The organism is Enterobacter bugandensis (assembly GCF_900324475.1).
GTDB classification, from domain to species: domain Bacteria; phylum Pseudomonadota; class Gammaproteobacteria; order Enterobacterales; family Enterobacteriaceae; genus Enterobacter; species Enterobacter bugandensis.
Genome location: NZ_LT992502.1, coordinates 111,859 through 227,201 on the forward strand (window position 1 = coordinate 111,859; position 115,343 = coordinate 227,201).

Annotated in this window: 99 protein-coding genes, 5 tRNA genes and 3 pseudogenes (2 of these 107 only partly in view); 53 read left to right on the plus strand and 54 right to left on the minus strand. The window is 55.5% G+C overall.

All coding sequences use genetic code 11. The features are described 5' to 3' along the window. The 3 genes in view from DG357_RS00565 to rfaQ are tightly spaced (at most 2 nt apart) and all read right to left on the minus strand, a layout consistent with a single transcriptional unit that may run on beyond the window. A protein-coding gene (locus tag DG357_RS00565; RefSeq protein WP_041911667.1) for a glycosyltransferase crosses the window boundary here: on the minus strand, positions 1-202 show its beginning. Its footprint begins 899 nt before the window's first position; only the first 202 of its 1,101 coding nucleotides appear in the window; the start codon lies at positions 200-202; the stop codon falls past the left edge of the window. Between the two features lie 2 nt (positions 203-204). Beyond that, positions 205-1,332, minus strand: coding sequence for a glycosyltransferase family 4 protein (locus DG357_RS00570; protein WP_041911666.1), 1,128 nt, complete (start codon positions 1,330-1,332; stop codon positions 205-207). Further along, positions 1,329-2,399, minus strand: a complete 1,071-nt coding sequence (gene rfaQ, locus DG357_RS00575; RefSeq protein ID WP_049001246.1) for a putative lipopolysaccharide heptosyltransferase III — start codon at positions 2,397-2,399, stop codon at positions 1,329-1,331. Before rfaQ ends, DG357_RS00570 begins: the two co-directional genes overlap by 4 nt. A 150-nt stretch (positions 2,400-2,549) precedes the next feature. On the opposite strand from rfaQ, the gene DG357_RS00580 reads away from it, so the two are divergent. After that, entirely contained in the window at positions 2,550-3,506 is a 957-nt protein-coding gene (locus DG357_RS00580; RefSeq protein WP_088204467.1) for a polysaccharide deacetylase family protein, read from the plus strand. A gap of 24 nt (positions 3,507-3,530) precedes the next feature. Here DG357_RS00580 and DG357_RS00585 read toward each other — a convergent pair whose 3' ends face one another. From DG357_RS00585 to rfaD, 6 genes are read right to left on the minus strand one after another with little or no spacing between them, the layout of a single operon-like run. Then, entirely contained in the window at positions 3,531-4,745 is a 1,215-nt protein-coding gene (locus DG357_RS00585) for an O-antigen ligase family protein (protein ID WP_047366916.1), read from the minus strand. Beyond that, a complete protein-coding gene (locus tag DG357_RS00590; RefSeq protein ID WP_088204468.1) occupies positions 4,733-5,641 on the minus strand; it encodes a glycosyltransferase family 2 protein in 909 nt (302 codons plus the stop codon). Before DG357_RS00590 ends, DG357_RS00585 begins: the two co-directional genes overlap by 13 nt. A 5-nt stretch (positions 5,642-5,646) precedes the next feature. Then, complete coding sequence (locus DG357_RS00595; RefSeq protein WP_088204469.1) at positions 5,647-6,747, minus strand: glycosyltransferase family 9 protein; 1,101 nt, start codon at positions 6,745-6,747, stop codon at positions 5,647-5,649. Positions 6,748-6,750: 3 nt separating this feature from the next. Beyond that, positions 6,751-7,734: a lipopolysaccharide heptosyltransferase RfaC gene (rfaC, locus tag DG357_RS00600; RefSeq protein WP_088204470.1), complete on the minus strand. Its 984-nt coding sequence runs from the start codon at positions 7,732-7,734 to the stop codon at positions 6,751-6,753. Positions 7,735-7,737: 3 nt separating this feature from the next. Beyond that, entirely contained in the window at positions 7,738-8,784 is a 1,047-nt protein-coding gene (gene rfaF, locus DG357_RS00605) for an ADP-heptose--LPS heptosyltransferase RfaF (RefSeq protein WP_088204471.1), read from the minus strand. Positions 8,785-8,786: 2 nt separating this feature from the next. After that, on the minus strand, positions 8,787-9,719 hold the full coding sequence (rfaD, locus tag DG357_RS00610) for an ADP-glyceromanno-heptose 6-epimerase (RefSeq protein ID WP_041911658.1): 933 nt from the start codon (positions 9,717-9,719) through the stop codon (positions 8,787-8,789). A 215-nt stretch (positions 9,720-9,934) separates the two neighbouring features. On the opposite strand from rfaD, the gene kbl reads away from it, so the two are divergent. Then, positions 9,935-11,131, plus strand: coding sequence for a glycine C-acetyltransferase (gene kbl, locus DG357_RS00615; RefSeq protein ID WP_088204472.1), 1,197 nt, complete (start codon positions 9,935-9,937; stop codon positions 11,129-11,131). 9 nt (positions 11,132-11,140) lie between these two features. Next, a complete protein-coding gene (gene tdh / locus DG357_RS00620) occupies positions 11,141-12,169 on the plus strand; it encodes an L-threonine 3-dehydrogenase (RefSeq protein WP_006812404.1) in 1,029 nt (342 codons plus the stop codon). A gap of 26 nt (positions 12,170-12,195) precedes the next feature. Here tdh and DG357_RS00625 read toward each other — a convergent pair whose 3' ends face one another. Both DG357_RS00625 and DG357_RS00630 read right to left on the minus strand, forming a co-directional pair. Beyond that, positions 12,196-13,110: a hypothetical protein gene (locus DG357_RS00625; protein ID WP_088204473.1), complete on the minus strand. Its 915-nt coding sequence runs from the start codon at positions 13,108-13,110 to the stop codon at positions 12,196-12,198. Between the two features lie 15 nt (positions 13,111-13,125). After that, positions 13,126-14,331 carry a glycosyltransferase gene (locus DG357_RS00630; protein WP_063155200.1) on the minus strand — a complete coding sequence of 402 codons (1,206 nt, stop codon included), beginning with the start codon at positions 14,329-14,331 and terminating at the stop codon, positions 13,126-13,128. A gap of 205 nt (positions 14,332-14,536) precedes the next feature. On the opposite strand from DG357_RS00630, the gene DG357_RS00635 reads away from it, so the two are divergent. Beyond that, positions 14,537-15,337 (plus strand): glycosyltransferase family 2 protein, encoded by an 801-nt coding sequence (locus DG357_RS00635; protein ID WP_088204474.1) that lies wholly within the window; start codon positions 14,537-14,539, stop codon positions 15,335-15,337. A gap of 3 nt (positions 15,338-15,340) precedes the next feature. On the opposite strand, the gene DG357_RS00640 is transcribed toward DG357_RS00635, so the two are convergent. The 3 genes from DG357_RS00640 to gpmM are packed head-to-tail and all read right to left on the minus strand — an operon-like array spanning position 15,341 to position 19,114. Further along, positions 15,341-16,273, minus strand: coding sequence for a divergent polysaccharide deacetylase family protein (locus tag DG357_RS00640; RefSeq protein WP_197710698.1), 933 nt, complete (start codon positions 16,271-16,273; stop codon positions 15,341-15,343). Between the two features lie 3 nt (positions 16,274-16,276). Further along, the gene (gene envC, locus DG357_RS00645) at positions 16,277-17,536 is read right to left on the minus strand and encodes a murein hydrolase activator EnvC (protein WP_231940812.1); all 1,260 of its coding nucleotides are present in this window, start codon (positions 17,534-17,536) and stop codon (positions 16,277-16,279) included. Positions 17,537-17,569: 33 nt separating this feature from the next. Then, on the minus strand, positions 17,570-19,114 hold the full coding sequence (gene gpmM / locus DG357_RS00650; RefSeq protein ID WP_088204476.1) for a 2,3-bisphosphoglycerate-independent phosphoglycerate mutase: 1,545 nt from the start codon (positions 19,112-19,114) through the stop codon (positions 17,570-17,572). 246 nt (positions 19,115-19,360) lie between these two features. Between gpmM and DG357_RS00655 the strand changes: the two genes are divergently transcribed. From DG357_RS00655 to cysE, 5 genes are all read left to right on the plus strand, one after another. After that, positions 19,361-19,792 carry a rhodanese-like domain-containing protein gene (locus tag DG357_RS00655; protein ID WP_014882007.1) on the plus strand — a complete coding sequence of 144 codons (432 nt, stop codon included), beginning with the start codon at positions 19,361-19,363 and terminating at the stop codon, positions 19,790-19,792. 11 nt (positions 19,793-19,803) lie between these two features. Beyond that, positions 19,804-20,055: a glutaredoxin 3 gene (gene grxC, locus DG357_RS00660; protein WP_028015037.1), complete on the plus strand. Its 252-nt coding sequence runs from the start codon at positions 19,804-19,806 to the stop codon at positions 20,053-20,055. A 32-nt stretch (positions 20,056-20,087) separates the two neighbouring features. Continuing rightward, positions 20,088-20,555, plus strand: coding sequence for a protein-export chaperone SecB (gene secB / locus DG357_RS00665; RefSeq protein ID WP_003860835.1), 468 nt, complete (start codon positions 20,088-20,090; stop codon positions 20,553-20,555). After that, complete coding sequence (gene gpsA, locus DG357_RS00670; RefSeq protein ID WP_088204477.1) at positions 20,555-21,574, plus strand: NAD(P)H-dependent glycerol-3-phosphate dehydrogenase; 1,020 nt, start codon at positions 20,555-20,557, stop codon at positions 21,572-21,574. The genes secB and gpsA overlap by 1 nt, the downstream gene beginning before the upstream one ends. Before the next feature lie 74 nt (positions 21,575-21,648). Next, the gene (cysE, locus tag DG357_RS00675; RefSeq protein WP_008502718.1) at positions 21,649-22,470 is read left to right on the plus strand and encodes a serine O-acetyltransferase; all 822 of its coding nucleotides are present in this window, start codon (positions 21,649-21,651) and stop codon (positions 22,468-22,470) included. Here cysE and trmL read toward each other — a convergent pair. The 9 genes from trmL to DG357_RS00720 form a co-directional block, all read right to left on the minus strand. After that, complete coding sequence (gene trmL, locus DG357_RS00680) at positions 22,467-22,940, minus strand: tRNA (uridine(34)/cytosine(34)/5-carboxymethylaminomethyluridine(34)-2'-O)-methyltransferase TrmL (protein WP_059357132.1); 474 nt, start codon at positions 22,938-22,940, stop codon at positions 22,467-22,469. The two genes, cysE and trmL, sit on opposite strands and share 4 nt — an antisense overlap. 45 nt (positions 22,941-22,985) lie before the next feature. Next, the gene (locus tag DG357_RS00685; protein WP_028015040.1) at positions 22,986-24,326 is read right to left on the minus strand and encodes an MFS transporter; all 1,341 of its coding nucleotides are present in this window, start codon (positions 24,324-24,326) and stop codon (positions 22,986-22,988) included. 180 nt (positions 24,327-24,506) lie between these two features. Beyond that, positions 24,507-25,694 (minus strand): FMN-dependent L-lactate dehydrogenase LldD, encoded by a 1,188-nt coding sequence (gene lldD, locus DG357_RS00690; protein WP_049001275.1) that lies wholly within the window; start codon positions 25,692-25,694, stop codon positions 24,507-24,509. After that, positions 25,691-26,464, minus strand: a complete 774-nt coding sequence (lldR, locus tag DG357_RS00695) for a transcriptional regulator LldR (protein ID WP_028015042.1) — start codon at positions 26,462-26,464, stop codon at positions 25,691-25,693. The genes lldD and lldR overlap by 4 nt, the downstream gene beginning before the upstream one ends. Then, entirely contained in the window at positions 26,461-28,116 is a 1,656-nt protein-coding gene (lldP, locus tag DG357_RS00700) for an L-lactate permease (RefSeq protein ID WP_088204478.1), read from the minus strand. Before lldP ends, lldR begins: the two co-directional genes overlap by 4 nt. A gap of 271 nt (positions 28,117-28,387) precedes the next feature. Beyond that, positions 28,388-28,750 (minus strand): YibL family ribosome-associated protein, encoded by a 363-nt coding sequence (locus tag DG357_RS00705; RefSeq protein WP_015572767.1) that lies wholly within the window; start codon positions 28,748-28,750, stop codon positions 28,388-28,390. Positions 28,751-28,807: 57 nt separating this feature from the next. After that, on the minus strand, positions 28,808-29,398 hold the full coding sequence (gene mtlR / locus DG357_RS00710) for a mannitol operon repressor MtlR (RefSeq protein ID WP_028015045.1): 591 nt from the start codon (positions 29,396-29,398) through the stop codon (positions 28,808-28,810). Next, complete coding sequence (gene mtlD / locus DG357_RS00715) at positions 29,395-30,543, minus strand: mannitol-1-phosphate 5-dehydrogenase (RefSeq protein WP_032644949.1); 1,149 nt, start codon at positions 30,541-30,543, stop codon at positions 29,395-29,397. The genes mtlR and mtlD overlap by 4 nt, the downstream gene beginning before the upstream one ends. A 102-nt stretch (positions 30,544-30,645) precedes the next feature. Beyond that, the gene (locus DG357_RS00720; RefSeq protein WP_028015047.1) at positions 30,646-32,553 is read right to left on the minus strand and encodes a PTS mannitol transporter subunit IICBA; all 1,908 of its coding nucleotides are present in this window, start codon (positions 32,551-32,553) and stop codon (positions 30,646-30,648) included. Positions 32,554-33,187: 634 nt separating this feature from the next. On the opposite strand from DG357_RS00720, the gene DG357_RS00725 reads away from it, so the two are divergent. The 5 genes from DG357_RS00725 (at position 33,188) to selB (ending at position 38,706) form a co-directional block, all read left to right on the plus strand. Then, complete coding sequence (locus DG357_RS00725) at positions 33,188-33,544, plus strand: DUF3302 domain-containing protein (RefSeq protein ID WP_028015048.1); 357 nt, start codon at positions 33,188-33,190, stop codon at positions 33,542-33,544. A gap of 2 nt (positions 33,545-33,546) precedes the next feature. Beyond that, positions 33,547-34,683: an HlyD family secretion protein gene (locus DG357_RS00730; protein ID WP_028015049.1), complete on the plus strand. Its 1,137-nt coding sequence runs from the start codon at positions 33,547-33,549 to the stop codon at positions 34,681-34,683. 90 nt (positions 34,684-34,773) lie between these two features. Beyond that, positions 34,774-35,382 carry a glutathione S-transferase gene (locus tag DG357_RS00735; protein WP_045630259.1) on the plus strand — a complete coding sequence of 203 codons (609 nt, stop codon included), beginning with the start codon at positions 34,774-34,776 and terminating at the stop codon, positions 35,380-35,382. Positions 35,383-35,485: 103 nt separating this feature from the next. Then, positions 35,486-36,871 carry an L-seryl-tRNA(Sec) selenium transferase gene (gene selA / locus DG357_RS00740; protein WP_063155192.1) on the plus strand — a complete coding sequence of 462 codons (1,386 nt, stop codon included), beginning with the start codon at positions 35,486-35,488 and terminating at the stop codon, positions 36,869-36,871. Then, positions 36,868-38,706, plus strand: a complete 1,839-nt coding sequence (selB, locus tag DG357_RS00745; RefSeq protein ID WP_088204480.1) for a selenocysteine-specific translation elongation factor — start codon at positions 36,868-36,870, stop codon at positions 38,704-38,706. Before selA ends, selB begins: the two co-directional genes overlap by 4 nt. Before the next feature lie 3 nt (positions 38,707-38,709). On the opposite strand, the pseudogene DG357_RS00750 reads toward selB, so the two are convergent. Beyond that, positions 38,710-39,592, minus strand: a pseudogene (locus tag DG357_RS00750) (ROK family protein). Between the two features lie 165 nt (positions 39,593-39,757). On the opposite strand from DG357_RS00750, the gene aldB reads away from it, so the two are divergent. Then, a complete protein-coding gene (aldB, locus tag DG357_RS00755; protein ID WP_041911639.1) occupies positions 39,758-41,296 on the plus strand; it encodes an aldehyde dehydrogenase AldB in 1,539 nt (512 codons plus the stop codon). Here the strand turns inward: aldB and DG357_RS00760 are convergent. Further along, positions 41,293-42,258, minus strand: a complete 966-nt coding sequence (locus tag DG357_RS00760; protein ID WP_063943256.1) for a LysR family transcriptional regulator — start codon at positions 42,256-42,258, stop codon at positions 41,293-41,295. The genes aldB and DG357_RS00760 overlap by 4 nt on opposite strands. Before the next feature lie 117 nt (positions 42,259-42,375). Between DG357_RS00760 and DG357_RS00765 the strand changes: the two genes are divergently transcribed. Next, complete coding sequence (locus tag DG357_RS00765) at positions 42,376-43,116, plus strand: MipA/OmpV family protein (protein ID WP_088204481.1); 741 nt, start codon at positions 42,376-42,378, stop codon at positions 43,114-43,116. 52 nt (positions 43,117-43,168) lie between these two features. On the opposite strand, the gene DG357_RS00770 is transcribed toward DG357_RS00765, so the two are convergent. Next, positions 43,169-45,118 carry a glycoside hydrolase family 127 protein gene (locus tag DG357_RS00770; protein ID WP_088204482.1) on the minus strand — a complete coding sequence of 650 codons (1,950 nt, stop codon included), beginning with the start codon at positions 45,116-45,118 and terminating at the stop codon, positions 43,169-43,171. A 10-nt stretch (positions 45,119-45,128) separates the two neighbouring features. Further along, on the minus strand, positions 45,129-46,529 hold the full coding sequence (locus DG357_RS00775; protein ID WP_047363342.1) for an MFS transporter: 1,401 nt from the start codon (positions 46,527-46,529) through the stop codon (positions 45,129-45,131). Between the two features lie 225 nt (positions 46,530-46,754). On the opposite strand from DG357_RS00775, the gene DG357_RS00780 reads away from it, so the two are divergent. Beyond that, positions 46,755-47,573 (plus strand): helix-turn-helix domain-containing protein, encoded by an 819-nt coding sequence (locus DG357_RS00780; RefSeq protein WP_045260037.1) that lies wholly within the window; start codon positions 46,755-46,757, stop codon positions 47,571-47,573. Here the strand turns inward: DG357_RS00780 and araD are convergent, their stop codons facing one another. The 8 genes from araD to yiaK form a co-directional block, all read right to left on the minus strand. Next, positions 47,574-48,269, minus strand: a complete 696-nt coding sequence (araD, locus tag DG357_RS00785) for an L-ribulose-5-phosphate 4-epimerase (protein ID WP_088204483.1) — start codon at positions 48,267-48,269, stop codon at positions 47,574-47,576. Continuing rightward, on the minus strand, positions 48,263-49,123 hold the full coding sequence (locus tag DG357_RS00790) for an L-ribulose-5-phosphate 3-epimerase (protein ID WP_088204484.1): 861 nt from the start codon (positions 49,121-49,123) through the stop codon (positions 48,263-48,265). Before DG357_RS00790 ends, araD begins: the two co-directional genes overlap by 7 nt. Before the next feature lie 2 nt (positions 49,124-49,125). Further along, entirely contained in the window at positions 49,126-49,779 is a 654-nt protein-coding gene (gene ulaD / locus DG357_RS00795; protein WP_088204485.1) for a 3-keto-L-gulonate-6-phosphate decarboxylase UlaD, read from the minus strand. After that, positions 49,776-51,281 (minus strand): FGGY-family carbohydrate kinase, encoded by a 1,506-nt coding sequence (locus DG357_RS00800; RefSeq protein WP_088204498.1) that lies wholly within the window; start codon positions 51,279-51,281, stop codon positions 49,776-49,778. The genes ulaD and DG357_RS00800 overlap by 4 nt, the downstream gene beginning before the upstream one ends. 76 nt (positions 51,282-51,357) lie before the next feature. Next, positions 51,358-52,677 carry an MFS transporter gene (locus DG357_RS00805; RefSeq protein ID WP_088204486.1) on the minus strand — a complete coding sequence of 440 codons (1,320 nt, stop codon included), beginning with the start codon at positions 52,675-52,677 and terminating at the stop codon, positions 51,358-51,360. Between the two features lie 42 nt (positions 52,678-52,719). Further along, positions 52,720-53,646, minus strand: coding sequence for a DUF4862 family protein (locus DG357_RS00810; protein ID WP_088204487.1), 927 nt, complete (start codon positions 53,644-53,646; stop codon positions 52,720-52,722). Between the two features lie 26 nt (positions 53,647-53,672). Next, positions 53,673-54,140 (minus strand): YhcH/YjgK/YiaL family protein, encoded by a 468-nt coding sequence (locus DG357_RS00815; protein WP_088204488.1) that lies wholly within the window; start codon positions 54,138-54,140, stop codon positions 53,673-53,675. Between the two features lie 10 nt (positions 54,141-54,150). Continuing rightward, positions 54,151-55,149: a 3-dehydro-L-gulonate 2-dehydrogenase gene (gene yiaK, locus DG357_RS00820; protein ID WP_088204489.1), complete on the minus strand. Its 999-nt coding sequence runs from the start codon at positions 55,147-55,149 to the stop codon at positions 54,151-54,153. 224 nt (positions 55,150-55,373) lie between these two features. On the opposite strand from yiaK, the gene yiaJ reads away from it, so the two are divergent. Further along, positions 55,374-56,192: an IclR family transcriptional regulator YiaJ gene (gene yiaJ / locus DG357_RS00830; protein ID WP_041911625.1), complete on the plus strand. Its 819-nt coding sequence runs from the start codon at positions 55,374-55,376 to the stop codon at positions 56,190-56,192. A gap of 4 nt (positions 56,193-56,196) precedes the next feature. Here yiaJ and avtA read toward each other — a convergent pair whose 3' ends face one another. Together avtA and DG357_RS00840 are read right to left on the minus strand one after the other, a co-directional pair. Next, the gene (avtA, locus tag DG357_RS00835; RefSeq protein ID WP_028015062.1) at positions 56,197-57,453 is read right to left on the minus strand and encodes a valine--pyruvate transaminase; all 1,257 of its coding nucleotides are present in this window, start codon (positions 57,451-57,453) and stop codon (positions 56,197-56,199) included. A gap of 199 nt (positions 57,454-57,652) precedes the next feature. Then, positions 57,653-59,683 carry an alpha-amylase gene (locus DG357_RS00840; protein ID WP_088204491.1) on the minus strand — a complete coding sequence of 677 codons (2,031 nt, stop codon included), beginning with the start codon at positions 59,681-59,683 and terminating at the stop codon, positions 57,653-57,655. Positions 59,684-59,997: 314 nt separating this feature from the next. Here DG357_RS00840 and DG357_RS00850 point away from each other — a divergent pair, with 314 nt between their 5' ends. Next, complete coding sequence (locus DG357_RS00850; RefSeq protein ID WP_032644950.1) at positions 59,998-60,822, plus strand: protein bax; 825 nt, start codon at positions 59,998-60,000, stop codon at positions 60,820-60,822. Positions 60,823-60,861: 39 nt separating this feature from the next. On the opposite strand, the gene xylR is transcribed toward DG357_RS00850, so the two are convergent. From xylR to xylF, 4 genes are all read right to left on the minus strand, one after another. Next, positions 60,862-62,040, minus strand: coding sequence for a D-xylose utilization transcriptional activator XylR (gene xylR, locus DG357_RS00855; protein ID WP_041911622.1), 1,179 nt, complete (start codon positions 62,038-62,040; stop codon positions 60,862-60,864). Between the two features lie 33 nt (positions 62,041-62,073). Then, on the minus strand, positions 62,074-63,255 hold the full coding sequence (gene xylH / locus DG357_RS00860; protein WP_041911621.1) for a xylose ABC transporter permease XylH: 1,182 nt from the start codon (positions 63,253-63,255) through the stop codon (positions 62,074-62,076). Beyond that, a complete protein-coding gene (locus DG357_RS00865) occupies positions 63,233-64,774 on the minus strand; it encodes a xylose ABC transporter ATP-binding protein (RefSeq protein ID WP_088204492.1) in 1,542 nt (513 codons plus the stop codon). Before DG357_RS00865 ends, xylH begins: the two co-directional genes overlap by 23 nt. 72 nt (positions 64,775-64,846) lie before the next feature. Then, positions 64,847-65,839: a D-xylose ABC transporter substrate-binding protein gene (gene xylF, locus DG357_RS00870; protein WP_041911619.1), complete on the minus strand. Its 993-nt coding sequence runs from the start codon at positions 65,837-65,839 to the stop codon at positions 64,847-64,849. Between the two features lie 371 nt (positions 65,840-66,210). Between xylF and xylA the strand changes: the two genes are divergently transcribed. From xylA to DG357_RS00895, 4 genes are all read left to right on the plus strand, one after another. Next, a complete protein-coding gene (xylA, locus tag DG357_RS00880; RefSeq protein WP_088204493.1) occupies positions 66,211-67,533 on the plus strand; it encodes a xylose isomerase in 1,323 nt (440 codons plus the stop codon). 61 nt (positions 67,534-67,594) lie between these two features. Then, on the plus strand, positions 67,595-69,049 hold the full coding sequence (gene xylB, locus DG357_RS00885; protein ID WP_088204494.1) for a xylulokinase: 1,455 nt from the start codon (positions 67,595-67,597) through the stop codon (positions 69,047-69,049). Between the two features lie 103 nt (positions 69,050-69,152). Further along, positions 69,153-69,692 carry an isochorismatase family protein gene (locus DG357_RS00890; RefSeq protein ID WP_088204495.1) on the plus strand — a complete coding sequence of 180 codons (540 nt, stop codon included), beginning with the start codon at positions 69,153-69,155 and terminating at the stop codon, positions 69,690-69,692. Next, positions 69,692-70,612 carry a GlxA family transcriptional regulator gene (locus tag DG357_RS00895; protein ID WP_045260023.1) on the plus strand — a complete coding sequence of 307 codons (921 nt, stop codon included), beginning with the start codon at positions 69,692-69,694 and terminating at the stop codon, positions 70,610-70,612. Before DG357_RS00890 ends, DG357_RS00895 begins: the two co-directional genes overlap by 1 nt. Here the strand turns inward: DG357_RS00895 and DG357_RS00900 are convergent. Continuing rightward, positions 70,605-71,600: an acyltransferase gene (locus tag DG357_RS00900; protein ID WP_059353756.1), complete on the minus strand. Its 996-nt coding sequence runs from the start codon at positions 71,598-71,600 to the stop codon at positions 70,605-70,607. The two genes, DG357_RS00895 and DG357_RS00900, sit on opposite strands and share 8 nt — an antisense overlap. Positions 71,601-71,782: 182 nt before the next feature. Here DG357_RS00900 and DG357_RS00905 point away from each other — a divergent pair, with 182 nt between their 5' ends. From DG357_RS00905 to glyS, 3 genes are all read left to right on the plus strand, one after another. After that, positions 71,783-72,088, plus strand: a complete 306-nt coding sequence (locus tag DG357_RS00905; RefSeq protein ID WP_028015074.1) for a YsaB family lipoprotein — start codon at positions 71,783-71,785, stop codon at positions 72,086-72,088. 160 nt (positions 72,089-72,248) lie between these two features. Then, on the plus strand, positions 72,249-73,160 hold the full coding sequence (glyQ, locus tag DG357_RS00910) for a glycine--tRNA ligase subunit alpha (protein ID WP_003860141.1): 912 nt from the start codon (positions 72,249-72,251) through the stop codon (positions 73,158-73,160). Positions 73,161-73,169: 9 nt separating this feature from the next. Beyond that, positions 73,170-75,239 (plus strand): glycine--tRNA ligase subunit beta, encoded by a 2,070-nt coding sequence (gene glyS / locus DG357_RS00915; RefSeq protein ID WP_028015075.1) that lies wholly within the window; start codon positions 73,170-73,172, stop codon positions 75,237-75,239. A gap of 93 nt (positions 75,240-75,332) precedes the next feature. Here glyS and DG357_RS00920 read toward each other — a convergent pair whose 3' ends face one another. Both DG357_RS00920 and DG357_RS23275 read right to left on the minus strand, forming a co-directional pair. Continuing rightward, positions 75,333-75,743: a hypothetical protein gene (locus DG357_RS00920; protein WP_286088285.1), complete on the minus strand. Its 411-nt coding sequence runs from the start codon at positions 75,741-75,743 to the stop codon at positions 75,333-75,335. Then, a pseudogene (locus tag DG357_RS23275) lies at positions 75,671-75,895 on the minus strand (hypothetical protein); the annotation flags it as partial. The pseudogene DG357_RS23275 and the gene DG357_RS00920, both read right to left, overlap by 73 nt. Positions 75,896-76,278: 383 nt before the next feature. Between DG357_RS23275 and DG357_RS00925 the strand changes: the two are divergent. Then, positions 76,279-77,422, plus strand: a pseudogene (locus tag DG357_RS00925) (IS481 family transposase). A 558-nt stretch (positions 77,423-77,980) separates the two neighbouring features. Then, positions 77,981-79,600 carry an ABC-F family ATP-binding cassette domain-containing protein gene (locus tag DG357_RS00930; RefSeq protein WP_088204502.1) on the plus strand — a complete coding sequence of 540 codons (1,620 nt, stop codon included), beginning with the start codon at positions 77,981-77,983 and terminating at the stop codon, positions 79,598-79,600. A 38-nt stretch (positions 79,601-79,638) separates the two neighbouring features. On the opposite strand, the gene DG357_RS00935 is transcribed toward DG357_RS00930, so the two are convergent. Continuing rightward, positions 79,639-79,926: an HTH-type transcriptional regulator gene (locus DG357_RS00935; protein WP_028015078.1), complete on the minus strand. Its 288-nt coding sequence runs from the start codon at positions 79,924-79,926 to the stop codon at positions 79,639-79,641. Positions 79,927-80,257: 331 nt separating this feature from the next. Here DG357_RS00935 and DG357_RS00940 point away from each other — a divergent pair, with 331 nt between their 5' ends. Both DG357_RS00940 and cspE read left to right on the plus strand, forming a co-directional pair. After that, the gene (locus tag DG357_RS00940; protein ID WP_045260020.1) at positions 80,258-80,968 is read left to right on the plus strand and encodes a DUF3053 domain-containing protein; all 711 of its coding nucleotides are present in this window, start codon (positions 80,258-80,260) and stop codon (positions 80,966-80,968) included. A 247-nt stretch (positions 80,969-81,215) separates the two neighbouring features. Beyond that, positions 81,216-81,428: a transcription antiterminator/RNA stability regulator CspE gene (cspE, locus tag DG357_RS00945; RefSeq protein ID WP_003860775.1), complete on the plus strand. Its 213-nt coding sequence runs from the start codon at positions 81,216-81,218 to the stop codon at positions 81,426-81,428. Positions 81,429-81,486: 58 nt separating this feature from the next. On the opposite strand, the gene ghrB is transcribed toward cspE, so the two are convergent. The 6 genes from ghrB to DG357_RS00975 all read right to left on the minus strand — a co-directional run bounded on the left by ghrB (position 81,487) and on the right by DG357_RS00975 (position 87,467). Beyond that, on the minus strand, positions 81,487-82,461 hold the full coding sequence (gene ghrB / locus DG357_RS00950) for a glyoxylate/hydroxypyruvate reductase GhrB (RefSeq protein ID WP_047366950.1): 975 nt from the start codon (positions 82,459-82,461) through the stop codon (positions 81,487-81,489). 26 nt (positions 82,462-82,487) lie between these two features. Further along, positions 82,488-83,768, minus strand: coding sequence for an MFS transporter (locus tag DG357_RS00955; protein ID WP_047366951.1), 1,281 nt, complete (start codon positions 83,766-83,768; stop codon positions 82,488-82,490). A 110-nt stretch (positions 83,769-83,878) separates the two neighbouring features. Beyond that, entirely contained in the window at positions 83,879-84,817 is a 939-nt protein-coding gene (locus tag DG357_RS00960; protein ID WP_048960319.1) for a sugar kinase, read from the minus strand. Positions 84,818-84,820: 3 nt separating this feature from the next. Continuing rightward, the gene (locus DG357_RS00965; protein ID WP_088204503.1) at positions 84,821-85,570 is read right to left on the minus strand and encodes a sugar phosphate isomerase/epimerase family protein; all 750 of its coding nucleotides are present in this window, start codon (positions 85,568-85,570) and stop codon (positions 84,821-84,823) included. A gap of 103 nt (positions 85,571-85,673) precedes the next feature. After that, the gene (locus tag DG357_RS00970; RefSeq protein WP_028015084.1) at positions 85,674-86,690 is read right to left on the minus strand and encodes a LacI family DNA-binding transcriptional regulator; all 1,017 of its coding nucleotides are present in this window, start codon (positions 86,688-86,690) and stop codon (positions 85,674-85,676) included. 114 nt (positions 86,691-86,804) lie between these two features. Continuing rightward, positions 86,805-87,467, minus strand: coding sequence for an OmpA family lipoprotein (locus tag DG357_RS00975; protein WP_008502762.1), 663 nt, complete (start codon positions 87,465-87,467; stop codon positions 86,805-86,807). 211 nt (positions 87,468-87,678) lie between these two features. Here DG357_RS00975 and DG357_RS00980 point away from each other — a divergent pair, with 211 nt between their 5' ends. Then, positions 87,679-89,958, plus strand: coding sequence for a molybdopterin guanine dinucleotide-containing S/N-oxide reductase (locus tag DG357_RS00980; protein ID WP_231940813.1), 2,280 nt, complete (start codon positions 87,679-87,681; stop codon positions 89,956-89,958). On the opposite strand, the gene DG357_RS00985 is transcribed toward DG357_RS00980, so the two are convergent. Together DG357_RS00985 and tag are read right to left on the minus strand one after the other, a co-directional pair. Further along, complete coding sequence (locus tag DG357_RS00985) at positions 89,921-90,367, minus strand: N-acetyltransferase (RefSeq protein WP_028015086.1); 447 nt, start codon at positions 90,365-90,367, stop codon at positions 89,921-89,923. The two genes, DG357_RS00980 and DG357_RS00985, sit on opposite strands and share 38 nt — an antisense overlap. Next, complete coding sequence (gene tag, locus DG357_RS00990; protein WP_028015087.1) at positions 90,345-90,926, minus strand: DNA-3-methyladenine glycosylase I; 582 nt, start codon at positions 90,924-90,926, stop codon at positions 90,345-90,347. The genes DG357_RS00985 and tag overlap by 23 nt, the downstream gene beginning before the upstream one ends. Positions 90,927-91,086: 160 nt before the next feature. On the opposite strand from tag, the gene DG357_RS00995 reads away from it, so the two are divergent. The 9 genes from DG357_RS00995 to dppF all read left to right on the plus strand — a co-directional run bounded on the left by DG357_RS00995 (position 91,087) and on the right by dppF (position 101,510). Next, a complete protein-coding gene (locus tag DG357_RS00995; RefSeq protein WP_045260015.1) occupies positions 91,087-91,629 on the plus strand; it encodes a lipase in 543 nt (180 codons plus the stop codon). A gap of 236 nt (positions 91,630-91,865) precedes the next feature. Next, on the plus strand, positions 91,866-93,068 hold the full coding sequence (locus DG357_RS01000; protein ID WP_041911599.1) for an L-lactate MFS transporter: 1,203 nt from the start codon (positions 91,866-91,868) through the stop codon (positions 93,066-93,068). A 238-nt stretch (positions 93,069-93,306) separates the two neighbouring features. Then, on the plus strand, positions 93,307-95,001 hold the full coding sequence (gene eptB, locus DG357_RS01005; protein WP_028015090.1) for a kdo(2)-lipid A phosphoethanolamine 7''-transferase: 1,695 nt from the start codon (positions 93,307-93,309) through the stop codon (positions 94,999-95,001). Between the two features lie 91 nt (positions 95,002-95,092). Next, positions 95,093-95,169 (plus strand) — tRNA-Pro (locus tag DG357_RS01010). Between the two features lie 620 nt (positions 95,170-95,789). After that, the gene (gene dppA / locus DG357_RS01020; protein ID WP_028015091.1) at positions 95,790-97,397 is read left to right on the plus strand and encodes a dipeptide ABC transporter periplasmic-binding protein DppA; all 1,608 of its coding nucleotides are present in this window, start codon (positions 95,790-95,792) and stop codon (positions 97,395-97,397) included. A 177-nt stretch (positions 97,398-97,574) separates the two neighbouring features. After that, on the plus strand, positions 97,575-98,594 hold the full coding sequence (gene dppB, locus DG357_RS01030) for a dipeptide ABC transporter permease DppB (RefSeq protein WP_028015092.1): 1,020 nt from the start codon (positions 97,575-97,577) through the stop codon (positions 98,592-98,594). A gap of 9 nt (positions 98,595-98,603) precedes the next feature. Next, positions 98,604-99,506 (plus strand): dipeptide ABC transporter permease DppC, encoded by a 903-nt coding sequence (gene dppC / locus DG357_RS01035; RefSeq protein ID WP_028015093.1) that lies wholly within the window; start codon positions 98,604-98,606, stop codon positions 99,504-99,506. A 10-nt stretch (positions 99,507-99,516) separates the two neighbouring features. Then, positions 99,517-100,500: a dipeptide ABC transporter ATP-binding protein gene (gene dppD, locus DG357_RS01040; protein WP_041911597.1), complete on the plus strand. Its 984-nt coding sequence runs from the start codon at positions 99,517-99,519 to the stop codon at positions 100,498-100,500. Continuing rightward, the gene (dppF, locus tag DG357_RS01045; RefSeq protein ID WP_088204505.1) at positions 100,497-101,510 is read left to right on the plus strand and encodes a dipeptide ABC transporter ATP-binding subunit DppF; all 1,014 of its coding nucleotides are present in this window, start codon (positions 100,497-100,499) and stop codon (positions 101,508-101,510) included. The genes dppD and dppF overlap by 4 nt, the downstream gene beginning before the upstream one ends. Before the next feature lie 44 nt (positions 101,511-101,554). Here the strand turns inward: dppF and coaA are convergent, their stop codons facing one another. After that, complete coding sequence (coaA, locus tag DG357_RS01050) at positions 101,555-102,505, minus strand: type I pantothenate kinase (RefSeq protein WP_032644951.1); 951 nt, start codon at positions 102,503-102,505, stop codon at positions 101,555-101,557. 317 nt (positions 102,506-102,822) lie between these two features. Here coaA and DG357_RS01055 point away from each other — a divergent pair. From DG357_RS01055 to rpoC, 13 genes are all read left to right on the plus strand, one after another. After that, positions 102,823-102,898 (plus strand) — tRNA-Thr (locus tag DG357_RS01055). 8 nt (positions 102,899-102,906) lie between these two features. Continuing rightward, positions 102,907-102,991: transfer RNA gene (locus DG357_RS01060), tRNA-Tyr, on the plus strand. A gap of 117 nt (positions 102,992-103,108) precedes the next feature. Then, a tRNA-Gly gene (locus DG357_RS01065) sits at positions 103,109-103,183 on the plus strand. Between the two features lie 6 nt (positions 103,184-103,189). Next, a tRNA-Thr gene (locus tag DG357_RS01070) sits at positions 103,190-103,265 on the plus strand. A 118-nt stretch (positions 103,266-103,383) separates the two neighbouring features. Next, the gene (gene tuf, locus DG357_RS01075; protein WP_014068448.1) at positions 103,384-104,568 is read left to right on the plus strand and encodes an elongation factor Tu; all 1,185 of its coding nucleotides are present in this window, start codon (positions 103,384-103,386) and stop codon (positions 104,566-104,568) included. Between the two features lie 227 nt (positions 104,569-104,795). Continuing rightward, complete coding sequence (secE, locus tag DG357_RS01080; RefSeq protein ID WP_003862342.1) at positions 104,796-105,179, plus strand: preprotein translocase subunit SecE; 384 nt, start codon at positions 104,796-104,798, stop codon at positions 105,177-105,179. Position 105,180: 1 nt separating this feature from the next. Then, positions 105,181-105,726 carry a transcription termination/antitermination protein NusG gene (nusG, locus tag DG357_RS01085; protein WP_003862341.1) on the plus strand — a complete coding sequence of 182 codons (546 nt, stop codon included), beginning with the start codon at positions 105,181-105,183 and terminating at the stop codon, positions 105,724-105,726. Between the two features lie 156 nt (positions 105,727-105,882). After that, positions 105,883-106,311: a 50S ribosomal protein L11 gene (gene rplK, locus DG357_RS01090; RefSeq protein ID WP_008503452.1), complete on the plus strand. Its 429-nt coding sequence runs from the start codon at positions 105,883-105,885 to the stop codon at positions 106,309-106,311. A gap of 3 nt (positions 106,312-106,314) precedes the next feature. After that, entirely contained in the window at positions 106,315-107,019 is a 705-nt protein-coding gene (rplA, locus tag DG357_RS01095) for a 50S ribosomal protein L1 (RefSeq protein ID WP_006810530.1), read from the plus strand. A gap of 289 nt (positions 107,020-107,308) precedes the next feature. Further along, positions 107,309-107,806, plus strand: coding sequence for a 50S ribosomal protein L10 (gene rplJ, locus DG357_RS01105; protein WP_003862338.1), 498 nt, complete (start codon positions 107,309-107,311; stop codon positions 107,804-107,806). 66 nt (positions 107,807-107,872) lie between these two features. Then, entirely contained in the window at positions 107,873-108,238 is a 366-nt protein-coding gene (gene rplL / locus DG357_RS01110) for a 50S ribosomal protein L7/L12 (protein ID WP_002445276.1), read from the plus strand. A gap of 319 nt (positions 108,239-108,557) precedes the next feature. Then, entirely contained in the window at positions 108,558-112,586 is a 4,029-nt protein-coding gene (rpoB, locus tag DG357_RS01115) for a DNA-directed RNA polymerase subunit beta (RefSeq protein WP_015569976.1), read from the plus strand. A 76-nt stretch (positions 112,587-112,662) separates the two neighbouring features. Further along, positions 112,663-115,343, plus strand: the 5' portion of a protein-coding gene (gene rpoC, locus DG357_RS01120) for a DNA-directed RNA polymerase subunit beta' (RefSeq protein WP_028015097.1). It continues 1,543 nt past the right edge of the window; the window shows 2,681 of its 4,224 coding nt (coding positions 1-2,681); its start codon is at positions 112,663-112,665; the stop codon falls past the right edge of the window.

A 115,343-nucleotide genomic window follows, 5' to 3' on the forward strand; every position in this document is an offset into this window, starting at 1 on the left:
CCGTCAACTTGCGCCACGGTTTTTTGCAGGTATCCTGAACCACCTGATAATCAATGCCTTCCGGGATGGCGTAATCACACACTTTCCGCAGAGAGAAAAGGGAGACCTGATGCCCCATTTCCGTTAATCCGCTGGAAAGTGTAAGAACTGTTTTTTCAGCTCCCCCACCGGGTAAACCATCAATAATCATTAGGATGCGCATTTTTAATCCAGTAATTTTTGATAAAGCGAAATAAGCTGACTTGACAGTTTTTCGGGGGTGGCGTCTTTTACCCGTTCACGTGCCGCTTGCCCCATCGTGTTATTTTTTCCCAGAGAAGGAGTGGCTGCAATTGCCTCCTTCAATGTGTTGATATCCAGGGCGTCACAATAAAATCCGTTCTGGCCTTGCTGAATAAATTCAGCGCCTCCGCAACTCTCTGAAGTAATGACGGGCAAGCCGCAGGCCATCGCTTCAAGAATGACGTTTGGAAAGGGATCATACAGCGTTGGCAACAGTAAACCATCGGATAGCTGATAAAAAGGCAGCGTTTCTTTCTGCATCCCCAGGAAACGGATTTGCCCTTCGCAGCCCAATGAACGGGCGAGGTCACGATAACGATGTTCTGCTTTATCCTGTCCAACCACAATCAGCCAGGCTGAAGTTCCTGCGATAGCGCGTATGGCGCTGGCCAATCCTTTTCGTTCAAATCCCGATCCTACAAAACAGAACACCACGGCATCGGCTGGCAAACCAAATTGCTGACGCAGCGCGGCACGCTGTGCTTCCTGGGCCGGAACGAAGCGGCTGGAATCAATTGAATTATAAATCACATGGATCTTTTTTGCGTCAATATCAAAGTCTTCGACGATTTCGCGTTTGATCATCTCCGCATTACAGATAACCGCTTTCAGCTCTGGCGCCTGGTACATTTCACGCTCGGCGTGCATCACGTAGCGGTGATAGCGGTCGACCATCAGCATTTTCGCGCGCCAGGCGGGCAGGATGCGCGCACGCTGTAGCAGCCAGCGGCGATGAACGCCATCGCCAGCGCGGTAGATATCACAGCCCGGAATCCGCTCGTGGCTTTGCACAATATCAAACTGCTGTTGCTGCCACAGCGCGCGGGCAGCATGGGCAAACCCGCGTTCGCGGCTAATTCGGCCCCATTTGCGCGGGTCGCAAATATGGATATGCCAGTCGTCCTGTCTCTCGCCCTGCCATTCACGCGTAATGACGTTGAGTTCAAGATTCTGATTGCTCAGCGCGGTGAGCGCACGTGAAACGAAGCGCTCCGCTCCGCCATCAGGGCGATACTTTTGGCGAACAATCGCCAGACGATGGTGTTTCATGACAAATATCTCCTTGCAGCGGAGACGACAGCATCAACAGGAATGGCGTCGAGATAGCGTTCTTTCGTTTTGGTATCAATAGCGTCGGGATCGGGAAGGGGACCGTAGTCGCCAGCCCAGATGACTTCACCGTTGACTTGCCATGGAGACCAAAACGTCAGTTTGGAAGGGCCAAACAGCGCCACGCAGGGCGTCTGCAGCGCGGCGGCCATATGCATCGGAACGGAGTCAACGCCAATAAAAAGACACGCGTGGTCGATGAGTGAGGCCAGCTGGCGCAACGTTAGCTGTCCCGCCAGCGAGACGACCCCCGTTTTCGGTGAGGCGGCGAGTATGCGATCTATCATCGCCAGCTCTTTTTTATCCGGCCCGGCCGTGAGTACAACGGTATGCCCATCCTGCTGCAGCGCGGTGATGGTTTGCGCCATTTTGCTTTCATCCCAGCATTTGAAGAACCAGCGTGATGTCGGCTGAATGACGATGTAGTTATCGCCCACTCCTTTTTGCACCAGCTGCTGGCGGGCGTGGTGCCAGTCTTCTGCGCTGTAGGCCATGGTAACAGCTGGCTCAGGTGCGACCTGTAATGGTGACAGAATGGAGAGATTTTGTTCGACAGTGTGCAGGGATTTGTGATTTGCAACAGAGACTAAATCGCTATGACAGAAACGCCAGAATGGATTGTTGCGTTTGTTAAAGGCGAATCCGAGGCGAACCGGCGCACCAGTGAAACGGGTGACGATAGCGCTACGCCACTGATCGGCAAGATTTATCACCAGATGATAATGTTGCTTTCGTAACGCGCAGAGTAACTGCCACTCCTTTTGAAGGTGCTTTAGCGTGCCCAGTTGCTTCCATTTACGATCGATTCCATAAATAGTGCCAATCGTCGGATGCGCGGCGAGCATATCGCGCGTTTCTTCATACAACAGCACGTCAATTTGCGCTTGTGGCCATTTTTGACGTAATGAATCAATGACGGGGGTGGTCAATAACATATCGCCATGATGGCGGAGTTTGATCAGTAGAATGCGCAAATCAGGCGTGTCAGGTAAGTTATTCATCATCATCTTATCGGCGTTGTACTGTTGGCAATTCTAATAGACCTGGTAGCGACTTGCACTCTTTCTCCATAATCTCAGGAATTTCCCAGGAAGGGTTTACTCAGGCTTTGGAGAGTGCGTAACATAGCGCTAACTTCCCTGTCATGCGGACTCATTATGAAAAAACCAGCGTTTATCATCACGATCGATACTGAGGGCGATAATCTCTGGCAGAATCACCGCGTCATTAAAACGGAAAATGCGCGCTATCTGGCCCGGTTCCAGGCCCTTTGTGAGCGTTTTGGTTTTAAGCCCGTATGGCTGACAAACTATGAGATGGCAATCGAGCCCGTTTTCATTGAATTCGCAAGGGACGCGATCGCTCGCGGTCAGGGGGAGGTGGGAATGCACCTTCACGCATGGAATAGCCCACCTGAGCACGATCTCACGGGAGATGACTGGCGCTGGCAACCGTATCTGATTGAATTTTCAGACGAGGTGATGCGTGAGAAAGTGCTGTTCATGACCCGTCTGCTGGAAGAGACATTCCAGACCAAAATGCTGAGCCACCGCGCCGGGCGTTGGGCATTTGATAGCCGCTATGCAAAATTGCTCGTTGAACTGGGTTACCAGGTTGATTGCTCCGTGACGCCACGCGTGAACTGGCGCAATGCGAAAGGTGCTCCGCAGGGCAATGGTGGAACGGATTATCAGCATTTCCCCGACCACGCCTATTTTATGGATTTAGATACTATTTCCCGGGCGGGAAATAGCCCCTTACTCGAAGTGCCGATGAGCATTCAGTATAAACATCCGGCCTGGTTGAACACGATCAAACAGGGATACGATCGGCTTCGCGGTAAATATCGCTCGCCTTCCGTGAACTGGCTACGACCGACCGGTGGCAATGCGTCGCAGATGATTCAGGTCGCGCAGCAGTGCCTGTCGCAGGGACAGGATTATGTGGAGTTTATGCTTCACTCGTCTGAATTTATGCCAGGCGGAAGTCCGACCTTTAAAGATGAGGCGGCGATTGAAGGGTTATATCGGGATTTAGAAGCGCTTTTTAGCTGGCTATCCGATAAGACGGTGGGGATGACGCTGGCGGAGTTTTATCAATACAAGAAAAAATAATGCCCGGCTGGCGGGCATTATCTCTTATTGATGTTGTCTGGTTTGCGATAAAGGAGTACTCAATGCAAACAGAGTAACAAAGAATATTAGGGCTTCTGAGCTCAATAAAATGACGTCTGTCAGGCCATAGAGTAATAAAAGAAGCATCGTTGTCAGCAGCAGGCCATTTCGGTTTTTAAGCGCGTAAGCGATCATCGAAACGAAGAAAAAGAGTAATATCGCCAGACCCGGAAGCCCTTGCAGAGAGTATTTTTCGATAAATTCATTGTGTAGGTGTATTTTTAAATAGCCAAGTGCAGTGATTAGATTAGGATGTCCATCATTAATATAATGTTGCGTCCAGAAATACCTTTCTTCTAATGATTGCCCTAGTGGATGTGCAAGCCCGTTTTGAATACCTACATTCCACATGGTAAAACGAGAGCCAAGTGAGGTGCCGTCTACTCCGCTTTCATATTTCTCAAGCTCAGCCTGTACTTGCATAATCTTGGGTGAAATTAATGGTTTGTAACTAACGACAACTACACCTGCCACAATACATAAAAAAATCAGCGTTGATTTCAGATGAATTCTTCTGAAGTGGTAGAGCGTGAGTACAATCGCAAGGAGCAAATATAATCCCATTGCAGCACGCGTCCCCGTTAAAAGAATAACGAAGTAAGATATTAAGATGGTAAGACCCGCGACTATATACAGTTTTCTGTTTTTTTGAAGATAAAGGCTGTATACCAGCGCCAGTGACAGTACGGAGTAAACATAGGCAGACACGGTGGCGCGATTGATGGCCATCTCTATACGTGCCATACCCTGCGTCGCCTGCCATAAGCCATATCCCGTGGCGAGGACAAACCCTGTACTTGCCGCGTACAGGAAGTACTTCTGGAAAGCGCTTTTATCGACGTAAGTTTTAAACCGGTCAAGATAGAAAACGAGAATGCTCGCTAATATCAGTTTCTTACTGGCACCCAGATAATCGCTGTAAGCGTTTAAACCTTCGCTATGATATTCGTACACCATATACCAGACAAGATTGAGTAGCCCAATCAGCAATATGGGGAGCGCGATTGAAAAGGGGCGCAGGGTGATTTTTTTATATTCGCAAGCTAAGCCGATAATGCTGGCATAAACCGCAATATAGAAAAATTCGCGTTGTTTACCTGAGCTCAGCAGCGCCAGTGCAAACGAAATGAGGCTCAAAATCAGCGTCAGCTGATAGAGCCGCAGTTTTACTTTTTCCATAATGCCTCAATGACCCTTTTTTTGTAGCTGAAACGTACATCTCTGGAGAAGAAAAAAGAGAAAGAATAAAGTGCATTTACCCGCGCCTTAACCAGTTTGAGCTGCAGGTCGGTCAGATATTGTCGGTGATTACTGTAAATATCAAACCAGTGGCAATTAATAAGATGCTTAAATGATTGCGGGAATGTATTTTCCATCTGTAGCGTACATTCAATCAGCGTAGCGATTTTGCTGGCGTCAAGACGGCTCGACAAACTGTCGCTGCGTTTGACGTAAAAATAGTGTCCCTGACGCTGAAAGAAGATTTTACGCGATTGCATCAGCATGCCGGGAAATACCGCGAAATCTTCATAGCAGACCATAGAAGGGATAGGGTTGGTTGCGTATAGCCTGCGGTGGATGAATTGCCCGATCAGATGCGCCTGAAAATCTTTGTGCTGCAGGAAACGCTTTATTGCATCATTTTGCGATAATGAGAGGGGCGTGAATCCCTGCCAGGCGGAGGTGATTTTCCGCATATCGCGTATTTCCAGCAGGCGCGTCAGCAACATATCAGGACGCTCTGCTTTCAGAAAGGCGACGGCATCCCGGATGCTACCCGGCTTTAACAGATCGTCGCTATCAAGCATCGTGATGTAATCGCCTGACGCCAGCGAGACTGCGCTGTTTCGAACATGCCCTACGTTACGGTACTTAACGTATTGGCATTGCCCATGCGGAAGCTTTGGCAACCACGCCTCAATAATATCCTGTGTGGAATCGTTGGAACTATCATTAATGATAATAACTTCTACATCATCGCCTGCATTATCAATCGCGTTTTGCAGACTTTCCAGTGTGGCGTGAAGCGTGTTTTCGGCATTATGTGCGGCAATAATGATGCTGAGAAAAGCCATATTAATTAGTTTCCCTGAGCATCAAAGGCAGATTTTGCTGTTGGTAGCCCGCAAATGAAATGTTTGAGTTCGTCCAGCGATTCATCTGTTACCGCGAAGAGTTCTTCCCGGCCTTGCGAGAAATAATAACGAGTTTCAAAAACATACGAGCAAATATTGTCATCGTTGCCAATCAGCAACACGTTGCCAAGCGGGCGCTGCTCGTAGTGACAGCACGGACCGAACAGTAAGACGACCGGCACGCCAACCGCATCGGCGATGTAGACATTCCCCGAGTCGGAGGCGATATAACAATCCATTTTAGAAATTGCCCACGGCAGCTCTTCAAGCGAGATCTTGCCAATCAGATTAATAAAGTTGGGCAGTTCACCGTAAGCGCGGGTGATGTCATCCATCCAGGACTGTTCATTCGGGGCGCCAAACACGTAAAACTCGCAGGGCAGGTCGGCGAGACGATCGGCAATTTGCTTCCAGATGACAGGCGGAACGGTTTTGGCTTTATTCCCGGCGGCAATACTGATGCCAATGCGGACCGCGCCGGGTTTGTCAAGGATTGCCGGATAAGTCGCGGGTTTAAACAGTGGCTTTGTGGCGTGCTTTGGAGAGTCTTGCCAGGTCAGAGCGCGGTCGGCCAGCTTAAGATAGTTAGTGACTGTTAACGTTTTTCTACCGTGGTCAACCGTACCATCGGCCGTTGAATAGAAAATCCCGTGATACCACCTGCGCGTGTAAGTGCTTAAGAATTGCTTGTTTTTGGCGTTACAAACGGAGGCGAAAAAGAGGTTAACGCTGTTAGGCTGCAGAAGGTAGACGTTGTCATAGCGGTTCATGATCCTGCAGGCGAAGCAGAGCTTACGCCATAGATTGCGCTTATGCTGTTCGATGAAGTAGATCTGCTCGATATTCTCGTCATGCTTCGCCAGCGCACCCACGCTGCGGCTGATGAGCACGTCGCTTTTTTGCAGCCAGGCCAGAAGAGGCGTTGCATTAACAAAATCACCGATTTTGGCTGTCTGAATGACCAGGTTTTTCCCTGTCTCTTTGCGAAACAGCTTCCGGATAAGCTTCACCGGAAAGAGTAAAATCAGCAGAAATACGTAACTCATGGGTTAAATATCCCTGTTGGAAAGCCAACGGCTGCCCTGTAAAAATGAAAAAATCGCATCTGCGCTGATATCCTTCGTTTGCTGAGTCGGGCTGACCATCTGATGCTGGTTTTTGCCATAGCCCCCGATCAGGCCGGGATCGGTCGGGCCAAAAAGGGTGATATTTGGGCGATCCAGCGCCGCGGTTAAATGGCTTAAACCCGTATCCACGGAAACAACAGCGTTAGCGCTTGCCAGCTCTGCGGCAACCTGCGCCAGCGTGAGTTTGGGTAACACTTCGACGTGGGAAAAGCCTGCTGCCAGACGCGCCGCACGCTGCCGCTCATGCTCAGCGCCCCACGGGAGTTTAATATGGATACCGGAGGGTTGCATTAGTTCAATCAGCCTTCGCCATTGTGTTTCCGGCCAGTGCTTATCGTCGCGCGTTGTGGCATGCAGAAAGACAAGATAAGGCTGAGCACAGGGATCTGTATTGCGCAAAAAGTGCTGCGCAATGGCGTAGTCGCCCTGCGCTTCCGGTTTCGCATAGCCGAGGCTTTTCGCAAATAGCTCGCGGGTGCGTTCTACGGCGTGCTGCTGCTTTGCGATGTGGTGGCGGCGGTTATAGAACAGACTCGCCAGCGGTTCGCGGGCGGTGTGCCAGTCCATGCCGTGCTTTACGCCGTGCGCCAGACGCGTGACCAGCGCCGCGCTTTTCACCAGCCCCTGCGCGTCGATAATCGCGTCGTAACGCTGCGCCTGCACCGTTTCACGGAAGGCTTTACGCTCGGCTTTAATCGGCGCGGAGAACCACGCTTTGCGCCAGCGGCGAATCGCGACCGGGATCACGCGGTCAACCGCTTCATGCCAGGTGGGGATCTGCGCGAAGCCTTCTTCTACCACCCAGTCAAAACGGATGCCAGGGATGGCCCGCATCGCGTCCGTCAGAGACGGTAGCGTATGCAGAACATCACCCATTGAGGAGGTTTTAACGATCAATACCCGCATCCGTTATCCTTCTTCGCTCAACAGCAGTTCGTTGAGCTCTTCGAGAACGCGCTGCGGCGTTATGTCGATCAGGCTCTGATGGTAACCTTCAGCGGCATCGCCTTTGCGTACCTTGTGGTAGCCGGTGATCAAACGGATTACGCGCGCTTTGTGCGACAGCGGCGGCGTGAAGTCCGGGCTGCTTGGGCCATACAGCGCAACCAGCGGACGATCCAGCGCGGCGGCGACGTGCATCAGGCCAGAGTCATTGCTAACTACGGCTTTACAGGCGGCAATCAGGATAACCGCCTGTTCAAGCTGCGTTTCTCCAGCCAGGTTGCGGCACCAGGCCTGTTGCTCGGTGCTCAGCGTGGCGAGAATTTCGTTGCCCGCCTCGTGATCCTTCGCCGAGCCAAACAGTACAATCTGGTAGCCCTCGTCGATCAGCTGTTTCGCCAGTTCGGCGTAGTGGTAGTGCGGCCAGCGTTTAGCCGGGCCAAATTCTGCGCCGGGGCAGAAGCCAATCATTGGGCGTTCGGACGAAAGGCCAAACGCGTTGCAGGTGTGGGATTTCTCCCCCTCGTTCACCTGAAGCTGCGGCCACAGCAGCGGCTGCGGCAGGTCTTTCGCGCTGCGCATCACCCCTTTGTCGTAGGCCAGCGCCACGTAGCGCTCCACCATCAGCGGCCAGGCCGCTTTATCCAGCACCCGCGCGTCGTTCAGCAGACCGTAGCGCATTTCGCCGCGCCAGCCGGTACGGTGCGGGATGGCTGCAAAGAAGGGCACAAGGGCGGATTTGAAGGAGTTAGGCAGCACGTATGCGCGATCGTAGCGCTTCTCGCGCAGGCTATGGCCGAGCTTGCGGCGCTCGCCGATTTCCAGCGCCCCGTGGCCGAGCGGCATCGGGATCGCCTCGTTTACTTCCGGCATACGCGATAACAGCGGACGGCACCATGCGGGTGCCATCACGTCGATTATCGCCTGGGGATAACGCGCCTTGAGCGTGCGATAGAGACTTTGCGACATCATCATGTCGCCCACCCATGACGGGCCGATCACCAGAATCTTCATACTTACGCGTCGCGGTTCAGCCAGGCCATATATTCCGTTACGCCTTCGGCAACGGTCTTGAACGGCTTGTCATAACCTGCTGCGCGCAGGTTGGTCAGGTCGGCCTGCGTGAACGCCTGGTAACGGCCCTTCAGCTTGTCAGGGAACGGAATGTACTCGATGCTGCCTTTCTTATGGTATGCCAGCGTCGCGTCTGCCACCGCCTGGAAGGATTCCGCGCGGCCCGTGCCCAGGTTGAAAATGCCGGAGACGCCGTTTTCCAGGAACCACAGGTTTACGGCTGCAACGTCACCTACGTAGACGAAGTCACGCTTGAAGCCGTCGCTGCCTTCGAACAGTTTCGGGCTTTCACCGTTATTCAACTGGGTGTTCAGGTGGAACGCTACGCTCGCCATGCTGCCCTTGTGCCCTTCGCGCGGCCCGTAAACGTTGAAGTAGCGGAAGCCGACAATTTGCGAGTTCGCTTCCGGCAGGATCTGACGCACGTACTCGTCAAACAGGAACTTGGAGTAGCCGTAGACATTCAGCGGCTGCTCGTATTCGCGGGATTCGATAAAGTCCGAGGTGCGCCCGCCGTAGGTTGCTGCTGAGGAGGCGTACAGGAACGGAATTTCACGCTCCAGGCAGTAGTGCAGGATCTCTTTAGAGTACTGATAGTTGTTATCCATCATGTACTTGCCGTCCCACTCGGTGGTGGAAGAGCACGCACCTTCGTGGAAGATGGCTTCGATCTCGCCGAACTCTTCACCCGCCATAATCTGGATAAGGAAGTCTTCTTTATCCATGTAGTCAGCGATGTTCAGATCCACCAGGTTAACGAACTTGGTGCCGTCTTTCAGGTTGTCCACCACCAGAATGTCGGTGATGCCCTTATCATTGAGGGCCTTAATAATGTTGCTGCCGATAAAGCCCGCGCCGCCGGTAACGATGATCATAACTGTAACCTTTGAAGTGTTGAGCCCGGGGACAATCCCGGACGCTAATATTCATATCATATCATCACAATGCCCGGTCTTCAGCCATTCACCGATATGCAGCAGGGGTACACGTGATTTATGCTGCAAAAACGAGAAGAGATACGGCGTCATCTCGTCATGAACTATAGGTTTGGGTAATATGTGCCAAAATTTGCCGAGTCTGGAGAATTGCAATGCGTGGTGATTTTTACAAACAGTTAAACAGCGACCTCGACACCGCTCGTGCGGAAGGGTTGTTCAAAGAAGAGCGTATTATCACGTCTGCCCAGCAGGCGGACATCACCGTTGCCGACGGCAGCCATGTGATCAACTTTTGCGCGAACAACTACTTAGGTCTTGCGAATCACCCTGAGCTGATTGCCGCCGCGAAAAACGGCATGGACACCCACGGCTTTGGCATGGCCTCCGTGCGCTTCATCTGCGGCACCCAGGATAGCCACAAGCAGCTTGAGCAAAAGCTGGCAAACTTCCTCGGAATGGAAGACGCGATTCTGTACTCCTCCTGCTTCGACGCCAACGGCGGTCTGTTTGAAACCCTGCTCGGCGCAGAAGATGCGATTATCTCCGACGCCCTGAACCACGCCTCCATCATCGACGGTGTTCGCCTGTGTAAAGCGAAGCGTTTCCGCTACGCCAACAACGACATGGTTGAGCTGGAAGCGCGGCTCAAAGAGGCACGCGAAGCGGGTGCCCGCCACGTACTGATCGCGACCGACGGCGTGTTCTCCATGGACGGCGTGATCGCCAACCTGAAGGGCGTGTGCGACCTGGCGGATAAATACGACGCGCTGGTGATGGTCGATGACTCCCACGCGGTCGGTTTTGTCGGTGAAAACGGCCGCGGCTCCCATGAATACTGTGACGTGATGGGCCGGGTGGACATCATCACCGGTACGCTGGGCAAAGCGCTCGGCGGCGCGTCCGGCGGTTATACCGCTGCGCGTAAAGAGGTGGTTGAGTGGCTGCGTCAGCGCTCCCGTCCGTACCTGTTCTCCAACTCCCTGGCGCCAGCCATTGTGGCCGCCTCCATCAAAGTGCTGGAGATGGTTGAGTCCGGCGCCGAGCTGCGCGACCGCCTGTGGGCAAACGCCCGTCTGTTCCGCGAAAAAATGAGCGCCGCAGGGTTCACCCTGGCCGGCGCTGACCACGCGATCATTCCGGTGATGCTGGGCGACGCAGTTGTGGCGCAGCAGTTTGCCCGCGAGCTGCAGAAAGAAGGGATTTACGTCACCGGGTTCTTCTTCCCGGTGGTACCAAAAGGTCAGGCGCGTATCCGCACCCAGATGTCTGCGGCGCATTCGCCTGAACAAATTGAGCGTGCGGTGGTAGCCTTTACCCGCATCGGCAAACAGCTGGGCGTAATTGCCTGAGGACGTGTGATGAAAGCGTTATCCAAACTGAAAGCGGAAGAAGGGATTTGGATGACCGACGTGCCGGAGCCGGAAGTCGGTCATAACGATCTGCTGATCAAAATTCGTAAAACCGCCATCTGCGGTACTGACGTTCACATCTACAACTGGGATCAGTGGTCGCAAAAAACCATTCCTGTCCCAATGGTTGTCGGTCACGAATATGTTGGTGAAGTGGTCGGCATCGGCCAGGAAGTCAAAGGCTTTAGCATTGGCGATCGCGTCTCTGGTGAAGGCCATATTACCTGCGGTCACTGCCGTAACTGTCGCGGTGGCCGTACGCACCTGTGCCGCAACACCGTCGGCGTGGGCGTAAACCGTCCGGGCTGCTTCGCGGAATACCTGGTGATCCCGGCGTTTAACGCCTTCAAAATCCCGGACAATATCTCTGACGATCTGGCCTCCATCTTCGACCCGTTCGGCAATGCGGTACACACCGCGCTCTCCTTCGACCTGGTAGGTGAAGACGTGCTGGTTTCCGGCGCCGGCCCAATCGGCATTATGGCGGCAGCCGTGGCGAAGCACGTGGGCGCGCGCAACGTGGTGATCACCGACGTGAATGAATACCGCCTGTCGCTGGCGCGCAAAATGGGCGTCACCCGCGCGGTGGATGTCTCGAAAGAGAGCCTGACCGACGTGATGGAAGAGTTGGGCATGACCGAAGGCTTTGACGTCGGCCTGGAGATGTCCGGCGCGCCGCCGGCGTTCCGCACCATGCTGGACACCATGAACCACGGTGGCCGTATCGCGATGCTGGGCATTCCGCCGTCAGATATGTCCATCGACTGGAATAAAGTCATCTTCAAAGGGCTGTTCATCAAAGGCATCTATGGCCGCGAGATGTTCGAAACCTGGTACAAGATGGCAGCGCTGATCCAGTCCGGTCTGGATCTGTCCCCGATTATCACTCACCGTTTCTCCATCGATGAGTTCCAGCAGGGCTTCGACGCGATGCGTTCCGGCCAGTCAGGGAAAGTGATCCTGAGCTGGGATAAGTAAACAAAAAGGGGCCTCAGGCCCCTTTTTTACTGATTCTTTTTCTCTTCGTCCGTCAGGTAGCGCACCTTGCGGGTATAGTCCTGCCCTTTGAACAGCAATTTGTTATCCGGCGATTCCAGATACTTCTGCCATTCGGAAAGCGGGAAACCCCCGTGCGCGCCAATCACCTCTTTCGGCACAACGGCTTCCTGACCGCCGATCTTCTTGGAGACCGGCCAGTTCATCCAGTCGCCCAGGTTAACCGTTTTAACATCCAGCATGTCCAGCAGCGCAGCGAGCGGCAGCTGATCGGTCGGCGGCTGCGTGTCGTCCATCAGCTCCCAGGTATCCTGGAACAGCGTCAGCCACAGCGGGCAGATGCGACGCCAGGTCTTTTTGGTTGCGGCAAGAAACGCGCCGTTAACGTGATCGACCAGATACGGGCGCACCGTTTCTTTGTAATATGCCGGCACTTTATCTGCGGGGGCGCCGTCCAGCTTGGCGATCATTTTGCCCTGACGGAAGCTGGAGTAGATGTGCATATCGGCCATGTTGATCTGGGGCATCTTCAGCAGGTTGAGATCGGAGTCGATCATCAATACGCCTTCTCCGCGCGCCTGAAGCGGAGCGTTAAGCTTCACCAGACGGCTGAGGTAGATCTGCTTATAGCGGTACCCCTCTTCACGTTTTGGCAGCGTGAGGGTCACAACGCGGGTTTTTGGCGGCAGCTCGCCGAAAGCAGATTCAGGCTGATCGCTGACGATAACAATCTCGCTGACGTCGGTGGCGTAACGCTCTGCAAAGGTCGCTGATAATAACGCCTCTTCGACGAAATCCGCGCCCGTACAAGGGATCACGATGGAATCAACCGCAACGAGATCGCGCGTGGCCGGAAGGGAAGCGTAAGGAATGTTATGACGCCCGGTAATGTGGCGGTAGCGAGCATTCAGGAATTTAAACATGTTCTTCTCGTTTGGTTATTGCGCGCCAAGAACGGCCTCGACACCGTTAACATAGCTTTCAATGGCATACACGTTGCAGACATTCTGGTGCGCGGCTGCGGCGAGCCGGGCGCGCAGAGCAGGATCCTGCCAGATATTATCCAGATGTTGAGCAAGTTGCGACACATCGCTCCACGGAAACAGCAGCCCGGTCGACTCATGGTCGATCAATTCTGCCGTGCCGGTTACCTTTGAGCCAATCACCGGGATATTCAGCAGCATTGCCTCCAGCACGACGCGGGGCAAACCTTCGCTCTTCGAAGCCAGAATAAACGCGTCAAAGGTGGCGAGATAGTCAAAAGGCGTGTTCTGGAAACCGGTAAAAATGATGTGCTCAGCAATCCCCAGCGCGTCAGCCTGCGCCGTCAGCGCGCCGCGTTCAGCCCCTTCACCGACCAGCACCATCTTCCATTTTGCTTGCGGGTGCTTCTGGTTGAACTGGGCCAGCGCCTCCAGCGTGTGGTGATTGGACTTGCGAGGGATAAGCGACCCAATGCTGCCGAACACAAACGTCTCATCATCAATGTTCAGACGCTGGCGCATGGCGCGTCGGTCGGGCAAAGGCTGGTGGATGTCGATGGCGTTGTTGACCGTGGTACACAGCTCGGGCCGGACGCCATGCTGAAGAAGCACGCGTTCAACGCCGTGCGAGACGGCGATGATTTTTGTGGCATGGGCATTCACCAGCTTCACCAGCGGTGGGGTCAATACAGGTTCAATGCGACAGTGCTGAATCAACCGCGCCTGCAGTTTCGCTGCCGCGAGATAGCCTTCCTCATTTGAGCCGGGTTGGTTATTCATATAGAGCGTATCGAAACCGCCCTCCATGAAAAGCGTCTCGATTTTGCTGACGTTAGGCCTGATTCGCCACAGGATATCCACGTAACGAGTCAATGCCTTACGGGCGCTGCGTGAGAAAAAAAGCAGGCTACGTCCCGCTTCCTTCAGTAATTTGGCCCAGAGCGGCTGCTGACGCTGAGGGATCACGATGAGCGGGATCCCGATGCTGTTGAGCACCTGACCAATCGTCTCACCTTCAGCGCGGCTATAATCACTGTAAAAACAACACGTAATATCGAATTTATCGCGATTGATCCGCTTCAGGAGCTCAAGCATACTGTTGGTGCCTCCCCCCCATTCTTTACCCGTATCCAGGAGGAGAATTTTACTTTTGTGCGGCATGTCTGAATCCGTGTGCTACCCTTCATCTGACTGCATTATAAAGAATCTGTTGAAATAAAATAGATTTTTCTATTTTATTGCGCTTCAGAATTAGACAAAACGTCATACGTGCTTATTTGAAAAGTGTGATTCAGGACTTTAATCATCTCTACTCATTTATATAGTATTAATCATATTCATTTATGCTGCTGTTGAGAGTGGAAACATGTTTAAAATAACGATCTGCTTATTAACGTTTAATTCTGAAAGATTATTGCACGATGTTATTCCGCCTCTTTTAAAAATAGCGGATGAGATCGTCGTTGTAGATTCAGGCAGTACGGACAAAACACGTTTTATTTGTGAGAGCTATGGACTGCTCCCTGTCTATAAAAAATTTGGCTGGCATGGCGAGCAGATGAATCATGCCATATCCTTAGCCAGCAATGACTGGGTCCTGTGCATCGACAGTGATGAAATTCTTGACCAGGAAACAGTTGATGCTATTTCAGCGTTAAAAGCAGATGATGAACCTGACCCCGGAACGGCATGGCGAATATGCCGCCACTGGTTTGTTCTGGGTGAAGAAGTCCGGACGATCTATCCTGTTTCATCCCCTGATTACCCTGTGCGTCTTTTTAACCGTAAACAGTCCCGATTTAATAACAGACCGGTAGACGATCAGGTGGAAGGTTTTCTCCGTTGTGAATGTATTCCGGGCTATGTAAAACATGATACGTTTCCCACTCTGCATGAGCTTTTTAACAAATTAAATTGTTATACAACCCGTCTGGTACAATATCATAAAATACGCCCCTCTATCGGGCGCGGCATCATCAGTGCCATCGGGGCTTTTTTTAAATGGTATTTGTTTAGCGGCGCCTGGCGTCAGGGTAAAGTGGGGGTGGCGACAGGACTGTATGCCACAGCCTACAGCTTTTTGAAGTATTTCAAATCCTGGTATCTGCATCAGGAGAAAAAAGAGCCCGTTGCGAATGAGCAGACGGGCTCTCAGATTGCGAAATAAGCGTCAGGCTTTCTTGCCCCATCCCTGCCACTGCTGCTGGACGTATTTCACCAGCGTACTGTTACTGATGCTGTCTCCGATGACAGAGAAGACGCGGGTCGCGTAGACCGGTTCTAGCGGCTGCTTCGGTACACAGCGCTTCACGCCGCGGAACGGGTTACGCGGTACCGTCGGGACGGGCTGCGCAGAATTCGGCGTAGAGGTATCCACCTGCGGCTCGTTCAGCAGATCGCTCGGGCGTACCAGGGTGATATCGGCGGGTAAGGTCGGCAGCATTTGCTGCAAAACGCGAACGGTAGACGGATGCGGGTGCCCGATGGCAATCGCCGAACCGTTACGGCGCGCCAGCTGTACCGCGCGGTTGAACTGCACGCGGATATCCGCTTCGTTCTGGGAGTCGTCCAGGAAGACTTTACGCTTAATGACCTTCACACCCGTACCCTGAGCGGCACGCATCGCCTGGCTGTTGCCAATGGTCATGCTGTCGAGGAAATAGAGATTGTAACGCTCCAGCGCCTGCATCACCTTCAGCATACCGTACAGGCTGGAGGTCATCGCGCTACCCATATGGTTGTTCAGACCCACGGCATACGGCACCTTGTTGTAGGCGTCGCGGATGATGCGTTCGATCTCATCGCTGCTCATATCCGGGCGCAGGGTGTCTTTTTCCAGCGGCTGCTTGCTGAGCGGTGCCATCGGAAGATGGATGAGGACCTGGTGGCCGCTATTGTGCGCTTTGGTCGCCATTTCATGCGCGTGAGGCGCATTCGGCAGGACGGCGACGGAGATGGCTGACGGCATCGCCAGCACCTGATTTTCATAGTGTGGTCGATAACCGAAGTCATCAATCACGATGGCGAGTTTACCTGCATATACCGGTGCAGCCAGCGCCAGTGCGCTGACGACGGAGAGAACCATTCGACGAAATTGAAGCAAAACTTATCTTCCCAACCACGGCTGTGGATTGACCGCCTGACCCTGACGACGAATTTCGAAATAGAGTGACGGGCGGCCCTGACCGCCACTGCTGCCCACAAGGGCGATGGGTTGGCCGGCGCGCACCTGGGTGCCGACGCTGACCAGCGCGCTCTGGTTGTAGCCGTAAAGGCTCATGTCGCCTTTACCATGCTCGACCACCACCACCAGCCCGTAACCCTGCAGCCAGTCGGCCAGAATCACGCGGCCATCGGCGATGGCTTTTACTTCGCTACCTTCAGACGCACCGATAACGATCCCTTTCCAACGTAGCTCACCCTGCAGCTGTTCGCCATAGCGATGCAGAATAGTGCCGCGAACGGGCCAGTAGGCCTGGCCGCGCGGGGAACCCAGACCGCCGGTACGCGACATCAGGGAGCGTTCGCTTTCGCTTGGCTTGTAGGTGGTCCCTTTGCGGGAGGCTTCCTGCTGCTTGTCGCGAACCGCCTGCGCCTCGCGGGCCTCTTTTTCGGCGCGCGCCTTCGCTGCGGCTTCCGCACGGGCAATGCTGTTACGCAGTTTTGATTCGTTGGCGCGCATTTCGCTCAGCTGGCTCTGTCCTGCCTGAATGGAGGACTCAAGACCGGACAGCGTTTTCTTGCGTTCGTTACGGGCCTGCTCAAGTTTCGCCTGCTGCGCTTTTTGTTCGTAGAGCAACGTCTGCTGCTGGCTCTGCTTCTCTTCCAGCTCCGCTTTTTGGGTGGAGACCTCTTCACGCGTTTGTTTCAGCTGTGCAATGGTCTCCTGACGCGCCTGGTTCAGATAGCCGAAATAGGCCTGCAGACGTTGGCCGCGCTGGCTCTCTTCACCGCTGAGGATCAGCTGGAGTCCGGTATGCTCACCCTGGCGGAATGCGGCATCCAGCTGTGCTGCGAGGTTGCGCTCCTGCGCATCACGCTGGCGCTCCAGTTTGGCAATCGACGCATTCATCTCGTCGATCTGTTTGTTCAACTGGGTGAGGGTGTTTTGCGTTTCACGGAGTTTACGTGCGGCAGCGGAGATGGCCTCTTCCTGCTGCTTAAGCTGGGCGAGCAGGGTGGCGCGCTGCTGTTGCTGCTGGCGTACCGCACGCTCTTTGGCGGCGATATCGGCCTGAATGGATTTCAGCTGGTCGCGGTCATCCGCGTGGGCGGATGCGGCGCACAGCAATACGCCAGCGCTGAGTGCGCTGGCGCAAAGCAGAGGTCTGACTGATAGCCTAAGCGGCTTCACGACCCATGTGATTGAAAAAATCGCCTTTCCCCTCATGGGGAGCGATTATTCCACGATGAACAGCGGCTTACCAGTCATCTCTTCAGGGATCGGCATACCCATCAGCGACAACATGGTTGGCGCGATGTCGGAAAGCTTGCCGCCTTCTACTGCTTTCAGTGATTTATCACCCACATAAATCAGCGGAACAGGCAGGTTGGTATGGGCGGTGTGCGCCTGACCGGTTGCCGGGTCACGCATCTGCTCGGCGTTACCGTGGTCAGCGGTGATCAGCAGCTGGCCGCCAACGGACTCAACCGCTTTCGCAACCTGCTCAACGCAGTGGTCCAGCGCTTCAACCGCCTTCACTGCCGCTTCCATTACGCCGGTATGGCCGACCATGTCGCCGTTCGGGTAGTTACAAATGATGGTGTCGTACTTGCCGCTTTCGATGGCCGCGACCAGTTTTTCAGTCAATTCCGCAGAGCTCATCTCTGGCTGCAGATCGTAAGTCGCGACTTTCGGCGAGTTGATCAGAATGCGCTCTTCGCCTTTGAACGGCTCTTCAACGCCGCCGTTAAAGAAGAAGGTCACGTGCGCGTATTTTTCCGTTTCGGAAATACGCAGCTGCGTTTTGTCGTTCTTCGCCATCCACTCACCGAAGGTGTTAGCCAGCGAGGCTGGTGGGTACGCGCACGGCGCTTTGATGTCTGCCGCGTATTCGGTCAGCTGGATGAAGTCGATGTTAACCACTTTCTTACGGGCAAAACCGTCGAAGTCGCTGTTGACGAACGCACGGGTGATTTCGCGCGCGCGGTCAGCGCGGAAGTTCATAAAGATCAGCGCGTCGCCATCTTCCATTGCGGCATCGGCCTGGCCTTCAGCGCGGATCACGGACGCTTTTACGAATTCATCGTTTTCATCACGCGCGTAAGCGGCTTCAAGTGCTTCAACCGCAGTCGGGAACTGGAATTCCCCTTTTGCCAGAGTCATCAGGTCATAGGCCTGTTCAACGCGATCCCAGCGGTTGTCGCGGTCCATAGCGTAGTAACGGCCAATGATGGAGGCCACGCGGCCTTTGCCCAGCGCGGCGAATTTGTTTTCGAAAGCTTTCAGGGACCCTTCTGCGCTGCGCGGTGGCGTGTCTCGACCGTCCAGGAAGGCGTGCAGGTAGATTTTTTCCGCACCGCGTTCAGCGGCCAGTTCAACCATCGCCATGATGTGATCTTCGTGGCTGTGCACGCCGCCTGCGGAGAGCAGACCCATGATGTGCACCGCTTTACCTGCCGCAACGGCTTTATCTACCGCACCGCAGAGAACCGGGTTAGCGAAGAAGGTGCGCTCTTTGATTTCGACGTCCAGACGGGTCAGATCCTGATACACGATACGACCCGCGCCGAGGTTAACGTGGCCAACTTCGGAGTTGCCCATCTGGCGATCCGGCAGGCCCACTTCCAGACCGGATGCGTCAATCAGGGTATGCGGACGTTTTGCCCACAGTGCATCCATGACCGGGGTTTTTGCGTTGAAAATAGCGTTATCCTGGCTATCTTCACGGTAGCCATAGCCATCCAGAATCACCAGTACCATAGGTTTTTTAGAAACCGACATTGCAACAACCTCATGCTCAAGAGTCAAAATTTGCGTAATTTTACTACAGCTGAATCGATCAAATAGCCGCAGAAGATCAAAGAAAGCGCGGGGGCAAGATGCTGACCGGACCATTTTGAGGCATTTTTTTAGGTGGCATGCCGCAGAAAATGGATTAGGTTATGGTCGCTGGCTGTATTTGCCAGAACGCACAGGTATACTCCTGTCCTGGTTTTTTTATCACTTAGTCGGGAGTAGTTACCCTCCATGCAAGAAATTATGCAATTCGTTAGCCGCCATCCGGTACTGAGCATCGCGTGGATTGGCCTGCTGGCTGCTGTGCTGTTCACCACATTTAAGAGCCTGACGTCTAAGATTAAGGTTATCACCCGTGGTGAAGCGACGCGTCTGATTAACAAAGAAGATGCCGTCGTTGTCGATCTGCGTCAGCGTGACGATTTCCGTAAAGGTCACATTGCCGGCGCAATCAACCTGTTGCCAGCTGAAATCAAAGCCAACAACGTTGGTGAGCTTGAGAAACACAAAGCCCAGCCCATTATCGTTGTGGATGCGACCGGTATGCAGGCGCAGGAATCTGCCAGCGCGCTTTACAAAGCGGGCTTCGAAAACGTAACGGTACTGAAAGAAGGGATTTCCGGCTGGAGCGGGGAAAATCTTCCTTTGGTTCGCGGTAAATAAGGAGTTCAGTCATGGCCAATATTGAGATCTACACCAAAGCGACGTGCCCGTTCTGCCACCGTGCGAAAGCGCTGCTGAGCAGCAAAGGCGTCACGTTCCAGGAACTGCCGATCGACGGTGACGCGATCAAACGCGAAGAGATGATCCAACGTAGTGGTCGTACGACGGTTCCGCAGATTTTTATTGATGCGCAGCACATTGGCGGCTGTGATGACTTGTATGCGCTCGATGCCCGTGGTGGACTCGATCCGCTGCTGAGCTAAGAGACTTTAGGACAATTAAAAAGGGTATTTCCATGTCAGAACAAAACAACACCGAAATGACTTTCCAGATCCAGCGTATCTACACCAAGGATGTCTCTTTCGAAGCGCCAAATGCGCCGCACGTTTTCCAGAAAGACTGGCAGCCAGAGGTTAAACTTGATCTGGATACCGCATCCACCCAGCTGGCGGATGACGTGTATGAAGTCGTACTGCGTGTGACCGTGACCGCCTCTCTGGGCGAAGAAACTGCATTCCTGTGCGAAGTACAGCAGGGCGGTATCTTCTCCATCGGCGGCATCGAAGGCAACCAGATGGCGCATTGCCTGGGTGCATACTGCCCGAACATCCTGTTCCCGTATGCCCGTGAATGCATCACCAGCCTGGTTTCTCGCGGTACATTCCCGCAACTGAACCTTGCGCCAGTGAACTTTGATGCGCTGTTCATGAACTATCTGCAGCAGCAGGCTGGCGAAGGTGCCGAACAACATCAGGATGCCTGATGAGCACTGTTAATGCGTCAATGACTGTGATCGGTGCCGGCTCATACGGCACCGCTCTTGCCATCACGCTGGCAAGAAATGGTCACGACGTGGTCCTGTGGGGCCACGATCCAAAACATATCGCCACGCTGCAGCGCGACCGTTGCAATGTGGCGTTTCTTCCGGACGTTCCGTTCCCTGACACCCTGCACCTGGAAAGCGATCTTGCAACCGCGCTGGCGGCCAGCCGCAACATTTTGATTGTGGTACCAAGCCATGTCTTTGGCGACGTGCTGAATCAGATCAATCCGCTGATGCGCCCGGATGCGCGTATCGTCTGGGCGACCAAAGGGCTGGAAGCGGAAACCGGACGTCTGCTGCAGGACGTTGCCCGCGAAGCGCTGGGGGATGAGATCCCGCTGGCGGTCATCTCCGGGCCGACCTTTGCCAAAGAGCTGGCTGCGGGCCTGCCGACGGCGATCTCGCTGGCATCCACCGATCAGGCTTTCTCCGACGATCTCCAGCAATTGCTGCACTGCGGCAAGAGCTTCCGCGTCTACAGCAACCCCGATTTTATCGGCGTGCAGTTGGGTGGCGCGGTGAAGAACGTGATTGCCATCGGGGCCGGGATGTCTGACGGTATTGGCTTTGGCGCCAACGCGCGTACGGCGTTGATTACCCGCGGCTTAACCGAGATGTCCCGTCTGGGCGAAGCGCTGGGTGCCGATCCGGCCACCTTTATGGGGATGGCGGGTCTGGGGGATCTGGTGCTGACCTGTACCGATAACCAGTCTCGTAACCGCCGCTTTGGCATGATGCTCGGACAGGGCAGCGATGTAAAAAGCGCGCAGGAGAAGATTGGACAGGTGGTGGAAGGCTACCGCAATACCAAAGAAGTCCGCGAATTGGCGCACCGGTTTGGTGTCGAAATGCCAATAACCGAGGAAATTTATCAGGTATTGTATTGCGGAAAAAATGCGCGCGAGGCAGCATTGACCTTATTAGGTCGTGCGCGCAAGGACGAGCGCAGCAGTAACTAGTCGGAACCGTTGTCACCTGAATGACCCAGCCAGCGCAGAACTGGCTGGTCATTAACTATCGTCTGGAGTTAGCAATGCCGTGTGAAGAACTGGATATCGTCTGGAATAATATTAAAGCCGAAGCCCGGGCGCTGGCCGACTGTGAGCCTATGCTGGCCAGTTTCTACCACGCAACGCTACTCAAGCACGAAAACCTCGGCAGCGCCCTGAGCTATATGCTCGCCAACAAGCTGGCGTCCTCGATCATGCCCGCGATTGCGATTCGTGAGGTGGTGGAAGAGGCTTACGCCGCTGACCCGGAAATGATTGCGTCTGCCGCCTGTGATATCCAGGCCGTGCGCACCCGTGACCCGGCAGTGGATAAATACTCTACGCCGCTGCTGTACCTGAAAGGCTTCCACGCGCTGCAGGCGTACCGCATTGGCCACTGGCTATGGAATGAAGGCCGCCGCGCGCTGGCGATCTTCCTGCAAAACCAGGTTTCCGTGACGTTTCAGGTTGATATTCACCCGGCGGCGAAGATTGGCCGCGGGATCATGCTCGACCACGCCACCGGGATCGTTGTCGGTGAAACGGCGGTGATTGAAGACGACGTCTCGATCCTGCAATCCGTTACCCTGGGCGGTACCGGGAAAACCAGCGGCGATCGCCACCCGAAAATTCGTGAAGGGGTGATGATTGGCGCGGGGGCTAAAATCCTCGGCAATATCGAAGTCGGGCGCGGCGCGAAGATTGGCGCGGGGTCGGTTGTGCTCCAGCCCGTGCCGCCGCACACCACCGCCGCTGGCGTACCGGCGCGCATCGTTGGTAAGCCAGACAGCGATAAGCCGTCGATGGATATGGATCAGCACTTCAACGGCATTCACCATACCTTCGAGTATGGTGACGGCATTTAACTTCTGAGAATGGCGCCCGGGTAACCCAGCTGGCGCCAGGCTTCATACACCACCACCGACACCGCGTTCGACAGGTTCATGCTGCGACTGTCCGGCATCATCGGAATACGGATTTTCTGCTCAGCGGGCAGGGCATCGAGGATCGTGGCCGGCAGGCCGCGGGTTTCCGGGCCAAACATCAGATAGTCACCCTCCTGATAGCTCACGGCGCTGTGCGCTGGCGTGCCTTTGGTGGTCAGGGCGAACATGCGCTGCGGCCTCTCTGCTTCCAGAAACGCGGCGTAATCGTGATGGCGAACCACGGCGGTAAATTCATGGTAATCCAGCCCCGCGCGGCGCAGGCGTTTGTCGTCCCACGTAAAGCCCATCGGCTCGATGATGTGCAGACGAAAACCGGTGTTGGCGCACAGGCGGATGATATTGCCGGTGTTCGGCGGAATTTCTGGTTCGAATAAAACGATGTTAAGCATGCTGCCCCCTTAATTGCGGGGGCAGAATAGCAGAAAAGAGAGGAACTACGCGACGCCGGGTTCCTGCGAGCGGCTGTACAGCATTTTGTAGACGGTTGCCGCCGCGGCCACCAGAGCGGGCACGCTGAGGATCATTAAAATACTGTCTGCCTGCCACTGCATGGAAAGAAGCTGGGCGCTGGTCATGGTTCCCGCCACGCCGCCAAAGCGGCCGATGCCCTGCATCCAGGCGATACCCGTCGCGCGGCACTCGGTAGGGTAAAAGGTGGCGGCCAGGGTTTGCATGCCCGACTGCGCGCCGTTCATCGCGATCCCCATCAGGAAAATCAGCCCGCCAAACAGGGCGATATGGTTATGCTCAAGGCCAAGCAAAAGAATCAGGCCCATCGTCAGCACAAAACCACCTGCGACCACCTTGTGCGCTTCCCAGCGGTCCATCATCCAGCCCGCGAGCAGAATGCCTGCGGTGCCGCCGAAGGTAAACAGCGAGGTGAGCCAGGCGGATTCCGCCAGGGCATAACCCATCCCCTGCATCAGCGTCGGCATCCAGCTAAGCAGGACGTAGTAAATCACCAGCCCCATAAAATAAGTCACCCACAGCATCAGGGTGCCGGGTAGCCAGGGCATGGAAAACAGCTGCCCCACGCTTCCTTTTTTAGACGCGGCTTTCTCTTCCGCCAGGAAAAAGCCTGTAACGCTCTCCAGCGTGCTGCGGCTGAACCGGCTGGCAATGCGGCGAACCTGCGCGACGTCTTTCCCGCGCTGCACCAGAAACTTCACCGATTCCGGCAGCAGCAGCGCCAGCAGCACGGTTAAAATCAGCGGTGCAATCGCGCCGGTCAGCAGCACGCTTCGCCAGCCGTGGTGAGGGATAAGCCAGGAAGAGATCGCCCCGCCGCCCGCTGCGCCCAGAGGGAAGCCGCAGTACATGGTATTAATCGCCATGGCGCGGCAGCGCTGGGGGGCGAACTCTGAGATCAGCGTGATGGCGTTAGGCATGGCGGCGCCGAGCCCGAGACCCGTCAGAAAGCGCCATAGCGTCAGGGTGTTGAGGCTTTGCGCCCAGGCCGTCCCCAGGCTCGCCAGGCCGAAGAACAGGCACGAGAAGACCAGCACGCGCTTGCGTCCCATCCGGTCCGATACCGGACCTGCAATAAGGGCTCCCAGCGACAGCCCCAGCAGCGCCGCACTCAGCACCGGCCCCAAATCCTGTTTATGTATTCCCCACTCCGCCGACAGCGTAGGCGCGATGTAGCCCATCGCTGCCGTATCAAAACCATCGATCGCCAGAACCAGAAAGCCCAGCACGATAAGAAGCCAGTGAAACCCTGAAAAAGGACTCTCGTCGATCACCTGCTGAATATCCACCTTACCTGAATAGGTCATACGCTCCCCTCCGATGTGATGTTGTTTTTGTGTTCTTGTATTTGCTTGTCTATACAATTGCGAGCGGGAGGGGTGTGTCAAATTTTCTTATCCAGAATGTTACGCAGGTGTTATTTTCGACAAAAAAAGCGCCCGAGGGGGAAATCGGACGCATGGGAAAGGTGGGGTAACGGGAGAGGATCAGGCCGCGTCGCCATGTGACAGCGGAGCCAGCGCCGCCGGTAGTTTGCTCAACTCCTGCACCAGTGAATCCTTGCTGATTTCACTGATCGACTTCGCGCCGGTCAGGGTCATCGCCACCTTCATCTCTTTCTCGATCAGGTTCAGCAGATTTGCCACGCCCGCCTGGCCGCTGGTGGCCAGCGCGTACAGGTACGCGCGGCCCAGCAGCACGCTGTCGGCACCCAGCGCAATCATGCGCACCACGTCCAGCCCGTTGCGGATGCCGCTGTCGGCCAGAATGGCAATATCGCCTTTCACCGCATCGGCAATGGCCGGCAGGGCGCGGGCGGAAGAGAGCACGCCGTCGAGCTGGCGTCCGCCGTGGTTAGAGACCACAATTCCATCCGCGCCAAAACGCACCGCGTCGCGGGCATCTTCCGGATCGAGGATCCCTTTGATCACCATCGGTCCATCCCAGAACTCGCGGATCCACTCCAGGTCTTTCCACGAGATCGACGGATCGAAGTTGTTCGCCAGCCAGCCGATATAGTCCTCCAGCCCGGTCGGTTTGCCGAGATAGGCCGAGATATTCCCCAGATCGTGCGGTCGGCCGTTCAGACCCACATCCCACGCCCACTGTGGATGCGTTACCGCCTGCCAGTAGCGGCGCAGGGCGGCATTCGGGCCGCTCATGCCGGAGTGGGCATCACGGTAGCGCGCGCCGGGCGTGGGCATATCAACGGTAAAGACCAGCGTTGAGCAGCCTGCCGCTTTGGCACGCTCCAGGGCGTTACGCATAAAGCCGCGATCGCGCAGGACGTACAGCTGGAACCACATCGGGCGCTTGAGGGTCGGGGCGACCTCTTCAATCGGACAGACCGAGACGGTAGACAGGGTAAACGGAATGCCTTTGGCATCTGCCGCGGCGGCGGCCTGCACTTCACCGCGACGGGCGTACATGCCGCATAAGCCGACAGGCGCGAGCGCTACCGGCATGGAGAGCGTTTCGTTGAACAGCTTCGTCTCAAGGCTCAGGTCAGACATATTCTTCAGCACGCGCTGGCGCAGGGCCACTTCTGACAGATCCTCTACGTTGCGGCGCAGGGTGTATTCGGCATACGCCCCACCGTCGATGTAGTGGAACAGGAACGGCGGCAAAATGCGCTGCGCCGCGGCGCGGTAGTCACTGGCTGCTGAAATAATCATGCTTTGTTCTCCCTGGAAATATCACTGTCGCCAGGCAGACGGGTAATACGCGCCTGTCGGGCCTGGTCTTCATCAAATCGTTTAATGGTGGTGTGCACGAAGCCGAGATGCGCCATCATCGCCTTGCGCGCGGCTTCGGCATCGCCGGCCAGAATGGCGTTGAGCACCGCCTCGTGCTGTTCGGTCAGCTGGGCAAAGACCGGCGGGACCAGATACATGCGCTGGCGGCTCTGCTTCACGGAGGATTGCAGCAGGTCGAAGAACCCGCGCATGGTCTGGAGCAGCACCACGTTGTGCGACGCCTCGGCGATTGCCAGATGGAAACGCACGTCCGCCTGGGAGGCGATGTCCGGGTCGCTGCTTAGCGTGGCTTCGAAGCAGGCTTTGAGCTTCTCTTTGTCGGCTTCGGTTGCCCGCATCGCTGCGTGCCATGCGGTACTGGTTTCGATGGCGTGACGCGCTTCAAGGATGTCGAAGCTGTAGTCCGGGTCGTTTTCCAGCAGCGTCTTCAGCGGCTGAACGATGTTTTGCTCGGACCAGTCATCATGCTGCCAGCGCACAAAGGTGCCACCGCCGCGACGGCTCACCAGTACCCCTTCGCTGACCAGCGTTGCCAGCGCCTCGCGCAATGAGTTACGTGATACGCCAAGCTGGGCGGCAAGCTGGCGCTCGGCGGGCAATTTCATGCCCGCTTCCAGCTGTTGTTCTTCAATCAGCGCCCGCACGCGAGAGGCAATCTCGTCGGACAGGCGTCTGGGCATCACTATCATGGGATCATCCAGGTTAAGACATAGGCCTGCAGGGTGGTGATCACGCCCACCATGCAGGTGAATATCAGGCTGTGTTTCACGGTAAAGCGGAACAGGTCCGACTCTTTGCCTACCAGTCCCACCGCCGCACAGGCAATGGCGATGGACTGCGGGGAGATCATTTTGCCGGTCACGCCGCCGGTGGTGTTCGCGGCGACCAGCAGCACGTCCGACACGCCAATCTGCTGGGCTGCCGTTGCCTGCAGCGCGGCAAACAGGGCGTTAGACGAGGTATCTGAACCCGTCAGGAACACCCCCAGCCAGCCGAGGAACGGCGAGAAGAAGGTGAACGCGTGTCCGGTGTGGGCCAGCGCTAACGCCAGCGTCGACGACAGGCCGGAGTAGTTCGAGATAAACGCGAACGCCAGCACCATGCCGATGGAGTAGATCGGCAGCATCAGCTCTTTAATCGTGGCCGCAAAAGTCTGCACAGCGGCGGCAGGCTTCATGCGCAGCCACACCACGGAAAGAATAGCGGCAAACAGGATGGCGGTCCCGGTGGCGGAGAACCAGTCAAACTTAAACACTGCCGCATACGGGGTGGCGTCGTGCACGACCGGCGGCATACGGGCAACCATCTTGTCGAGGAACGGCACGGAGATGTTAATCACCATGTCGTACAGCGCGCCGCCGGGAGCGAACAGCGATTTAAACGGCGGTATGCTCCACAGCGTCACGGTAGCGGTCAGGAACAGGAACGGCGACCAGGCGCGGACGATCTGTCCGGCGGTATAGCCGGTGCGGGCGAGGGTCTGATCCACATGCGATGCGCCCATGTCCGCAAAGCGGAAGATACGCACCGGCTGCCAGCGTTTCAGGAACAGCGTCAGACAGACCAGCGACACCAGGGAAGAGATGATGTCCGGCAGCTCCGGGCCAAGGAAGTTCGAGCTGAGGTACTGGGCAATCGCGAACGAGCCGCCTGCCACCATCACCGCAGGCCAGGTCTCCTTCACGCCGCGCCAGCCGTCCATAATCGCCATGATCCAGAACAGCACGATAATGGTCAGGAACGGCAGCTGGCGGCCAACCATCTGGCCGATCTCAAAGCTGTCCAGCCCAGTCACCTGACCCGCGACCAGAATCGGAATCCCCATCGCGCCAAACGCCACCGGTGCGGTGTTCACAATCAGGCACAGGCCAGCGGCGTACAGCGGGTTAAAGCCCAACCCGACCAGCAGCGCGGCGGTGATCGCCACCGGTGCGCCGAATCCTGCCGCGCCTTCAAGGAACGCCCCGAAGGAGAAGCCGACAATCAGCATCTGCAAGCGCTGGTCAGGGGTGATGGAGAGAATCGACGAACGAATGATGTCGAACTGCCCGGTCTTTACCGAGATTTTATAGACAAAGACCGCGGCGATGATGATCCACGCAATCGGCCACAGGCCGTAGAAGAAACCGTAGACAACGGAGGCCAGCGCGCGGTCGACCGGCATCTTGTAAAAGAACAGCGCCACCAGCAGGGCGATGGCAACGGTGTACGTCGCGGCGAGGTAGCCCTTCAGCTTGAGCTTAATCAGCGCAAAGAAGAAGAACAGGATCGGTAACGATGCGATCAGGCTCGACAGCCAGATATTGCCGGCCGGGTCGTAGTTTTGTTGCCAGAGGCTCATGCAGGTCTCCTGGGGACCAGACAGCCTGTGCTGCGGGTGAGTCTCCGCTCAACTCTGCGTCACAAGCTGTGTAAAAGTGGTCCTGCCAATATTGTGTTGTAGGGTTAATGACAATGAATGGTTAACCAGATGTTATGGAGTGGCAATGGTTTTGTGAGCGCAAATAATGGAATTGTGAACCGGGGGAGGATTGATTGCGCTATTGGTTGGACCAATTCACGCGAAGGGGAAAAGAGTAGGCCGGGTAAGCGCAGCGCCACCCGGCATGAAATCAGAATGCGGTCTTACAAAAACCCGTCATCTCTTTCAGGCCCATTTCGCGGCCAAGCTCGGTCATCGGGTGTACCACCACCAGGCCACGGACGCTTTTCTTCAGCTTGCCCATGTCAGCCTGCTCTTTCTTGGTGATCGCGCGGCGGTGCGGCATGTTCATCAGCTTCTGCGCTTCTTTGCTCAGCTTCTGGCCTTTCACTTCGCGCAGGCGCTCAATCTCCGCTTCCAGCTTCACGGACTCTTTTTCCAGCTCGGCATATTTCTCGGCGGAATCAACCAGAGACAGGCCAGCCATCTGGTGACGGATCAGATCCAGACGGTCGCTCAGGCGTTTAATTTCGTTCTTTTCGACTTCTTTCATGACAATTGACTCTAAATCGGGGGAATTACAGGGAAGGATACACCAATGTGAACGGGCTTACTTCTGAAACGCTTTTTTTAAGCTGATTTTAGAAATCAGCTCAGTCAGGGAGAGGACCATAGTGGAACGGACAACCTGTTGATAGCGCAGCTTTTGCATCGCGTACAGTTCAGGGTCGCTGTTATCAAAATGGGGAGCAGGAGGCAGGGCGGTGACGCAGTGCAGCTCGCCGAACGGCCCCAGGATTTCATCATCGGTAAAAGTGTACTCATTACCGTCATGATTGAGTTCTTCGCGCAGCGCCATTAACAGTTCAGCGTCTTCATACTCCTGGCGGTTGAGCACGCCAAGACCATAAATCAGCTTCAGACGCACCGACAGATCGCCCAGCGGTCCGTCTCCGTCCAGTAACGGCTCTACAGCGTACTTTACCGCGTAGTCGTCTTTGCGAAACACCTGAAGCACCAGAATGTTCACCGCCTCGGTTAACAGCTCGACGGCGGCAATCAGGAAACTTCGTACGGTTTTGCCAGCATTCAGACGCTCAAGCACACGATTTTCAAAGGCCTGGGTTTGTTCCATTATTGCCTGCATATCTGACAATCTGTTATTCGGGCGCAGGCTTACCTGCGCCGGATTCTGCATCATTTGGTTGCGTTGTATGCGTTAACCGCCTCCGCAACCACGTCGCTGCTGGCGTCCAGACCGGAAATCTGCGCCAGCGCAGCCTGCGCCCCTTTGTCATCAATCAGCTGAGCCAGCTCAATCGCCTGCGGGTCCTGCTCACTGCGGTAGTGCATCGCGGCAGCAATTCCTTTCACCAGGTTGGCGTGCGGCAGACCGTATTCCAGCGTGCCCAGCAGCGGCTTAATCAGGCGGTCGCCTGCGCTCAGCTTACGCAGCGGCTGACGGCCCACGCGCTCAACGTCATCTTTCAGATACGGGTTTTCAAAACGACCGAGGATTTTCTGGATGTATGCTGCGTGTTTATCAGCATCAAAACCGTAGCGTTTGATCAGCACCGCGCCGCTCTCTTCCATTGCCCCTTTTACCACCGCGCGGATCTGCTCATCGAGGATCGCGTCGCGAATGGTCTGATGACCGGCCAACTTTCCGAGGTACGCGGTTATAGCATGCCCGGTGTTCAGCGTGAAGAGTTTGCGTTCGACAAATGCCATCAGGTTATCAGTGAGTTCCATTCCCGGAATGGTCGGCAGCGCGCCCTTGAACTGAGTTTTATCGACGATCCACTCGCTGAAGGTTTCAACAGTGACTTCCAGCGGATCGTTGGTGGCGGATTCGGACGGCGGAACGATGCGGTCTACAGCGGAATCCACAAACCCGACGTGCGCTTCAACCCAGGCTTTATCTTCCTCAGCCACGGCCGCCATAACGTGGCCTTTCAGCTGCGTGGTGCCGCGCACCATGTTTTCACAGGCGATGATGTTCAGCGGTGTTTCAATGCCCTGTGCTTTACGCTTCGTCAGGCCTTTCGCGACCGCAGGAGCAATACGTTCAAGCACCACCGGACCCACGGCGGTGGTCACCAGATCAACGCTGGCGATCAGGTCAATCACGTCGTCGCCGATGCTGCTGACCGCGTTGACGCCAGAGACGGTTTCAACCTGTTCGTTTTCACCCACCACATGAACCTGATAGCTATGACGGGCATTCAGGGCATCCAGAACCACCTGATTCACATCGGCGAATGTCAGGGTAATGCCCGCGTCTGCCAGCAGTTTACCGATAAAGCCACGACCGATATTACCTGCGCCAAAATGTAATGCTTTCATAGTGTTAACCTTCATCAATGTTTTTACCCGAGAGGGCTGGGGTGAGGAACGTTTCCCCCTCACCCTAGCCCTCTCCCCGAAGGGGAGAGGGAAGAGGCGCTGCTATTTGTTGAGCAGGGCCAGAACTTCTTCAACGCTTTCAGTTTGTGCCAGGCGCTCGATGACGGACTCATCATCCAGCGCGTTGGTCAGGCTGGTAATCACCTGAATATGCTCGTTGTTGCGAGCGGCGATACCAATCACCAGACGGGCGATGTCGTCCTCTTCTTCACCGAAGCGCACGCCGTCAGGATACTGACAGAACACCACGCCGGTTTTCAGCACGCGGTCTTTCGCTTCAACCGTACCGTGCGGAACCGCGATGGATTCACCCAGGTAGGTTGGCGTCAGTTTTTCACGTTCCAGCATCGCGTCAACGTATTCTGGCTGAACGTAGCCGCCCTTCACCAGCTGTTCACCGGCAAAGCGAATCGCCTCTTCTTTGGTGCTCGCGGTACGGCCGAGGAAGATGTTCTCCGCGCCCAGCTTAAACAGGTGAGCATTGCTCTCGTCAAAGCTGTCCTGCAGGCTGGTGCGCACTTTCACTTCGTTGTCTTCGTGGCGCTGCGCGGCAACCAGACGTTCGGTCAGGCTGGTGTACAGGCCGCTGTCCAGGAAGTTGGTCAGCGAGATGTGCTGTGCCTGCGGTACCTGACGCATAGCGCGCTCGGTCAGATCGCGGTGCGTGATGACCAGGTCAACGTCCGGCGGCAGGTTGTTAATCGCGCTGTTGGTCACAGAGATATTGGTCAAACCCGCATCCTGCACTTTCTTACGCAGCACGCCGGCACCCATTGCGCTGGAACCCATACCGGCGTCGCAGGCAACGATGATTTTACGCACGTGGCTCAGGTCGTTAGAAACATCGCCAGCCGCCAGTGGGGTCGCACCTTTGGATTCGGCTTTCATGTCGTGCATACGACGGGTTGCCGCTTCGATATCGTCGTCTTCTTTCACCTTGCTGGTTTTCAGCAGGATAGAAGAGACCACGAAGGAGACCGCCATCGCCGCACAGATCGCCGCGATGTTCGCGAAGTACGCGCCTTTCGGCGTCATCGCCAGCACCGCCAGGATAGAGCCTGGAGAAGCAGGGGAGACCAGACCGCCGCCCAGCACGCTCAGGGTGAACACACCAGTCATACCGCCGAGGATAACGGCCAGGATCAGACGTGGGTTCATCAGCACGTACGGGAAGTAAATTTCGTGGATACCGCCCAGGAAGTGGATGATAGCCGCGCCGCCAGCAGACTGCTTCGCGCTGCCGCGACCAAAGAACATGTACGCCAGCAGAACGCCCATACCCGGACCCGGGTTCGCTTCAATCAGGAAGAAGATGGACTTGCCGAGATCGTGAGACTGCTGAATACCCAGCGGCGAGAAGATACCGTGGTTAATGGCGTTGTTCAGGAACAGGATTTTCGCCGGTTCAACGAAGATAGACGCCAGCGGCAGCATGTCGTGCGCCACCATGAAGTTAACGCCCGCCGCCAGCAGTTTGGACAGCACTTCAACAGCCGGACCAATGCCGAGGAACGCCAGAATCGCGAGGATCATCCCGATGATGCCCGCAGAGAAGTTGTTCACCAGCATTTCGAAGCCGGACTTGATCTTGCCATCAACCCAGACGTCGAATTTCTTAATCGCCCAGCCGCCCAGAGGACCGGCAATCATCGCACCGAGGAACATCGGCATATCCGCACCGACGATCACGCCCATGGTTGTGATGGCACCCACGACGCCACCACGGTCACCGCCCACCAGACGACCACCGGTATAACCGATGAGCAGCGGCAGGAGATAGGTAATCATTGGGCCAACAAGTTTCGCCAGCGTTTCGTTAGGCAACCACCCTGTCGGAATGAACAATGCGGTGATAATACCCCACGCGATAAACGCGCCGATATTTGGCATCACCATGTTGCTGAGGAAACGACCAAAGCTTTGAACTTTGATCTTGAAATCGGATGACATAAAACACCCCTTCTTCTGTTTACGCTTAGGCTTGCGGCCCGAGGTTTATTGTTAATGAGGCGGCAGAGGTAGCCGGACCCTGTTCTGATGCTGTGAAATCTGGCACTGAATCGTTCAACTGTCCAGACAGTGGAATTTTGTGTGATGCATGTCACGTAAATGTAGGGGGTGTGGCGTTGAATGAAGTGACCTGAGTCACAAAATAGGCGAGTAAAAAAAATACGATGGCGAAAAATAGAGCAAAAACCACCTCTTTATGTGATTGATATCACGTTTTGTTTTTGCGTGTTTGTTTCCGGATTGTGACTGGTTTCACAAAATATTTTTATGCGGATTTCTCCGACTGCGATCGGTGTCAGGACGGCCTCGAGTAACACGGAAAGCTAATAAAACAGTTTACATATGTAGTATGGCGGAAAGTTGAAACCTGAATTACGCTCATAATGTAAGGTTCAGTATATTATTATTCAGGATATATTTTGACACGCTTATAAACTTGCGTGGAGATATTATAAAAACCGATACTCCCCGGCTCTGAAATAATCAGTGTGCCTTTTAAATTTAAAAATAAATTAATTAGGCTGCGTGCTGTTTTATTAATGTAATGAGTTGACGTTGTTTAAGTGAGGAGACTATGTTTCTCAACTATTTCGCGCTGGGTGTGTTGATTTTTGTATTTCTGGTTCTTTTTTACGGAATCATCGCCATTCATGACATCCCCTATAATATGGCTAAAAAGCGTAATCATCCCCATGCCGATGCTATTCATACGGCAGGTTGGATAAGCCTGTTTACGCTTCATGCCATCTGGCCGTTCCTGTGGATTTGGGCCACGCTGTACCGCGAAGATCGCGGCTGGGGCATGCAGAACCACATTACTAAGCCTGATGAGGTTCCGGGGATGGATGCGCTGGCCAAACGCGTGGCCGAGTTAGAACACAAGCTGGCAGCGGTTCAGCCTTCTGATGATAAAAACACGCTGGAGCGCTAATCATGGATCTGTTGATTATTCTGACCTATGTGGCATTTGCCTGGGCAATCTTTAAAATATTCCGTATTCCGGTAAATCAGTGGACGCTTGCTACCGCGACGTTAGGCGGGGTGTTTATTGTTGCCGGACTCATTCTTCTAATGAACTATAACCATCCGTATACCTTTACGGCGCAAAAAGCGGTAATTTCCATTCCGATTACGCCGCAGGTCACGGGGGTGGTTACTGAAGTGACCGATAAAAATAACCAGCTCATTAAAAAAGGCGAAGTGTTATTTAAACTGGATCCGGGCCGTTATCAGGCGCGCGTCGACAGACTGAAGGCGGACCTGGTGACCGCGACGCACAATATCGACACTCTGAAAGCGCAGCTTTCGGAAGCGGTTGCCAATACGACACGCGTCTCCGCTGAGCGCGATCGACTCTATAAAGATTATCAGCGCTACCTCAAAGGCAGCCAGGCGAAGGTGAATCCGTTCTCTGAAAGCGATATTGATAACGCGCGGCAGAACTATCTGGCGCAGGATGCCATGGTGAAAGGCTCCGTTGCTGAACAGACGCAGATTCAAAGCCAGCTGGACAGCATGGTGAACGGCGAGCAGTCGCAGATTGCCTCGTTACGCGCCCAGCTTGCTGAAGCAAAATACAACCTCGATCAGACCGTGGTGCGCGCGCCGAGCAATGGCTATATCACCCAGGTGCTGATTCGTCCGGGAACCTATGCCGCCGCGCTGCCGCTGCGCCCGGTGATGGTCTTCATTCCTGAACAGAAGCGCCAGATTGTGGCCCAGTTCCGTCAGAACTCGCTGCTGCGTCTGAAGCCGGGCGATGAAGCGGAAGTGGTATTTAACGCGCTGCCGGGCCAGGTGTTCACCGGTAAGCTCACCAGCGTTCTGCCGGTAGTGCCAGGCGGGTCGTATCAGGCGCAGGGTGCCTTGCAGGCACTGACCGTTGCGCCGGGTACGGATGGGGTACAGGCGCTGATTGAACTGGAGCCTAACGCCGACGTCGATGCTTTGCCGGACGGTATTTATGCCCAGGTGGCGGTCTATTCGGATCATTTCGCCCACGTCTCAGTGATGCGTAAAGTGCTGCTGCGTATGACCAGCTGGATGCACTACCTCTATCTCGATCACTAATCCTTCCGGGGCGGGAATGCGACACGCATATCTGCCCTTTTTTCATCGCTTGATCCATACTGACTTTTTCCCGGCATCAAGGATCAGGCAATGAAACTCATCGGTAGCTACACCAGTCCCTTCGTGCGAAAAATCTCGATTCTCCTGCTGGAGAAAGGGATTGAATTTGAATTCGTTAATGAACAGCCCTACAACGCCGAAAACGGCGTCGCGCAGTATAACCCGCTGGGGAAAGTTCCGGCGCTGGTGACGGACGAGGGCGAATACTGGTTCGATTCCCCCATTATTGCGGAGTATATCGAGCTGCTGGGCATTGCCCCGGCAATGCTGCCGTCTGACCCTAAAGCGGCGCTGGCGGTGAAGCAAATTGAAGCCCTGGCCGACGGCATTATGGATGCAGCACTCACCTCCGTTCGCGAGCAGGCAAGGCCCGCCGCCCAGCAGTCAGAAAGCGAGCTGCTGCGCCAGCGGGAAAAAATCAGCCGCAGTCTGGATATGTGTGAAAAGCTTATCCGGGAGGGCAAGATCCACACCGACAGCCTGGACCTGGCAACCATCGCCATCGCCTGCGCCATCGGCTATCTCAACTTCCGCCGGGTGTCCCCTGGCTGGTGCGTCGACCGTCCGCTGCTGGTGAAACTCGCAGAAACGCTCTTTAGCCGCGAGAGCTTTGCCCGAACCGAACCGCCAAAGGCTTGACGCGGGTTATAACACTTCGGCGTCGGAGGCGGTACAATCCCTCCATATGTTAACTCCCTCTCCCGTCGGGAGGGGGGAAGATATTTACTCGCCAGGCGCTTTCATGACTACTCATCATTCGCTGTACAGCCAGATCCCCGCGACCGACCGACTTCTTCGCGAGCCCCGCATTCACGCTGCCGTTGAGCGCTTCGGCCATACCGCGACGGTGGAGATGTTACGTCTGCTTCAGGATGAAGCCCGAGGCCATATCCAGGCCGAAAACGCCTTGCCCGACTGGTGTGCAGCGTGGGAGCAGGAAGTTGAGCATCGGCTGGGTGAGAAGGCGCAAAGCGCGTTACTCCCGGTGGTCAACCTGACGGGGACCGTGCTGCACACCAACCTGGGACGCGCCCAGCAGGCGGAAGAGGCGGTGGATGCGGTCGTGCAGGCCATGCGCTCGCCGGTGACGCTGGAGTACGATCTGGACGGCGCCGGGCGCGGGCATCGCGATCGCGCGCTGGCGGATCTGCTCTGCCAGCTAACCGGCGCGGAAGATGCCTGCATTGTTAATAACAACGCGGCGGCGGTGCTGCTGATGCTGGCGGCGACCGCGAGCGGCAGAGAGGTGGTGGTGTCCCGCGGCGAGCTGGTGGAGATTGGCGGGGCGTTTCGCATCCCGGACGTGATGCGCCAGGCGGGCTGCACGCTGCATGAAGTGGGTACGACTAACCGTACCCATGCGAAAGATTATCGCGCGGCGGTGAATGAAAACACCGCCCTGCTGATGAAGGTCCACACCAGCAATTATCATATTGAAGGCTTCACCAAAACGGTTGAAGAGGCCGAGCTGGCGGCGATTGGGCGTGAGCTGAATATTCCGGTGATTGCCGATCTCGGCAGCGGTTCGCTGGTGGATCTCAGCCAGTACGGGCTGCCTAAAGAGCCGATGCCGCAAGAGATGATTGCGGCGGGCGTGAGCCTGGTCAGCTTTTCCGGCGACAAACTGCTGGGCGGGCCGCAGGCCGGAATCATCGTCGGCAAGCGCGAGCTGATTGCGCAGCTGCAGCAGCACCCGCTCAAGCGCGCCCTGCGCGCCGATAAAATGACGCTTGCCGCGCTGGAGGCGACGCTGCGGCTCTATCTCCACCCGGAGAAACTGGCCGACCGCCTGCCCACGCTGCGCCTGTTAAGCCGGGATGCCGCCTCGATTCGCGCCCAGGCCGAACGGCTGCTGCCGCGCGTTGCCCCGCACTACCCCGATTTTGACGTTCGCATTGAGCCCTGCCAGTCGCAAATTGGCAGCGGTTCGCTGCCGGTGGACAGGCTGCCGAGTCAAGCACTCACCTTCACCCCGCGTGACGGGCGCGGTAGCCGCCTGGAGGCCCTGTCGTTGCGCTGGCGCGGCCTGCCGACGCCGGTTATCGGACGGATTTACGATGGCCGCATGTGGCTGGATCTGCGCTGCCTTGAAGATGAAGAGCGATTTCTGGAGATGTTGTTGAAATGATTATTGCCACCGCCGGTCACGTCGACCACGGAAAAACCACGTTACTGCAGGCAATTACCGGCATAAACGCCGATCGCCTGCCGGAAGAGAAAAAGCGCGGCATGACCATCGATCTGGGCTATGCCTACTGGCCCCAGCCCGATGGCCGCGTGCTGGGCTTTATTGATGTTCCGGGGCATGAAAAATTTCTTTCCAACATGCTGGCGGGCGTGGGGGGCATCGATCATGCCCTGCTTGTGGTGGCCTGCGATGACGGCGTGATGGCGCAAACCCGTGAGCATCTGGCGATCCTCCAGCTGACAGGCAACCCGCAGCTGACCGTGGCGCTGACGAAAGCCGATCGCGTTGACGACGCGCGCGTCAGCGAGGTGCGCGAAGCGGTGCAGGCGACCTTACGGGAATATGGTTTTGCCGATGCACCGCTTTTTGTCACTGTAGCGACAGAAGGGCGCGGTATCGGCGAACTTCGCCACCATTTGCAGCATCTTTCGTCGCGAGGCCACGCCAGCCATCACCGCTTCCGTCTGGCGATTGACCGGGCGTTTACCGTCAAAGGCGCGGGGCTGGTGGTCACCGGTACGGCGTTAAGCGGTGAAGTGAAGGTGGGCGATAGCCTCTGGCTGACGGGCGTTAATAAACCGATGCGCGTGCGCGGCTTACATGCGCAAAATCAGCCTGCGGAGCACGCCCAAGCCGGGCAGCGGATCGCGCTCAACATTGCCGGGGATGCGGAAAAAGAGCAGCTTAACCGCGGCGACTGGCTGCTGGCCGACGCCCCGCCGGAGCCGTCTGAACGCGTCATCGTCTCCCTGCAGACAAACGTCCCGCTGACCCAATGGCAGCCGCTGCATATTCACCACGCGGCCAGCCATATCACCGGGCGCGTGTCCCTGCTGGAAAACGATCTTGCCGAACTGGTTTTTGATTCGCCGCTCTGGCTGGCGGATAACGACCGTCTGGTACTGCGGGACATTTCCGCACGGGAAACGCTGGCCGGGGCGCGGGTAGTGACGCTGAACCCGCCGCGACGCGGCAAGCGTAAGCCTGAATACCTGCAATGGCTGGCTGCGCTTGCACAGGCTCAGGATGATAACGCCGCGCTGCGGGTGCATCTTGAGCGCGGGGCCGTGAGCCTGAGTGATTTTACATGGGCACGCCAGCTGAGCGGCGAAGGGTTGCATCAGCTGACCCAGCAGCCGGGCTTTATTCAGGCCGGCAACAGCCTGCTCGATGCGCCGGTTGCGGCAAACTGGCAGCGTAAGATCCTGAACACGCTCGCCACTTACCATGAACAGCATCAGGATGAACCCGGTCCAGGTCGTGAGCGCCTGCGACGCATGGCGTTGCCGATGGAAGACGATGCGCTGGTGCTGCTGCTGATTGAAAACATGCGCGAAAACGGGGTGATTAAAAGCCATCACGGCTGGCTGCATCTGCCGGATCACAAAGCCGGGTTCACCGCAGAGCAGGAGGCTATCTGGCAAAAAGTGGCCTCGCTGTTTGGCGATGAACCCTGGTGGGTTCGCGATCTGGCGCGTGAAACGAATACTGACGAGCAGATGATGCGCCAGGTATTGCGCCATGCGGCGCAGCAGGGGCTGATAGTCGCGATCGTGAAAGATCGTTATTACCGTAACGATCGCATTGTGGCGTTTGCTAACCTGATCCGCGAACTGGATCAGGCGCGCGGCTCCACCTGCGCAGCCGATTTCCGCGACCGACTGAACGTTGGCCGCAAGCTGGCGATCCAGATCCTGGAATATTTCAACCGCATCGGTTTTACGCGTCGCCGGGGTAATGACCATCTGCTTCGCGACGCGCAGTTGTTCCCCTGAGCGCTACGTGCGGCGGGAGAGTTTTTGTTTTGCCAGCCATACCGCGCCCAGCCTTCCCGCCTGGTTACCCAGCTCGCAGCAGAATGGGCACCTTGAGCGCCTCCCACTCCTCGAATCGCTGCAGGTACTTATCGAGCAGGAGATAGATTTTCTCCTGCTCGCTTACCCCGCCGCCAATCAGCACTGCCTGTGGATCGAACATCGAGATTACGCTGTAAACGCCGCGCGAGAGGCAATGGGCCCACTCCTCAATGGCCTCACGCAGATGCACGTCGCTCTCCATGCGTTTAAACAGCTCCTCGCCGTCAGGCATCTCTTCTTCTGATACGGCCAGCGCGCGGCGGCAGGCTTTCATCAGGCCGCTGGCCGACGCCACGTCATGCATGGGTTCGCCGTTATTACCCACGGGCAGCACGCCAAATTCGCCGGCGCGGTAATGCGACCCGCGATAAAGATCGCCTTCCATCACAATCCCGCCACCGATGCCCGTGCCGATGGTGATGCAGACGAAATGCTCGTAGTCCTTACCCGCGCCCTGCCAGCGCTCGCCCAGCGCCGCACAGTTGGCGTCGTTTTCCACGGTGACGGGAAGATCGGTCAGACCGGCGAAGAGTTCGCACAGGTTTTCGCCGTCGAGATAGTCGAGCGCGCCCGCTTTTGCCGCTTCGCCGCTGTGGTGGTTAATATGGCCGGGAAAGCTCACGCCGATGCCGACGATGTCGTGTTCGTCCTGATACGCTTCAACTACCGCTTTCCACTTCTTTTTGAAGGTGTTTTTATCCTCAGGAGTATCGTACTCGTCCGTCGTCAGCTCCTTGCCATTTTCATCAATCACGCCGTGTTTGATGTGGGTTCCGCCTACGTCAAAACCGATAAACAGCTGCATCGCATCGTTCCTCATGAGCCCTTGAGCTGTTAAGTATGGCTCAGTGGCAGAAACGAAACGTAAAGTACGGTAATCCGTGATACGGCTCGTAAACCCGTCACCCACTGGCGAGAAAACCGCCGGCCGGGACTACCCTTGTTGTACACCAACAGCAAGGAGACGGTCATGACAAACAATCCTCCCTCTTCGCGTATCCAGCCCGGCGAGTATGGTTTTCCCCTCAAGCTGAAGCCCCGTTATGACAATTTTATCGGCGGCGACTGGGTGGCCCCCGTCGACGGCGAATACTATTCCAACCTGACGCCCGTTACCGGCCAGCCGCTGTGCGAGATTGCCAGCTCCGGCAAGCGGGATATCGATCTGGCGCTGGATGCGGCGCACAAAGCGAAAGATAAATGGGGCCATACCTCCGTTCAGGAGCGCGCGGCCATTTTGTTCAAAATCGCCGACCGGATGGAGCAGAACCTGGAGCTGCTGGCGACGGCGGAAACCTGGGATAACGGCAAGCCGATCCGGGAAACGATGGCGGCAGACGTGCCGCTGGCTATCGACCACTTCCGCTATTTTGCCTCCTGTATTCGCGCGCAGGAGGGCGGAATAAGCGAGGTAGATAGCGACACCGTGGCGTACCACTTCCACGAGCCGCTGGGGGTCGTCGGGCAAATTATTCCGTGGAACTTCCCGCTGCTGATGGCGAGCTGGAAAATGGCACCCGCGCTGGCCGCCGGGAACTGCATTGTGCTTAAACCGGCGCGTTTAACCCCGCTCTCTGTCCTGCTGCTGATGGAAATTGTTGCCGATCTTCTGCCGCCGGGGGTGATTAACGTGGTGAACGGCGCGGGCGGTGAGATAGGGGAATATCTGGCCACCTCAAAACGGATCGCTAAAGTGGCGTTTACCGGGTCGACGGAAGTGGGCCAGCAGATTATGCAGTACGCCACGCAAAACATCATTCCCGTGACCCTGGAGCTGGGCGGGAAGTCCCCGAACATCTTCTTCGCGGACGTAATGGAGGAAGAGGACGCTTTCTTCGACAAGGCGCTGGAAGGGTTTGCGCTGTTTGCCTTTAACCAGGGCGAAGTCTGCACCTGCCCAAGCCGCGCGCTGGTGCAGGAGTCCATCTACGAGCGCTTTATGGAGCGGGCCATTCGCCGCGTCGAGTCTATCCGCAGCGGTAACCCGCTCGATAACGTTACGCAGATGGGGGCACAGGTCTCGCATGGCCAGCTGGAGACTATCCTCAACTACATCGATATCGGCAAGAAGGAAGGGGCGGATATCCTGACCGGCGGTCGCCGTAAGGTGCTCGGCGGGGATCTGCAGGAAGGGTATTACCTTGAGCCGACGATCCTGTTCGGGCAGAACAACATGCGCGTCTTCCAGGAGGAGATTTTCGGACCGGTGCTGGCGGTGACTACCTTCAAAACGATGGAGGAGGCGCTGGAGATTGCCAACGACACGCCGTATGGCCTGGGGGCGGGAGTCTGGAGCCGTAACGGTAATCTGGCCTATAAAATGGGCAGGGGTATACAGGCCGGGCGCGTATGGACCAACTGCTACCACGCCTATCCGGCTCACGCGGCATTTGGCGGGTATAAGCAGTCGGGCATCGGGCGTGAAACGCACAAGATGATGCTGGAGCATTACCAGCAGACGAAATGTCTGCTTGTCAGCTACTCCGATAAACCGCTGGGGCTGTTCTAATCGCCCAGCTCAGGCCGTCCATGGACGGCCTGAGCAATTTGCTGGCGCAGGCAGTTGAGGACACCATCCAGAACATATTGTACGCGCCAGGGCTGATATTCGCGCTTGCGGAAGATGGCGGTCAGATCGAGCCACCACTCTTCCTGATGCGGGAAACAGGGGACCAGCGTGCCTTGCGTTAATTCTTTCTTCAGGCTTTCTTTCGGCGCGAACACAATGCCAAGATTATTTCTTGCCAGCTCCAGTGCCGTCTGGGTATTGTCGCAAATATAGTTTCCGGTTACCCGATAATCATGCACATCATCACTGCCATGCATGCGAAAACGCCAGATGTTGGCATCATCGACCAGCATGGAGTCGATCAGAATACAGGAGTGATTACTTAAATCTTCAGGTCCGGTTAAAGGATGTTTATTTAAATATTCCTGGGTTGCGAATGCAGTGACGGAATATTTTGCTAACACGCTGGCGACCAGACTTTCATCTTTTGGCTGAGCATAGGTAATTAAAATATCACAGTCATCCGGGAAGGACACACCTTCTGAATATTCGTTGCGGTCCAGGTTGTAGGTTTTCAGGGAAATACGAATGTCCCCGATGTCCTTTATCTGGTGGATCACGTGGCGCGCGAGATAGGTCACAATGCCCGTTGGGGCGTAAATCGTGACTTTTCCACGCTTTTCATGCTTATAATCGGCAATGAAATTAATAAGTTGCGTGTTTTTGTCCAGCGTGGCGTCGACATAGGGAAGCAACGCCTCACCGAACTGCGTCAGAGCGAGCTGGCGGGTCGTGCGCTCAAAAACCTTAAGCCCAACCCGCGTTTCAAAATCCGAGAGATATTTACTGACGTTGGCCTGCGCCATGCCCAGCAGGGCGGCGGCATCACCAATGCTGTGGGTGGCTGCGATGACGGAGATTATTTTTAACTCGCGTGGCTTTAGCTGTAATTTATTCATCATGCGCACCCATCTATATGGTTTTATATATAATATTATATAAACTGCAGCGTTGCACCGGCAAATTTGTAACCATTATTATTCGCCCCGCTTATTTGGCGTATAAATGGATTACTTCACATGACTATTAAATACAATTTACTGATTGCTGCCACGTTATTTGCAACCTCTTCTGCAATGGCCGGTGATTTTTCACTTGGCGCGGGGGCCGTATTTAATGAGTCTCCTTATAAAGGCTATAACGAAAATACCACCGCGGTGCCGTTAATTAGCTATGAGGGCGATCGCTTCTATGTTCGCCAGACCACGGGCGGATGGATCCTGTGGAAAGACGCAAAAAATGAACTCAGCCTGACCGCATCCTGGATGCCGCTGCATTTTGATCCGGATGATAACGACGACCACCAGATGAAGCAGCTTGATGAGCGTAAAGCCTCTGCGTTCCTCGGCGGTGCGTACTACCGCCACGAAAGCTGGGGTTCTCTGAAAGTGGCGGTCTCAGGCGATGCCACGGATGAAAGCGGCGGCGTGGTGGGCGAGGTATCCTACTTCCGTCCAATCAGGATGGAGCGTTTGACCCTGACGCCTTCTGTCGGTGTTTTTTACAGCGACGAGAGCTATAACGACTACTACTACGGCGTATCCGGCAGCGAGTCACGCCGCTCAGGGCTGGATCAATACACCGTCGGCGACAGCTGGACGCCCTACGTTGGTCTGGTAGCTAAATATCAGTTAACCCAGAAGCTGTACCTCAACGCCAGAGCGGTCTACATCGTGTTGCCTGATGACGTGAAGAACAGCCCGATGATCGACCGCGATGATAGCTTCGCGCTAATGACCGGCCTGACCTGGCGCTTCTGATGCGGTAAAGCCGGTTTACTCCCTCTCCCGTGGGAGAGGGCTGGGTGACTATTCAGCCTTCATCCACCCATATCCGCATTTCCCCTTCTCCCCGGTTAGCCCAGCTAAACCAGGGAATAAAGGTCAACGTACGGGGCTGACGCTGTACCGGCGAGCGGTCGTACTGCCACAGCGCATCCGTTTCCTTCATGTGACACCCAATCCCTTCTGTCTGTATCAGCATCTTATGCGCGAAAATGCCTTTGCCTTCATACACCCGGAACTCGCTATCTCGGGGCAAGGAGAGGTTATGCAGATTGGCGCCGTTATCAGCTTCTTCCAGGCAGTAAACCAGCGGCCCGCGCTGAAGCGCGACTTTACCCGCCTGCTGGCGCACCTGAGGGTTACCGTACACGCGGCGGACCGGCATCGGTAGCGTCAGGGTCAGGGTGTCGCCTTCCTGCCAGCGGCGGTTGAGGTAGAGGTATCCGCGTGACGCTTCACCGGTAATGGCTTCGCCATTCAGCGAAACGGCAGGCTCCGCGCACCAGTCCGGCAGCCTGAGTGCCAGCGTGTGGGTGACCGGAACCGGCGAAGTGATTTCGATCTTCACCTGCTCCTGCCACGGATAGTTACCGCTAATGCGCAGCTGTAGGGCGTTATCGCCCACCGGAATGGCGACGTCGTTCCCCACGTACAGGTTTATCAGCAGCGCATCCGGACGAACGGTATAAATGTAGTGCCCCAGCGAGGTCAGCACGCGGGCGATATTCGGCGGGCAGCAGGCGCAGCCGAACCAGCGCTGACGCACCGGCTTCACGTGGTCATAGATATGGTTATAGGCCAGCGTTTTCGGATGCACTTCCAGTGGATTGACATAAAAGAAATGCTTACCGTCCAGCGCCATCCCACCCAGCACCGTGTTGTACAGCGCGCGCTCCATCACGTCGGCATAGTGGCCGTCTGCCTCCATCTCCAGCATCCGGCGGGCGAACATCATCAGGCCGATTGAGGCGCAGCTTTCGGCGTATACCGTATCGTTGGGCAGATCGTAATCGCTGCTGAACGCCTCCCCGCTGCTCTGCGAGCCAATCCCGCCGGTAATGTACAGCTGGCGCTGCGCCATGTTGCTCCACAGACGCAGACAGTCCTGACGTTTCCCCTCGTCGTTGCTCAGGCGCGCCAGATGCGCCATGCCCGCCATCAGATAGACGAAACGCACGGCATGGCCGATGGCCGTTTGTTGTTCCGCAAGGGGCAGATGCGCCTGGCTGTAGGCTTTGTCCTTGACCATCCACGCCGGACCATAGGTGTTCCAGTAAGATGTTTTGCCGCGCTTCTCGTATTCGCTATCGTAGAAGTGAGTCTGCGCGCCGCGTTCTTCAATAAAGTATTTCACCAGATTGAGATAACGCGGCTCCTGCGTGACGTCGTACAGCCGCATCAGCGCCAGCTCGATTTCCGGGTGACCAGGGTAACCGTGTAGCTGTGTTTCTCCCGGGCCAAACACGCTGTCGATATGGTCCGCCAGCCTGCACACCACGTCCAGCAGGCGACGTTTTCCGGTTCCCTGGAAATACGCCACGCCAGCTTCAATCATATGCCCGGCGCAGTACAGCTCGTGGCATTCGGCCAGATTCGTCCAGCGTTCCTCGGGGGCTTTTACCGTAAAGTAGGTGTTGAGGTAACCATCTTCACACTGCGCTGCCGCGACCAGCTCAATCACCTCGTCGGCGGTTTTTTCCAGTGCTGCATCCGGTTTCTGGCACAGCGACCACGCCACGGCTTCGAGCCATTTCGCCACGTCGCTGTCCTGAAATACCATCCCGTAAAACTCCCCCTGTTCCAGCCCGGCCGCGATGCGGAAGTTGGCGATGGCATGGCTGGGTTCGGCCTCCGCCACGCGGTCGTTTAGCGCATCCCACTGGTAAGGGATCACCACGTCACGGACCAGCCGTTGATATTGCCCGAGAAACGGATCGTTGATTTTCAGCTGGTGCAGGTCGGGTTCCATTATGGACATAGCGTTCTCCTCAGGACGGTACGTGACGCTGGCGCAGGTCGGTGGAAATGCGCGACATCACAGGGTTATTAAGCCTGCACCAGCGGATAGCGACCGCCAGCAGCAGGTGGAAAAGGGCAGGCAGCAGCGTCTCCATGGCGGTGATGCCCTGCAGTGAGGCTGGCGTCTGGTTGCCCGCGCCTGGCTGATAGGCCACGGCAATAAACACCAGGCTGATAATCCCGGCGCTGGACGCCCACGCAAGCTTGATGAAAAACAGGTTGAAGGCGAAGTTCATGCCCGACGAACGCACGCCGGTTTTCCACTCGCCGTAGTCATCGGCAAAGGCCATTAGCGAGAAGTGCAGCGGCAGGGTGAAGCCCAGGATCACGCCGTTGCTTAAAATGACGATCAGCCATAGCGTCTGGTGCGCCGGGCCACCCGGCAGAAACCACATGCCCACCGCAAGCGCAGCGAGCACCAGGTTGGTGTAGTAGTAGAGTTTGACGGTATCAATACGGCGCGACAGCGGGCTGACGATCACCGCGCCCAGAATAGCGGCAAAGGTCACCATGGTGAAAAACAGCGAGGTGTACGCCGTGCTGCCCTGAAGCACGTAGGTGATAAAGTACATATATCCACCGCCGCGAATGTTGAAGACGTTGATCAGCAGAAACGACATCAACAACATCAGCAGCAGCTGATCGTTTTTACGCAGGCCCGCCAGGTGCTCGCGCAGGGTGAATTTGCCCATCAGCGCCAGCGGAACGCGTTCGCGAACCCAGAAGAAGCAGCACAAGAACATCACCACGGCGATAGCGCACAGCACGCCAACGCCCAGTTGATAACCCTTCGCGGCATCGCCCTGACCCAGCTCCGCTACCAGCCACGGCAGGCCAACGGAGACCAGAAAGCCCGCCACGCCGCACAGCACAAAGCGCCAGGACTGGCAGGCGATCACCTCGTTGTGGCGGGTGGTCATGGTGTTAATCAGCGCGCAGTAGGGCACGTTGATGGCGGTATAGCCCACGGACAATAGCAAATAGGTGCCGAACGCCCAGGCGATTTTCACGCCCATGCTGGCTTCCGGAACGGTGAAGGTCATTACGCCGATAATGCCTATCGGGACGGCGACCCACAGCTGCCAGGGACGAAATCGGCCCCAGCGGCTCTGCGTGCGGTCAGCAATGACGCCCATCACCGGATCGGAAATGGCGTCAAACACGCGAAGGGCAATAAACAGCGTGCCCACCAGCGCAGGGGTGAGACCAAATACATCGGTATAGAAAAAGGTCAGAAAGTTCATGATCAGGCAGGTAATCACCGTGCCGCCCGCATCGCCCAGGCCGTAGCCCATTTTCTCGCGGACGGACAGCCGGTCATCGACTTTCTGTTTTGCAGCGTCTGCGTCTGTAATCGGTGTGGAAGTCATGAAGTAACTCCTCGGAGATCGAATTTATTATCGTATTTATGCTGGGTACCTCTTTATTCTGCATCGAACGGGAAGGCCAACAAGGGAAGGGAAAAGTATAAAAAGGTGACGATTCCGACCTGATGATAAAAATGTGATTCCGATCGGACAGATATTTTAATATTGATTAATAATCAACGGGTAAGTCGAATATTAACGACAATAAAAGCGGAATGGTGAATATCCATGCTCGAATTATCCATAGCGCTTCCGGTTAAGGTTCAAAATGGCGGGCTATTTATCTCCCGCGGAGTGGGCCGCCACCCTGCGCGAAAATTAACATCGTGGGAGATTATTTTTGTCGAAAAAGGGACTTTAACGATCCAGGAAGAAAATCATGTTTTTGATGTTAATGCGGGTGAGAGTTTATTGCTCTGGCCGCAGCGTAGGCATGTGGGCGTGGAGGATTTCCCGGCGGACCTGCGCTTTTACTGGCTGCATTTTGAGGTGGAGCCGCAAGATCCAACGTTACCCAACGCTGCTCCTCTGGCAATAGAACAACACTGCCGCGTAAGGGATGCGGAATATGTGATTGCGCTCTTTCGTCAATTTCTCAGCGAGCAGGAGAAATTACGGCGAAGCCTGGCGCTGGAGATGATTTTATTATTGATTTTACAGCAGGTGTCAAACTCTTCAGGATATGAAGACAGCGCAGATCAGGCCGGCGCGGCGATGGCATGGAAGGCAAAACAGCTTATTCGCACGCAGTTTCATTTACCGATATCCACCTCGCAGCTGGCAAAAGCGTTGCACTGTAATGCAGATTATCTCGGGCGCGTCTTTCGCCGGACTTTCCATTTAACCCTGACGGAGGCGATACATCGCCAGCGCGTCAGGGCGGCGGAAAAACTCCTGCTCAACGACGCTGCGTCATTAACCGAGGTCGCAGCGCGCTGCGGCTTTAACGACGTGGGATATTTCCGGCAGATATTCTCGAAGCATACCGGGTTAACCCCCGCCGTCTGGAAACGGCGGTACTGTAAGGAGCATATTAATTCCGGTTGATTACTGCCCGTAATAGGCGTTCGCCCCGTGCTTGCGCAGATAATGCTTGTCCAGCAGCGCCTGCTGCATAGCCGGTAACTGTGGTGCGAGCTGGCGTGAGAACAGGCCCATATAGGCGCACTCTTCCAGCACGACGGCATTGTGGACCGCATCGGCAGCGTCTTTGCCCCAGGCGAACGGGCCGTGGGAATGAACCAGTACCGCCGGGACCTGCATTGGGCTGAGATCGCGCTCCTCGAAGGTTTTAATGATCACTTCGCCCGTCTGGTATTCGTATTCCCCGGCAATTTCTGCCGTGGTCATCAGCCGCGTGCAGGGGATCGCTCCGTAGAAATAGTCTGCGTGTGTCGTGCCCCAGGCGGGTAAATCCTGTCCCGCCTGCGACCAGATGGTGGCGTGGCGGGAATGGGTATGTACGATGCCGCCAATCTCCGGATAACGGCGATACAGTGCCAGATGGGTTGGTGTGTCAGAGGAGGGTTTTTTACTGCCTTCGACCACCAGGCCGGTGGCAATGTTCACCACCACCATATCCTCCGCCGTCATCACGTCGTACTCCACGCCGGACGGCTTGATGACCATCATACCGCTTTCGCGATCTATTGCGCTGACGTTGCCCCAGGTAAAGGTCACCAGCTGGTGGGCTGGCAGCGCCAGGTTTGCCGCCAGTACCTCGGTTTTGAGTTGATCTAACATGTCATGCCTCCTTCCTGCATACGGGCTTCAATCCAGCGGCGTGCCTGGATAATCTCCAGCACCGGCTCTTTGGCTTTTTCGGTCCACATTTCAATCAGAAACGCGCCGCGATAGTTCAGCTTATTCAGCGTGTTAAATACGCCGACAAAATCGACGCAGCCATCGCCAAACGGTACATCGCGGAACTGTCCGGGGCTTTGCGCGGTAACGGGTTGGGTATCTTTCAGGTGAATAGCCGCAATGCGGTCAATGCCCAGCGTCAGCTCGGCGGTAACGTCGTTACCCCACGCGCTCAGGTTGCCAACGTCCGGGTAAACGCTGAACCACGGCGAGGCGAGCATGCTGTCCCACTTTTTCCACTTGCTGATGGAATTCATAAATGCGGTATCCATGATCTCGACCGCCAGCATCACCTGTGCGGCGGCGGCCTGCTCAACGGCCCATGCCAGTCCTTCGGCAAAACGTTGTTGAGTACCTTCATCGTGCTCTTCGTAATAGACGTCATAACCCGCAAGCTGAATGGTGCGAATACCTAAGTCACGTGCCAGCCTGATGGCTTTGGTCATGATCTCACGGGCGCGCTGGCGCACCGTTTCGTCGCGGCTGCCGAACGGGAAGCGACGGTGGGCAGACAAGCACAGAGAAGGGATAGACACCCCGGTTTCCAGCATCGCTTCAACCAGAGAGGCGCGCTGCGTGGTACTCCACTCAAGGCGCGATAAACGCTCGTCGGTTTCATCAACCGACATCTCAACGAAATCGAATCCGCAGCTCTTCGCCAGGACCAGGCGTTCCGGCCAGGAGAGATCTTTCGGCAGCGCTTTTTCATAAATACCTAACGGATGCTGACGCATGGTTACGCTCCCCAGATATCGCGGATTTGCGAATGGAATGCCTGTGCCACCTGTGGCGGATTATCCGCGCCCGCCAGCGCGCGCCCGGCGATAAACGCTTTGACGTTGATTTGCTTAAACAGGGGGAGATCGGCAGGCGTGATGCCGCCGGTAATCGAAAGCTGTAAACCGATATCCGAGAGGGCTTTCATTCTGGCGAGATCCGTCTCACCCCACTGCTGACCGCTGGCCTGCGCGTCTCTTCCTCGGTGGTATATCGCCTGTTTTACGCCGATACGTTGCCATGCGCGCGCGTCGTCCAGCGTCCAGTTACCAAAGAGCTCTATCTGGATTTCTCCTCCGCAGCGCAGTGCCACCTCGTGGCCTCGCTCAACGGTGGCCAGCGGAGCGGCGCAGATAATGGTCATCCAGTTCGCGCCCGCGCCAAACGCCCGTTCTGCCAGCGTCTCCCCGGCATCGGCCACTTTCCAGTCCGCCACGATAATTTTCTCCGGGCACTGTTTGCGCAGCGCGCGGACGGCGCTTAGTCCTTCGGTCAGACATAAAAGGGTACCGGCTTCGACGATATCGACGTGATCCACAAGCAGGGCAACATCGCGCTGCGCGGCCTGAAGTGAGGTGTGATCGAGCGCCAGCTGCAGTAATGGTCGGCTCATAGGTCGTGCTCCTTAACCTGGGCGTGATAGCCCTGTAATGCTGAAATCAGTAACTGATAGCGGTGATATTTGCGTTGATAGGCCGCATGGGCGTTCATGTCGGGTTCAATCACCCGGATGTCATGTTTAAGGGCGCGTTGCGCCGTGTGGAAATCGGGATAGATGCCTGTACCGACCAGTGCGGCCAGCGCGGCACCGGAACAGCCAGTCTCTTCTACCTGGGGTAATTGAATTGTCAGACCGCTGACGTCCGCAAGCATCTGCATCCACACGTCCGAATGGGCCGGGCCACCCGTGACGCGCAGTGCCTGCACCTTGGTAAAGCGCTCAAGCATGCGGTTAAGATGGGTCATGTGGCTGAATACCACGCCTTCGTAAACCGCCTGCAGCAGGTGCGCGCGGGTGTGTAGCGCCTGCATGCCGTAGAAACCGCTGGTCATCTCCAGGCCAGCGTTGCTGCCGTAGAGGAAGGGCAGGAAAATCAGATCGCTTCCGGCTTTTGGCAGACCGGCGACGGCATGGTTGATTTCATCGAATGACATATCGCCCCACTGGGCGTTGAGCCACTCAAGATTGCCGGAGGAAGTCGGGCTGGCTTCGTGAACGATGTACTGTTGCGGATGAACGTAGCGGCCATAGACGTAGGGGAACGGCTCGCTGTCGCGGATGCCATGCGCAATCCCGCTGGTGACGGCCCAGGTGCCCATTACGGCATTCAACGTGTGTTCGTCGTGTAGCCCGGCGCAGATCGCGGTGGAAACCACATCAAACAGTCCACCAACGACGGGCGTACCCGCCGCGAGACCGGTCAGGGCGGCTGCCTGAGCGGTGATTTCCCCGCAAATTTCTGCTGAACCGACAATCGGCGGCAGGGCGCCGTCAATTTCGCTGATACCGAGCCAGCGTGTGAGCTGTGGGTCGTACTGGCCGGTATTCATATTGTAGAGATTGGACTCCGAAATGTTGCTCTCTTCGCAGGCTTTGGTGCCGGTGAGGCACCAGCGAAGATAATCGTGCGCCATCATCACGCAGCCAATTTTCTCGAAGCGCTGAGGCTCATTCTCTTTTACCCAGCGCAGAAGCGAGGCCGGATGCCCGGTCCACAGCGTCTGGCGCGTATGCGGATAGAGTTTTTCTGGAATGCCGTCCTGCTGCCAGCGTTGCACAATCTCCAGCGCCCGGCGGTCAGAAGAGAGCATGGCGTTGCCCAGGGGCCGATCCTGCTTATCGAGTAGAAACAGTCCTTTGCCCTGAGCAGAAATGCCGACGCCTTTGATCTGCTCTCCGTCTACGCCTGAACGTTTGAGCAGCGTGGCGACGGTAGCGTGGCAGTGCTGCCAGAGCTGGTGCATATCCCGCTCCGCATAGCCTGCGCGTGGGCTGAGCGTGGCAACCGAGCGACGTTCGATACACACTTCCTTTCCCTGGCGGTTGTATAACCCGGCTTTCAGATAAGTACCGCCACAATCGATACCCAGCCAGAAGGGCTCTTTTTCACTCATCTTCATCTCACTTATTCGCCGGGTGGCGCTTCGCTTACCCGGCCTACGGTTCGGTTTAGTGGGTTGGGTGAGGGCATCAGGCCGCACGTTTATGCGGATTCACCGTGGGATTGGGTTCTGCTCCGGCATCACATTTCGCTGGCAACAGCAATGCCAGCAGCGCAGCCAGTGCCAGAGAAATCGCCAGGCAGTAAACTCCCGCGTCTTTGCTGTACAGCGTTATCAGTACGCCTACCGCATAAGGGCCGCAGAATCCGCCGAGGTTACCAAGCGCATTGATCACACCGCGCGCACCGCCTGCCATTTCGGCGCTAAACAGACGTGCAGGAATCGTCCAGAACACCCCAGCGGCGGACTGCAGGAAGAATCCGCAGCCGACCAACGCGGCATAGGCCAGCCAGGTGTCTGCCTTCAGCGCCACGGAGAGGAACATGCAAAGTGCGAAGCCAATCAGCGGCAGGGAGACAAACAGCTTGCGCTTGCCGGTGCGGTCAGAAAGCGTAGAGAACAGGAACATCCCCGCAATGGCACCGATGTAAGGCAGAATGGCGAGCACCCCGACCTGGCCGATGCTGGTGTGCGTCAGCTCTTTCAGGATGGTGGGCAGCCAAAGGGTATAACCGTAAATCCCGGTCTGGTAGAAGAAGTTCAGGGCGATTAATTGCCACATGGTTTTATCGGAAAGCACGGCGCTCAATGAGGCATTTTTCACCTCTTTTCCGGCGATGGCCTGCTGTTCAGCGGCCAGCGTTTGCACCAGATAGTTTTTCTCGGCCTCTGAGATCCAGCGGGCTTCCTGCGGACGGTCGTAAACGGTGAACGCCCACAGCACCAGCACCACTATGGACATCAAACCTTCAATGATAAAAAGCCAGCGCCAGTCGAGCGCGGTAATAATCCAGCCAGAAAGTGGCGCGGTGATGATCCCGGCAATCGGCACGAACATGATCACAATCGCGTTGGCGCGGCCACGTTCGGCATCCGGGAACCAGTTGCTTATCATCGTTAACACAACGGGCAGCATCCCGCCTTCCGCCACGCCGAGTAAGAAGCGCAGCACCAGCAACTGATACTGGTTAGTGACAATACCGGTCAGGACTGAGATGACTGCCCAGGCGACCAGGGACCAACCGATAAACTTCTTGCCGCTACCATGAACAGCAATCTTGCCGCCCGGAACCTGCAGGAACAGATAGCCGATAAAGAAGATCCCGCCTGCCAGGCCTGCCATGGTGGCGGAAATACCCAGTTCTTCATCCATACCTCCGGGCATCGCAAAGGCGATATTTACGCGGTCCATGTAAGAAATAATGCAGGCGATAAGAATAGGTGGAATGATTCTTAGCCAGCGCTGGCGCGGAATATCCGCATGTAGAGCATTCGTTGAAATATTCATAGTTAATGTCTCTGTGAATGTAATCGGAATATGTTTTTATTTTTATTGTGTCGCTTTTTTCATAGCGCTAATACCGTCACGCAAAATGGCGATGCGATGGCTGACATCAGCATTAGCATTTATTTCCAGTAATTTAATACCGGAGAATTTCAATGTTGCGGCGCTCGCCGCAGTAAAGAGTGATGTAGCCTGTTCAGTCGTCATTAAACTGTCGGCACAGAACGAAGAAAACGGCGCGTGCAGATCCTGCCACTCGCCATATTCGCCGCGTGTGGTGGTGCCAGAGAACATCAGCGCGCCCAATTTTCCGGCTTTACATGCGGCCTGAACGTGTTCAAGCGGAACGGTGGAATTACGGCCTTCAATGGCCGACCGTGCCCAGTTGATGCAGACGCTGATGTCGGTTCCGTTTACCACCTCCAGCACCTGTTCTAAGGGTAAAAAACCTTTACGCGGTGCAGGTCCGGTCATGGCATCGCAGTGTTCCAGCACCAGATCGCAGGACCAGTTCCAGCTCACAATTTCGCGGATTGAGCGGGAGAATGCCTCGGTGGCCTGTTCGACGGATGCATTCCCGGCCTGCGGCGCCGCCTGCATCTCCAGGGCTATGACTTTTCCCGGAAAACGCACATTTACAGCGTCAATTTTCTGGAGCAGATGCCGGTAAAATTCAACGCATGCTTTACGTTGTTCTTCGTCTGCTGATGCCAGACCAAATGCGCCGTTCGTGCCACGACGGCGCATGGTTTCCATCACCGCCGTGACCACGATTTGCCACTCGTCCGGCGTATGACGGAACAGCCACTCGTCACCGAAAGGATGAAGGTTTTCCAGGCAAGGTTGTTCCAGCCCGCGTATGTACGGTGTGTCGGAAAGTTCCCGCCAGAAGGATTGTTCTTCTTGTTCCCCTTTCTGGTGAAACGAGGGTGCGCAGGGGTACGCACCAATAATAAAACCGGTGTTGGTCATTTCGCGTTCCTGTATTCGTCAGAAAATTACAATAATTCGCTAACTGCCACTTTCACCACAATTTTACGAATTACCGTTTCCTTGTTTTTAATACAGGCAGGACGATGAACATCCTGCGGGAAAAATATGGCATAACTGCCAGGTACCATTTCTATAAACGACTCATTTTCGCTGTCGTGATAAAAAATAATATCTCGCTGTTCCAGTAATGATTCGCTTATTTTGTTATTGCCGGTATCAATAGCGATACCGATTTTCTCTTCACCCCAGGCCAGAAACTGAATATCCAGATAGCGGCGGTGCACTTCAGGACGGTTTTCGTGTTGTTCCTTTGTGGTGAGGTCGAGCACCTGGGCAAAAATAGTGCGGCCTTCAATTTCCACCACGCCTGGCTCCAGGGTGGTGAAATCCGTGGTGCGCAGAAAATGAAGCGCTTTTTCAATCGCCAGCGGCAGGCGACACGGATTGGGCTGCGAAATATGTCCGAATATCATCATCCCCTCCTTACAGAGACTGGATTTTCGCCCATACGCTGTCGTCAATGGTTATGCCATTGCGACGGTTCTCTTCCTGCAGACGCGTGAATTCATGTCCCGGCAAACGAACGGCAACATTTTCATCAGCGCGTTCGGCGGTAGTGATGAACTCCATGATGCGTTGCAGTTTGGCATCGCGGCTTGGCCCGTCGATCAGGCGATCCACTTCAATAGCGATAAAGATCTGCGATACGCCATATTCGTCGCTGTTGTCCTGGGTCACTTCTGCGACGGAAGAGCCGTTAGAGAGCAGGGTTGCGATCATGTCGAGCACGATGGATAAGCCTGAACCTTTCCAGTAGCCCATCGGCAGAATACGGCGGTTTTTCTCAATCACGCCAGGCTCCCGGGTGAGATTGCCCTCGTCGTCAAAGCCGCCATCTACAGGCAACTCGCGCCCGGCCAGGCGGTTCACTTCCAGCATGCCGTAGGAGAACATCGACATCGACATGTCGACCATGGTGATAGGATTCGACGGGATAGCGACGATCAGCGGGTTTGTGCCGATGCAGCATTCTTTTGATCCCCACGCAGGCATTACTGCAATGGAGTTGGTCCAGCAAATTCCAATGTAACCTTTCTCAGCCGCCTGCCAGCCGTAACTGCCGCCGCGCATCCAGTGGTTGGCGTTACGCAGCGCCACCAGGCCGATACCGTGGTCGGATGCCAGTTCGGTGGCGCGATCCATCATCTTTTTCGCCGTCAGGTTGCCGATGGAGCGTCGGGCATCCCACTGTTCGATGGCACCCAATGAGGTCACCCGTTGTGGCTGGGCGTCAGGGATGATGTCGCCCGCATCCAGTTGCTGAATAAAACGCGGGAAGCGGTTTACGCCATGCGAGTAGACACCGGACTCGGTGGTGCGGGCAAACATCTCTGCGCAGGCATCGGCAGTCTCCACTTTTATGCCGCGATCGAGCAGAACCCGATTGAACGCCGCTTTCAACTCTTCGAAGGTCACTTTCATCCCTGTTCTCCTGTTTTTTAGGGGCAAGTGCGAATGCTTTTTTATCGTTAAATTTCACTATACGAAATCTGATTTCAAATATAGCGATCAATTTTTGTCAGATCAACGACATTCATGTTTTTCAAAAAGCATTAAAATCAACTGGTTGTGTTTTTTCTGTTGAGATCGTGAACTAAACCACACTTTGCGCTACCATCAGGAGCGCGATAAAAAGGAGCGATTTGATGAGCATGAAAGAGAGCGAAATAACGCAGGAAAAAGAGAGGCCAGCAGGCAGCCAGAGCCTGTTTCGCGGCCTGATGCTGATTGAGATCCTCAGCAACTACCCGAACGGGTGTCCGCTTGCGCATTTATCGGAACTGGCAGGTTTGAATAAGAGCACCGTCCACCGGTTACTCCAGGGACTGCAGTCGTGCGGGTACGTTACCCCGGCGCCAGCGGCGGGCAGCTATCGTTTGACCACTAAATTCATTGCTGTCGGGCAAAAGGCGCTGTCATCGCTCAACATTATTCACGTGGCGGCCCCGCATCTTGAGGCGCTGAACATTGCCACTGGCGAAACGGTGAACTTTTCCAGTCGGGAAGATGACCACGCGATCCTAATTTATAAGCTCGAGCCGACAACCGGCATGCTGCGTACGCGTGCTTACATCGGCCAGCATATGCCGCTCTATTGTTCTGCAATGGGCAAGATCTATATGGCCTTTGGTCATCAGGATTACGTGGCCAGCTACTGGCAAAGCCATCAGGAACAGATTCAACCGCTGACGCGCAATACCATCACTGAACTGAGTGCTATGTACGATGAGCTGGCGGAAATTCGCGATCGCAGCATGGCAATGGATAAAGAAGAGAACGAGCTGGGTGTCTCCTGTATCGCCGTGCCGGTGTTTGATATTCATGGTCGCGTGCCGTATGCGATCTCCATTTCGCTGTCGACGTCCCGCATGAAGCAAGTTGGCGAGAAAAACCTGCTCAAGCCTCTGCGCGAAACGGCAGAGGCGATATCAAAAGAGCTGGGTTTTAACGTGCGTGAGGGGTAGCGTGTTACTGGCTGCCTTCGTGCCACGCTTTTTCAATTTCTTCGGCGAGAATTTTGACGCCCGCTTCGATTTTTTCCGGATCGGGCACGTAGTTCATGCGCATGCACTGGTGCGTGTGCGGCCATGGCTTATCCAGACCCGGGAAGAAGTAATCGCCCGGCACCATCAGCACGCCACGCTTTTTCAGTCGCTGATAGAGCAGTTCTGTAGTGATCGGCAAATCCTTAAACCACAGCCACAGGAAAATCGCTCCTTCAGGTTTGTGGATCAGGCAGCGTTCTTCCGGTAAGTAGCGGCGAAGCGTCGCAATCGTCTCCTGAACGCGCTGGTAATAGAACGGTTTGATGACTTCATTAGACAGACGCAGCAGGTCGTTACGTTTGATCATTTCGCACATCATCGCCGGACCGATACCGCCTGGTGAAAGGCTGATAATGCCGTTCATATTGGTTATGGCGGTGATGATTTTCTCGTTGGCGATGATGATGCCGCAGCGGCTGCCCGGCAGACCCAGCTTGGAGAGGCTCATGCACAGGACAATGTTCGGGTTCCACAGCGGACGTGCTTCGCTGAAGATAATGCCCGGGAACGGCACGCCGTAGGCATTGTCGATCACCAGCGGGATGCCGTGCTGATTCGCCAGGACATCCAGCTTCATCAGTTCGTCGTCGGTAATCACGTTGCCCGTTGGGTTCGTCGGGCGCGATACGCAGATCATCCCCGTCTCTTCACCAATATGCAGGTGTTCAAAATCGACGTGATATTTGAACTGGCCTTCCGGCAGCAGCTCGATGTTCGGGCGCGCGGAGACGAACAGATCCTCTTCCAGGCCGGAATCAGCATAGCCGATATACTCCGGTGCCAGCGGGAACAGCACCTTTTTGGTGGTGCCGTCGGCACGACGCCCTGCGAAGAGGTTAAACAAGTAGAAAAACGCGCTCTGGCTGCCGTTTGTTAGTGCAATATTCTGTGGTTCGATATCCCAGCCCAGCTCTTCACGCAGCATTTTGGCAAGGAGAGTCAGTAGCTCGGTTTTACCCTGCGGACCGTCGTAATTGCAGAGCGCATCGGTCGCTTTGCCGTTTTCCAGCATCTGCGCGAGCAGCGTCTGGAAATAGGTTGTCATCTCCGGAATTTGCGCCGGGTTTCCGCCGCCGAGCATGATGGCACCCGGTGTGCGCAGCCCGTCGTTGAGGTCCTCCATCAGGCGAGTAATGCCTGAATGGCGGGTGAATTTGTCGCCAAAAAGTGAAAACGTCATAGCAGGTGTTCTATCGAGCTTATTTTGAAAGTGGGTAACCATAACGCTAGCACTGTGCTGGTGCAAATCGGGAGATGTGGTCGGATTTGTTGTTTTGTATGGCGGAGTGGGATTTATGTAGTGAATAGTTCTGGTGGGTTTCACCCCTCACCCCGGCCTTCTCCCCATGCGGGGAGAGGGCCGGGGTGAGGGGGGATAATTATTGATTACCCGCCCATACCACCATCACCTTATCGCCCTTGTGCTCGCGTACGAAGCCGTACCCCTCTTTCAGCGACAGCGTGGTTTGCTTGCCTTCACCGATCGCCGGATGGCGGGCGCGGAACTGGCCCAGCGTTTGCCAGTGGGCGACGGTTAAGGCCTGCTTGCCCGTCACGTCCTGCCAGTTCATATCCGAGCGGGTACCCTGCAGCGGGTCAGACCCCGTCGGGCCAAACGGACGCTCGGATTCATCACCGTAATAGATTTGTACGCTGCCCGGTGCCAGCAGGAGCAGCTCCGCAGCGCGCTGGCGTCCTTCGCGGAACAGGCGTGTGTCATGGGAGGAGAGATAGCTCAGCACGTTGAAGCTTTGCAGCTTTTCCGCCATTTGCTGCCAGGTGAGATCCATATCGGCCAGACAATCCACCGCTTTTGCCGCCTGCTCCTGATAATCAAAGTTGATCATCGCGTCGAAACCGTGGCGGTAATAGTCGCTTTGCATCACTCCGTGGCCCCAGGACTCGCCGGTCATCCAGAACGGTGCGTTATCGAGCTTTTTGTCCGGGTTGGCCCCTTTCCACGCGGCCAGCGCCTGACTAGCCTGGTCCTTTAACTGCTGCCAGGCCGCAAGCTCGACGTGCTTCGCGGTATCCACCCGGAAACCGTCAATGCCGTAGTCGCGCACCCACTGGCTGAGCCAGTGGGTGAGATAGTCGCGCGGGGTATATCCCGGGATGGCTTTCGCGTGGGTATCGGGCTTGTGCTGATAAAAGTTGGGTAATCCGGAAGGGGCGGTGGATTCCGTTTTCAGATCCGGTAGGAACGCCAGCGACATGGTTAAATCGTCGAAGCCGGGGTTGTCGTAATCACCAATGTCGGTGCGGATCCATTTCTTGCCCCACCATTTTTCCCATGCGGCTTTGTCGCTAAAGTTGATGTAATCGTTGAAGCTATGCCAGCTTTGGCCCGCGCCCGGCTTCCAGTCCGTCCAGCGGTCGCCCAGGGTCTTTTTCAGCTCATCACCCTGCAGATACAGCGCGCCAAACTGGTACTCCTGCATGTCCGCAAGCGTCGCGTAGCCCGCGTGGTTCATGACGATATCGAACAGGATGCGAATGCCGCGCCTGTGCGCTTCATCAACAAGATGTCGCAGATCATCCTCGGTGCCCATGTTGGCATCGAGCTTCGTCCAGTCCTGGGTGTAGTAGCCGTGATAGGCATAGTGTGGGAAGTCCCCTTTGGTGCCACCGCCTACCCAGCCGTGGATCTGCTCAAGCGGGGAACTTATCCAGAGCGCGTTCACCCCCAGCTGCTGTAAATAGTCGAGCCTGCTGGCGAGCCCTTTGAGATCGCCACCGTGGAAGGTGCCAATTTCCTGCATGCCGTCTTTGTGACGACCGTAGCTGTTGTCGTTGCCCGGGTCGCCATTCACAAAGCGGTCGGTCAGCACAAAATAGACGGTGGCGTTCTGCCAGCTAAACGGCGCTGGTTTGTCGGTTTCGGCGCGCTCAAGCAGCAGCAGGCCACCACTGCTGGCGTCTGGCTGCAGGGTTATGTTTCCGTTCTGCACCGTCGCGGTCTGTTTGCTGTAGAAATCACGCACCACGGTGCCTTCCGGGAAGGTATGGCTGACGTCCAGCGTCAGCGGTTTACCGTCCCACTTCGGGCACTGGCGGATAACGCTTGCAACCGGCTGTTCTGCGGTGCTCTGAATTGTCAGCAGCAGAGTTGGCGTGCCGGATCGGGTATCAATCCGCATCTGGTATTCACCGTCGCGGAAAAGGCGCCACTGCGGCGGAGACCCGTCGCAGGGCTTGAGCGACAGCATCTCATTGAGTTTTATCGCCTCCGAAGGCTGCCAGCACGTCTTGTCAAAACCCAGCGTCAGAGGACGCGTACCCTTCGTAAGCTTTGCCTGGCTGGTGAAAACCCCGGTGCCTTCGGCACGAAATGCGTTAAACCCCGGCGATGACCAGTCGGCATGTGCCAGAGCGGGTAACATCAGAAAAGCTAATGCGGTGCGTTTCATTCCATTTTCCTGTCGCGGCATTTTTGACCAGTGTGCCATCAGGTTGTGGTTAAAAACTCATCCTCCATCGCTTTCTGTCGGGAGGATCTGTGAGGATGAGTGATCCCGCGCGAAATGAGACAGTTATCTGCGATATCGCACACATTTTTTCAGGAATGATGTTTTTATGAGCAAGTTTCAGGTGACATAGTTTCGGATTTGGACTATTTCTATACGTGCTCTTGAAGTCTATTTTTGATATGATTTGAGATTCCGCTCTCAAATTTGTGAAAAAAATAAGGTGTTGGGATGATTACATCCGACCAGGAGACCTAATGATATCGACTCCCATTCGACGATATGGGGCCGCGATACTCATGTTACTCACCACGACATTTTCGGGTGGGGTGCTTGCGAAGACGCACACGGATACAACGAGTAAGAAAGCCCACGTAATAAAGACGACAAGTAGTAAGGTTAGCAGTAAACAAGAGTATTCTCGCAATAGTGCAAAGAGTAGTTCACTTCCTGATTTGCGAAAATACCCTTCCGGAACACCAAGAAAAAAAGCGTTTCTCCGGACGGTAATGCCTTACATAACAAGTCAAAATGCCGCGATTACGGCGGATCGTAACTGGTTAATTTCAAAACAGTACGATAGCCGCTGGTCGCCGTCTGAACGCGCGCGTCTGAAAGACATCACGAAGCGCTACAAACTGAGCTGGAACGGTAACACGCGTCGCGTACCGTGGAATGCTCTCCTTGAGCGTGTGGACATTATCCCAGGCAGCATGGTAGCGACCATGGCAGCAGCCGAAAGCGGCTGGGGAACCTCTAAGCTGGCGCGTAATAACAACAACCTGTTCGGCATGAAATGTGCGAAAGGGCGTTGTACGAATGCGCCTGGCAAGGTGAAAGGCTATTCGCAGTTTGAATCTGTGAAAGATTCCGTGAACGCCTATGTGGTGAATCTGAACACGCACCCGGCCTACTCATCGTTCCGTAAATCACGCGCTCAGCTGCGTAAAGCGGACCAGGAAGTGACGGCCAGTACGATGATCCACAAGCTGAAAGGTTATTCGACGAAGGGACAGAGCTATAACAACTATCTGTTTGCTATGTACCAGGATAACCAGCGCTTAATCGCCGCCCATATGTAATCTCAAAAAAACGCCTTCCACTGGAAGGCGTTTTCTTTTCTAGATCAGCACCTCGCTGTGGCGATCCCGGTACTCTTTCGGCGTGGTGTCATACTCTTTGCGAAACACCGAATAGAAATACTGCAGCGAAGGATAGCCGCACATCTGCGAGATTTCGTTGATCGACAGTGACGTAGAGACAAGCAGGCTGCGGGCCTTCTCCAGCTTCTCCGCATGGATGACGGCATGAATGGTTTCGCCCACCTCTTCTTTGAAGCGCTTCTCCAGATTCGAACGCGAAATGCCCACCGAATCCAGCACCTGATCGACCTTAATCCCTTTGCAGGCGTGGTTGCGGATATAGTGCATGGCCTGAATGACGGCCGGGTCGCTTAGGGAGCGATAATCGGTTGAGCGACGCTCAACGACGCGGACGGGGGGAACCAGCAGGCGCTGAAGCGGCAGAGCCTCTTTATCCAGCAGACGGTGCAACAGCTTTGCTGCCTGATAGCCCATCTGACGTGTGCCCTGTGCTACGGAGGAGAGCGCCACGCGGGACAGGTAGCGGGTCAGTTCTTCGTTATCAATGCCAATCACGCACAGTTTTTCGGGCACCGGGATATGCAAATGTTCGCAGACCTGCAGTACGTGTCGGGCCCGGGCGTCCGTAACGGCAATAATGCCGGTTTGCGGTGGCAGCGTTTGCAGCCAGTCCGCCAGGCGGTTTTGCGCGTGCTGCCAGTTTTCCGGTGCGGTTTCCAGCCCCTGATAGACCACGCCGCGGTACTTCTCCTGTGCGACCAGCTGGCAAAACGCATGTTCACGCTCCACGGCCCAGCGCTTGCCGCTGGTGGCGGGTAAACCATAAAACGCGAAGCGATGGACGCCTTTCTCCTTTAAATGGAGAAAGGCGGCCTCGACCAGGGCATGGTTATCGGTGGCGATGTAGTGGACCGGCGGGTAGTGTTCGGGTGAATGATACGAGCCGCCGACGCCCACAATCGGCACGTCGACGTCGGTTAGCAGCTGCTCGATGATGGGATCGTCATAGTCGGCGATGACGCCATCACCCAGCCAGTCTTTGATGTTCTCCAGACGGGTGCGGAAATCTTCTTCAATAAAAATATCCCATTCGGATTGCGACGCCTGCAAATATTCACCCACGCCTTCTACCACCTGACGGTCGTAGGCTTTGTTGGCATTGAATAACAACGTAATGCGGTGACGCTTTTCAAACATGGCTCGCTTCCCAATTAAGTCACAATGCGGTTATCAGGCTCGTCGCTTGGTGGCAGAGTCCATCCAGACTGCCAGTAAAAGAATGGCCCCCTTGACGATATACTGCCAAAACGTCGGGACGTCCATCATACTCATCCCGTTATCCAACGACGCCATGATAAATGCCCCCATGACCGCGCCCGCCACGCTACCGATACCGCCTGCGAGGCTGGTGCCACCGATGACGCAGGCAGCGATAGCATCCAGCTCGGCGATGTTACCGGCGGAAGGAGAGCCTGCCCCCAGACGCGAGCTGAGGATCAACCCGGCGATAGCGACCATCAGGCCGTTAATGGCGAAAACCGCCAGCTTGGTACGTTCGACGTTAATACCCGACAGGCGAGCAGCTTCAAGGTTGCCGCCGATGGCATAAATACGACGGCCAAACGCGGTGCGCGTCGCCATAAACATGCCGCCGAGCAGTAACAGCGCCAGCAGCAGTACCGGCGTCGGAACGCCGCGATAGTCGTTAAGAAGCCAGATGGCGCCCAGCACAATGACCGCCGTCAGCGCCTGACGTCCTACCACGGACGTTGACGCTGGCGACGCAAGACCCAGCGCCTGACGGCGCATACGTCCACGCCACTGCCACGCGACAAACGCCAGCAGTCCCACCACGCCGATCGTAAAGCCTATGCTGTCCGAGAGGTAACTCTGGCCAATTTGGGACATCGCCGCGCTGGTCGGGGAGACGGTCGTGCCGTTAGTGATACCGATCAAGATCCCGCGGAAGGCCAGCATTCCCGCCAGGGTGACGATAAACGATGGCACCTTCCGATAGGCAACCCACCAGCCGTTCCAGGCCCCTAAAACCAGCCCCAGTACCAGCGTAACCGCGACGGTTAGCGGCAGCGGCCAGCCGAGCCAGACGTCAAAAATGGCCGCCACGCCGCCGAGAAGACCCATCATCGACCCGACCGACAGGTCGATTTCCGCAGAGATGATCACGAACACCATGCCCACGGCCAGGATGCCGGTGATGGCGGTCTGGCGGAGCAGGTTTGAGACGTTACGCGCGCTTAAGTACGAGCCATCCGTCATCCACGTGAAGAACAGCATGATGACGATAATCGCCGCGATCATCACGAAAACCTGCAGGTTCAGCGCTTTTAGCCCCGCGAACGCGCCGGGCGTCGGAACAGCGACTTTGATATCAGACGGATTGCTTTTCGACATGACGTTCGCTCCTTAAAGCGGCTTCCATCACCTGCTCTTGCGTCAGGTTCTGGTTAATCAGGTTGGCTTTCAGTTTCCCCTCGTGCATGACCAGCACGCGGTCGCTCAGGCCGAGCACTTCGGGTAACTCAGACGAGATGACAATGACGGCAATCCCTTGCTGTACAAGCTGATTAATCAGTTTGTAGATTTCGTATTTGGCACCGATATCGATCCCGCGCGTCGGCTCATCAAGGATTAATATGCGTGGATTAAGGAGCAGACAGCGTGCCAGAATCGCCTTCTGCTGGTTACCGCCGCTCAGTCGACCAATCGCCAGTTCCGGCGAGGAGGTTTTGACCTTCAGCCGGGCAAGTGACTGAAGGATGCACTGCTGCTCGGCGGCATCATCCAGGCAGCTCAGCGCGCCGGAGAACCGATCGAGTGCCGCAAGGGTGATGTTTTTACCCACCGCCATGACCGGTACGATGCCGTCTTTTTTGCGGTCTTCCGGCACCATGGCAATGCCGCGAGCAATCGCCTGCTGGCAGTTGTCGATTCTCACGGGCTGGCCGTCTATATATATCGTGCCCTCCCAGCGTCCTGGCCACACGCCAAACAGGCACTGCACGGCTTCGGTACGCCCGGCACCGACGAGCCCAGCAATCCCAAGAATTTCGCCGCTGTGAAGGGAAAACGAAACGTTATTGACCCGCTTAATGTGGCGGTTAACGGGGTGCCACGCGGTCAGGTTTTCCACGCGCAGCACTTCACCGCCCGTAGTGTGGGGCTCATTCGGGTAGAGCGCGGTCAGCTCGCGGCCCACCATCATGGTGATGATGTCATCTTCACTCATGCCCGCAGCTTCACGCGTGCCGATGTGTTGCCCGTCGCGGATCACGCAGATGGTGTCCGAAATGGCTTTTACCTCGTTCAGCTTGTGCGAAATGTAGATGCAGGCGATACCGTGGTTTTGCAGATCGCGGATGATATTGAGCAGAACCGCAGTTTCCTGTTCGGTGAGCGACGCCGTTGGCTCATCGAGGATCAGCAGCCTGACCTGTTTATTCAGCGCCTTCGCAATTTCGACCAGCTGCTGTTGCCCCAGGCCCAGGTCGCCCACGCGGGTATCCGGTGAAATGTTGAGGCTCACCTGCGCCAGCAGCTTTTCACAGCGGAGCGTCATGGTGTCGTAATCCAGCACGCCGTGGCGGGAGATCTCGGCTCCGAGGAAGATGTTCTCCAGCACGGTGAGATGTTTCACCAGCGCCAGCTCCTGGTGGATGATGGCGATGCCTTTACGTTCGGTGTCGCGAATGTGCGTCGCCTGGATGACTTCACCAGCAAAGACAATTTCGCCTTCGTAACTGCCGTGCGGGTAGATCCCACACAGGACTTTCATCAGCGTTGATTTGCCCGAACCGTTCTCGCCACACAGCGAAACCACTTCGCCAGGGTTCAACCGGAGACTGACGTTGTCGACGGCTTTCACCGCGCCGAAGCGCTTGGTGATGCTTTTCATTTCAAGTAAATAAGGCATAACTGCTCCACATAACCCGAGGGAAGAACAGTACAACGTGATGCGCCCCCGCAGGGCAGGGGCAGCGCCGGATTACAGTTCGCTCTTCTTGTGGAAACCGTCTTTAATAACGGTGGCGTCAATGTTCTCTTTATTGACTTCAATTGGCGTGAGCAGGCGAGCCGGAACGTCTTTCAGGCCGTTATTGAGCGTTGCATCTGCTTTAGGTTGCTTACCGTTGCCCAGCTCAACGGCAATTTCCGCCGCCGTATTGGCAAGTTCGGTAATCGGTTTGTAGACCGTCATGGTCTGAGTTCCTGCGATAATGCGTTTTACGCCCGCCAGGTCGGCATCCTGACCAGAAATCGCGACTTTACCGGCCAGCCCCTGGGCACTCAGAGCCTGAATAGCCCCGCCTGCTGTGGCATCGTTGGAGGCCACGACAGCATCAATTTTGTTGTTATTGGCCGTCAGCGCATTTTCCATAATCTTCAGGGCATTTTCTGGTAACCATCCGTCGGCCCACTGATCGCCGACCACCTTAATTTTGCCGCTGTCGATGTACGGCTTAAGGACCTTCATTTGCCCTTCGCGGAACAGTTTGGCGTTGTTATCCACCGGCGAACCGCCCATCAGGAAATAATTGCCTTGAGGCACTTTGTCGATCAGGCTTTGCGCCTGTAATTCGCCCACTTTTTCATTGTCGAAGGAAATATAATAATCAATATCGGCGTTATTAATCATGCGGTCATAAGCGAGAACTTTTATGCCTTCCTGCTTCGCTTCTTTCACCACGTTACTTAATACCTGGCCGTTATAAGGGATAATGACCAGAACATCGACTCCCCTGTTGATCATATTCTCGATCTGCGACATTTGCGTTTCTTCATTGCCGTTAGCCGACTGAACAAACACATTCGCACCGAGTGATTCCGCTTTTTTCACAAAAATATCGCGATCTTTTTGCCAGCGCTCCAGACGCAGGTCATCAATCGCCATACCAATTTTGACCTCCTTGGCATGCCCTGCAAAGCTTACAAGGAGGAGCGTAGTGCAGAGTGTTAGGGTCAGGTTCTTTATCTTCATAATTATTAGGCCTTTTTGTAGGGGTATGTGTTGCTGAGATAAAAGAAACATTCACTGCTGGGTCGCAGCAAATTTTTAACGCGGAAAGGCGGGCTGGCAATTACAGATTTTTATCTTCTCATTACGATATTTGGTTTATTTCTGAATTTATGACCGCGATCGGATTTTAAAATTCGTAACGCCTTAATTACATTTGATTCTGGAATGTGCGCCGAAAAATAGTTTGTCTGCGCATTATTTTGCGAGCCAGCGCACAGTTGTGCATTCTCTCAATAGCAGTGTGAAATAACGTAATTGAGCAACCCAAAATGTCTATTCACTATTACTCCTGAATCAACGACTCGCCGCATACCCTGATTATGGAGCTCAATATGCAAGCTTATTTCGACCAACTCGATCGCGTTCGTTACGAAGGCCCAAAAACGACCAATCCTTTAGCATTTCGTCACTACAATCCGGATGAGCTGGTGCTGGGTAAGCGCATGGAAGATCATCTGCGCTTTGCCGCCTGTTACTGGCATACCTTCTGCTGGAACGGCGCCGATATGTTCGGCGTGGGTTCTTTTGACCGTCCGTGGCAACAGCCGGGTGAGGCCATCGAGCTGGCGAAACGCAAAGCCGATGTGGCGTTTGAGTTCTTCCACAAGCTGAACGTGCCGTACTACTGCTTCCATGATGTTGACGTATCGCCGGAAGGGGCGTCGCTGAAAGAGTACCTGAACAATTTTGCGCAGATGGTGGACGTGCTGGCAGAAAAACAGCAGCAAAGCGGCGTGAAGCTGCTCTGGGGTACGGCAAACTGCTTCACCAACCCACGCTACGGTGCGGGTGCGGCCACCAACCCGGATCCGGAAGTGTTTAGCTGGGCGGCTACGCAGGTGGTGACGGCAATGAACGCTACGCATCAGCTGGGCGGCGAAAACTATGTCCTGTGGGGCGGCCGTGAAGGCTATGAAACCCTGCTCAATACCGACCTGCGCCAGGAGCGCGAGCAGATTGGCCGCTTTATGCAGATGGTTGTCGACCATAAGCACAAAATCGGCTTCCGCGGCACGCTGCTGATCGAGCCTAAACCGCAGGAACCAACCAAGCATCAGTACGACTATGATGTCGCCACCGTGTATGGCTTCCTGAAGCAGTTTGGTCTGGAAAAAGAGATCAAAGTGAATATTGAGGCTAACCACGCTACCCTGGCGGGCCACTCATTCCACCACGAAATTGCCTCTGCGATTGCGCTGGGCATCTTCGGATCGGTAGATGCGAACCGCGGCGATCCGCAGCTGGGCTGGGATACCGACCAGTTCCCGAACAGCGTGGAAGAGAATGCGCTGGTGATGTACGAGATCGTCAAAGCGGGCGGTTTCACCACCGGCGGCCTTAACTTTGACGCCAAGGTGCGTCGCCAGAGCACCGACAAATACGATCTGTTCTACGGCCACATTGGCGCGATGGACACCATGGCGCTGGCGCTGAAAGTGGCGGCGCGTATGATTGAAGACGGCGAGCTGGATAAGCGCGTGGCGAAGCGCTACAGCGGCTGGAACAGTGAGCTGGGCCAGCAAATTTTGAAGGGTCAGTTATCGCTTGCGGACATCGCGAAGTACGCTGAACAACAGCAGCTGGCGCCGCAGCACCAGAGCGGGCATCAGGAACTGCTGGAAAACCTGGTTAATCACTACCTGTTCGATAAATAACAGCATCCAGGCCCGGTAAGCGGAAGCGCCACCGGGCATTTCTGTCAAAGGAGTCACCACAATGTATATCGGGATCGATCTTGGCACATCGGGTGTGAAAGCCATCCTGTTAAGCGAGCAGGGCGACGTGTTAGCAACGCAGACTGAAAAGCTGCAGGTTTCACGCCCGCATCCGCTGTGGTCGGAGCAGGACCCGGAGCAGTGGTGGCAGGCGACGGATCGCGCGATAAAAGCCTTAGGCGAGCAGCACAGCCTGCGCGACGTGAAAGCGCTGGGCATTGCCGGACAAATGCATGGTGCAACGTTGCTGGATAGCCAGCATCGCGTTCTGCGCCCGGCTATTCTCTGGAACGATGGCCGCTGTGCGGAAGAGTGCGCAATCCTTGAAGCGCGTGTGCCCACGTCCCGCGAGGTTACGGGCAACCTGATGATGCCGGGCTTCACCGCACCAAAACTTTTGTGGGTACAGCGCCACGAGCCGGAGATTTTCCGTCAGGTGGCGAAAGTCCTGTTGCCAAAAGACTATCTGCGTTTTCGCATGACGGGCGATTTCGCCAGCGACATGTCCGATGCCGCCGGCACGATGTGGCTCGACGTGGCGAAACGCGACTGGAGCGAGGCGATGCTGGATGCCTGCCATCTGACCCGGGAACATATGCCCGCGCTGTTCGAAGGCTGTGAGGTGACGGGTACGCTGCTGCCAGACGTTGCGGAACGCTGGAATATGCCTGCCGTATCGGTGGTGGCCGGGGGCGGTGATAACGCGGCGGGTGCCGTGGGTGTTGGGATGGTTGAGGCGGGGCAGGCGATGCTGTCGCTGGGAACCTCTGGGGTCTATTTTGCCGTCAGCGACGGCTATCGCAGCAATCCCGAAAGCGCTGTGCACAGTTTCTGTCATGCGCTTCCGGGAAAATGGCATTTGATGTCGGTGATGCTGAGCGCGGCATCCTGCCTGGACTGGGCGGCGAAGCTTACCGGCATGGCGGACGTTCCGGCACTCATTTCGGCGGCGCAGCAGGCGGATGACGCGGCGAGTACCGTCTGGTTTTTACCCTATCTTTCTGGCGAGCGTACGCCGCACAACAACCCGGAAGCGAAAGGGGTATTCTTTGGCCTAACCCATCAGCACGGCCCGGCAGAGCTGGCGCGTGCGGTTCTGGAAGGTGTGGGGTATGCACTGGCCGACGGAATGGATGTAGTGCACGACTGCGGCCTGAAACCGGCGAGCGTCACCCTGATTGGTGGCGGCGCGCGAAGCCCTTACTGGCGACAGATGCTGGCGGATATCAGCGGGTTGCAGCTGGATTTCCGCACGGGAGGGGATGTTGGCCCCGCGCTCGGCGCCGCGCGTCTGGCGCAGATCGCTATGAACCCGGAAAAGCCGCTTTCGCAGCTGCTGCCGCAGCTTACGCTTGAACAGGCGCATGTGCCTGACGCGGCAGGACATGCCCGTTATGCAGAAAGGCGCGAGGTGTTCCGCAAAATCTATCAGCAGTTGCTGCCGCTGATGTCATAAACTCGCTTGTCCGACAGAGGCACGAGGTTGTCCTTTTTTGGTCTGTGCGTGCCTCTCTTTCCTTGCCAGTATGGTGACACACCCACTGGCGAGGAGATTTATCATGTCACGCATTGCACTCATCAATATTGATACTCAGCAGTCCTTCCATCATCGCCCTTACTGGCAGGAGGGCGACATTCCTGCCTTTCAGCAGGCGATGCTGGGGCTGATTGAAGGCTGCCAGGCGCGCGGTATTCCAATTGTTGATATTTTTCATGTGGATGAAGACGGCCCCTTCACGCTGCAAAGCGGCTATGTCAAACCGATGGCCTTTTTGCGTCATCAGCCGGATGTGGTTTTCCAGAAACACGTCCATAATGCCTTCACGGATACCGGGCTTGACCGCTGGCTGCGCGAGCGAGATATCAACCAGCTGATTATCTGCGGCATTCGCACGGAACAATGCTGCGAAACCACCGCTCGGGTAGCATCCGATCTGGGTTATGCTGTGACGTTTGTGAGCGAGGCAACGCTGACGTTTCCCATGATGTACAAGGGCATTACCCTGAGCGCAGCGGAAATTCGCCATCGTACCGAGACGGTACTGGCCGGGCGTTTTGCCGAAATTAAAACGGTAGCGGAGACGCTGGAGTCACTGTAATGCGCATCGACGTCTGGTTCGTGATGTTACCCGGGGTACTGGCACTGGATATGTCAGGCCCGGCGGAGACCTTTGTGCTGGCTGGCGACGCGTTTCGTCTGCATTACATTGGGCCGCAACCGGACGTGCCGACGTCGATAGGCCTGACGATGGGCGGCATCCAGCCGTTGCCGGAAAGTCTGCCTCCGGGGAGTCTGCTGGTCCTGCCGGGGGTGAGCGACTCCCGCGTTCAGTTCTCAACGCCGCAGGCGCAGCAGATCCAGCACTGGCTAATGCGCCTGCAGCCGGTCATTCAGCGCCGGGATATCACGGTGATGTGCGTCTGTTCTGGTGCGCTGCTGGCGGCGAAATCGGGCCTGCTGAATAACAAACAGTGCACAACCCACCATGACGTTATCAGCCGTTTACGCACTGTGGCTCCCACGGCGACGATTAAAGAAAACCGCATCTTTGTACAGGACGAGAATATCTGGACCAGCGCGGGGATCACGTCGGGCATCGATCTGGCGCTGCATATGATTAACCGCCTGTGCGGTCCCGAAAAGGCGCTGGCCGTGGCGCGCGAGATGGTGGTCTGGTTCCGCCGTTCCGGTGACGATCCCCAGCTTTCACCGTGGCTGCGCTACCGCAACCATCTTCATCCGGCGATCCATCGGGCGCAGGATGCGCTCACCGCCGAGCCGCAAAAAACGTGGAGCTTGCCTGATATCGCCGCCCTGGCGCACGTCAGCCCGCGCCATCTCACCCGGCTTTTCCAGACGCATTTAGGGATTAGCGTCCGCGATTATCTGGAGCAGCTGCGTCTGGCGGTGGCGGAGCAGTGGCTGATGCAGGGGCGCGGCGTGGAACAGGCCTCGCTGGCGGCAGGGTTTTCCTCCCCGCGCCAGTACCACCGCGCCCGGCAGCGCAGCGTTAGCTGACGAAGCGGCGCGTGTCGATTTTTTGCAGCAGCATCGACAGCAGCAGGCTGATAACCAGCGTAGCGGCAAAAATCCAGACGATATCCAGCACCGGCCAGTTTTTGAGTTCAACGCCCCTCGTTCGCAGGGCGTGGATCACCAGCGCGTGAAAACCGTAAATTCCCAGCGAGTGCCGCGAGATAAAGCCCAGCACGGGAAGGGGACGCGCATTCAGGGTGTTTTTAACGAGCGTGAGCAGCGATACGGCACAGATAAAGACCATCGGCCCGCAATACAGATACCAGGTATCGGCAAAATTGCCGCGCCACTGAAGCTCATGTAGCGTCCCGCGTGAAATCACCGCCACGCCGGCGATAAACAGCGCTCCGCAGAGCCAGTTCAGACCGCGCTTTTGCGTGTCCATCATTCCGATGGCGCGCCCCAGCATGCCGTAAAGCACGTAGTAGAAGGTGTCGCCGTTGATATAGAGATTTACCGGCAACCATTCGAAACCGTCGATTTTCTGCGAAACCGTGTTCGGGTTGGCGACAATGCCAATCACCACCATCAGGGCCAGAAGCATTTTCCCGCTGACGTTTTTCACCTGAATGAGCGGAGAGACCAGATAGATAACGATGATGGCGAAGAAGAACCACAGGTGGTAGAAAACCGGTTTTTGCAGCAAATATTTGAGGGATAACCCGGCGTTAATGGAGGTAAACAGGGTGATATAGAGCAGGGCAACGGCGCTGTAGAACCCCAGGCAGGCCGCGATGCGGATGAAGTGCCTCGGCTGCGCGCTACGCTCGCCAAAAAAGAGAAAGCCGGAAATCATAAAAAACAGCGGCACGCTGACGCGCGACGCGGAGTTGAGGATATTGGCAATATCCCAGTTAACGGGGCTGATGCTGTGGGCATTCGTGACATACCAGGTCGTCGTGTGGATCATGACCACCATCAGACACGCTATTCCTCGCAGGTTATCAATCCAGTTAATTTTTGACGGCATCAGTTCCTCTTATTCCCTGTAAAGTGAGTGGGACTCCCATTGTCCAAAAGTCTTCGTTTGGAAAATTCTGAGTTTTATGCGCAGGCTTGCCGGGAGACCGCGAGATTCGCAGAATGGCAGACCTTAATCTATAAAAGTGTTGATATTAAAAATAACAGCCGCTGACCAGGACGGTAATAAAAATGATGATGAAGCGTGTGGCATCACTCTTTCTGCTGTTGATGCTGGCAGGATGCAGTGCGCCACAGGAAGTCCCCGTGCAAAAAGCGCAGCAGGGAAAAATAAGCCCGGAGCGTTCGCTGAATATGGAAGCGCTCTGTAAAGAGCGGGCCGCTCGGCGCTATAACTCGGACGTTCAGAAAATTAACGTCATCGGATTCGAGCGCTTTCAGGGCAGCTATGAGCTTAGAGGGTATACTGCGCGTAAAGAGGGCTTTGTCTGCTCGTTTGATGCGGACGGTCAGTTTTTACATCTCTCCATGCGCTAGCCTGCTCGCATAATCAACAACCAGACGCCGCCAGCGTTCTGGCCGGAAGGCTTATTTCCCAATTTTCCCTAAACAACCCCGTTTCGTACTGTATATCTTGCAGCCAGCGGGTATACTGGTCCCTTCCATTTAAAACCACACGTATCCAGCACGAAATACTATGCAAAAGTTTGATACCAAGACCTTCCAGGGCCTGATCCTGACCTTACAGGATTACTGGGCTCGTCAGGGCTGTACCATTGTTCAACCTTTGGACATGGAAGTCGGCGCCGGCACTTCACACCCGATGACCAGCCTGCGCGCGTTGGGCCCAGAGCCAATGGCGACCGCGTATGTGCAGCCTTCCCGTCGTCCGACCGATGGTCGTTACGGTGAAAACCCGAACCGTCTGCAGCATTACTATCAGTTCCAGGTTGTGATTAAGCCATCACCCGACAACATTCAGGAACTGTATCTCGGGTCGCTGAAAGAGCTGGGTATGGATCCAACCATCCACGACATCCGTTTCGTGGAAGACAACTGGGAAAACCCAACGCTGGGTGCCTGGGGTCTCGGTTGGGAAGTGTGGCTGAACGGCATGGAAGTGACCCAGTTCACCTACTTCCAGCAGGTTGGCGGTCTGGAATGTAAGCCAATCACCGGTGAAATCACCTACGGTCTGGAACGTCTGGCCATGTACATTCAGGGCGTAGACAGCGTTTACGACCTGGTCTGGAGCGACGGCCCGCTGGGTAAAACCACCTACGGCGACGTGTTCCATCAGAACGAAGTGGAGCAATCCACCTATAACTTCGAATACGCGGACGTGGATTTCCTGTTCACCTGCTTCGAGCAGTACGAGAAAGAGGCACAGCAGCTGCTGGCGCTGGAAACTCCGCTGCCGCTGCCTGCCTACGAGCGTATTCTGAAGGCCGCCCACAGCTTCAACCTGCTGGACGCCCGCAAAGCGATCTCCGTGACTGAACGTCAGCGCTACATTCTGCGTATTCGTACCCTGACCAAAGCCGTTGCAGAAGCTTACTACGCGTCCCGTGAAGCCCTTGGCTTCCCGATGTGCAACCGAAACAAATAAGAGGCGGCCATGTCTGAGAAAACTTTCCTGGTGGAAATCGGCACCGAAGAGCTGCCACCAAAAGCCCTGCGCAGCCTGGCTGAATCTTTTGCTGCGAACGTGACCGCCGAGCTGGATAACGCTGGCCTGGCGCACGGTAAAATTGAGTGGTTTGCTGCACCGCGTCGTCTGGCGCTGAAAGTGGCAAATCTGGCGGCGTCTCAGCCGGATCGTGAAGTTGAAAAACGTGGCCCGGCGATTGCCCAGGCGTTTGACGCGGAAGGCAAGCCAAGCAAGGCTGCCGAAGGCTGGGCGCGCGGCTGCGGCATCACCGTCGATCAGGCCGAGCGTCTGACCACCGATAAAGGCGAATGGCTGCTGTACCGTGCCCACGTGAAAGGCGAAAGCGCGGAAGCGCTGCTGCCAAACATGATCGCCACTTCTCTGGCGAAGCTGCCGATTCCTAAGCTGATGCGCTGGGGCGCGTCTGACGTACACTTCGTGCGTCCGGTACACACCGTGACCCTGCTGCTGGGCGACACCGTTATCCCGGCGACCATTCTGGGCGTGGCGTCCGATCGCGTGATCCGCGGCCACCGCTTTATGGGCGAGCCAGAGTTCACCATCGACAATGCCGACCAGTATCCGCAGATCCTGCTGGAACGCGGTAAAGTTATTGCCGACTACGAACAGCGTAAAGCCAAAATTAAAGCGGACGCGGAAGAAGCGGCGCGTAAGATTGGCGGTAATGCCGACCTGAGCGACAGCCTGCTGGAAGAGGTCACTTCTCTGGTGGAATGGCCGGTTGTGCTGACCGCGAAATTCGAAGAGAAATTCCTGGCCGTTCCGGCAGAAGCGCTGGTGTACACCATGAAGGGTGACCAGAAGTACTTCCCGGTTTACGCCAACGACGGCAAGCTGCTGCCAAACTTCATCTTCGTGGCGAACATCGAATCGAAAGATCCGAGCCAGATTATCTCTGGTAACGAGAAAGTGGTGCGCCCGCGTCTGGCGGATGCCGAGTTCTTCTTCAATACCGACCGTAAAAAGCGTCTGGAAGATAACCTGCCGCGCCTGCAGACCGTGCTGTTCCAGCAGCAACTGGGTACGCTGCGCGACAAAACCGACCGTATCGCGGAGCTGTCCGGCTGGATCGCCCGTGAAATCGGTGCCGACGTTAACCACGCGACCCGCGCGGGCCTGCTCTCCAAATGCGACCTGATGACCAACATGGTGTTCGAATTCACCGACACCCAGGGCGTAATGGGCATGCACTACGCGCGTCACGATGGCGAAGCGGAAGACGTGGCCGTAGCTCTGAACGAGCAGTATCAGCCGCGCTTTGCGGGCGACGATCTGCCGTCCAACCCGGTTGCCTGCGCTGTAGCGATTGCCGATAAGATGGACACCCTGGCGGGTATCTTCGGCATCGGCCAGCATCCGAAAGGCGATAAAGACCCGTTTGCGCTGCGTCGTGCCGCGCTGGGCGTGCTGCGCATCATCGTTGAGAAGAACCTGAACCTTGATCTGCAGACCCTGACCGAAGAAGCGGTGCGTCTGTACGGCGACAAGCTGACCAACGCGAACGTTGTGGATGACGTGATCGACTTTATGCTCGGCCGTTTCCGCGCGTGGTATCAGGACGAAGGTTACACCGTCGACACCATTCAGGCGGTGCTGGCGCGTCGTCCAACCCGTCCGGCTGATTTCGATGCGCGTATGAAGGCGGTTTCCCACTTCCGTACGCTGGAAGCGGCATCTGCCCTGGCGGCGGCCAACAAGCGTGTATCCAACATCCTGGCGAAATCCGACGAGACGCTGAACGAGCGCGTAAACGCCGCGACGCTGAAAGAGCCGGAAGAGATCGCCCTGGCGATGCAGGTTGTGGTGCTGCGCGACAAGCTCGAGCCGTACTTCGCGGAAGGTCGCTACCAGGAAGCGCTGGTGGAGCTGGCGGAGCTGCGTGACGTGATCGACGCCTTCTTCGAGAAAGTGATGGTGAACGTAGAAGATAAAGAACTGCGTATTAACCGTCTCTCCATGCTCGAAAAACTGCGCGAGCTGTTCCTGCGCGTGGCGGATATTTCGCTGCTGCAGTAATGTGCCCGTTGTAACAAATGCTAAAAACCCGCTTCGGCGGGTTTTTTTATGGGTCTTTTGTAGACCGGATAAGCGCAGCGCCATCCGGCAGGTTTAGCCGATCGCGATTGTGCCTTCGTCTGTCTGCAGCCAGCGCGGTGCCTTCAGCGTATCAGCAAAGTAGCTGACCAGCTCGCACAGCAAATCTTCCATCACGATTTCAGATTGTCGCGACAGTGAGCCGTTCATCAGCATCTGCGTAAGCTCCTGACAGTAGCGCCCCAGCTGATCGCATTCGGGTTCGAAAGCCGGAACGCGTGACGGGAGTTCCTTCACGGTCAGGCTGGCTTTTAAAGCGTCCGGAACAGGTTCCAGAAGCGTGGGTTGCAGAAGATTCAGACAGGCATAAAGTCTGCCGTAAAGCGCCATTTTTGGGGCGGGTTCTTCGCAATCTACCAGTGCGTCGGTAAAACGTTCGCAGTTATCCGCCAGTTCGGTGAAGTCGGTGGCGTGGTTGAAGGGCAGGGTGAATAAAGAATGAGCTTGGGTTGAGGTAGTAGCCATATTGGCAGCCTCCGATAAGTGATAAAGCTTCCACCACCGGAAATGCTAACTTCGCTGGTGGTGGACTGAACAGAGTTAGCATTACCGGCCTTATCGGATACCGGCGCATCTTTCGATGCCCCTGCTCAGCCCACCATTGAGATGTAGCAAAGCATGCTGCACATAATGTGCCGCCGATAAGATAAGCCAGGATGCTAAACCCGGCACCTGATTTTGCAGGTGCAAAGAGAACTTACTGCTCATCAAAACAGGCGGCAATAGATTTGAGCTATACCACTGAGGATATTACCATTTCTGGAAAGAGACTCGCAAAATTACCGCAATGAAAAGCATACTGCGGGCAGAGGTCTTACAGCGACGCTATGGTCCGGCTGTAAATCGCTGAGGCGTTTCCTGCAGGCCGGGGCTGTACGGTCCGGGGACATAGTGAACACTTGTTCGGGGACATGGTAGACACTTACAACTGAGGCATAAGAACCCGTTTATGGAGTCGCTTATGCCCTGGGATGCGAGAGATACCATGTCATTACGTACCGAGTTTGTACTGTTCGCCTCGCAGGACGGGGCGAACATCCGTTTCCTCTGCCGTCAGTTCGGCATTTCTCCTGCCACCGGCTACAAGTGGCTTCAGCGCTGGGCTGAGGAAGGTGCCTCCGGTCTTCAGGACCGCTCCCGCGCACCTCATCATTCCCCGAACCGCTCATCTGACGACATCACGGCCCTGCTGCGCATGGCGCATGACCGTCATCAACGCTGGGGCGCCCGCAAGATTAAGCGCTGGCTTGAAGACCAGGGGCACCGTATGCCCGCCTTCAGCACCGTCCATAATCTGATGGCCCGTCACGGTCTGCTGCCGGGCGCATCACCGGGCGTTCCGGCTACGGGACGCTTCGAACATGACGCGCCGAACCGGCTCTGGCAGATGGATTTTAAGGGTCACTTTTCCCTTTGGCGGTGGCCGCTGCCATCCGCTCACCCTGCTGGACGACCACTCCCGTTTTTCCCTGTGCCTGGCGCACTGTACCGATGAACGGCGCGAGACCGTGCAGCAGCAGCTGGTCAGCGCGTTTGAACGCTACGGCCTGCCGGACAGGATGACGATGGACAACGGCTCACCGTGGGGCGACACCACCGGCACCTGGACGGCGCTGGAGCTGTGGCTGATGCGCCACGGTATCCGGGTGGGGCACTCCCGGCCTTATCATCCGCAGACGCAGGGCAAGCTGGAGCGTTTTCACCGCAGCCTGAAGGCGGAAGTGCTGCAGGGAAAATGGTTCGCGGACAGCGGAGAGCTGCAACGCGCTTTCGATCACTGGCGCACGGTGTACAACCTTGAACGCCCGCACGAGGCGCTGGATATGGCGGTACCGGCCTCGCGTTATCAGCCGTCTGCCCGGCAGTACAGCGGCAGCGTAACGCCACCTGAGTACGATGAAGGGGTGAAGGTCAGGAAAGTGGATGTCAGCGGAAAGCTGAGCATACAGGGTGTCAGTCTGAGCGCAGGCAAGGCGTTCAGGGGAGAACGGGTCGGGCTGAGGGAGACGCAGGATGACGGCTGCTATGAAGTGTGGTGGTACAGCACGAAAGTGGGGGTGATCGACCTGAAGAAAAAGTCGATCACCATGGGTAAAGGATGTTAAAAAGTGTTCACCATGTCCCCGAACACCTGTCTACCATGTCCCCGGACTGTACAGGGCGAGGCGCATGGATGCGCCGAGAGGGCGGGCTTTACAGGGATGTTACCTCCGCCCGTCCCCGATAAGCCGGAAGGAATAAGCCGAAGGTACCGCGTAGCGGCGATTTACCGCCGGGAGCCCGGGTAGCCAGGGTGGTGGCGACTGAGCCACCCTGGCACGTTCACGGGTATTGTCGTTACAGAGTAGCAAGGAACATAAAGTGAACGGAATGACCACCAGAGTCGTATGCTTCCCCTCACCCCAGCCCTCTCCCTCAAGGGAGAGGGGGCCGTCTGTGCAGGCAATATTTGGTGGGGATCCCTCAGCCCAAAGGGAGAGGGAGTACAAATCGTCCAAAATTTAACCTTGAAATGGTCAACCCATTACCGCTATCCTTATCTCCGTTAAATTTCTCGCTCTGGAGCGCCCCCCAAAAATGAACAAACACGACTGATGAATTTCGATCCTTGCTAAACGCCACCGCGTGGGCAGGGGATGTTTTGATTTCATTCAGGAGTGCTTATGGCTCATTTTGCGCAGTCCCCTTCTTTTATTCTGCATCAGGTCACCTGTCAGTTTGCGACGGGCGATACCCTTTTTGGTCCGCTGAGTTTTTCTCTGGAGCCGTCTCTGTGCGCTCTGGTTGGCCGTAACGGCAGCGGGAAAACGCGTCTGCTGCGTCTGCTGGCGGGGCTTGATGAGCCTGCAAGCGGGCATATTGAACGTACCGGAACCCATGTCTATGTGGCTCAGCAGCAGGACATTTTGCCGCACACGACGCTGGCTGAGCTGCTCGGGTACGAGGCCATCTTCGCGGCTCGAGCGCGTATCGACAGCGGCGATTACCAGCCTGACGATCTGGAACTGCTTGATGGATTCTGGGATTTAGCTGAACGTCTTGGCGAGGCGTTTGCCCGGGCGAAACTTCCGCCGTTTGATCCAGATAAGCCAGCCGGTGAGCTCAGCGGCGGCGAGCGTATTCGCGCGCTGCTGTGCGGGGCATTTACGGCTGAAGCGGATTTCCTGCTGCTGGACGAACCGACTAACCATCTGGATCGACAAGGACGGGCGTGGTTCTACGACCAGCTTGCCCGTTATCAGGGCGGCGTACTCGTCGCCTCCCATGACCGTGAGCTGCTGGCGCAGGTGCCGCGTATTCTTGAGCTAAGCAGCGGCGGCCTGCGCAGCTACGGCGGGAATTATGCGGATTATCAAACCCAGCGCGATGCCGAACAGCAGGCGGCCCGCGCGGCGCTGGAACATGCGGCCACGGAGCGCAAACGCACCCGCGCTCGTATGCAAAAAGAGCATGACGACAGCCAGCGGCGCTCGGCAAAAACATTACGCACCGTCGATACCCTGAATATCGCGTCGTTTGAACACGTCAAATACAAAGGCGCGGCAAAGGAACGTATCGGCGCCTGGAAAAAACAGCACAGCGAGCAAAATGAAGCCCTGAATGCCGCGGTAAACAAGGCGCGTGAGCGGGTTGAAGAAGATAACCCGGTGATGTTTACCCTGCCGGGGAGTCAGATCCCGGAAGGTAAACAGGTGCTGGTGCTGGAAGATCTGGTGTTACCGCATGTGCCTGTTCCTCCGCTTAGCTGGCGGATGGATGGGCCAATGCGCGTGGCGCTAAAAGGTCCGAACGGCTGCGGGAAATCGACGCTGTTGAAAGCCATCCTCGGCGACATTAGTCCACGCTCAGGAACCTGCAAGGTATCGGTCAGCTGTGCTTATCTCGATCAGCATCTTTCCCGGCTCGATCTGTCGCAGTCGGTCATGACGCACCTCAACCTGGGCAATACGCCCCTGGAAGAAGGTATTTTACGTACCCGTTTAGCCCAGCTTCAGCTGGGGGCCGACAAAGTCTCGCTCCCGCTGGCGGAACTGAGCGGTGGTGAGCGTTTGAAGGCTGCGCTGGCCTGCGTGCTTTGGCGCGGGGAGGCCACGCAGCTGCTGTTGCTGGATGAACCGACCAACCATCTGGATCTGGCTTCAGTGCAGGCTATTGAAGCGGCGCTGGCTGGTTTCCCCGGCGGGCTGCTGGTGGTGTCACACGATGATGCGTTTTTAAAAGGGTTAACGTTGACGCACGAGATGGTGTGGGAAGAGACGGGCTGGCGTTTCGAGAGCCTTTAAACACAAGCCCCCGCAGAGGCGGGGGCGTTCAAACTTTACTACGCTATCTGTTTGCTGAGTGCAGGGTTGGCCTGAATCAGGCGCATCAGCTTTAACTCGGTTGGGGTGGGTTTCTCTCGTTTTGACTCCCACTCCAGCACCATAGCCACGCTGACACCCATCGCTCTGGCGAATTCTTCAGTTTTCAGTCCTGTCCCTTTGCGCAATTGCTCATATTCTGTAAAGGGATTGGATTTTTGTTGCAGGGTAATGGCCTGCGGTACATCTTTAAAAACGATCTGTTCCAGACTGCTCAGCAGCTCAAACTCAGGATCTTTATATTCCATTGAGAACTCCTCTTAAATCTCACATCGTGATCAAGAACATCAGAGAGCCAATTAAGAATAGTCCCTAATACAAACCAAGGATCGTCACGGCTGTGATTAATCGTGCGGTAACGATCGCTTTACGCGATTCAGCTATCTGGATAGTTATGCTAATTCCCTGATTAACCATATGTCGGCTTCGCCAGGTATTTTTTTGTAAATAGTAAGAAATAAATCGGCAATAGTCGTTTTACATGAAAAGAGTATCTTGCAAGGCTGACCTGGACTATCCTTGTCAGCGTCGGGCACGCGTGTGCCGGTGTGCGCTTTTTTGGGTGAAAGGAGTAATAAAATGGCGACAGGAAAGTCCTGCTCTCGCTGGTTTGCGCCTATTGCGGCGTTGTTGATGGTTGTTAGCCTGAGTGGGTGTTTTGATAAAGAAGGCGATCAGCGCAAAGCGTTTATCGATTTTCTGCAGAATACAGTGATGCGCAGCGGCGAGCGGTTGCCGACGCTGACTGCGGATCAGAAAAAACAGTTTGGCCCCTTTGTGTCCGATTACGCCATTCTTTATGGGTATTCACAGCAGGTGAGCCAGGCGATGGACTCCGGTATCCGCCCGGTAGTGGATAGCGTGAACGCCATCCGTGTTCCCCAGGATTATATGACTCAGCGCGAGCCGCTGCGCCAGTCCAACGGTGCGCTCGGCGTGCTGAGCCAGCAGCTGCAAAATGCGAAAATGCAGGCTGACGCGTCACGTTCTGCGCTGAAGCAGGGCGAGGATCTTAAACCGGTCTTCGATAAAGTGTATGAGAAAGTAGTGACGAAACCGTCTGAAGCGATACAACCGCTGATTCCGGCCGCGCAGGTCTTCACTCAGCAGCTGGTTCAGGTCGGGGATTTCATCTCGCAGCAGGGGACACAGGTGAGCTTTGTTGCCAACGGCATTCAGTTCCCAACCTCGCAGCAGGCAAGTCAGTACAATACGCTGATTGGGCCGCTGGCCGCCCAGCACCAGGCCTTTAGCCAGGCGTGGGGCGCAGCAGTCGCTGCCACAGAATAAACCGAAAAACCCCGCCTCAGGCGGGGTTTTTTTTCGGCATTCAGAAAATAACGCTTGTCATTCCTCTACCACATCGGTATAACTGTTCGCGTCGGTTTGTTACACAGACCTAAAGCAGTTTAGTAAAGCAGTCCAGATTGTTATCCATAGATACCCTTCGTAGTGACCCTTCCTTCATCGCTTAAAAATCTGTAACGCAATCCATCAAGCCGGAAGGCACAATATATTTGTTAATAAGGTAATTTCTATGTCTGCTAAAATGACTGGTCTGGTTAAATGGTTCAACGCTGATAAAGGTTTCGGCTTCATCACTCCTGACGATGGCTCTAAAGACGTGTTCGTACACTTCTCTGCTATCCAGAACGATGGCTACAAATCTCTGGACGAAGGTCAGAAAGTTTCCTTCACCATCGAAAGCGGCGCTAAAGGCCCAGCAGCTGGTAACGTTGTAAGCCTGTAAGCTTCCAACCCAGTAGCACAAAATTCAAAAACCCGCCTTCTGGCGGGTTTTTTCGTTTCTACTGTTGGATCTGCGGGTTAACGCAGTTCCTGTCTACTTTTCCAGCAAGCGCGGCTATCAGGTTATCTACTGCCGTCGCCGCCATATTGTAGCGCGTCTCGTGGGTAGCAGAGCCGATGTGTGGCAGGGCGACGACGTTTGGCATGCTCAGCAGTGGGGAGTCCACCGGAAGCGGCTCCTGCTCAAACACGTCCAGACCCGCGGCGTGGATCTCGCCGTTTTGCAGCGCTTCAATCAGCGCCTGCTCATCCACCACCGGGCCGCGACCCGCGTTGATGAAGATGGCGGACTTCTTCATTTTTTCAAACGCGGATTTGCCAATCAGATGGCGCGTTTCATCCGTCAGCGGCAGGATCAGGCAAACAAAATCGGCTTCCTGCAGCAGCGTATCCAGCTCGCAGTAACGCGCGTTGAAGCGTTCTTCTGCTTCACTGTGATGGCGGCGCGCGTTATACAGAATCGGCATGTTGAAGCCGAAATGCGCGCGCTGCGCCAGCGCCAGCCCGATACGCCCCATACCCACGATGCCCAGCGTTTTGCCATGCACATCCACGCCGAACCAGTCCGGCCCAATGCTTTTCGTCCATTCGCCGGCTTTCACACGCTCGGCCACTTCCACCACGCGACGGGCCGTGCTGAGCACCAGCGCCATCAGCGTATCTGCCACGGTTTCCGTCAGGGCATGCGGCGTGTGCATCAGCAGGATTTTACGGGCGTTCAGGGCATCCACGTCGAAATTGTCATAACCCACGGAAACGGTTGAGGTAGCACGAAGCTTCGGCATTTTCTCCAGCAGGGCGACATCCACTTTTTCGCTTGAACCCAGCAGGCCTTCGGCGCTGGCGAACGCATCGGCGTGCTGCGCCACGGTCTCCGGGCTCAGGTTCTTCACCTGCGTAACGGTGAAGTGTTCTTCCAGGCGTTTCTGCAGATCTTCCGGCAGAGCTTTATACAAAATGACGGACGGCTTCATGCTAATCTCCGTTGATTTTTAAGGATTCAGGCGTGGCGTGCGCCGACGAGGTGCTGTTGATTATTAGCAGGCTTAACAATCAAAGTAAGCCACACGGAGGCGAAAAGCGCTACCCCCATAAAGATGTACGACGCGGATGGGCTGCCGGTCACACCGTTCAGGTAGCCGACGAACCAGGATCCGCAGAACGACCCCAGCGCGCCCATACTATTAATCAATGCCATTGCACCGCCCGCGACGTTACGCGGCAGCATTTCCGGGATGATGGCAAAAAACGGACCGTACGGGGCGTACATGGCGGCACCGGCAACCACCAGCAGGGTATAAGAGGCCCAGAAGTGATTCGCGCCCACCGCCCACGAGCCGATGAAGGCGAAAGCGGCAATCAGCAGCAGCGGCCAGACAAACAGCTTGCGGTTTTGCAGCTTGTCCGACGCCCAGGAGACAACGATCATCGCGATGGTCGCGGCGAGATACGGTACGGAAGAGAGCCAGCCCACTTCCACCATGCCAAGGTTCTCGCCGCCGCTGCGGATAATCGACGGCAGCCACAGCACAAAGCCGTACACGCCGATACTCCAGGTAAAGTACTGCGCGCAGAGCAGGATAACGTTGCGGGAGCGGAACGCTTCGCCGTAGTTGCGTACCGCCTTCAGCCCCTGCTGCTCTTTATCCAGTTGCGCCTGCAGCGCGGCTTTTTCATCTTCGGAAAGCCACTTCGCCTGGGCAGGCTTATCTTTTACCAGCACCCACCAGCAGAATGCCCAGATAATTGCGGGTACCCCTTCGATGATAAACATCTCGCGCCAGCCGAAGGACTGGATCAGGTAGCCGGAGACCACCGACATCCACAGTACGGTGACCGGGTTACCGAGGATCAGGAAGGTGTTCGCGCGTGAACGTTCAGATTTGGTAAACCAGTTGCTTATGTAAATCAGCATCGCCGGCATTACCGCTGCCTCAACGACGCCGAGGATAAAGCGAATGGCCGCCAGGGCAGGAATATTGTTCACCACGCCGGTCAGTGACGCGCAGGCGCCCCACAGGATCAGACAGATGAAGATCAGCTTACGCACGCTGCGGCGTTCCGCGTAAATCGCGCCGGGGATCTGGAAGAAGAAGTAGCCCAGGAAGAAAAGGGCACCCAGCAGGGATGAAATACCTTTGGTGATGCCGAGGTCTTCAGTGATCCCCGCTGCGGATGCGAAGCTGAAGTTGGCACGATCGAGGTACGCCAGGCTGTACGTGATAAACACGATTGGCATGATGTACCACCAGCGTTTTACTGCATTGGTCGAACTGTTCATAGGCTTGCCTCTGTTGTTGAGGTTGTTACCGCCGTTGTCTGTAGGGTACACGGTGGCTTAATTATTTGGTGTGGCATGCCCCCTGGCCCTCTCCCACAGGGAGAGGGAATTTAAAAGCCGAGCTCTGCTCGCGTTGGCAATCCTTCGCTGTCGCCCTGCACCTGAATCGCCAGCGAGCCAATCTTATTGCCCCGCGCGACGGCCTGCTGCAGCGGTTTGCCTTCCAGCAGGGCGCTAATGACGCCTACGGCAAAGCCATCGCCCGCGCCGACGGTGTCGACAACGTTCTCGACCTTCACCGCCGCGACCGCGCCCTGTTCGCCGTCGGCCGTTTTGAACCATGCACCATCGGCACCGGTCTTCAGCACCACCGCTTTTACCCCTTGATTCAGATAGAAATCAGCAATGCCTTCCGGCGTATTTTCACCCGTCAGAATCATCCCCTCTTTCAGGCCCGGCAGAACCCAGTCAGCCTGGAACGCCAGGCGGTTCAGCTTCTCGACCATTTCCGCTTCGCTTTTCCACAGCACCGGGCGCAAATTCGGATCGAAAGAGATCGTTTTGCCCAGCGACTTCATGGTCGTTGCCGCATGGTCCAGCAGTTCATAGGAACTGTCAGAGAGCGCCGCCGCCACGCCACTCAGGTGCAGATGGCGCGCGGAGGCAAAATAGCCGGCGTGGTAATCTTCCGTTGAGAGATGGCTTGCCGCCGAACCTTTGCGGAAATACTCCACGATGGGATCGGTTCCATTTTCGACTTTAGATTTAAGCTGAAAGCCGGTAGGAAAGCGTCCGTCCAGGGTGACGCCTGCGGCATCAATATTCTCTTTTTTCAGCGAGTCGAGAACGAAATGGCCAAAGCTGTCATCCCCCACGCGGCTGACCCAGCCGACGTTCAGACCGAGACGCGCCAGGCCGGTCGCGACGTTCAGCTCTGCGCCCGCTACGCGTTTGATAAAGTGCTCTACCGCGCTCAGTTCGCCCGTTTCGGTCGCGACAAACATTGCCATAGCCTCGCCGATCGTGATGGCATCCAGCGTTTTGTGCATGATTTACTCCTCGCGCAGCAGGTTGACGTAATGACGGGTAACGGCGGTTAAATCCGCCCCTTCCAGCGGGAACTCAATACCACGCGGTGCACCTGCAGGCAGCTGGCCGAGCAGATCCAGCCAGCGCGCGTCTGCACGGTCCGGCGCTACGGCGCGGAAGTTATCTTTATGCGGAACGGCGGCTTTAACGTGGATATAGCTCACCGCAGGGGCCAGGTGACGTGCGGCCTCTTCGGGGGAGTCGCCGACCCACAGCCAGTTGCCCATGTCGAAGGTCAGCGTGACGGGCAACGCCATTTCCCGACAGGAGGCCTGGAAGCGCCGCATGGGCGCGAGCTGCCCGCAGTCGGTCTGATCGTTCTCCACAACAAGCGCCATACCGCTGGCATTCAGCAGGGCGCGCAGGGCGTCGAGAGGCTGTGTGTCGCTGAAATGGCCGAGGGAAACCTTCAGCCACAGGGCGTTAAGGGTGTTGGCCTCAGAGAGATAGCGGGGCAGGTCCGGGTTAAGGGTGCCGTCGGCCATAAACAGGGCGGCGGGCGCGGAGTAGCACGCCAGCAGACCCATTAGCTCGATGGATTCGCTCAGTGCAGGCAGCGCCAGCAGCTCTTCGCTGTTAAACAGTTCGCGGCGGATCTCCACGCCGTCTGCCCCTGCGCCTGCAATAACGGGGAGCATCGCCCGCTGACCGCCTGCCTGTCGCACCTGTTCCGCGCCATACGCGGCGGTGACCACCATGATTTTCCTGCCCATCTTCGGACTCCATCGCAACATATCAATACTATTACGCTAGATGGAACCGGTTCCAAAGAAAAGATCAGGATGTCGAATTTATGATCGCTATCACAAGGGGGAATTAACGGGCGGTGGAGCCGCGAACGATCAGCTCGCCGGAGAAGACCTGCTCGCGTACGGCATCGCGGGTGCCTTCAATACGACGAATCACTTGTTCTACAGCGGCATAGCCAATCTGCCAGGTGGGTTGTTTAAGGGTCGTAATACCTACGCCAGCCAGCTCCGCCCACTCCAGTTCATCAAAGCCCAGCAGACCGATATCGCTGCCCCAGTGCAGACCAATGCGCTTGAGCGAGCGGGCGACCTGAAGCGTCAGCGCCCCGTTGGCGGAGATAACGGCTTTGCGCATCCCGCGATGGCGGGTATGGAACTGGCGCAGGGTGTTGTCGATCTGGTCGGCTTCGTGAAGCGGCGTTTCGGCATTTTCGGCGATCGCACCGGGATAACGCGCAAGCGTGGCGCGAAATGCCGCCAGGCGGTCGCGTCGGGTATTTACCATTCCCAGCGGTTCGCTCAGGAAAAGAATCGCTTCGAAGCCCTGTTCAATAAGGTGCTCGGTCGCGGTTGTGGCTGCCTGGGTGTTATCCAGCCCGACGACATCGCAGGCGAATTCCGGGATTTTACGGTCGATGAGGACCATGGGCAGGGAGGACTGCTGCAGGCGGTTCAGGCCCTCTTCACGCATGCCGACTGCGTTAACCACAATCCCTTCCACCTGGTAGCTGCGCAGCAGATCGAGGTAGTGCAGTTCCTGGTCGACTTCGTTGTTGGTATTACAGACCAGCGGCGTGAAGCCCTTCTCGCGGCAGGCGGCCTCGATACCGCTGAGGACGTTGACGGAGTAGGGGTTGGTGATATCGGCGATAATAAGGCCGATCAAACGGGTGCGACCGCGTTTGAGCCCGCGCGCCATCAGGCTGGGACGATAGTCGAGATCGGCAATGGCCTGTTCAATACGCGCCAGCAATGCGTCGGACAGCAGGTGTTTCTCGCCGTTGAGGTAGCGCGAAATGCTGGTTTTACCGGTTTTGGCGGCTTTCGCCACGTCGCTGATGGTGGCCCGGGCTGGTTTGCTCATCGCTGATTTCCCTGAATTTAGTGAGAATACCTTAGCGGGAAAATCAACGATGGCAAGTGGTTCATGCCGGGGTGTGCGGTCTGTTGCCCTCACCCCGGCCCTCTCCCTCGGGGATTACTGAATCGGGCTCAACGTAATCTCTACGCGACGGTTTTGCGCTTTACCTTCCGCCGTGCTGTTGCTGGCGATAGGATTGGCAGGGCCCATGCCGCTGGTGCGGATGCGGTTTGCTTCAACGCCCTGGGTTATCAGGGAGCTGGCCACGGAATCGGCACGCTGCTGAGACAGACGCATGTTCAGATCCTGGCTGCCGGTGCTGTCGGTGTAGCCAATCACGTTCACGGCGGTCTTGTTGTACTCTTTCAGCACCATCGCCACGCCGGTCAGGGTGTTCGCGCCCGCAGGTTTCAGCGTGGCGCTGCTGCTGTCAAAGGTCACGTTGTTCGGCATGTTCAGGATGATGTTATCGCCGCTGCGGGTGACGCTCACGCCGGTTCCCTTCATTTTGTCGCGCAGTTTCGCTTCCTGCACGTCCATGTAATAACCGACGCCGCCGCCCAGCGCCGCACCTGCCGCTGCGCCAATCAGCGCACCTTTGCCGCGGTCTTTCTTGGAGGAGGAGAGTGCCCCAACGCCTGCGCCGACCAGCGAGCCGATACCTGCGCCAATGCCGGATTTACCCGCTTCGCGCTCACCGGTGTAAGGGTTGGTTGTGCAGCCAGAAACAGCCAGTGCACCGCTCACCAGAGCGGCAATAACGAGTACGCGTTTTTTCATCTTCTTTCCTTAATCCTTTTTATTCTTTGCCACGGCGAGCGTGGCAGTTGATTATGACGTCCAGATACGGAGAAAATTCCGGGTATAACTCTGAAATTTGTGACAAACCATAAACGACCTCAACGAGAAGGCCGTAAACCTGCACGCAACCAGGAGCGCACGCTTGAGCACCTCAACAAAAACCATTCTGACCGCCGCCCACTGGGGGCCGATGCTGGTCGAAACCGATGGCGAAAATGTTCTGTCGTCCCGTGGGGCACTGCCAACACAACATCCCAATTCGTTACAGACCGTCGTACGCGATCAGGTGCACAGCAAAACGCGCGTGCGCTGGCCGATGGTGCGCAAAGGTTTTCTAGCCTCGCCGGATAAGCCGCAGGGGATCCGTGGTCAGGATGAGTTTGTTCGCGTGAGCTGGGACGATGCGCTGGCGCTGATCCATACGCAGCATAAGCGCATTCGCGAAAGCTATGGCCCATCGTCCATTTTTGCCGGCTCCTATGGCTGGCGCTCGAACGGCGTGCTGCACAAGGCCTCGACCCTGCTGCAGCGCTACATGAGCCTGGCCGGGGGCTATACCGGTCATCTGGGAGACTATTCGACCGGCGCGGCGCAGGCGATCATGCCGTACGTCGTGGGCGGGAACGAAGTGTACCAGCAGCAGACCAGCTGGCCGCTGGTGCTGCAGCGCTCCGACGTGGTGGTGCTGTGGAGCGCCAACCCGCTGAACACGCTGAAAATTGCCTGGAATGCCAGCGACGAGCAGGGGATGGGGTATTTCGACGCGCTGCGCAAAAGCGGCAAACGCATCATATGCATTGATCCGATGCGTTCTGAAACCATGGATTTCTTCGGCGACAGCGCCGAGTGGATTGCTCCTCATATGGGCACCGACGTGGCGATGATGCTGGGTATCGCCCATACGCTGGTGGAGAACGGCTGGCACGACCGCGATTTCCTCGCCCGGTGCACGTCCGGCTTTGACAAATTCGCCGACTACCTGACGGGCGAATCTGATGGGGTAGTGAAAACGGCAGAGTGGGCCGCGGAAATTTGTGGCGTTCCAGCGGCTAAAATCCGCGAACTGGCGGCACTGTTCCATAAAAATACCACGATGTTAATGTCCGGCTGGGGGATGCAGCGCCAGCAGTTCGGCGAGCAGAAACACTGGATGCTGGTGACCCTTGCCGCGATGCTCGGACAGATTGGTACGCCGGGCGGCGGTTTTGGTCTTTCCTATCACTTTGCGAACGGCGGTAACCCAACGCGTAAAGCGGCGGTGCTGGCGTCCCTGCAAGGCTCGGTGCAGGGCGGCGTGGATGCCGTGGATAAAATCCCGGTGGCACGAATCGTTGAAGCCCTGGAAAACCCGGGCGGTTTTTATCAGCATAACGGTCTGGACCGCCACTTCCCGGACATTAAGTTTGTCTGGTGGGCGGGCGGGGCAAACTTCACGCACCATCAGGATACCAATCGCCTGATCCGCGCCTGGCAAAAGCCGGAGCTGGTAGTGATTTCCGAGTGCTTTTGGACCGCCTCGGCCAAACATGCCGATATCGTGCTGCCGGCGACCACGTCGTTTGAGCGTAACGATCTCACCATGACCGGCGATTACAGCAACCAGCATATGGTGCCGATGAAGCGCGTGGTGGCCCCGCGTGATGAAGCGCGTGATGATTTTGACGTGTTTGCTGAACTGAGCGAGCTCTGGGAAGCGGGCGGTCGCGAACGCTTTACCGAAGGGAAAAATGACCTGCAGTGGCTGGAGAGTTTCTACCAGATCGCCGGACAGCGCGGTGCGGCGCAGGGCGTGACGCTTCCGCCATTTGCTGAATTCTGGGAGGCGAACCAGATTCTCGAAATGCCGGAAAGCGAACAGAACGCCCGATTTGTCCGTTTCGCCGATTTCCGTCGCGACCCGGAAAACCATCCGCTGAAAACCGAGAGCGGCAAGATTGTGATCTACAGCGAGCGCATCGCCAGCTTTGGATATGCCGATTGTCCGCCACACCCTTCGTGGCTGGAGCCGGACGAGTGGCACGGCAACGCTCAGCCGGAGCAGCTGCAGGTGCTGTCTGCCCATCCGGCGCATCGTCTGCACAGTCAGCTTAATTACACCTCTCTGCGCGAGCAGTATGCGGTCGCCGGGCGGGAGCCAATTACGCTGAATACTTTTGACGCCAAAGCGCGTGGGATTGCGGACGGTGACGTGGTGCGCGTCTGGAACCAGCGTGGACAGGTGCTGGCAGGGGCGGTGGTCAGCGACGGGATTAAGCCAGGTGTGATCTGTATTCATCAGGGAGCCTGGCCCGATCTTGAGCCCACCGAAGGTGGGATCTGTAAAAACGGGGCGGTTAACGTGCTGACCAAAGATCTCCCCAGCTCGAAGCTGGGGAATGGTTGCGCAGGGAACACGGCGCTGGCCTGGGTAGAAAAATATGAGGGGCCCGAGCTTACCTTAACGGCGTTTGATCCGCCTGCCAGCTCATGATCCACGTCGGGTGTTGGGTGTCATCCTGCCAGGCGCTGTCTTCAATGCGAAAGCCCTGAGCATGGTAGAAATTCACCGCCCGGACGTTTTTCTGATACACCTCCAGGGTTAAGTGCGGGAAGCGCTGTTGAACATGGTTCAGCAGCGCGCGCCCGATGCCTTTTCCGATATACGCTGGCGTAACGAACAGCGCCCCCACAAACTGCGACTGTATGACGCTGATAAAACCGCGCGGCGTGCCGTTCTCCTCCCAGACCCAGGTTTCGGCGGCGGGAAGGTATTCATCCCGCACCAGCGCTTCGTTCGCTTTCCAGTAGTCGGCGTCGATAAACGGATGCGCCTCGGTGGTGCTCTCAAGCCACAGTCTCAGGAGCTGAGCGGTATTCTCACTGTGCCATTTGCGGATCATGGTTGCCCTCCGGGTGGCAGATGCAGCCCGTAATATGGTCATTGACCAGCCCGCAGGCTTGCATAAAGGAGTAACAGATGGTGGTGCCCACAAACTTGAAGCCGCGTTTTTTCAGCGCTTTCGACAGGGCATCCGAGGCAGGGGTCGAGGTTGGGATCTCTGCAAGCGTGGCGGCCCGCGTCACCTTCGGCTCGTTATCCACAAACGACCAGACAAATGCTGAGAAGGGTTCGCCGTTTTGCTCCATCGCCAGATAAGCCCGCGCGTTACCGATAATCGCCTGAATTTTACCGCGATGGCGGATGATACCGGGATTCAGAACCAGCCTTTCCACGTCGTCATCGGTCATGGCGGCTACCGCAGCCGGATTGAACCGGTGGAAGGCATTGCGGTAGTTCTCACGCTTTTTCAGAACGGTGATCCACGACAGACCGGCCTGCTGGCCTTCAAGGCAAATCATTTCAAACAGTTTTTCACCGTCGGTTTCCGGTACGCCCCATTCCTTGTCGTGATAATCGATATAAAGCTGATCCTGGCTTACCCAACCGCAACGTTGCATAGGTCATCTCCCTTCCTGATACGATAAACGCAAAAATTTCAATCTGCCCGGCTTGACGTGTCTGCTAAAGAGACAATAGTTAATACAGGGCTATATGCCCCAATACCTCTTCGAACAATGACATATATCGCCGAACTCGGCTCTTTCTGGAGTCGCTTTGATGATGATAAAAAAAATCAGTGGTCGCCATGCTGCTTCTGGCCTGGTGGGCGTTTCAGCCTGCCTGCTTATATGTAACACCGCTTTTGCGTGGCAACAGGAATATATCGTTTCAGATGCACAAAGTAATACGACAGAACGCTATACATGGGACGCCGATCACCAACCTCGTTATGAAGATATTCTCGCGGAGCGTATTAACCATTCGCAGAATGCTGCGGGCTTTGCGCTGAACGACCCATCCGGTTCGGATGCGGAAACCGTTCTGAGCGTTGGCTGGAATTTTCCCGTGGCGGGGCATATTACAACCGGGCCGGTCATGGCGTGGCGCACAGAGGGCACTCCACCCTCAACGGTAAATACGTTTAGTGATACAACCACCGCGCAGTCGCTTACCGAACCCCTCTGGCATGCCAGCGTGAACTCGCTGGGGTGGCGTGTTGATACCCAGTACGGCGATTTACACCCCTGGGCGAAGATCAGCTACAACCAGCAGTCGGAAGAAGAATATTTGTATACCTTGGGCTTAAGCGCCAAATTTTAAGGTTGTTACTTTTTTAAACGCTGCGGTAACATATTTAATACAATAACGGCGAGGGGTGTGGTGATAGTGGTCACTCACCTTTAAACGTTTTCTTCTCCGGCAAGGTCGTTCATTCCCGCTTCCAGGCATTTCATTCCGTTTCTCCTGCATTTCATGCCGTTTTACCCCTGGCGTTTTGGGGTTTTGTTTATCGTGTCCTCAGCGAACTTCCTTAATTTCTCTTGCAGGATACTGCCATGAACACCTCAACCTATAACCGCACGCGCTGGCTAACGCTATTCGGCACCATCATTACTCAGTTCGCACTGGGTTCGGTCTATACCTGGAGTCTGTTTAACAGCGCCTTGTCTGATAAGCTCGGCGCGCCGATAAGCCAGGTGGCATTCTCCTTCGGCTTGCTGAGTCTTGGATTAGCGATTTCCTCTTCCGTGGCGGGCAAACTTCAGGAACGCTTCGGCGTGAAGCGCGTGACCATGGCCTCCGGCATTCTGCTGGGCCTGGGCTTTTTCCTGACGGCGCATTCCAGCAACCTGATGATGCTGTGGCTGAGCGCCGGCGTGCTGGTGGGGCTGGCGGACGGCGCAGGTTACCTGCTGACGCTGTCGAATTGCGTGAAGTGGTTCCCGGAGCGTAAAGGCTTAATCTCCGCGTTTGCTATCGGCTCCTATGGCCTGGGCAGCCTTGGCTTTAAATTTATCGACTCTCAACTGCTGGCTTCCGTTGGCCTCGAAAAAACGTTCATGATCTGGGGGGCTATTGTCCTGGTGATGATTCTGTTTGGTGCCACGCTGATGAAAGATGCCCCGCAGCAGGAAGTGAAAACCGTTAACGGCGTGGTGGAGAATGATTTCACCCTCGCGCAGTCCATGCGTAAACCGCAGTACTGGATGCTGGCGGTGATGTTCCTGACGGCCTGCATGAGCGGTCTGTATGTCATCGGTGTGGCGAAAGATATCGCGCAGGGGATGGTAAAACTGGATGCCGCGACGGCGGCGAATGCGGTGACGGTCATCTCCATTGCTAACCTCTCGGGTCGTCTGGTGCTCGGTATCCTGTCTGACAAAATCGCCCGCATCCGCGTGATTACGCTGGGGCAGGTCATCTCTCTGGTGGGCATGGCGGCGCTGCTGTTTGCTCCGCTGAACGAGGCGACCTTCTTTGCGGCGATTGCCTGCGTCGCCTTTAACTTCGGCGGCACCATTACCGTTTTCCCGTCGCTGGTAAGCGAGTTCTTCGGCCTGAACAATCTGGCGAAAAACTACGGCGTTATATATCTCGGCTTCGGTATCGGCAGTATCTGCGGGTCGCTGATTGCCTCGCTGTTCGGTGGCTTCTACGTAACCTTCTGCGTGATATTTGCCTTGCTGATTATCTCGCTGGCGCTGTCCACAACGATTCGTCAGCCGCAGCGCGAGGTGTATAAAGAAGCGCATGCATGATTCGATGAAAAGGGGCCTCAGGGCCTCTTTTTTTTATCTCAACATCACTTTCGGACTTGTTATTTTGTAAAAAATTTCCTCGATCACACTCTCTGCTGCCACTTTTCTTTCCCGCTGTGGTCTACTTATCGCGCTTGTAGACGTTTCTGATAACGGTTTCGCTCGCATCTACTTACTCTGTCAGCTTTCTCACTGAGATTCGGCGGGTCTTTATACCCCTTCCCCCAGGGTTGTTTGCATGAAATATATTAGGTCTCTTACCCAGCAAAGATTGTGTCTGATGCTGGCTGTCTATATCGGTTTGTTTCTGAATGGCGCGGTACTGTTCAGACGTGTGGAAGGTTATTTCGAACACCTCAGCGTAAGAAATGGAATTTTTGCCGTCATCGAAGTGTTTGGCTCTATCCTGGCAACCTTCTTCCTGTTACGCCTGCTCTCACTTTTTGGCCGACGTACATGGCAAATTCTGGCCTCGCTGGTGGTGATTATTTCTGCCGCCGCAAGCTATTACATGACATTCATGAACGTGGTCATTGGCTACGGTATTGTCGCCTCGGTGATGACCACGGACATCGACCTCTCGAAAGAGGTGGTGGGTCAAGGGTTCATCATATGGACGATTTTGACCTGCCTGATCCCGCTCTTCTTTATCTGGAGTAATACCTGCCGTTATACCCTGTTACGCCAGCTGCGTACCCGGGGACAGCGCATCCGCAACGTCGCCGTCGTTCTGCTGGCGGGCCTGCTGGTGTGGGCGCCGATTCGCCTGATGGAAAAACAGCAAAAACGGATCGAAAAAGCGACGGGCGTGGATATGCCGAGCTATGGCGGCGTAGTGGCTAACTCGTATCTGCCGTCCAACTGGCTGTCCGCGTTAGGTCTTTACGCCTGGGCGCAGGCGGACGAATCCAGCGATGTGAAATCGCTGATTAACCCGACCAAAAAGTTCACCTACCAGGCGCCGGCTGACGGGCTGGATGATACTTACGTAGTCTTTGTCATCGGTGAAACGACGCGCTGGGATCATATGGGTATCCTCGGTTATGACCGCGATACCACGCCGAAACTGGCGCAGGAGAAGAATCTGGTGGCTTACCGCGGCTATTCCTGCGATACCGCCACGAAGCTCTCGTTGCGCTGTATGTTTGTGCGTGAAGGCGGGGCGAGCGATAACCCGCAACGTACGCTGAAAGAACAAAACGTCTTTGCCGTGCTGAAGCAGCTTGGATTTAGCTCCGATCTGTTCGCCATGCAAAGTGAGATGTGGTTCTACACCAACACGCTGGCAGATAACATCGCGTATCGTGAGCAGATTGGTGCCGAGCCTCGCAACCGCGGGAAAAACGTGGACGACATGCTGCTGCTTGAGGAGATGTCCCAGTCTCTGAAGAATCACCCGCAGGGCAAACATCTCGTCATTCTGCATACCAAAGGGTCGCATTACAGTTATTACCAGCGTTACACGCGCGATTTCGCGAAATGGCAGCCTGAGTGCGTAGGTATTAATAAAGACTGCAGCAAGCAGGAACTGATCAACGCCTACGATAACTCGGTACTGTATGTGGATACCTTCCTGAGCCGGGTGATTGACCAGCTGCGTGATAAAAAAGCGATTGTTATCTACGCCGCAGACCACGGTGAGTCCATTAATGAGAAAGAGCACCTGCACGGTACGCCGCGCAAGCTGGCACCGCCGGAGCAGTTCCGCGTGCCGATGATCATGTGGATGTCGGATAAGTATCTTGAAAATCCGGAGAAAGCGAAGATGTTTGCTCAGCTTAAGAAAGAGGCGGAAATGAAGGTGCCGCGCCGTCACGTTGAGCTGTATGACACCATTATGGGTTGCCTCGGCTATACCTCACCGAACGGTGGGATTAACGAAAACAACAACTGGTGTAAACTCCCTGATAACACCGCAAAAGCCGCGCAGTAGCTGCTCTGGCGAGAATATCGCCAGTTGAATGGCTTTTTGAAAATAAGGGATTGACGGGGGCGCACCTCAGCAGTAAGATGCGCTCCGCATTCGGCGAGTAGCGCAGCTTGGTAGCGCAACTGGTTTGGGACCAGTGGGTCGGAGGTTCGAATCCTCTCTCGCCGACCACATTCTGAAAAGGGCTAACCGCAAGGTTAGCCCTTTTTGCATTAACGGCTTACTCATCCAGATTCAGTAAAATGCCCCTTATCCCCGCTTCTTCCTGCCTGTTAACGATTTTGTGACATAATCCATTGTATTTTTTTATATATAGATTGATCTTTTTTCGCGTTGCTTATGGATAACCTCAGCATTTTTCGCTGTGCGTTTTAACGTTCGCGGTATTTAGTGCTCAGTAAATCACCATTCTGCAAGAAAATTTACCCATTCTGAATAAAAGTTAATCACTGATTGTTGCGAAATATGAAGATATTTGTGCTGCAAGTTGGCGAGTAGCATAAATTTCCCTGCTGAAAACTGGCGTTCAGGGTTTTTTTAATCTTTGTTTGCGGTTTCTCACACTCGGCGCAAATCCCCGTCACCTGTATTGACGTTTTCACATTCTGTTGACAGATTGTAGGGCATGAGGGGCATTTCAGGGACGATCTGCGCTGCAACTCAAACGCTCTTCTGAAAGGATTCTCCATCCCTTTAACGCCTTCGGGCACCTCCGACCGGACCGGGTAAAAAATAAATAAAGGTCTGGCGGCGTAACACAACAAAGCAAAACATCACATTGGAGCAGAATAATGAGTATTTCCTTGAAGAAGTCAGGGATGCTGAAGCTTGGTCTGAGCCTGGTGGCTATGACCGTGGCAGCAAGCGTACAGGCAAAAACCCTGGTTTACTGTTCTGAAGGCTCGCCGGAAGGCTTTAACCCACAGCTCTTTACCTCTGGTACGACTTACGACGCAAGCTCTGTACCTATCTATAACCGTCTGGTTGAATTCAAAACCGGCACCACGGAAGTGATTCCGGGTCTGGCCGAGAAGTGGGACATCAGCGAAGACGGCAAAACCTATACCTTCCACCTGCGCCAGGGCGTGAAGTGGCAGGACAGCAAAGAATTCAAACCAACGCGCGACTTTAACGCCGACGACGTTGTGTTCTCCTTCGACCGTCAGAAAAACGCCCAGAACCCGTACCACAAAGTGTCTGGCGGCAGCTACGAATACTTCGAAGGGATGGGTCTGCCGGACCTGATCGCCGAAGTGAAAAAAGTAGATGATAAAACCGTTCAGTTCGTGCTGACCCGTCCGGAAGCGCCATTCCTGGCTGACCTGGCCATGGACTTCGCCTCTATTCTCTCTAAAGAGTATGCGGACAACATGCTGAAAGCCGGCACGCCGGAAAAAGTGGACCTGAACCCAATCGGTACCGGCCCGTTCCAGCTGCTGCAGTACCAGAAAGACTCCCGTATTCTGTATAAAGCGTTCCCGGGCTACTGGGGCACCAAGCCGCAGATCGACCGTCTGGTCTTCTCCATCACGCCTGATGCGTCCGTACGTTACGCTAAACTGCAGAAAAACGAATGCCAGGTGATGCCGTACCCGAACCCGGCAGACATCGCGCGCATGAAGCAGGACAAGAACATCAACCTGATGGAGCAGGCGGGCCTGAACGTAGGCTATCTCTCCTTCAACACCGAGAAGAAACCGTTTGATGACGTCAAAGTACGTCAGGCGCTGACCTACGCGGTGAACAAAGAAGCGATCATCAAGGCCGTTTACCAGGGCGCGGGCGTTGCTGCCAAGAACCTGATCCCACCAACCATGTGGGGCTATAACGACGACGTTAAGGACTACAGTTACGATCCTGAGAAAGCGAAAGCGCTGCTGAAAGAAGCGGGCCAGGATAAAGGCTTTACCGTCGAGCTGTGGGCGATGCCGGTACAGCGTCCGTACAACCCGAACGCACGCCGTATGGCGGAAATGGTCCAGGCTGACTGGGCGAAAATTGGCGTTCAGGCCAAGATTGTGACCTACGAGTGGGGCGAGTATCTGAAGCGCGCCAAAGCGGGTGAGCACCAGGCGGTAATGATGGGCTGGACCGGTGACAACGGGGATCCGGACAACTTCTTCGCCACCCTGTTCAGCTGTGCGGCAGCGAAAGACGGCTCTAACTACTCTCGCTGGTGCTACAAGCCGTTTGAAGACCTGATCCAGCCGGCGCGTGCGACCGACGATCACAACAAACGTATTGAACTCTACAAGCAGGCTCAGGTTGTTATGCACGATCAGGCTCCGGCGCTGATTGTTGCTCACTCCACCGTGTATGAGCCAGTGCGTAAAGAAGTGAAGGGCTACGTGGTTGATCCACTGGGCAAACACCACTTCGAAAACGTATCGGTTGAATAATTAAAAGCAACGCCAGGCGGCGCTGCGCTTGCACTGGCCTACGGTATGTAGGCTGGGGAAGCGTAGCGCCACCCGGCAGCAGTGCTTTATTGCCTCTCTGAAAGGGGAGGGAATAAGATTTGTGAGCAATACAGACGTCACGCCACTGGCCGTGCGTCATCAGAGAGAATCCGGGTTATGTTGCAGTTCATCCTCCGACGTCTGGGACTTGTTATCCCGACGTTTATCGGTATCACCCTTCTCACTTTTGCCTTCGTCCATATGATCCCCGGCGACCCGGTAATGATTATGGCGGGCGAGCGTGGTATCTCCCCTGAACGTCATGCGCAGCTGCTAGCTGAACTCGGCCTCGATAAGCCGATGTGGCAGCAGTACCTCCACTATATCTGGGGCGTGATGCACGGTGACTTAGGGATTTCGTTAAAAAGCCGTCTTCCGGTGTGGGACGAGTTCGTGCCGCGTTTTAAAGCGACGCTGGAGCTTGGCATCTGCGCCATGATTTTCGCCACTGCGGTGGGTATTCCTGTTGGGGTACTGGCTGCCGTTAAGCGTGGCTCTATTTTCGACCATACCGCCGTGGGTCTGGCGCTGACCGGTTACTCCATGCCTATCTTCTGGTGGGGCATGATGCTGATCATGCTGGTCTCGGTGCAATTGAACCTGACGCCGGTCTCCGGACGCGTCAGCGATATGGTCTTCCTTGATGATACCAATCCGTTAACCGGCTTTATGCTGATCGACACGGCCATCTGGGGCGAGGAGGGCAACTTCATTGATGCCGTTGCGCACATGATCCTGCCTGCCATGGTGCTGGGCACCATTCCTCTGGCGGTGATCGTGCGTATGACCCGTTCCTCCATGCTGGAAGTGCTGGGTGAAGATTACATCCGTACCGCGCGCGCCAAAGGTTTAACCCGCATGCGCGTCATCATCGTCCACGCGCTGCGTAACGCCATGCTGCCGGTGGTGACCGTTATCGGCCTCCAGGTGGGTACGCTGCTGGCGGGGGCGATCCTGACGGAAACCATCTTCTCCTGGCCGGGCCTCGGACGCTGGCTGATTGATGCGCTGCAACGCCGTGACTATCCGGTGGTGCAGGGTGGGGTGCTGCTGGTCGCGACGATGATTATCCTCGTCAACCTGCTGGTCGATTTGCTGTACGGCGTGGTGAACCCGCGTATTCGTCATAAGAAGTAAGGGGCCATCATGTCACAGGTTTCTGAAAACAAAGCTGTTGCTGCACCGGTTCCAATGACGCCGCTGCAGGAGTTCTGGCACTACTTCAAGCGCAATAAAGGCGCGGTAGTCGGGCTGGTGTATGTCGCTATCATGATCCTGATTGCGGTGTTTGCGAACTTTCTGGCGCCATATAACCCGGCGGATCAGTTCCGCGATGCGCTGCTGGCACCTCCTGCCTGGCAGGACGGCGGTAGTCTGGCGCACCTGCTGGGTACCGATGATGTGGGCCGCGATGTGCTGTCGCGTCTGATGTACGGCGCGCGTTTGTCGCTGCTGGTTGGTTGTCTGGTGGTGGTGCTCTCCCTGATTATGGGGATCATCCTCGGCCTGGTTGCCGGTTACTTCGGCGGCATCGTTGATAACATCATTATGCGTATCGTCGACATCATGCTGGCACTGCCAAGCCTGCTGCTGGCTCTGGTGCTGGTGGCGATCTTCGGCCCGTCGATCGGTAACGCCGCCCTGGCGCTGACCTTCGTGGCGCTTCCTCACTACGTGCGATTAACACGCGCGGCGGTGCTGGTGGAAGTGAACCGCGACTACGTCACCGCCTCTCGCGTGGCGGGTGCCGGTGCGATGCGCCAGATGTTCGTTAATATCTTCCCTAACTGCCTTGCGCCGCTGATCGTTCAGGCGTCGCTCGGTTTCTCTAACGCCATTCTTGATATGGCCGCTCTTGGCTTCCTGGGCATGGGTGCGCAGCCGCCAACACCGGAGTGGGGCACCATGCTCTCCGACGTGTTGCAGTTCGCACAAAGCGCCTGGTGGGTTGTCACCTTCCCGGGTCTGGCAATCCTGCTGACGGTGCTGGCATTTAACCTGATGGGTGATGGCCTGCGTGATGCGCTTGATCCCAAACTGAAGCAGTAAGAGGCACGAGATGGCGTTATTAAATGTAGATAAATTATCGGTGCACTTCGGCGACGAAGGCACCCCGTTTCGCGCCGTGGACCGCATCAGCTACAGCGTCAATCAGGGCGAAGTGGTTGGTATCGTCGGGGAGTCCGGTTCCGGTAAGTCGGTGAGTTCACTGGCAATCATGGGGCTGATTGATTACCCGGGCCGCGTGATGGCGGAAAACCTGCAGTTCAACGGTCAGGACCTGAAGCGCATTTCTGAGAAACAGCGCCGCCAGCTGGTGGGCGCCGAAGTGGCGATGATTTTCCAGGACCCGATGACCAGCCTGAATCCGTGCTACACGGTCGGCTTCCAGATTATGGAAGCGATTAAGGTGCACCAGGGTGGTAACAAGAAAACCCGTCGCCAGCGCGCGATCGACCTGCTGAACCAGGTGGGTATACCTGATCCGGCATCGCGGCTGGACGTATACCCGCACCAGCTTTCCGGTGGGATGAGCCAGCGCGTGATGATCGCCATGGCGATTGCCTGTCGACCAAAGCTGCTGATTGCGGATGAGCCGACAACGGCGCTGGATGTGACCATTCAGGCGCAAATCATCGAGCTGCTGCTGGAGTTGCAGCAGAAAGAGAACATGGCGCTGGTGCTGATTACGCACGATCTGGCGCTGGTGGCCGAAGCGGCACACAAGATCATCGTGATGTACGCGGGCCAGGTGGTTGAGACCGGGAATTCGCACGATATCTTCCGCGCGCCGCGTCACCCGTATACCCAGGCACTGCTGCGCGCGCTGCCGGAGTTTGCTCAGGACAAAGCGCGTCTGGCGTCGCTGCCGGGCGTGGTTCCGGGCAAATACGACCGTCCGCAGGGCTGTCTGCTTAATCCGCGCTGCCCGTATGCGACGGACAAATGCCGCGTTGAGGAGCCAGAGCTGAATCTGCTGGCCGACGGTCGACAGTCAAAATGCCACTACCCACTCGATGATGCCGGGAGGCCAACACTATGAGTACGCAACAGGCCACCATGCAACAACCGCTGTTGCAGGCCATCGACCTGAAAAAACACTACCCGGTGAAAAGGGGGATTTTTGCCCCTGAGCGCCTGGTGAAAGCGCTGGACGGCGTCTCCTTTAATCTCGAACGCGGTAAAACGCTGGCGGTGGTGGGGGAGTCCGGCTGCGGGAAATCGACGCTGGGCCGTCTGCTGACGATGATTGAAGTCCCGACCGGCGGTGAGCTTTATTATCAGGGCCAGGATCTGCTCAAGCACGACCCGCAGGCGCAGAAGCTGCGCCGCCAGAAAATCCAGATTGTGTTCCAGAACCCGTACGGTTCTTTGAACCCGCGTAAAAAAGTGGGACAGATCCTGGAAGAGCCCCTGCTGATTAACAGTAATCTGAGCAAAGAGCAGCGCCGTGAAAAAGCGCTGGCGATGATGGCGAAGGTCGGCCTCAAAACCGAGCATTACGACCGCTACCCGCATATGTTCTCCGGCGGCCAGCGTCAGCGTATCGCCATCGCCCGCGGGCTGATGCTCGATCCGGATGTGGTGATTGCCGATGAGCCGGTGTCGGCGCTCGACGTGTCCGTGCGCGCACAGGTGCTGAACCTGATGATGGATCTCCAGCAGGATCTGGGGCTGTCTTATGTGTTCATCTCTCACGACCTGTCGGTGGTGGAGCATATTGCCGATGAAGTGATGGTGATGTACCTGGGGCGCTGCGTGGAGAAGGGGACCAAAGAGCAGATCTTTAGTAATCCTCGTCATCCGTACACCCAGGCGCTGCTGTCTGCGACGCCGCGTCTGAACCCGGACGATCGTCGCGAGCGCATTAAGCTGACGGGTGAACTGCCAAGTCCGCTGAATCCGCCGCCGGGGTGTGCCTTCAACGCGCGCTGCAGCCGCCGCTTTGGCCCGTGCACCCAGCTTCAGCCGCAGCTGAAGGATTATGGCGGTCAGCTGGTCGCCTGCTTTGCGGTCGATCAGGATGAAAATGGCGAGAAGCCGCACGCATAACGAAAAAAAACCGGCGCTAAGCCGGTTTTTTTATGTCTGCCTGACTATTTTCGCAGGCGAATCTGGTCGACGGCGTGCTTCTCGCTCTTGGTGAGGATCAGGCTCGCACGCTCGCGCGTCGGGAGGATGTTCTCTTTGAGGTTCACGTAGTTGATCTCATTCCACAGCCCCCTGGCCACATTAATGGCCTCTTCTTCAGAAAGCTGGGCGTAGTGGTGGAAATAGGAGTCCGGGTCGGTGAATGCCCCTTCGCGGAACTTCAGGAAGCGGTTGATATACCAGTTCTGCAGCAGATCTTCCGGCGCATCAACATAGATAGAGAAATCGACGAAATCCGAAACGAACACATGATGCGGGTCATGAGGATAGTCCATGCCGCTTTGCAGCACGTTCAAACCTTCAAGGATCAGGATATCCGGCTGGACTACCGTTTTATCCCCATCCGGGATGCGGTCGTAAATCAGGTGTGAATAGACCGGCGCCGTGACGTGCGGCACGCCAGATTTCAGGTCAGAGACAAATTTTACCAGACGGTGCATATCATAAGAGAGCGGGAAGCCCTTCTTCTTCATCAGCCCGCGTTCTTTTAAGACCTCGTTCGGGTGCAGGAAGCCGTCGGTGGTGATCAACTCAACGCTGCGGTGTTCCGGCCAGCGGCTCAGCAGCGCCTGTAGAACGCGTGCGGTAGTGCTTTTACCCACGGCCACGCTGCCCGCAATACTAATGATATAAGGAATGCGCTGACCATTGGTTCCGAGGAACTGCTCCAGCACCGCCTGACGGCGCAGGTTGGAGCTGATATAGAAGTTAAGCAAGCGAGAGAGGGGGAGATAAATTTCTGCCACCTCTTCCAGGGACAGATCTTCGTTTATCCCTTTTAACCGTGCGATTTCACCTTCCGTCAGCGTCATAGGGACGGAATCACGCAGGGCAGCCCACTGGCTGCGGTTAAAGTGAAGATAAGGCGTCATTAACGTTTGCTCTTTTTTGCTCATAAGCATGCTTCAGTGAGCCAGCGCTATGCTGCCGGGACGTGGCTCATCACACAGTTAATTTTGGACAATGGGCAGGAGGTTAACACCAGATGGCGGGAATAATAAGAAAAAAGATGGAAAGCGCTGCGTTACGCGGAAGCCGTCACGCTACGGTGTATGCGATGTAAATCATGCCTGTATGTTGATTATTTGACCCGGAATGGCTACTTTTACATCGCTTAGCGCTGCGTTCGCATAAAATGTGAGCGAAAGAACGTTTTATGCAAATTTTTAGTTGCATGACCGCGCAGGTATCCATAGAATGCGCGCTACTTGATGCCGACTTAGCTCAGTAGGTAGAGCAACTGACTTGTAATCAGTAGGTCACCAGTTCGATTCCGGTAGTCGGCACCATCAAGTCCGGTGGGGTTCCCGAGCGGCCAAAGGGAGCAGACTGTAAATCTGCCGTCACAGACTTCGAAGGTTCGAATCCTTCCCCCACCACCACTTTCTGGCAGCGTAAATGCCGCCGGAGCTGGTTGGAAAAATTAGCCAGCTCAAACTGAAAAAGAGAGAAATCTCTTTTTTTGTTACAGAAAGAACTGGGTAGCCGAGTTTCAGGATGCGGGCATCGTATAATGGCTATTACCTCAGCCTTCCAAGCTGATGATGCGGGTTCGATTCCCGCTGCCCGCTCCAATACGTGCTGATATGGCTCAGTTGGTAGAGCGCACCCTTGGTAAGGGTGAGGTCCCCAGTTCGACTCTGGGTATCAGCACCACTTCACTTCTCCTTCCCGTTTCTCTCTGTTTCAATTTTACTGTATTCAACAATTCAGGCATTTCGCCTGGTTGATGTGGTGATATCACCGATTTATCCGTGTCTTAGAGGGACAATCGATGTCTAAAGAAAAGTTTGAACGTACAAAACCGCACGTTAACGTCGGTACTATCGGCCACGTTGACCATGGTAAAACAACGCTGACCGCTGCAATCACTACCGTTCTGGCTAAAACCTACGGTGGTTCTGCTCGTGCATTCGACCAGATCGATAACGCACCAGAAGAAAAAGCTCGTGGTATCACCATCAACACCTCTCACGTTGAGTACGACACCCCGACTCGCCACTACGCACACGTAGACTGCCCAGGCCACGCCGACTATGTTAAAAACATGATCACCGGTGCTGCGCAGATGGACGGCGCGATCCTGGTTGTTGCTGCGACTGACGGCCCAATGCCTCAGACTCGTGAGCACATCCTGCTGGGTCGTCAGGTAGGCGTTCCTTTCATCATCGTGTTCCTGAACAAATGCGACATGGTTGATGACGAAGAGCTGCTGGAACTGGTAGAGATGGAAGTTCGTGAACTGCTGTCTCAGTACGATTTCCCGGGCGACGACACTCCAATCGTTCGCGGTTCCGCGCTGAAAGCGCTGGAAGGCGAAGCAGAGTGGGAAGCGAAAATCATCGAACTGGCTGGCTTCCTGGATTCTTACATCCCAGAACCAGAGCGTGCGATTGACAAGCCATTCCTGCTGCCAATCGAAGACGTATTCTCCATCTCCGGTCGTGGTACCGTTGTTACCGGTCGTGTAGAGCGCGGTATCATCAAAGTTGGTGAAGAAGTTGAAATCGTTGGTATCAAAGAGACTGCGAAGTCTACCTGTACTGGCGTTGAAATGTTCCGCAAACTGCTGGACGAAGGCCGTGCTGGTGAGAACGTTGGTGTTCTGCTGCGTGGTATCAAACGTGAAGAAATCGAACGTGGTCAGGTTCTGGCGAAGCCAGGCTCAATCAAGCCACACACCAAGTTCGAATCTGAAGTGTACATCCTGTCCAAAGACGAAGGCGGCCGTCATACTCCGTTCTTCAAAGGCTACCGTCCACAGTTCTACTTCCGTACAACTGACGTGACCGGTACCATCGAACTGCCAGAAGGCGTAGAGATGGTAATGCCAGGCGACAACATCAAGATGGTTGTGACTCTGATCCACCCAATCGCGATGGACGACGGTCTGCGTTTCGCAATCCGTGAAGGCGGCCGTACCGTTGGCGCGGGCGTTGTTGCTAAAGTTCTCGGCTAATCGCTGATAACATTTGACGCAATGCGCAATAAAAGGGCATCATTTGATGCCCTTTTTGCACGCTTTCACATCAGAACCTGGCTCATCAGTGATTAATTTTGTCATAATCATTGCTGAGACAGGCTCTGCGGAGAGCGTATAATACGAAAAGCGAATAGCATTTCGATTGGTTTGCCTCGCACTCGCGGGGTGAAAATGTTTGTAGAATACTTCTGACAGGTTGGTTTATGAGTGCGAATACCGAAGCTCAAGGGAGCGGGCGCGGCCTGGAAGCGATGAAATGGGTAGTTGTAGCCGTGCTGCTGATTGTGGCGATTGTCGGCAACTATCTTTATCGTGACATGATGCTGCCGCTACGCGCGCTTGCAGTGGTAATTCTGATTGCTGCGGCGGGTGGTGTCGCGCTGTTGACGACAAAAGGCAAAGCGACCGTTGCGTTTGCCCGCGAAGCGCGTACCGAAGTCCGCAAGGTCATTTGGCCGACTCGCCAGGAAACATTGCACACCACGCTGATCGTAGCGGCGGTAACCGCTGTAATGTCACTGATCCTGTGGGGACTGGATGGTATTCTGGTTCGCCTGGTATCCTTTATCACTGGCCTGAGGTTCTGAGATGTCTGAAGCCCCTAAAAAGCGCTGGTACGTCGTTCAGGCGTTTTCCGGTTTTGAAGGCCGCGTAGCAACGTCGCTGCGTGAGCATATCAAATTACACAACATGGAAGAGTTGTTTGGCGAAGTTATGGTTCCGACCGAAGAAGTGGTTGAGATCCGTGGCGGCCAGCGTCGCAAAAGCGAGCGCAAATTCTTCCCGGGTTACGTGCTGGTTCAGATGGTTATGAACGACGCGAGCTGGCACCTGGTGCGCAGCGTGCCGCGTGTGATGGGCTTTATCGGCGGCACGTCTGACCGTCCGGCGCCAATCAGCGACAAAGAAGTTGATGCGATTATGAACCGCCTGCAGCAGGTGGGTGATAAGCCGCGTCCGAAAACGCTGTTTGAACCGGGTGAAATGGTTCGTGTTAATGACGGTCCGTTTGCTGACTTTAATGGCGTGGTTGAAGAAGTGGACTATGAGAAGTCCCGCCTGAAAGTTTCTGTTTCTATCTTCGGTCGTGCGACCCCGGTAGAGCTGGACTTTGCCCAGGTAGAAAAAGCCTAAGCAGCGATCAAAAAAGCGACGATTTAATCGTTGCACAAGGCGCGGGATTGGAATACAATTTCGCGCCTTTTGTTTTTATGGGTCCCGGCCCGTAAAACGAATTTTATTCACGGGGAGCCTCCCTGAGGCGCTATTACCCAATCAGAGGATTTTAGAATGGCTAAGAAAGTACAAGCCTACGTCAAGCTGCAGGTTGCAGCTGGTATGGCGAACCCAAGTCCACCAGTTGGTCCAGCTCTGGGTCAGCAGGGTGTGAACATCATGGAATTCTGTAAAGCGTTCAACGCAAAAACTGAATCCCTGGAAAAAGGTCTGCCAATCCCAGTCGTAATCACTGTTTACGCTGACCGTTCTTTCACTTTCGTTACCAAAACCCCTCCAGCAGCAGTTCTGCTGAAGAAAGCGGCTGGTATCAAGTCTGGTTCCGGTAAACCGAACAAAGACAAAGTGGGTAAAATTTCCCGCGCTCAGCTGCAGGAAATCGCGCAGACCAAAGCTGCCGACATGACTGGTGCCGACATTGAAGCGATGACTCGCTCCATTGAAGGTACTGCACGTTCCATGGGCCTGGTAGTGGAGGACTAAGAAATGGCTAAACTGACCAAGCGCATGTCCGTGATCCGTGACAAAGTTGATGCGACCAAACAGTACGACATCAACGAAGCTATTGCTCTGCTGAAAGAACTGGCGACTGCTAAGTTCGTTGAAAGCGTTGACGTTGCCGTTAACCTGGGCATCGATGCTCGTAAATCCGATCAGAACGTTCGTGGCGCAACTGTACTGCCACACGGTACTGGCCGTTCCGTTCGCGTAGCTGTATTTGCTCAGGGTGCAAACGCTGAAGCTGCTAAAGCTGCCGGCGCTGAACTGGTAGGTATGGAAGATCTGGCTGATCAGATCAAGAAAGGCGAAATGAACTTTGACGTTGTTATTGCTTCTCCAGATGCAATGCGCGTTGTTGGCCAGCTGGGCCAGGTTCTGGGTCCACGCGGCCTGATGCCAAACCCGAAAGTGGGTACTGTAACTCCTAACGTTGCTGAAGCGGTTAAGAACGCTAAAGCAGGTCAGGTTCGTTACCGTAACGACAAAAACGGCATCATCCACACCACCATCGGTAAAGTGGACTTTGACGCTGACAAACTGAAAGAAAACCTGGAAGCTCTGCTGGTTGCGCTGAAAAAAGCTAAACCAACTCAGGCGAAAGGCGTGTACATCAAGAAAGTTAGCATCTCCACCACCATGGGTGCAGGTGTTGCAGTTGACCAGGCTGGCCTGAGCGCTGCTGCAAACTAATGCCTTTACGTGGGCGGTGATTTTGTCTACAATCTTACCCCCACGTTTGCTAACGAAAGTTAGCGGCTAAAAGATTTGTTCGTTGGAGCCTGGCCTATCCAGGCCTCCGTCGAAGACCGCAGGTGTTTCGCAAGAAACTTAATCCCCTGCGTAGACGGTGACAGAACGCTAAGATTATTTTTAATACTCTGGCTTGTTTCTGCTCACCGTATTAAGACGCTCTTCCCGTTGGGTTGAGTGAAGTGAGTTCCGGAACATGAGTTCCGGCAAACATCCAGGAGCAAAGCTAATGGCTTTAAATCTTCAAGACAAACAAGCGATTGTTGCTGAAGTCAGCGAAGTAGCCAAAGGCGCGCTGTCTGCAGTAGTTGCGGATTCCCGTGGCGTTACTGTAGACAAAATGACTGAACTGCGTAAAGCAGGTCGTGAAGCTGGCGTATACATGCGTGTTGTTCGTAACACCCTGCTGCGTCGCGTAGTTGAAGGTACTCAGTTCGAGTGCCTGAAAGACACGTTTGTTGGTCCGACCCTGATTGCATACTCTATGGAACACCCGGGCGCTGCTGCTCGTCTGTTCAAAGAGTTCGCGAAAGCGAATGCAAAATTTGAGGTCAAAGCTGCAGCCTTTGAAGGTGAGTTGATCCCGGCATCGCAAATCGATCGCCTGGCAACCCTGCCGACCTACGAAGAAGCAATTGCACGCCTGATGGCAACCATGAAAGAAGCTGCGGCTGGCAAACTGGTTCGCACTCTGGCTGCTGTACGCGATGCGAAAGAAGCTGCTTAATCGCAGTTATCTTTATAAAGCATTTGCTTACGTATAAACTTATTCTGATTTTCAGGAACAATTCAAATGTCAATCACTAAAGATCAAATCATTGAAGCAGTTGCAGCTATGTCCGTAATGGACGTTGTAGAGCTGGTATCTGCAATGGAAGAAAAATTCGGTGTTTCTGCTGCTGCTGCTGTAGCTGTAGCTGCTGGCCCGGCTGAAGCTGCTGAAGAAAAAACTGAATTCGACGTAATTCTGAAAGCTGCTGGCGCGAACAAAGTTGCTGTTATCAAAGCAGTACGTGGCGCAACTGGCCTGGGTCTGAAAGAAGCTAAAGACCTGGTAGAATCTGCTCCAGCTGCGCTGAAAGAAGGCGTGAGCAAAGACGACGCAGAAGCACTGAAAAAATCTCTGGAAGAAGCTGGCGCTGAAGTTGAAGTTAAATAAGCCAACTTTTCTGGTTGCAGCCTAAGCAATTAGGCTGATGGCTGGTGACTTTTTAGTCACCAGCCTTTTTGCGCTGTAAGGCATCAGTAGCATTTCACACTGTTTGACTGCTGATTGTCCTGACAATGCTTGTTTCTATCGACGACTTAATATACTGCGACAGGGTGCTCGCTCTGTGTAAATCGCAATGAAATGGTTTAAGCGTGATAGCAACAGGTATTGCGGAAAGTATTCAATTTTCCGGTCCACAAAATGGTGTTGCACAAACTGTCCCTTCGTCGGACAGATGGGTCGACTTGTCAGCGAGCTGAGGAACCCTATGGTTTACTCCTATACCGAGAAAAAACGTATTCGTAAGGATTTTGGTAAACGTCCACAAGTTCTGGACATTCCATATCTCCTTTCTATCCAGCTTGACTCGTTCCAGAAGTTTATCGAGCAAGATCCTGAAGGGCAGTACGGTCTGGAAGCAGCCTTCCGTTCCGTGTTCCCGATTCAGAGCTACAGCGGTAACTCCGAGCTGCAGTACGTCAGCTACCGCCTTGGCGAACCGGTGTTTGACGTTCAGGAATGTCAGATCCGTGGCGTGACCTATTCCGCACCGCTGCGCGTAAAACTGCGTCTGGTGATCTACGAGCGCGAAGCGCCGGAAGGCACCGTAAAAGACATTAAAGAACAAGAAGTCTACATGGGTGAGATTCCACTCATGACAGACAACGGTACTTTCGTTATCAACGGTACTGAGCGTGTTATCGTTTCCCAGCTGCATCGTAGCCCGGGCGTCTTCTTCGACAGCGATAAAGGTAAAACACACTCTTCCGGTAAAGTACTGTATAACGCACGCATCATTCCTTACCGTGGTTCATGGCTGGACTTCGAGTTCGATCCAAAAGACAACCTGTTTGTCCGTATTGACCGTCGTCGTAAACTGCCTGCAACCATCATTCTGCGTGCACTGAACTATACCACTGAGCAGATCCTGGACCTGTTCTTTGAGAAAGTGATCTTTGAAATCCGCGACAACAAGCTGCAGATGGAGCTGGTGCCGGAACGTCTGCGTGGTGAGACCGCGTCGTTCGACATCGAAGCCGACGGCAAAGTGTATGTGGAAAAAGGTCGCCGTATCACCGCGCGCCACATCCGCCAGCTGGAAAAAGATGATATCAAACACATCGAAGTTCCGGTTGAATACATTGCAGGAAAAGTAGCCGCGAAAGATTACGTTGATGAATCAACTGGCGAGCTGATCTGCCCGGCGAACATGGAGCTGAGCCTGGATCTGCTGGCTAAGCTGAGCCAGTCTGGCCACAAACGTATCGAAACGCTGTTCACCAACGATCTGGACCACGGTCCGTACATCTCTGAGACTGTACGCGTCGACCCAACCAACGATCGTCTGAGCGCGCTGGTAGAAATCTACCGCATGATGCGCCCTGGTGAGCCACCAACTCGCGAAGCGGCTGAAAGCCTGTTCGAGAACCTGTTCTTCTCCGAAGACCGCTACGATCTGTCCGCGGTAGGTCGTATGAAGTTCAACCGTTCTCTGCTGCGCGACGAGATCGAAGGTTCCGGTATCCTGAGCAAAGACGACATCATCGAAGTGATGAAGAAGCTCATCGATATCCGTAACGGTAAAGGCGAAGTGGACGATATCGACCACCTCGGCAACCGTCGTATCCGTTCCGTAGGCGAAATGGCGGAAAACCAGTTCCGCGTTGGCCTGGTACGTGTAGAGCGTGCGGTGAAAGAGCGTCTGTCTCTGGGCGATCTGGATACCCTGATGCCTCAGGATATGATCAACGCCAAGCCGATTTCTGCAGCAGTGAAAGAGTTCTTTGGTTCCAGCCAGCTGTCTCAGTTCATGGACCAGAACAACCCGCTGTCTGAGATCACGCACAAACGTCGTATCTCTGCACTCGGCCCAGGCGGTCTGACCCGTGAACGTGCAGGCTTTGAAGTTCGAGACGTACACCCGACTCACTACGGTCGCGTATGTCCAATCGAAACGCCTGAAGGTCCAAACATCGGTCTGATCAACTCCCTGTCCGTGTACGCACAGACGAACGAATACGGTTTCCTTGAGACCCCGTATCGTAAAGTGACCGACGGTGTGGTTACCGACGAAATTCATTACCTGTCTGCTATCGAAGAAGGCAACTACGTTATCGCTCAGGCGAACTCCAACCTGGATGACGAAGGCCACTTTGTAGAAGATCTGGTTACCTGCCGTAGCAAAGGCGAATCCAGCTTGTTCAGCCGCGACCAGGTTGACTACATGGACGTATCCACCCAGCAGGTGGTATCCGTCGGTGCGTCCCTGATCCCGTTCCTGGAACACGATGACGCCAACCGTGCATTGATGGGTGCGAACATGCAACGTCAGGCCGTTCCAACTCTGCGTGCTGATAAGCCGCTGGTTGGTACCGGTATGGAACGTGCTGTGGCCGTTGACTCCGGTGTTACTGCAGTTGCTAAGCGTGGCGGTACCGTTCAGTACGTTGACGCATCCCGTATCGTTATCAAAGTTAACGAAGACGAGATGTATCCGGGCGAAGCGGGTATCGACATCTACAACCTGACTAAATACACCCGTTCTAACCAGAACACCTGTATCAACCAGATGCCTTGCGTATCTCTGGGTGAGCCAGTTGAGCGCGGCGACGTGCTGGCAGACGGTCCGTCCACCGACCTCGGTGAACTGGCGCTCGGTCAGAACATGCGCGTAGCGTTCATGCCGTGGAACGGTTACAACTTCGAAGACTCCATCCTCGTCTCCGAGCGTGTGGTTCAGGAAGATCGTTTCACCACCATCCACATTCAGGAACTGGCCTGTGTGTCCCGTGACACCAAGCTGGGGCCAGAAGAGATCACCGCCGACATCCCTAACGTGGGTGAAGCTGCGCTCTCCAAGCTGGATGAATCCGGTATTGTTTACATCGGTGCGGAAGTGACCGGCGGCGACATTCTGGTAGGTAAGGTGACGCCGAAAGGTGAAACCCAGCTGACCCCAGAAGAGAAACTGCTGCGTGCTATCTTCGGTGAGAAAGCGTCTGACGTTAAAGACTCTTCTCTGCGCGTACCAAACGGTGTTTCCGGTACGGTTATCGACGTTCAGGTCTTCACTCGTGATGGCGTTGAGAAAGATAAGCGTGCGCTGGAAATCGAAGAGATGCAGCTCAAACAGGCTAAGAAAGACCTGTCTGAAGAACTGCAGATCCTCGAAGCAGGTCTGTTCAGCCGTATCTATGCGGTGCTGGTTGCCGGTGGCGTTGAAGCTGAGAAGCTCGACAAACTGCCACGCGATCGCTGGCTGGAACTCGGCCTGACCGACGAAGAGAAACAAAATCAGCTGGAACAACTGGCTGAGCAGTATGACGAACTGAAACACGAGTTCGAGAAAAAACTCGAAGCGAAACGCCGCAAAATCACTCAGGGCGACGATCTGGCACCTGGCGTGCTGAAGATTGTTAAGGTGTATCTGGCCGTTAAACGCCAGATCCAGCCTGGTGATAAGATGGCAGGTCGTCACGGTAACAAGGGTGTTATCTCTAAGATCAACCCGATCGAAGATATGCCGCACGATGCTAACGGTACGCCGGTAGATATCGTACTGAACCCACTGGGCGTACCGTCTCGTATGAACATTGGTCAGATCCTGGAAACTCACCTGGGTATGGCTGCGAAAGGTATTGGCGACAAGATTAACGCCATGCTGAAACAGCAGCAGGAAGTCGCGAAACTGCGCGAATTCATCCAGCGTGCCTACGATCTGGGTACCGACGTGCGTCAGAAAGTCGACCTGAACACCTTCAGCGATGAAGAAGTGCTGCGTCTGGCAGAGAACCTGCGCAAAGGTATGCCAATTGCAACGCCGGTATTCGACGGTGCAAAAGAAGCTGAAATTAAAGAGCTGCTGCAACTGGGTGGTCTGCCAACGTCTGGTCAGATTACGCTGTTTGACGGCCGTACCGGTGAACAGTTTGAGCGTCCAGTAACCGTAGGTTACATGTACATGCTGAAACTGAACCACCTGGTCGACGACAAGATGCACGCTCGTTCTACCGGTTCTTACAGCCTGGTTACTCAGCAGCCGCTGGGTGGTAAGGCACAGTTCGGTGGTCAGCGCTTCGGGGAGATGGAAGTGTGGGCGCTGGAAGCATACGGCGCGGCATACACCCTGCAGGAAATGCTCACCGTTAAGTCTGATGACGTGAACGGTCGTACCAAGATGTATAAAAACATCGTGGACGGCAACCATCAGATGGAACCAGGCATGCCAGAATCCTTCAACGTACTGTTGAAAGAGATTCGTTCGCTGGGTATCAACATCGAACTGGAAGACGAGTAATTCTCGCTCAAACAGGTCACTGGTGCCGGGTTAACCCCCGGCACCGGATTGTGCTAACTCCGACGGGAGCAAATCCGTGAAAGATTTATTAAAGTTTCTGAAAGCGCAGACTAAAACCGAAGAGTTTGATGCGATCAAAATTGCTCTGGCTTCGCCAGACATGATCCGTTCATGGTCTTTCGGTGAAGTTAAAAAGCCGGAAACCATCAACTACCGTACGTTCAAACCTGAGCGTGACGGCCTTTTCTGTGCGCGTATTTTCGGGCCAGTAAAAGACTACGAGTGCCTGTGCGGTAAGTACAAGCGCCTGAAACACCGCGGTGTGATCTGTGAGAAGTGCGGCGTTGAAGTGACCCAGACTAAAGTACGCCGTGAGCGTATGGGCCACATCGAGCTGGCGTCTCCGACTGCTCACATCTGGTTCCTGAAATCTCTGCCGTCCCGTATCGGTCTGCTGCTGGATATGCCGCTGCGCGATATCGAACGTGTTCTGTACTTCGAATCTTATGTAGTTATCGAAGGCGGGATGACGAACCTGGAACGTCACCAGATCCTGACTGAAGAGCAGTATCTGGACGCGCTGGAAGAGTTCGGTGACGAATTCGACGCGAAGATGGGTGCGGAAGCTATTCAGGCCCTGCTGAAGAGCATGGATCTGGAGCAGGAGTGCGAGCAGCTGCGTGAAGAGCTGAACGAAACCAACTCCGAAACCAAGCGTAAAAAGCTGACCAAGCGTATCAAACTGCTGGAAGCGTTCGTTCAGTCTGGTAACAAACCAGAGTGGATGATCCTGACCGTTCTGCCGGTTCTGCCGCCAGATCTGCGTCCGCTGGTTCCGCTGGATGGTGGTCGTTTCGCAACGTCCGATCTGAACGATCTGTATCGTCGCGTTATCAACCGTAACAACCGTCTGAAACGTCTGCTGGATCTGGCTGCGCCGGACATCATCGTACGCAACGAAAAACGTATGCTGCAGGAAGCGGTAGATGCCCTGCTGGATAACGGTCGTCGCGGTCGTGCGATCACCGGTTCTAACAAGCGTCCTCTGAAATCTTTGGCCGACATGATCAAAGGTAAGCAGGGTCGTTTCCGTCAGAACCTGCTCGGTAAGCGTGTTGACTACTCCGGTCGTTCTGTAATCACCGTAGGTCCATACCTGCGTCTGCATCAGTGCGGTCTGCCGAAGAAAATGGCACTGGAGCTGTTCAAACCGTTCATCTACGGCAAGCTGGAGCTGCGTGGCCTGGCCACCACCATCAAAGCCGCTAAGAAAATGGTTGAGCGTGAAGAAGCTGTCGTTTGGGATATCCTGGACGAAGTTATCCGCGAACACCCGGTACTGCTGAACCGTGCACCAACCCTGCACCGTCTGGGTATCCAGGCATTTGAGCCAGTCCTGATCGAAGGTAAAGCTATCCAGCTGCACCCGCTGGTTTGTGCGGCCTATAACGCCGACTTCGATGGTGACCAGATGGCTGTTCACGTACCGCTGACGCTGGAAGCCCAGCTTGAAGCGCGTGCGCTGATGATGTCTACCAACAACATCCTGTCTCCAGCGAACGGTGAACCAATTATCGTTCCTTCTCAGGACGTTGTATTGGGTCTGTACTACATGACCCGTGACTGTGTTAACGCCAAAGGCGAAGGCATGGTGCTGACTGGCCCGAAAGAAGCTGAGCGTATTTATCGCGCTGGCCTGGCCTCTCTGCATGCGCGCGTTAAAGTGCGTATCACCGAATACGAAAAAGATGCAAACGGCGAATTCGTTGCGAAGACCAGCCTGAAAGACACGACCATTGGCCGTGCCATTCTTTGGATGATCGTACCGAAAGGTCTGCCTTTCTCCATCGTCAACCAGGCGCTGGGCAAGAAAGCGATCTCCAAAATGCTGAACACCTGTTACCGCATTCTGGGTCTGAAGCCGACCGTTATCTTCGCTGACCAGACAATGTATACCGGCTTTGCTTATGCAGCGCGTTCAGGTGCATCTGTTGGTATCGATGACATGGTCATCCCAGAGAAGAAACACGAGATCATCTCTGAAGCGGAAGCTGAAGTTGCTGAGATCCAGGAGCAGTTCCAGTCTGGTCTGGTAACCGCGGGCGAACGCTACAACAAAGTTATCGATATCTGGGCAGCGGCGAACGATCGTGTATCCAAAGCGATGATGGATAACCTGCAAACCGAAACCGTGATTAACCGTGACGGCGTCGAAGAGCAGCAGGTTTCCTTCAACAGCATCTACATGATGGCCGACTCCGGTGCGCGTGGTTCTGCAGCACAGATTCGTCAGCTGGCAGGTATGCGTGGTCTGATGGCGAAGCCAGATGGCTCCATCATCGAAACGCCAATCACCGCGAACTTCCGTGAAGGTCTGAACGTACTCCAGTACTTCATCTCCACGCACGGTGCGCGTAAAGGTCTGGCGGATACCGCACTGAAGACAGCGAACTCCGGTTATCTGACGCGTCGTCTGGTTGACGTTGCGCAGGATCTGGTTGTGACCGAAGACGATTGTGGCACCCTCGAAGGTATCACCATGACCCCGGTTATCGAGGGTGGTGATGTTAAAGAGCCGCTGCGCGATCGCGTACTGGGTCGTGTGACCGCGGAAGACATTCTGAAGCCGGGCACCGCAGACATTCTGGTTCCACGCAATACGCTGCTGCACGAACAGTGGTGTGACCTGCTGGAAGCGAACTCTGTTGACTCTGTGAAAGTGCGTTCCGTTGTATCCTGTGACACCGACTTTGGTGT

Coding starts and splice junctions, on each gene's coding strand:
- DG357_RS00595 (WP_088204469.1), bottom strand. CDS start 6,747: ATGAGTTACGTATTTCTGCTGATTTTACTCTTTCCGGTGAAGCTTATC.
- selB (WP_088204480.1), top strand. CDS start 36,868: ATGATTATTGCCACCGCCGGTCACGTCGACCACGGAAAAACCACGTTA.
- rfaC (WP_088204470.1), bottom strand. CDS start 7,734: ATGCGGGTATTGATCGTTAAAACCTCCTCAATGGGTGATGTTCTGCAT.
- DG357_RS00970 (WP_028015084.1), bottom strand. CDS start 86,690: ATGAGCAAACCAGCCCGGGCCACCATCAGCGACGTGGCGAAAGCCGCC.
- dppC (WP_028015093.1), top strand. CDS start 98,604: ATGTCACAGGTTTCTGAAAACAAAGCTGTTGCTGCACCGGTTCCAATG.
- rplK (WP_008503452.1), top strand. CDS start 105,883: ATGGCTAAGAAAGTACAAGCCTACGTCAAGCTGCAGGTTGCAGCTGGT.
- DG357_RS00865 (WP_088204492.1), bottom strand. CDS start 64,774: ATGCCTTATTTACTTGAAATGAAAAGCATCACCAAGCGCTTCGGCGCG.
- DG357_RS00965 (WP_088204503.1), bottom strand. CDS start 85,570: ATGGGCAGGAAAATCATGGTGGTCACCGCCGCGTATGGCGCGGAACAG.
- yiaJ (WP_041911625.1), top strand. CDS start 55,374: ATGAGCATGAAAGAGAGCGAAATAACGCAGGAAAAAGAGAGGCCAGCA.
- DG357_RS00625 (WP_088204473.1), bottom strand. CDS start 13,110: ATGTTTAAATTCCTGAATGCTCGCTACCGCCACATTACCGGGCGTCAT.
- rfaF (WP_088204471.1), bottom strand. CDS start 8,784: ATGAAGATTCTGGTGATCGGCCCGTCATGGGTGGGCGACATGATGATG.
- coaA (WP_032644951.1), bottom strand. CDS start 102,505: ATGAGCAAAAAAGAGCAAACGTTAATGACGCCTTATCTTCACTTTAAC.
- araD (WP_088204483.1), bottom strand. CDS start 48,269: ATGTTAGATCAACTCAAAACCGAGGTACTGGCGGCAAACCTGGCGCTG.
- dppD (WP_041911597.1), top strand. CDS start 99,517: ATGGCGTTATTAAATGTAGATAAATTATCGGTGCACTTCGGCGACGAA.
- avtA (WP_028015062.1), bottom strand. CDS start 57,453: ATGACGTTTTCACTTTTTGGCGACAAATTCACCCGCCATTCAGGCATT.
- cspE (WP_003860775.1), top strand. CDS start 81,216: ATGTCTGCTAAAATGACTGGTCTGGTTAAATGGTTCAACGCTGATAAA.
- DG357_RS00760 (WP_063943256.1), bottom strand. CDS start 42,258: ATGATGAATAAATTACAGCTAAAGCCACGCGAGTTAAAAATAATCTCC.
- grxC (WP_028015037.1), top strand. CDS start 19,804: ATGGCCAATATTGAGATCTACACCAAAGCGACGTGCCCGTTCTGCCAC.
- DG357_RS00720 (WP_028015047.1), bottom strand. CDS start 32,553: ATGTCATCCGATTTCAAGATCAAAGTTCAAAGCTTTGGTCGTTTCCTC.
- DG357_RS00805 (WP_088204486.1), bottom strand. CDS start 52,677: ATGAATATTTCAACGAATGCTCTACATGCGGATATTCCGCGCCAGCGC.
- nusG (WP_003862341.1), top strand. CDS start 105,181: ATGTCTGAAGCCCCTAAAAAGCGCTGGTACGTCGTTCAGGCGTTTTCC.
- DG357_RS00935 (WP_028015078.1), bottom strand. CDS start 79,926: ATGGAATATAAAGATCCTGAGTTTGAGCTGCTGAGCAGTCTGGAACAG.
- rplA (WP_006810530.1), top strand. CDS start 106,315: ATGGCTAAACTGACCAAGCGCATGTCCGTGATCCGTGACAAAGTTGAT.
- DG357_RS00850 (WP_032644950.1), top strand. CDS start 59,998: ATGATATCGACTCCCATTCGACGATATGGGGCCGCGATACTCATGTTA.
- tag (WP_028015087.1), bottom strand. CDS start 90,926: ATGCAACGTTGCGGTTGGGTAAGCCAGGATCAGCTTTATATCGATTAT.
- DG357_RS01000 (WP_041911599.1), top strand. CDS start 91,866: ATGAACACCTCAACCTATAACCGCACGCGCTGGCTAACGCTATTCGGC.
- lldD (WP_049001275.1), bottom strand. CDS start 25,694: ATGATTATTTCAGCAGCCAGTGACTACCGCGCCGCGGCGCAGCGCATT.
- secE (WP_003862342.1), top strand. CDS start 104,796: ATGAGTGCGAATACCGAAGCTCAAGGGAGCGGGCGCGGCCTGGAAGCG.
- glyQ (WP_003860141.1), top strand. CDS start 72,249: ATGCAAAAGTTTGATACCAAGACCTTCCAGGGCCTGATCCTGACCTTA.
- kbl (WP_088204472.1), top strand. CDS start 9,935: ATGCGTGGTGATTTTTACAAACAGTTAAACAGCGACCTCGACACCGCT.
- DG357_RS00890 (WP_088204495.1), top strand. CDS start 69,153: ATGTCACGCATTGCACTCATCAATATTGATACTCAGCAGTCCTTCCAT.
- trmL (WP_059357132.1), bottom strand. CDS start 22,940: ATGCTTAACATCGTTTTATTCGAACCAGAAATTCCGCCGAACACCGGC.
- gpmM (WP_088204476.1), bottom strand. CDS start 19,114: ATGTCGGTTTCTAAAAAACCTATGGTACTGGTGATTCTGGATGGCTAT.
- DG357_RS00940 (WP_045260020.1), top strand. CDS start 80,258: ATGGCGACAGGAAAGTCCTGCTCTCGCTGGTTTGCGCCTATTGCGGCG.
- DG357_RS00815 (WP_088204488.1), bottom strand. CDS start 54,140: ATGATATTCGGACATATTTCGCAGCCCAATCCGTGTCGCCTGCCGCTG.
- DG357_RS00905 (WP_028015074.1), top strand. CDS start 71,783: ATGATGATGAAGCGTGTGGCATCACTCTTTCTGCTGTTGATGCTGGCA.
- DG357_RS00960 (WP_048960319.1), bottom strand. CDS start 84,817: ATGCACAAAACGCTGGATGCCATCACGATCGGCGAGGCTATGGCAATG.
- cysE (WP_008502718.1), top strand. CDS start 21,649: ATGCCGTGTGAAGAACTGGATATCGTCTGGAATAATATTAAAGCCGAA.
- DG357_RS00580 (WP_088204467.1), top strand. CDS start 2,550: ATGAAAAAACCAGCGTTTATCATCACGATCGATACTGAGGGCGATAAT.
- rplL (WP_002445276.1), top strand. CDS start 107,873: ATGTCAATCACTAAAGATCAAATCATTGAAGCAGTTGCAGCTATGTCC.
- rpoB (WP_015569976.1), top strand. CDS start 108,558: ATGGTTTACTCCTATACCGAGAAAAAACGTATTCGTAAGGATTTTGGT.
- dppF (WP_088204505.1), top strand. CDS start 100,497: ATGAGTACGCAACAGGCCACCATGCAACAACCGCTGTTGCAGGCCATC.
- DG357_RS00705 (WP_015572767.1), bottom strand. CDS start 28,750: ATGAAAGAAGTCGAAAAGAACGAAATTAAACGCCTGAGCGACCGTCTG.
- xylB (WP_088204494.1), top strand. CDS start 67,595: ATGTATATCGGGATCGATCTTGGCACATCGGGTGTGAAAGCCATCCTG.
- DG357_RS00570 (WP_041911666.1), bottom strand. CDS start 1,332: ATGAAACACCATCGTCTGGCGATTGTTCGCCAAAAGTATCGCCCTGAT.
- dppB (WP_028015092.1), top strand. CDS start 97,575: ATGTTGCAGTTCATCCTCCGACGTCTGGGACTTGTTATCCCGACGTTT.
- DG357_RS00975 (WP_008502762.1), bottom strand. CDS start 87,467: ATGAAAAAACGCGTACTCGTTATTGCCGCTCTGGTGAGCGGTGCACTG.
- xylR (WP_041911622.1), bottom strand. CDS start 62,040: ATGTTTGAAAAGCGTCACCGCATTACGTTGTTATTCAATGCCAACAAA.
- DG357_RS00980 (WP_231940813.1), top strand. CDS start 87,679: ATGCTGGTCGAAACCGATGGCGAAAATGTTCTGTCGTCCCGTGGGGCA.
- aldB (WP_041911639.1), top strand. CDS start 39,758: ATGACAAACAATCCTCCCTCTTCGCGTATCCAGCCCGGCGAGTATGGT.
- DG357_RS00735 (WP_045630259.1), top strand. CDS start 34,774: ATGAAACTCATCGGTAGCTACACCAGTCCCTTCGTGCGAAAAATCTCG.
- DG357_RS00590 (WP_088204468.1), bottom strand. CDS start 5,641: ATGGCTTTTCTCAGCATCATTATTGCCGCACATAATGCCGAAAACACG.
- mtlD (WP_032644949.1), bottom strand. CDS start 30,543: ATGAAAGCATTACATTTTGGCGCAGGTAATATCGGTCGTGGCTTTATC.
- mtlR (WP_028015045.1), bottom strand. CDS start 29,398: ATGATGCAGAATCCGGCGCAGGTAAGCCTGCGCCCGAATAACAGATTG.
- rfaQ (WP_049001246.1), bottom strand. CDS start 2,399: ATGATGATGAATAACTTACCTGACACGCCTGATTTGCGCATTCTACTG.
- ghrB (WP_047366950.1), bottom strand. CDS start 82,461: ATGAAGCCGTCCGTCATTTTGTATAAAGCTCTGCCGGAAGATCTGCAG.
- xylA (WP_088204493.1), top strand. CDS start 66,211: ATGCAAGCTTATTTCGACCAACTCGATCGCGTTCGTTACGAAGGCCCA.
- xylH (WP_041911621.1), bottom strand. CDS start 63,255: ATGTCGAAAAGCAATCCGTCTGATATCAAAGTCGCTGTTCCGACGCCC.
- DG357_RS00930 (WP_088204502.1), top strand. CDS start 77,981: ATGGCTCATTTTGCGCAGTCCCCTTCTTTTATTCTGCATCAGGTCACC.
- DG357_RS00730 (WP_028015049.1), top strand. CDS start 33,547: ATGGATCTGTTGATTATTCTGACCTATGTGGCATTTGCCTGGGCAATC.
- selA (WP_063155192.1), top strand. CDS start 35,486: ATGACTACTCATCATTCGCTGTACAGCCAGATCCCCGCGACCGACCGA.
- DG357_RS00725 (WP_028015048.1), top strand. CDS start 33,188: ATGTTTCTCAACTATTTCGCGCTGGGTGTGTTGATTTTTGTATTTCTG.
- dppA (WP_028015091.1), top strand. CDS start 95,790: ATGAGTATTTCCTTGAAGAAGTCAGGGATGCTGAAGCTTGGTCTGAGC.
- DG357_RS00685 (WP_028015040.1), bottom strand. CDS start 24,326: ATGACCTATTCAGGTAAGGTGGATATTCAGCAGGTGATCGACGAGAGT.
- DG357_RS00765 (WP_088204481.1), top strand. CDS start 42,376: ATGACTATTAAATACAATTTACTGATTGCTGCCACGTTATTTGCAACC.
- DG357_RS00800 (WP_088204498.1), bottom strand. CDS start 51,281: ATGAGTGAAAAAGAGCCCTTCTGGCTGGGTATCGATTGTGGCGGTACT.
- DG357_RS00775 (WP_047363342.1), bottom strand. CDS start 46,529: ATGACTTCCACACCGATTACAGACGCAGACGCTGCAAAACAGAAAGTC.
- gpsA (WP_088204477.1), top strand. CDS start 20,555: ATGAGCACTGTTAATGCGTCAATGACTGTGATCGGTGCCGGCTCATAC.
- DG357_RS00900 (WP_059353756.1), bottom strand. CDS start 71,600: ATGCCGTCAAAAATTAACTGGATTGATAACCTGCGAGGAATAGCGTGT.
- yiaK (WP_088204489.1), bottom strand. CDS start 55,149: ATGAAAGTGACCTTCGAAGAGTTGAAAGCGGCGTTCAATCGGGTTCTG.
- DG357_RS00995 (WP_045260015.1), top strand. CDS start 91,087: ATGATGATAAAAAAAATCAGTGGTCGCCATGCTGCTTCTGGCCTGGTG.
- rfaD (WP_041911658.1), bottom strand. CDS start 9,719: ATGATCATCGTTACCGGCGGCGCGGGCTTTATCGGCAGCAACATTATT.
- glyS (WP_028015075.1), top strand. CDS start 73,170: ATGTCTGAGAAAACTTTCCTGGTGGAAATCGGCACCGAAGAGCTGCCA.
- tuf (WP_014068448.1), top strand. CDS start 103,384: ATGTCTAAAGAAAAGTTTGAACGTACAAAACCGCACGTTAACGTCGGT.
- DG357_RS00585 (WP_047366916.1), bottom strand. CDS start 4,745: ATGGAAAAAGTAAAACTGCGGCTCTATCAGCTGACGCTGATTTTGAGC.
- DG357_RS00655 (WP_014882007.1), top strand. CDS start 19,361: ATGCAAGAAATTATGCAATTCGTTAGCCGCCATCCGGTACTGAGCATC.
- DG357_RS00635 (WP_088204474.1), top strand. CDS start 14,537: ATGTTTAAAATAACGATCTGCTTATTAACGTTTAATTCTGAAAGATTA.
- rplJ (WP_003862338.1), top strand. CDS start 107,309: ATGGCTTTAAATCTTCAAGACAAACAAGCGATTGTTGCTGAAGTCAGC.
- DG357_RS00810 (WP_088204487.1), bottom strand. CDS start 53,646: ATGACCAACACCGGTTTTATTATTGGTGCGTACCCCTGCGCACCCTCG.
- DG357_RS00985 (WP_028015086.1), bottom strand. CDS start 90,367: ATGATCCGCAAATGGCACAGTGAGAATACCGCTCAGCTCCTGAGACTG.
- lldP (WP_088204478.1), bottom strand. CDS start 28,116: ATGAGCCTCTGGCAACAAAACTACGACCCGGCCGGCAATATCTGGCTG.
- DG357_RS00790 (WP_088204484.1), bottom strand. CDS start 49,123: ATGCGTCAGCATCCGTTAGGTATTTATGAAAAAGCGCTGCCGAAAGAT.
- secB (WP_003860835.1), top strand. CDS start 20,088: ATGTCAGAACAAAACAACACCGAAATGACTTTCCAGATCCAGCGTATC.
- DG357_RS00840 (WP_088204491.1), bottom strand. CDS start 59,683: ATGAAACGCACCGCATTAGCTTTTCTGATGTTACCCGCTCTGGCACAT.
- DG357_RS00955 (WP_047366951.1), bottom strand. CDS start 83,768: ATGAACAGTTCGACCAATGCAGTAAAACGCTGGTGGTACATCATGCCA.
- eptB (WP_028015090.1), top strand. CDS start 93,307: ATGAAATATATTAGGTCTCTTACCCAGCAAAGATTGTGTCTGATGCTG.
- DG357_RS00895 (WP_045260023.1), top strand. CDS start 69,692: ATGCGCATCGACGTCTGGTTCGTGATGTTACCCGGGGTACTGGCACTG.
- DG357_RS00770 (WP_088204482.1), bottom strand. CDS start 45,118: ATGTCCATAATGGAACCCGACCTGCACCAGCTGAAAATCAACGATCCG.
- ulaD (WP_088204485.1), bottom strand. CDS start 49,779: ATGAGCCGACCATTACTGCAGCTGGCGCTCGATCACACCTCACTTCAG.
- lldR (WP_028015042.1), bottom strand. CDS start 26,464: ATGATAGTGATGCCCAGACGCCTGTCCGACGAGATTGCCTCTCGCGTG.
- DG357_RS00630 (WP_063155200.1), bottom strand. CDS start 14,331: ATGCCGCACAAAAGTAAAATTCTCCTCCTGGATACGGGTAAAGAATGG.
- tdh (WP_006812404.1), top strand. CDS start 11,141: ATGAAAGCGTTATCCAAACTGAAAGCGGAAGAAGGGATTTGGATGACC.
- xylF (WP_041911619.1), bottom strand. CDS start 65,839: ATGAAGATAAAGAACCTGACCCTAACACTCTGCACTACGCTCCTCCTT.
- DG357_RS00780 (WP_045260037.1), top strand. CDS start 46,755: ATGCTCGAATTATCCATAGCGCTTCCGGTTAAGGTTCAAAATGGCGGG.